A 113201-nucleotide genomic window follows, 5' to 3' on the forward strand; every position below is an offset into this window, starting at 1 on the left:
AGGATGAGATGCGGGGCACGGTTGATCATCACCGTGTCCTTGCGGCAGGCCGGTTCGTCCTCACTGCCGTTGACGACGACGACCGGCCGTACGCCGCGCTTGATCGCGGACTCGGCGACCGAGCGCAGCTTCTTGTGGAAGGGGAAGCCCGCGCCGCCGCGGCCCTTCAGGTTGATGTTCTCGGCGAGCTTGGCGAGTTGCTCGCCGCCCATCGGTTCGAGCGGCCCGTGCACCTTCAGATGCATGGGCAGATCGAGTCTTTCGACAAGGTCGAAGCCCGACGTCAGCTGGGGAAGACCGACGACGCGGACTTCGGGGACGTCGGGCAGGGCCTCGTTCACTTAAAGCCTCCGGAAGGCGTGTTCCAAGGTTCGCCCGAACCCGGTGCGTCGAAGTCGTAGGAGGCACCGGGCAGTGTTTCAGTGGCGGGACCGCTGTTGTTGTACGTGTCGTTCTGGTTGTACGTACCGAAGACGGCGTTCGTCTCAGCGGTGTCGTACACATCACTCGAGCCGTAGCCCGAAGCGCCGCCACCGTAGCCCGCAGCCCCCGAGTCATAGCCCGCGGTGCCCGAATTGCCGTAGACGGGGATGTTGTATCCCGTGTCGTTGAGCGGGTCGTAGGCCGAGGGGGGAGCCTCACCGACCGGCGGCGGGGAGGGGATCGGCCAGCTGCCGGAGGTGCTGCCGCCACTGTCGACGCGGGGGATCGCCTCGGTCGGCTGCATGTCCAGGGGCAGGTCCATGCGGGAGGTCTGGTCGGCCGCGTAGGACTGCTGTCGTCCGCGGGAGCGGGGCGAGACGGCACGGTAGGCGGCGGCGAAACCGCCCGTGGACTCCGCGGACGCGGGAGCCTGGGTGGGCATGCCGGGCAGGGGGCCGGTCCGTCCGTCACGGTCGCCGCGGCCCTCGCGGGACGAGCGTGCCGGGCGCTCGTTCTCGTAGCCGGGCAGGGTGGAACCGGACGCCGCCCTGGCGCGGCTCTCCTCCAGGTCCTCACGGCCCAACGACTCGTCGTTGCCGATGAGTGCGGCGATCCGGTCGGCGACCTTGCGCTTGTAGGGGCGCGGGGCGGCGCGCAGGGCGAGGGCCGCGGCGACGGCGACCACACACAGCTCGTAGCAGACCATGAAGAACGTCTTCGCCGGGCGGCCGGCGAACAGGCCGTGGATCAGGGCCGCGCACCAGGCCGGGTAGGCCAGCATGTGCATCGCGCGCCAGCGGGCGGCGACCGGCGCCGGGGAGGCGAACTGGTTGCGCAGGGCGCCGGTGACGCCCACGAAGACCATGAGCAGGGCGGCCAGGGAGCCCAGGCCGATGAGGAAGGCACTGCCCGGGATCTCGTCGCCGCCGAAGAGCACGAGGCTGAACGGGATCAGCGCGGCGATCGGGCTGGCGTGGTCCAGCGCCAGCTTGACGCCGATGTGCACCAGGAGGAACGCGATCGAGGCGACGGCGGTCACCCGGTGGATGCCCTGCGCGATGATCCGCTGGCGGGTGTTGAGGATCATCCGGTCCTGGGCGACCAGGCCCCAGATCACCGAGCAGGTGAGGCAGACGAGCGACAGGACACCGGCGCCGAAGTTGAGGAACTCCTGGAGCCAGGTGCCGCCGAGCAGCACGACCAGGGGTATGAGCAGCAGTACAGCGGCGGTCGCCACCCCGTAGGCCGACCGGCCCGTCCTGGGGAGCGAACTGTTACTACGACGAGGGTTCATGGGGGCAACTCCGAGCGGTTCGGGAAGGCGGTCCCGGTGCCGCACTCTAAGTGGCTCCATACCGGGGGGTACGGCGTTTGAGTTATTGCGTTGTTATCTACGGGCTGCGAGGGGCTTCTGATGTCCCTTAGCGACTGTTACGCCAGGTAACAATTGAACCTTGTTCAGCTTTTCGAGGTCTTCACAACTCTCAGGTACGGAACCGAGGCCGCCGTTGTTCATGCGTGCGCCCCGCCGTAAGCCCGTCGCGACCCGCTCCGGCGCTGCGGTACCCTGACGCCATGCGTGCCGTACGCCTTCTGCTTAGCGAGCCGCGCTGATCAGTCCCGACCACCGGGCGAAACGGATGGTCGGCATCGGCGCGGCGTCCCCTCCTGTGTGAGGGGATTTTTCGTTTCTTGAGAATCGCAGCCGCTGGCAGAGACGATCGATGGAGCTTTGAGGATCATGAGCGAGACGAATACCGCTGCCGCCGCCGAGGTGGCCGCGCCGCACCGCTACACGGCCGCCCTGGCGGCCGAGATCGAGGCACGCTGGCAGGACTTCTGGGACGCCGAAGGTACGTACGCCGCTCCGAACCCGAAGGGCGACCTGGCGGGCGCCCCCGAGGCCGTCGCCCGGCCCAAGAAGTTCATCATGGACATGTTCCCGTACCCCTCCGGTGCGGGCCTGCACGTCGGCCACCCCCTGGGCTACATCGCCACCGACGTCTTCGCGCGCTTCCAGCGCATGACCGGCCACAACGTCCTGCACACCCTGGGCTTCGACGCCTTCGGCCTGCCCGCCGAGCAGTACGCCGTGCAGACCGGCACGCACCCGCGCGTGTCCACCGAGGCCAACATCGAGAACATGAAGGCCCAGCTGCGCCGGCTGGGTCTGGGCCACGACAAGCGCCGGTCGTTCGCCACGATCGACCCGGACTACTACAAGTGGACCCAGTGGATCTTCCTGCAGATCTTCAACTCCTGGTACGACCACGAGGCGAAGAAGGCCCGCCCGATCTCCGAGCTGGTCGCCGCGTTCGAGTCCGGTGAGCGTGCCGTACCGGGCACCACGCGCGCGTGGAGCGAGCTGAGCGCCGCCGAGAAGGCCGACGTCCTGGGCGAGTACCGCCTGGCCTACGCCTCCGACGCGCCGGTCAACTGGTGCCCCGGCCTGGGCACCGTGCTGGCCAACGAGGAGGTCACGGCCGACGGCCGCTCCGAGCGCGGGAACTTCCCGGTCTTCAAGGCCAAGCTGCGTCAGTGGAACATGCGCATCACCGCGTACGCCGACCGGCTGCTGGATGACCTGGAGGAGCTGGACTGGCCCGAGGCCATCAAGCTGCAGCAGCGCAACTGGATCGGTCGCTCCGAGGGCGCCCGCGTCGACTTCCCGATCGACGGCGAGCGCATCATGGTCTTCACCACGCGCCCGGACACCCTGTTCGGCGCGAGCTACATGGTGCTGGCCCCTGAGCACCCGCTGGTGGACAAGTTCACCCCGGCCGCCTGGCCCGAGGGCACCCACGACGTGTGGACCGGCGGTCACGCGACCCCGGCCGAGGCCGTCGCCGCCTACCGTGCCCAGGCCGCCTCCAAGTCGGACGTCGAGCGCCAGGCCGAGGCCAAGGACAAGACCGGCGTCTTCATCGGCGCGTACGCGACCAACCCGGTCAACGGCGAGAAGGTCCCGGTCTTCATCGCCGACTACGTGCTGATGGGCTACGGCACCGGCGCGATCATGGCCGTACCGGCCGGCGACCAGCGCGACTTCGAGTTCGCGCGCGCCTTCGAGCTGCCGATCACCTGTATCGTCGAGCCGACCGACGGCCGCGGCACCGACACCTCGACGTGGGACGACGCCTTCTCGTCGTACGACGCGAAGATCATCAACTCGGCGAACGACGAGATCTCCCTGGACGGCCTGGGCGTCGCCGAGGCCAAGGCGCGCATCACCGAGTGGCTGGAGCGCAAGGGCATCGGCGAGGGCACCGTCAACTTCCGGCTGCGCGACTGGCTGTTCAGCCGTCAGCGCTACTGGGGCGAGCCCTTCCCGATCGTCTACGACGAGGACGGCATCGCGCACGCCCTGCCCGAGTCGATGCTGCCGCTGGAGCTGCCCGAGGTCGAGGACTACTCGCCGCGCACCTTCGACCCGGACGACGCGAACACCCAGCCCGAGACGCCGCTGTCGCGCAACGAGGAATGGGTCAACGTCACGCTGGACCTGGGCGACGGCCCGAAGCGGTACCGGCGTGAGACCAACACCATGCCCAACTGGGCGGGCTCCTGTTGGTACGAGCTGCGCTACCTGGACCCGCACAACAGCGAGCAGCTGGTCGACCCGGAGATCGAGCAGTACTGGATGGGTCCGCGCGAGGGCCAGCCGCACGGCGGCGTCGACCTGTACGTCGGCGGCGCCGAGCACGCCGTGCTGCACCTGCTGTACGCGCGCTTCTGGTCCAAGGTCCTGTTCGACCTGGGGCACGTCTCCTCTGCGGAGCCGTTCCACAAGCTGTTCAACCAGGGCATGATCCAGGCCTACGTCTACCGCGACAGCCGTGGCATCGCGGTGCCGGCCGCCGAGGTGGAGGAGCGCGACGGCGCGTACTACTACCAGGGCGAGAAGGTCTCCCGGCTGCTGGGCAAGATGGGCAAGTCCCTGAAGAACGCGGTCACTCCGGACGAGATCTGCGCCGAGTACGGCGCCGACACGCTGCGTCTGTACGAGATGGCGATGGGTCCGCTGGACGTCTCCCGGCCGTGGGACACGCGCGCGGTGGTCGGTCAGTTCCGGCTGCTGCAGCGGCTGTGGCGCAACGTCGTGGACGAGGCGACCGGTGCCGTGACGGTGGTGGACGCGGAGCCCGACGAGGACACGCTGCGTGCCCTGCACAAGGCGATCGACGGGGTGCGCGGGGACCTGGAGGGCATGCGGTTCAACACCGCCATCGCCAAGGTCACCGAGCTGAACAACCACCTGACCAAGGCGGGCGGCGTGGTGCCGCGCCCGGTCGCCGAGGCGCTGGTGCTGATGGTCGCGCCGCTGGCCCCGCACATCGCCGAGGAGCTGTGGCGCAAGCTGGGGCACGAGGACTCGGTCGTCCACCAGGACTTCCCGGTCGCCGACCCGGCGTACGTCGTCGACGAGACCGTGACCTGCGTCGTACAGATCAAGGGCAAGGTCAAGGCCCGCCTGGAGGTCTCCCCGTCCATCTCCGAGGACGAACTGGAGAAGGTCGCGCTGGCCGACGAGAAGGTCGTGGCGGCGCTGGACGGCGCCGGGATCCGCAAGGTGATCGTGCGGGCGCCGAAGCTGGTGAACATCGTTCCGGCGTAGGCCTCCGGCGGTCGACCGGGTCGGCCGGGTCGGCCGGGTCGCCGAAGTGGGCGGCGGGCCGGGTCGGATGCCGGGTGTCGCGGGACGATCAGGGCGGCATGAGGAGGCTCGCCCGATGCCGGAGCCGGCGGGTCGGATGCGGTGAGCATTCGGATGCGGTGGGCATGGGGACGGTTCGGACGCCATGAGCGTGCGGCCGCCGGTGCGGATACCGTGTGCGACGGGCGGCTCGGGGTGATCCCCTACGGGCAGGTTCGGGGTTCTGCTGGAACTCCGGGCCTGCCCGCTGCGTTTACTGTTGAAGAGTGACGCGGTGTGGGTCGTGGCCGGTCGGAGGAGGAGTTCGTGGAAGCAGTGATCGCAGTCGTCGCCCTGCTCTTCGTGCTCTTCGTCGCGCTCGGCGCCTATGCCACGGTGAAGGTCGTCGGCGCCGCCAAACGCCGTGTGGACGAGACGATCACGCACGCCCGGCGCACGGTCGAGGACCACACACTGCGGGCCAAGTCCTTCGCCCAGCCCGGCCCGGTCGGCGAGCTCGCCCAGCTGCGGCTGAAACTGCGCACCTCCATGCGGGCCACCCAGGACGCGCTGCACGCGGGCGCGACCGAGGACGAGTCCCTGAAGGAGTCCCTCGGCCTCTTCCAGCGCCTCAGCGCGCACGGGCACGAACTGGACGCCGAACTGCGGCGCCTGGAGTCCGAGCCCGACCGCTCGACCCTAGCCGAGCGCCTGCCCGACCTGCGCGAACGCACCGAGCGCATCGCCCAGTCGGCGGACTCACTGCGCTGGGCGGCCCGCGACCGGGCCCGCCGCTTCGCCGACGACGACCTGGACACCCTCAGCGCACAGATCGACGTGGAGGCCGGCGCACTGCGGCACTGGCAGACGGCGGAGTCCGCGATGACGGGATCGTCGTCGACACCGCCGTCGGACCGTTCGTCGTCGACGCCGCCCCCATGGCCGGAGGCCCCCGCCCCCGAGGCCGCCGCGACGACCGAGCAGACCTGGCCGGACACACCTCGGACGCAGCGGGCCGAGGAGCCGACCAGGCCCGCCATCACCCCGCCCGGCCCTCGGCCGACCTACCCCTGGCAGAAGAAGCCCCGCCCCGAGAGCACGACTTGAGTCCCATGAGCACACGATGATCCGGTCAAGGCACCACCGCCTGAGCGGGGTCGGGCTGCCGCCCGGGCGCTACGGCAGGTAACCTCCAGCTCATGTCCCGCCATGTCGCGATCGTCACCGATTCAACGGCCTACCTGCCGCCGCGGACGATGGAGCGCCACGGCATCACCGCGGTGCCCCTGACCGTGGTCCTCGGCGACCGGGCGCTGGACGAGGGCACCGAGATTTCGACGCGTTCCCTCGCCCAGGCGTTGCAGAAGCGACGCCCCGTCACCACCTCACGCCCCAGCCCCCAGGTCTTCGCGGAGCACTACCACAAGGTCGCCGAGTCCGGCGCCACCGGCATCGTCTCCCTGCACCTGTCCGCCGAGCTCTCCGGCACCTACGACGCGGCGGTCCTCGCGGCGCGCGAGGCGCCGGTGCCGGTGCGGGTGGTGGACACGGGGATGATCGCCATGGCACTCGGGTTCTGCGCGCTCTCCGCGGCCGAGGCGGCGGAGACGGGCGGCACGGTGGACGATGCCGTGACCGCCGCGGAGAAGCGAGCCGGGGGCACGGCGGCCTACTTCTACGTCGACACCCTCGACTATCTGCGCCGGGGTGGTCGCATCGGGGCGGCGCAGGCCCTGTTGGGCTCTGCGCTCGCGGTGAAGCCGCTGCTGCAGCTGGAGGGCGGCCGGATCGGCCCGCTGGAGAAGGTACGGACGGCGTCCAAGGCGATCGCCCGCCTGGAGGAGATCGCCGCCGACCGGGCGGGCAGCGCGCAGGTCGACATCGCGGTACACCATCTCGCCGCCCCCGACCGGGCGTCGGCGCTGGCGGATCGACTGCGGGCCCGGGTGCCCGGGCTGGCCGATCTGCATGTGAGTGAGGTGGGGGCGGTGATCGGGGCGCATACGGGGCCTGGGTTGTTGGGGGTTGTGGTTTCGCCGCGGTGAGGGGCGGCCGTGGGGGTTGGCTGCAGTGAGGGGTCGGTCGTGGTGACAGGCCCTTTGGTGGGTGAGTCACTCGTGTGGGTGGCGGAGTTTTCCACAACTGGGTAGTAATCCCCGGGAATTGAGCAAGATCATCGCGGGCTGGGCGGGGTGTCCGATCCTCGTCGCATGGCACTTCGATCACGTACACGCGCACGTACACGCACCACGCCGGTGACCAGTGGGCCGGGCCGCGGTCCCCACTCCGACGTCCGCACCCGCCATCGACGCCTGCCTGCCCGGGGCCGGGCACGGCAGCGGCATGCGTCGGCGGAGGAGCTGCGCCGCCGGGCCGAGGTGATTTTCGCCGAACGGGCCGGAGAGTGGGGGGAGTCGGAGGTCGGGCCGCCCGCGGGCGAAGCGGATGCCCGGCGGTCAGGCGCGGAGGAGGGGGCTCTTCGGCGGGCTGTTCCCCTTCGGGAATCGGAAGCGGAAGCGGACCTGCGGGGCGTGCCGCGCGCTCGCGCGGCCGTTGGCGTGGGCGAACGGAACGGTGAGTGGGTAGAGGGATCGGGTGTCGTCCGCGCGGAGGGGGCGTTGGGAGCGGACGTCTCCCGCGGGGATACGGCGTTGGGGGCGGGCGTCTCCCGCGGGGATACGGCGTTGGGGGCGGGCGTCTCCCGCGGGGATACGGCGTTAGGGACGGACCTCCCACGCGGGATTACGGCGTTGGGGACGGACAGGCCGGATGTCGGTGCCGTCGCCGGGGCCGGTCGCGGCGCTGATCCCGTGGCGCGTGACTCGGGCGCTGATCCCGTGGCCGGTGACTCGGGCGCTGGGGAGTGGCGGGCGCGGGCCGGGCTGGCGCTGCGGGAGCGGATGCCGGTGTGGTTGCAGACGCGGTGCGGGCTGGAACGGCGGAGTGTCGTCGCGCTCACCGTGGTGCTCGTCCTCGCCGCGGGGTTCGCCGTGCAGCACTTCTGGAGCGGCCGGGCGCAGTCCGTGCGGGCACCCGAGGTGGTGCGGGCGGCGGCCCCGTTCGGGGGACGGGATTCGGGTGAGGAGGCCGGGGCGGGGGCGTCGGCTGCCGGTGCGGCGGGTGCCGCAGGGACGGCCGCGGCGCAGATCGTGGTGGACGTCGGCGGCAAGGTGCGCGAGCCGGGGATCCATCGCCTCCCGGCGGGCTCGCGCGTCGCAGACGCACTGCGCGCGGCCGGTGGCGTGCGTCCCGGCACGAACACCGACGGCCTCAACCGTGCCCGGTTCCTGGTGGACGGCGAGCAGGTGATCGTCGGCGGCCCGGCCGCCGTACCCGGGGCAGCGCCCGGTGCCGGGGCGGGCGGTGCGGCGGTCGCCGGTGCGGCACCCGCCGGGCCGGTCTCCCTCAACACGGCCACCGTGGACCAGCTCGACACCCTCCCGGGCGTCGGCCCGGTGCTGGCCCAGCACATCATCGACTACCGCACCCAGCACGGCGGCTTCCGTTCGGTGGACGAGCTGCGGGAAGTCAACGGCATCGGCGACCGCCGTTTCGCCGATCTGCGGAATCTCGTACGGCCATGAGTCCCGATGCCCGTACACCCGATCTCCCAGCGGACCCGGTGCCCTCCCGCGCCGCCGTTCACGCCGCGTCCGGGAGCCGGCTCGGCGCCTCCCACCCCCGACAGGAAGGCCCGACGGACCTCCGACTGGTCCCGCCCGCGCTGGCCGCCTGGGCAACGGCGGCGCTGATGCTGGACGCCGCGCCGGTGTGGGCGGCCGGCACGGCGGTCGCGTGTCTGGCTGCGGCAGGCGTGCTGCTGATGGTGCGGCGAGGCGGGGCGCGCGAGGGTGATCCGGGCGGGTCCGGACGGGAGGCCGTGCCTGGATTGGCTTCCGTACCTGGACTGGCTTCCGTACCTGGACGGGAGGCCGTGCCTGGACGGGAAGCCGTGCTTGGACGGGAGGCCGTGCCTGGACGGGAAGCCGTGCCTGGACCGGACCCCGTGCTTGGACGGGAAGCCGTGCCTGGACCGGACCCCGTGCTTGGACGAGGCTCCGCGCTTGGACCGGATCCTGTGCCGGGACGGAGCCCTGTGCCGGGCCGACTCGTCCGCCCGAATGGGGAGGACCCGGCGCCTCCGCCGCTCACGCGACCGCACAGGCAGGGCAAACCGCCCGCTCGCCTCACCTGGCCGCGCACCGCGGTCGCCGCCGTGCTGCTCTGTGTCGCGGCCGCCGCCGTCTCCGCCGGGCTTCACGGGGCCGATCTGCGACGCGGGCCGGTGCCGGGGTTGGCGCGGCAGTACGCCACCGTGACCGCCGAGGTCGAGGTCACCTCCGATCCCCGGCTCACCCGGGCCCGGGTCAGAGGGGATCACATGGCACCGACGTCCGTGCTGTTCAACGCGGACGTGAGACGGGTCGAGGAGGCGAACGGCACGGCGGTGGTCACGCGGGCGCCGGTGCTGGTGATCGTCGACGGGGAACGGGAGTCCTCGGGAGCCGTCAGCGGTGCGTCGCGGCCTACCGGCAGCCGGCGTTCGCCCTGGATGGAACTCCTGCCCTCCACACGGCTGCGTGTGACCGCGCGTCTCGCGCCCGCCTTGGCCGACGGTGACCGGATCGCCGCCGTACTGCGGGTGCGGGACCGGGCGGTGCCGGAGGCCGTGGGGGAGCCGTCGGCGGCGCAGCGGCTGGCGGGGCGGTTGCGAGCCGGGCTGCGGGAGGCGACCGATGGGCTGCCGGAGGACGCGCGGGCGCTGCTGCCGGGGCTGGTCGTGGGCGACACCTCACGGCTCACCCCGGAGCTGGACGAGGCGTTCAAGGAGACCGACCTCGCGCACACGCTCGCCGTCTCCGGCAGCAACCTCACGATCATCCTCGCCCTGCTCATCGGCCCACCCGGCATGGCCCAGCTGGTCGAGCGCCGGGGCATCGCGCCCCGCCTCGGCATCTCCCTGCGCACGACCGCGCTGCTCGGCGGAGGGCTCACCCTCGCGTTCGTCATCGTGTGCCGGCCGGACCCGAGCGTGCTGCGCGCGGCGGCCTGCGGAGCCGTCGCGCTGCTGGCCCTGGCGACCGGGCGTCGGAGATCACTGATCCCGGCCCTGGCGACGGCCGTCCTGCTGCTGGTGCTGTACGACCCGTGGCTGGCCCGAAGTTACGGCTTCCTGCTCTCGGTCCTCGCCACGGGGGCCCTGCTCACGCTCGCGCCCCGCTGGAGCGCGGCGCTGCGGCGGCGCCGGGTGCCGCCGCGGTTGGCCGAGGCGTTGGCGGCCGCGGCTGCCGCGCAGGCGCTGTGCGCGCCGGTCGTGGCGGTGCTGTCGGCTCGGGTGAGCCTGGTGGCGGTGCCGTGCAATCTGCTCGCGGAGTTCGCGATCGCGCCGGCCACGGTGCTGGGCTTCGCGGCGCTGGCGACGGCACCGTTCGCGATGCCGGTGGCCAAGGTCCTGGCCTGGTGCGCGGGTTGGCCGGCCGGATGGATCGCGGACGTCGCCCGGACGGGCGCCGCACTGCCCGGGGCAGGGGTGGACTGGCCCGGCAGCTGGACCGGGGCGGCGCTGCTCGCCCTCGCCACGGTGGTCGTCCTGCTCGCCGGCCGGCGGCTGATGCGGCACCCGTGGTGGTGCGGTGTCTGCGGGCTGCTGCTCGTGCTGGTGGTGGTGCAGCCGCCGCCGCTGACCAGGGTCGTCACGGGGTGGCCGCCGCCGGGGTGGCGGTTCGCGATGTGTGACGTGGGACAGGGTGACGCGACGGTGCTCGCGGCGGGCGAGGGGACGGGAGTGGTCGTCGACGCCGGCCCCGATCCGACGCTGGTCGACCGGTGTCTGCGCACGCTCGGCATCACGAGGATCCCGCTCGTCGTGCTGACCCACTTCCACGCCGACCATGTGGCGGGCCTGCCCGGCGTGCTGCGCGGGCGTGAGGTGGGCGCGATCGAGACGACGGGGCACGAAGAGCCCAGGGACCAGGCGGAGTTCGTCCGCCGGGAGGCGGTTGCCCGGCGCGTCCCCGTGACACGGGCCGCCGCCGGGGAGGAGCGGCGCACCGGGACGCTGAGCTGGCAGGTGCTGTGGCCGCCGCCCCACCCGGCGCTGGCCCCGGACGGCCCGAACGACGCGAGTGTCACCCTGCTGGTCCGGTCGGCCGGGCTGCGGCTCCTGCTGCTCGGGGATCTCGAACCTCCCGCGCAGCGGGCGCTGTTGAGATCTCCGGCCGGGGCGCTGGTGGGCGGCGTGGACGTGCTGAAGGTCGCCCATCACGGCTCGGCGTACCAGGACCCGGAGCTGATACGCCGGACGGCACCGCGACTGGCACTGATCAGTTGCGGTGCGGACAACCCGTACGGCCACCCGGCTCCCAGCACCGTCGCGGCGCTGCGGGCGCAGGGCGCGGTGGTGCTGCGGACGGACGAGGACGGGGCGCTGGCGGTCGCGGGCACGGGCGCGGAGCTGCGGGTGGCGGGAGACTGAGGTCATGGATTCCGTTGAGGTTGATGCCTATCTCCGTCGCCTGGGGGTCGAGCACCCGGCCTGGCCCACCGTGGACGTGCTGCGCGAGCTCCATCTGCGCCATCTGCAGACCGTGCCCTTCGAGAACCTGTCGATCCACCTGGGCGAGGAGATCGTCCTGGAGGAGAAGCGACTGCTGGACAAGGTGGTGGGGGCCGGGCGCGGTGGGTTCTGCTACGAACTGAACGGGGCGTTCGGGGCGTTGCTCACCGCGCTGGGCTTCGACGTGACGCTGCTCGCGGCGCGAGTCCACGGGGCTGAGGAGCGGCTCGGGATTCCCTACGACCACATGGCGCTGAAGGTGCGGACGGTGGACGGGGGTGCGTGGCTGGCGGACGTCGGGTTCGGGGCGCACAGTCACTATCCGCTGGCGTTCGAGGCGCGGGGCGAGCAGGTGGATCCGGCGGGCGTGTTCCGGATCGTCGAGGCCGGGCCGGACGCGGCCGGAGTGCGGGGCGGGCACGACGTGGCGGAGGCGGCAGACCTGGAGGTCGTCATGGACGGCAGACCGGAGTACCGGCTGGAGCGGCGGCCACGGGTGCTCGGCGACTTCGTGGCCGGGGCGTGGTGGCACAGCACCTCGCCGGGCTCGCACTTCACGCAGTCGCTGGTGTGCTCGCGGGTGACGGAGGAAGGAGGGCGGATCACGCTCAGCGGCCGCACGTTCAAGACGACGGCGGCCGACGGGACGCGTGAGGAGCGGGAGTTGGGCACGGACGAGGAGGTGCTGGGAGTGTACCGGGAGCGGTTCGGGATCGAGCTGGACCGGGTGCCGATGGTGCGTGGCGCCGACCGGCGGGGGTGAGCGGACGGGGGTGGGCGAACGGGGGTGGTGTGGCGCGGTTCATGGCCGGCGGCTGCCTTGAGCAGGCATATCGGAAAATGGCTCCGTGAGTGACGTGAGACATGTCCTTGTGCTGCCCGACCGCGATGCGGCGGAGGAGGTGGCCGAGGCCCTGGGGGAGCGGTTCGGGATCCATGAGGAGCCGCGGCTGGTGCGGGATGCGCTGGCCGGGGAGGACGATGCCGAGGATGCGCAGTGGCTGGTGGTGCTGCGCGACGAGGAGGGGCGGCTGGATCCTGGGGAGCTGGATGACTTCGTGGGGGAGTGGGACGGCTGGCGGGAGGAGCCGTAGCCTGCCCGGTGCCCGGTGCCCGGTGCCCGGTGCCCGGTGCCCGGTGCCCGGTGCCCGGTGCCCGGTGCCCGGTGCCCGGTGCCCGGTGCCCGGCGTGGGGGCTGGGCGGGGGTGGGTGCGCAGCCCGGCGCTGCGGGGTGCCGCCTGCGCCCACCCGTGCCGCCCTAGCGGCACGACTGCCCGCAGGCTGCCGGGATACGGGCACGACTGCCCCTGGGCTGCGCCGATCCGACTGCCCGGAGGCTGTGCGGTTTGAAGGCATCGGCAGGCTGTCCGGCTTGACGGCATGGGCAGGCCGTGCGGCTTGATGGCATCGGCAACATCGCGCTGCTCCATGGCATCGGCAACATCGCGCTGCTCCATGGCATCGGCAACATCGCGCTGCTCCATGGCATCGGCAGTGCGCAGTGCTACACGGCGATCCGTTGTCAGTCCGCCATGCCATGCTTGTCGCGATGGCCAGGAAGACTGCGAATGACGACCTTCTCGCTCCCGTGACCCTCGCCGTGGGGCAGGAGGAGCTGCTGCTCGATCGTGCCGCGCGGGAGGTGGTGGTCGCTGCCAGGGCCGCCGATGCCGACACGGACGTGCGGGAGCTGACGCCGGAGCAGTTGCAGCCGGGCACGCTGGCAGAGTTGACCAGCCCGTCGCTGTTCGCGGAGCGCAAGGTCGTGGTCGTGCGCAATGCGCAGGATCTGTCGGCCGACACGATCAAGGACGTGACGGCGTATCTGGGGGCGCCGGCCGAGGAGATCACCCTGGTGCTGCTGCACGCCGGTGGGGCCAAGGGCAAGAAGCTCCTCGACGCCGCGCGCAAGGCGGGGGCGCGGGAGGTGGCGTGCCCGAAGATGACCAAGCCGGCGGACCGGCTGGCGTTCGTGCGGAGCGAGTTCCGGGCGACCGGGCGGTCCGCGACGCCCGAGGCCTGCCAGGCGCTGGTGGACGCCATCGGGAGCGATCTGCGGGAGCTGGCGTCCGCGGTGAGCCAGCTGGTCGCCGATGTCGAGGGGACCATCGACGAGGCCGTCGTGGGGCGGTACTACACCGGCCGCGCCGAGGCGTCGAGCTTCACCGTCGCCGACCGGGCGGTCGAGGGGCGGACCGCGGAGGCGCTGGAGGCGCTGCGCTGGTCGCTGTCGACCGGCGTGGCGCCCGTGATGATCACGAGCGCGCTGGCGCAGGGCGTGCGGGCCATCGGGAAGCTGTCGTCGGCCCGCGGCGGGCGTCCCGCCGACCTGGCCCGTGAGCTGGGCATGCCGCCCTGGAAGATCGACCGCGTACGGCAGCAGATGCGGGGCTGGACCCCCGACGGGGTGGCCGCCGCGTTGCAGGCGGTCGCCGAGGCCGACGCCGGAGTGAAGGGCGGCGGGGACGATCCGGAGTACGCCCTGGAGAAGGCGGTCGTGACGATCGCGCGGGCGGCGCGGTCCAGGGGGCGCGGTTGACCGGCGCCGCGGGCGCGCGTCGGCTGTTGATCCACTGGCCGTCGTAGAGACTGCGAGGACAATCAGACGTAAAGCCTGAATCGCCGGACATGACCGACTTGACGGAAAGGTGGCGATCGGGATGGCTGAACACCCGCACGCACAGCTCGTCCGCAAGGGCTACGAGGCCTTCTCGCGCGGTGACATGGACACCCTGCGCACCCTGCTGACGGGAGACGTCACGCACCACTTCCCCGGCGATCACCCGCTGTCGGGCGACTGCAAGGGCCAGGACGCGTGTATCGAGATGTACCAACGGCTTTTCGAGGAGACGAGCGGGACGTTCGCCGTCGAGCTGCGTCACCTCTTCGCCGACGGCCGTGGCCATGTGATGTCGGTGCACCGTGCCACGGCCGAGCGTCAGGGCAAGCGCCTGAACATGGACGGAGGCATCGTCTTCCGGATCGTCGGGGACAAGGTCAGCGACCTCGACGAATGCGTCGGCGACATCGACAGGCTCAACGACTTCTGGTCGTGAACTCAACCATCGAAGCGATGGAGAGGTGACGGTTGCCATGGCTGAACACCCGCACGCACAGCTCGTCCGCAAGGGCTTCGAAGCCTTCACCCGCGGTGACATGGACGCCCTGCGAGGGCTGATGACGTCGGACTGTACGCACCATGTGCCGGGCAGCCACCCGCTGTCGGGCGACTTCAAGGGCCAGGACTCGATCATCGACATGTACCGCCGGCTCTTCGAGGAGACGGGCGGGAACATGCAGGTCCAGCTGCGCGGGATCGCCGTCGACGGGCGCGGGCACGCGGTCGGCATGGCCCGCTTCTCGGCGCAGCGCCAGGGCAAGAGCATCGACGACGAGGGAGCGCTCGTCTTCCGGATCGTCGGGGACAGGATCAGCGACATCGACGAATGCGTCGAGGACATCGAGAAGAGCAACGAATTCTGGTCGTGACGGACGATCACTCGCGCACGCCGAAGGCCCCGCCCGCCGCTCTGGGGAAGAGCGGAAGGCGGGGCCTTCGGTTGAAGCCGTTGAGCTCGTTCCCGCGTGGCGAACGCAGGCCGCGAACGAGCTCGGAGTGCCGGACGGGAGCGGATGAGAGAGGGCCCGCTCGATTCCCTCCGGCGATCAAATCAAGTGTCAGCCCTTGAGGGACGCGACCTTCGAAGCAAGCGCCGACTTCTTGTTGGCAGCCTGGTTCTTGTGGATGACGCCCTTCGAGACGGCCTTGTCGAGCGCACGCGACGCGGCGCGCTGGAGCTCGGTGGCCTTCTCGACGTCACCCGCGGCAGCGGCCTCACGGGCCTTGCGGATCGCGGTCTTCAGGGAGGACTTGACGGCCTTGTTGCGCAGCCGCGCCTTCTCGTTGGTCTTGATCCGCTTGATCTGGGACTTGATGTTCGCCACGAATGAGCCTTTTCAGGTTCTGGTACGAGGCCGCACGGGACTCGCACCGGTGATTTTCTTGGGGTGTGCCTCGCGCTGAGAGGGCATGAGACACAGCCACCCAGGCTACCAGTGGCCCGGACAATGGCCCAAACCAGCTCCAGGTCGCCGCCCGTGGGACCATGGAACCTACGTATCGATCCGACCCGAGGCATAAGGCGCCTCAAGAGACAGGACCCTGCGTGCCCGCGACCCCTAACAATGTGCCCGAGCCGAGCCGTACCGACCCGGCTCTGATCCGCAATTTCTGCATCATCGCGCACATCGACCACGGCAAGTCCACGCTCGCCGACCGGATGCTCCAGCTGACCGGTGTGGTCGAGCAGCGGCAGATGCGTGCTCAGTACCTCGACCGGATGGACATCGAGCGCGAGCGCGGCATCACGATCAAGTCCCAGGCGGTGCGGCTGCCGTGGGCCCCGACCCACGACAAGAGCAACACGCACATCCTCAACATGATCGACACCCCGGGGCACGTCGACTTCACGTACGAGGTCTCGCGGTCGCTCGCCGCCTGCGAGGGGACCATCCTCCTCGTCGACGCCGCCCAGGGCATCGAGGCCCAGACCCTCGCCAACCTCTACCTGGCGATGGAGAACGACCTCACGATCATCCCCGTACTGAACAAGATCGACCTGCCGGCCGCGCAGCCCGAGAAGTTCGCCGAGGAGCTCGCCAACCTGGTCGGCTGCGACCCCGACGACGTCCTCAGGGTCTCCGCGAAGACCGGTGTCGGCGTCGACGCGCTGCTCGACAGGGTGGTCAAGGAGGTCCCCGCGCCGGTCGGCGTCAAGGACGCCCCCGCCCGCGCGATGATCTTCGACTCGGTCTACGACTCCTACCGGGGCGTGGTCACCTACGTCCGTGTCATCGACGGCCAGCTCAACAAGCGCGAGCGCATCAAGATGATGTCGACGGGCGCCACCCACGAGCTGCTGGAGATCGGTACGAACTCGCCCGAGATGCTCTCCGCGGACGGCCTCGGCGTCGGTGAGGTGGGTTACCTCATCACCGGCGTGAAGGACGTCCGCCAGTCCAAGGTCGGTGACACCGTCACCAGCCAGCAGAAGGGGGCGACGGAGGCCCTCGGCGGGTACAAGGACCCGAAGCCGATGGTCTTCTCCGGCCTGTATCCGCTGGACGGCTCCGACTACCCCGAGCTGCGCGAGGCCCTGGACAAGCTCCAGCTCAACGACGCCGCGCTCGTCTACGAGCCGGAGACCTCCGCCGCCCTCGGCTTCGGCTTCCGCGTCGGCTTCCTCGGCCTGCTCCACCTCGACGTGATCCGGGAGCGACTGGAGCGCGAGTTCGGCCTCGACCTGATCGCGACCGCGCCCAACGTGGTCTACCGGGTCGTGATGGAGGACGGCAGCGAGCACACCGTCACCAACCCGAGCGAGTTCCCCGAGGGCAAGATCAACGAGGTGTACGAGCCCGTCGTACGCGCCACGATCCTCGCGCCGACCGAGTTCATCGGCTCGATCATGGAGCTGTGCCAGACCCGGCGCGGCACCCTCCTCGGCATGGACTACCTGTCCGAGGACCGGGTCGAGATCCGCTACACGCTGCCGCTCGCCGAGATCGTCTTCGACTTCTTCGACCAGCTGAAGTCCAAGACCCGCGGCTACGCCTCGCTGGACTACGAGCCCACCGGCGAGCAGACCTCCAGCCTGGTCAAGGTCGACATCCTGCTGCACGGTGACAAGGTGGACGCCTTCTCGGCGATCACCCACAAGGACCAGGCGTACGCGTACGGCGTACGGCTCGTCGCCAAGCTCAAGGAGCTGATCCCGCGGCAGGCGTTCGAGGTGCCCGTGCAGGCCGCCATCGGCTCCCGGGTGATCGCCCGCGAGACCATCCGCGCCATCCGCAAGGACGTCCTCGCCAAGTGCTACGGCGGCGACATCTCCCGTAAGCGCAAGCTGCTGGAGAAGCAGAAGGAAGGCAAGAAGCGGATGAAGATGGTGGGTTCCGTGGAGGTTCCGCAGGAGGCCTTCATCGCCGTACTGAGCAGCGATGACAGCGCGGGGTCGGGCAAGGGCAAGAAGTAACCACCGGTAACAGAGCGTTGCCTGGCAATTCGCCGCAACAGGGGTCCGTCGTGCGAAAGTGCGGCGGGCCCCTACGCGTGCGTAACGTCGCTGTCTGTAGGAAGTGACAGGCCGCGGACCCTTACGCGGCGGCCTGTCGACCTTTACTCTGTCCCTGCTCGATAGTTACTCGCGAGTTAAACAACAGCTCGCATGTGAAAACCGCCGTAATGAGCCGGATGCAATGCCGGCTGTTGAGCCAGCCGCACTGTCGCGGGCCCGGAGGATGTCGTGAGCGACACACAGACACTGATCGAGAACCGTCCGCCGAGCGTGGCGACTCTCTTCCTGGAGCGCGTGGCAGCCACGCCGGATGCCGAGGCATACCGCTACCCAGTGCCGCCGGCGTCGGGTGAGGGCCCGGACGACTGGAAGTCGCTGAGCTGGGCGCAGGCCGCCGAGCGGGTCTACGCGATCGCGGCCGGGCTCATCGAGCTGGGCGTCCAGCCCGAGCAGCGGGTGGCCCTCGCCTCCTCGACCCGGCTCGAGTGGATCCTCGCCGACCTGGGCATCATGTGCGCCGGTGCGGCGACCACCACGGTCTATCCGCAGACCAACGCCGACGAGTCGGCGTTCATCCTCGCCGACTCCGAGAGCCGGGTCCTCATCGCCGAGGACGCGGCCCAGCTGGCCAAGGCGCGGGAGAAGCGCGCCGAGCTGCCGTACCTCACGCATGTCGTCGTCATCGACCCGGCCGGTGTCGAGACCGCCGACTGGATCCTCACCCTCGACGAGCTGGAGCAGCGCGGCGCGGCCCGGCTGGAGAAGGACGCCGACCTGGTCAAGGAGCGGGTCGGCGCGATCACCAGGGACCAGCTGGCCACCCTGATCTACACCTCCGGCACCACCGGCCGCCCCAAGGGCGTGCGCCTGCCGCACGACAACTGGGCGTACATGGCGAAGGCGATCGCCGCGACCGGGCTGGTCAGCAGCGAGGACGTGCAGTACCTCTGGCTGCCGCTCGCGCACGTCTTCGGCAAGGTGCTCACCTCCGGGCAGATCGAGGTCGGGCACGTCACCGCCGTCGACGGCCGCGTCGACAAGATCATCGAGAATCTGCCGGTCGTGCAGCCGACGTACATGGCCGCCGTGCCGCGCATCTTCGAGAAGGTCTACAACGGGGTCGCCGCCAAGGCCCGCGCGGGCGGCGGCGCCAAGTACAAGATCTTCCAGTGGGCCGCCGAGGTCGCCCGCGAGTACGCCAAGGTCTCCCAGGACAACTTCCGCCGCACCGGCACCCACTCCGTGCCGTTCGGGCTGGGCGCCAAGCACAAGGTCGCCGACACGCTGGTGTACGCCAAGATCCGCGAGGCCTTCGGCGGCAACCTGCGCGCCTGTGTCTCCGGGTCGGCCGCCCTCTCCCCGGAGATCGGCTACTTCTTCGCCGGCGCCGGCATCCACATCCTCGAGGGCTACGGCCTCACCGAGTCCTCGGCCGCGTCGTTCGTCAACCCCGGCGAGGCCTACCGCACCGGCACGGTCGGCAAGCCGCTGCCCGGCACGGAGGTGCGCATCGCGGACGACGGCGAGATCCTGCTGCGCGGCCCCGGCATCATGGAGGGCTACCACGGGCTGCCGGACAAGACCGCGGAGGTGCTGGAGGCCGACGGCTGGTTCCACACCGGTGACATCGGCGAGCTGTCCCCCGACGGCTACCTGCGCATCACCGACCGCAAGAAGGACCTCATCAAGACGTCGGGCGGCAAGTACATCGCGCCGGCCGAGGTCGAGGGGCAGTTCAAGGCGGTGTGCCCGTACGTGTCCAACATCCTGGTGCACGGCGCCGACCGGAACTTCTGCACGGCGCTGATCGCACTGGACGAGGTCGCGATTCTGGGATGGGCCGAGGAGAACGGGCTCGGCGGCAAGTCGTACGCGGAGGTCGTCGCCGCCCCGGCCACCGTCGAGATGGTCGACGGGTACGTCAAGAAGCTCAACGAGGGGCTTCAGAAGTGGCAGACCATCAAGAAGTTCCGGTTGCTGCCGCGGGATCTCGATGTGGAGCACGGGGAGATCACGCCGAGCCTGAAGCTGAAGCGGCCGGTTGTGGAGCGGGAGTACAAGGAGCTGATCGAGGAGATGTACGCGGGTACGCGCGAAGCGTAGGGGGTGGCGGGGGACTGCGTGGCGGCTGACGGTCCGTTGGGGCTGGTCGCGCAGTTCCCCGCGCCCCTGAGGTCGGGACGCGCATCCCTAGCTGATGAGGCGGCGTATCTCGTGGACCTGGGCGCGTAGGGCCGTCACGTTCGGAGGGGCGTCGCCGGACAGCTGTTCCTCCAGGGCCGCCAGCTGGGTGCTCAGCTCCTTGCTGTGGATGTGCTCGCGGCTCAGCAGGTGCTCCAGCTGCCTGGTCTTGCGGTACAGGTCCAGGAACACCGTCACCTTCGCGCGCAGGACCCACGGATCGAACGGCTTGGTCAGGTAGTCCGCGGCGCCCGTCGCGTAGCCGCGGAAGGCGTAGCCCGGCTCGTCGTCCGCGCCCGTGAGGAAGATGATCGGGACGTCCTTGGTCTGGTCGAGCCGTTTGATGTTCGTGGCCGTTTCGAAGCCGTCCATGCCCGGCATGCGGACGTCGAGCAGGACCAGGGCGAAGCGTTGCCGCAGCAGCGCCTTCATCGCCTCCTCGCCCGAACGCGCGCGCACGAGTGGCTCGTTGAGGGACCCCAGGACGGCCTCCAGCGCGATCAGGTTGTCCTCCATGTCGTCGACCAGGAGGATTCCGGCGCGCTCGTCGGTCGTTGCCTCAACACTCATGATGACTGTGCCTCATTCAGTCTGTGTCTTCTTCGGTTCCGCCGATTCCGGTGCTCCCTCGGGGTCCAGGAGGTCGCAGACGACGGTCAGCAGCTGATCCACGTCCACCGGCTTCGGTACGTAGTCGTTGGCGCCCCGCGCGATGGACTTCTCCCGGTCTCCGGGCATGGCCTTCGCGGTCAGCGCGACGATGGGCAGGTCCGCCCAGCGCGGGGTGCGGCGGATGGCGGAGATCGTCTCGTAGCCGTCCATCTCCGGCATCATGATGTCCATCAGGACGAGTTCGACGTCCGGGTTCCGCTCCAGTGTCTCGATGCCCTCGCGGCCGTTCTCCGCGTACAGGACCGGCATGCCGACCCGGCCCAGGACATGGGTGAGCGCGAAGACGTTGCGGATGTCGTCGTCCACGATCAGCACCCGCCGGCCCGGAAGCACCCGGCCCGCCCGGCCCGTCTGCCACGCCTCCAGCTTGGTCGGTGTCGGCCAGGTCTCGTCCGCGTCGTGGGCGGCCGGGTAGGGCTCGGCCGACAGCTGCTCCGGGACCGGGAGGGGGCGATCCTCGGGGACCGGGCCGGTCGCCGAGTGGCCGGGACTCACGACCGGGACGTACAGCGTGAACGTGGAGCCCTTGCCGGGCTCGCTCTCGGCGACGATACGGCCGCCCAGCAGGCCCGCGATCTCCCGGCTGATGGACAGGCCGAGGCCCGTGCCGCCGTACTTGCGGTTGGTGGTGCCGTCGGCCTGCTGGAACGCCTCGAAGATCACCGGGAGTTTCTCCGCCGCGATGCCGATGCCGGTGTCGGACACCGCGAACGCGATCACGTCGTCGCTCTCGCGGACGTAGCGGCGCTCGGGGTCCTTCATCCGGTTCACCCGCAGCTCCACCCGGCCGCTCGCGGTGAACTTGATCGCGTTCGAGAGCAGGTTGCGCAGGATCTGCTGCAGGCGCTGCTCGTCGGAGTACATCTCGCGCGGTACGTCCTCGCCGACCGCCACCTCGAAGGCGAGCCCCCGGTCCAGGGTGAGCGGGCGGAAGGTGGCGTGGACGTAGTCCAGCAGCTTGATGAGCGGCAGCTTCTTCGGGCGTACGTCCATCCGGCCGGCCTCGATCTTCGACAGGTCCAGGATGTCGTTGATCAGTTGCAGGAGGTCCGAGCCCGACCTGTGGATCGTCGTCGCGAACTGGACCTCCTGGTCGGAGAGATGGCCGTCCGGGTTGTCCGACAACAGCCTCGCCAGGATCAGCAGCGAGTTCAGAGGCGTCCGCAGCTCGTGCGACATGTTCGCCAGGAACTCCGACTTGTACTGCGAGGACGTCGCGAGCAGCGCCGCCTTCTCCTCCAGTTCCGCGTTGGAGCGCTGCAGCTCCGCCTGCTGCATCTGGAGTTCGTCCGAGCGTTCCTGGAGCTGCATCGCGAGGCGCTGGGACTCGCCGAGCAGGGACTCCGTACGGGAGTTGGCGATGATCGTGTTGATGGCGACGGCGATGGTGTTCACGAACTGGTCGAAGAACGCCAGGTGCACGTCGGAGAAGCGGGAGAAGGACGCCAGCTCGATCACGCCGAGGAGCTTGTCCTCGAAGAGGATCGGGATGATGACGACGCTCGTCGGGGCCGCCTCGCCGAGCCCACTGTTGATCTTGATGTAGTCCGGCGGGGCCTCCTCGACGAGGATCCGCTTCTTCTCGCGGGCCGCCTGCCGGACCAGGCCGTGCACCGGGAGACCGCCCGTCTCGATGGTCGTGCCCTGCGCGGAGCCGTACCCGGCGATGAACGCCAGCCCCTTCGCCGGAACGGTGGTGCGCAGCGCCGCGCTCTCCTCGTCCGGCTCGGCCAGGAAGAACGCCCCGTACTGGGCGTTCACCAGCGGCGTCAGCTCGCGCAGCAACAGGTCGGCGACCTCCATCAGGTCGCGGTGGCCCTGCATCAGTGCGGCCAGGCGGGCCAGGTTGGACTCCAGCCAGTCCTTCGCGCGGGTCGTCTCGCGCAGGTTGGCCACCATCAGGTTGATGTTGTCCTTCAGCTCGGCGACCTCGCCTTGCGTCTCCACGGTGATCGAGCGGGACATGTCGCCCTGGGCCACGGCGGAGGCGACTTCGGCGATCGCGCGGACCTGGGTGGTCAGGTTCGACGCGAGTTCGTTCACGTTCGTCGTCAGGCGCTTCCAGGTGCCGTACACGCCCTCCACCCGGGCCTGGCCGCCCAGTCGGCCCTCGGAGCCGACCTCGCGGGCCACGCGCGTGACCTCGGAGGAGAAGGAGGAGAGGGTGTCGACCATCGTGTTGATGGCGGTCTTCAGTTCCAGGATCTCGCCGCGGGCGTCCACGTCGATCTTCTTGGAGAGGTCGCCGTTGGCGACGGCGGTGGTGACCTGGGCGATGTTGCGGACCTGGGAAGTGAGGTTGTCCGCCATGTAGTTGACGTTGTCGGTGAGGTCGCGCCACACCCCGGAGACGCCCAGCACCTTGGCCCGGCCGCCCAGCCGGCCGTCGGTGCCGACCTCGCGGGCCACCCGGGTGACCTCGTCGGCGAAGGCGCGCAGCTGGTCCACCATCGTGTTGACGGTGTCCTTCAGCTCCAGGATCTCGCCGCGGGCGTCGACAGTGATCTTCTTGGAGAGGTCGCCGTTGGCGACGGCGGTGGTGACCTGGGCGATGTTGCGGACCTGGGAGGTCAGGTTCAGCGCCATGAAGTTGACGTTGTCGGTGAGGTCCTTCCATACGCCGGACACGCCGCGCACCTGGGCCTGACCGCCCAGGTTGCCCTCGGTGCCGACCTCGCGGGCGACCCTCGTCACCTCGTCGGCGAAGGCGGAGAGCTGGTCCACCATCGTGTTGATGGTCGACTTCAGCTCCAGGATCTCGCCCTTCGCCTCGACCGTGATCTTCTTGCCGAGGTCGCCCTGCGCCACGGCGGTGGAGACGAGGGCGATGTTGCGGACCTGGGACGTCAGGTTGTCGGCCATGAAGTTGACGTTGTCGGTGAGGTCTTTCCATACGCCGCTGACGCCGCGCACCTGGGCCCGGCCGCCGAGGTTGCCTTCGGTGCCGACCTCGCGGGCGACCCTCGTCACCTCGTCGGCGAAGGCGGAGAGCTGGTCGACCATGGTGTTGATGGTCGACTTGAGTTCGAGGATCTCGCCCTGGGCGTCGACGGTGATCTTCTGGCTCAGGTCGCCGTTGGCGACGGCGGTGGTGACCTGGGCGATGTTGCGGACCTGGGAGGTCAGGTTCGACGCCATGAAGTTGACGTTGTCGGTGAGGTCTTTCCATACGCCGCTGACGCCCCGCACCTGGGCCCGCCCGCCCAGCTGGCCTTCCGTGCCCACCTCACGGGCGACGCGGGTCACCTCGTCGGCGAAGGCGGAGAGCTGGTCGACCATCGTGTTGACGGTCAGTTTGAGTTCGAGGAGCTCGCCGGTCGCCTCGACGGTGACCGTACGGGTCAGGTCGCCGCGGGCCACCGCCGTCGTCACCAGGGCGATGTCACGCACCTGGGCCGTCAGCCGGGCCGCCATCGTGTTGACCGCCTCGGTCACGTCCCGCCAACTGCCCGACAGGCCCTGCACCTTGGCCCGGCCGCCGAGCCGGCCCTCGGTGCCGACCTCGCGGGCGACGCGGGTGACCTCGCCGGTGAACAGGGAGAGCTGGTCGACCATCTTGTTCACGGCCCGGCCGAGGCGGCGCAGGTCGCCGCGTAACTGACGGCTGCCGTCGTGCAGATCGACCCGCTGGGTGAGGTCGCCGCCGGCCACCGCGTCCAGCACGCGCGTGGCGTTCGCCGCCGGGGCCACCAGGGCGTCGAGCACTTGGTTGACGTCGTTGACCCGGGTCGTCCAGTCACCCGGCCCCGGGCTCGCCGAGAGCCGCTCGTCGAGCCTGCCGTGCCGCACCAACTCCCGCTTGACCCGCTGCACTTCCCGGTTGAAGTGCGTGCTCCGGTCCATGATCTGGTTGAAGGCCGCCGTCAGCTCGGCCACCACTCCCTCACCGGTCTCCGGGAGCCTGCGGAAATCGCCGTCGCGGGCAGCGGTCATCGCGGCAAGCAGGGGGCGTAGCTCGGATGCTCGAATTTGACCGTCTTTCTGTCCGTCTTCGAGCACACGCGTAGCACGGTTCTCACTCATGGCGGCCCACTTCGGTAACTCGGTGCTTATGGGCGTGGCCAGTCTGTCACTCTGTCGGCGTCGACCGAGGCGTATTCGTCCGAACCGTTCGGGGAGCTGTCCATGGGGGCCATTCCGGTGCAACGGGAGACCGTTACCCGTGCCTCTGATGTGCCTGCGTCGGGGGGCGTGCGCGCGGAGACCCGCACCACCCTGCCCGGCAGCGCCCTCTCCCCGGGCTCCGCCCGCACCCTCGTACGCAACGCCCTCACCGAATGGGCCGCCTCCGGGCTCCCCGGCACCGAACTGCTCAGCGACCGTCTCGTCGACGACGCCGTCGTGGCCGTCAGCGAGCTCGTCACCAACGCCGTCGTACACGCCGGCACCGATGTCGAGCTCACCTGCCGGCTGGAGGAGGACACCGGCGCCCTCCTCGTCGAGGTGCTGGACCACCACCCCTCGCGCGCCCCGCGCGACGGCGAGGTCGACGCGCCGTACGAGACACCGGAGTACGGCCGCGGCCTGCGGCTGGTGTCCCGGCTCGCCGAGTCCTGGGGCGTCACCTACCGCACCGGCGCCAAGACCGTGTGGGCGCGGCTGCCCGCCGAGGATCCCGTGACGGTCAGGGACGACATCGAGGCGTACGCCGAGGAGCGTGCGCTGGAGCGCGGGCTGCGCGTCGCCGAGATCCTCGCGCCGGAGCCGCCGCCGCTCCCGACGGCTTCCGCGCGGTCGGTTCCGCTCGATCATGCGGAACCCTGTGAGCCGTCCCCTCGCCACGGGCACGAGCGGGACTGGCTCAACCGGGGCGCCCTCTCCTTCCTCGCCGAGGCCTCTGACCTGCTCGCCGGGCAGCTCGACGAGAACCTGGTCGCCGCGCTGGCCGGCCAGCTGATCGTGCCGCGGCTGGCGGACTGGTGCGCGGTGTGGCTGGAGGACGAGGTCGCCGGGCGCTGGGGATACCACCTGTCCGGCGAGCCCGGGGGCTGGGGAGAGCGGCCGCTGGACGGCGCCGCGGGCGCCGGGCCCCGGCTCGCCCGCGTCTGGCACGGCTCCGAGAACCTCATCGAGGAACTCCGCCGCGCCCTGGAGAAGGAGCCGCCGCATCCGCCCGACCACCACCGCACCGGCCCCGTCCCGTATCCCTGGCCCGGCGAGGCGCTCGGCGAGCGCGGAATCCGCGGCACGGCGCTCGCGTACCGCCTGATCGCGGGCGGCCGTCCGCTGGGCACGCTGGTCATCGGCCGGGCCGGCCTCGACCGCTTCCCCGACGAGGTCACCGGGCTCGTCGAGGACCTCAGCCGCCGGGTGGCCCTCGCCATCGGCGCGGCCCGCCAGTACGCCCGGCAGGTCACCATCAGCCGGGTCCTGCAACGCGGACTGCTGCCCGGCGCCGTCGCGAAGATCCCCGGGGTGGCCAGCGCCCTGGTGTACGAGCCGTGCGACAAGGGCGGCCCGAGCGGCGACTTCTACGACCTCTTCCCGGCCGGCGACGGCCGCTGGTGCTTCGCCATCGGCGACGTCCAGGGCAAGGGCCCCGAGGCGGCCGTGGTGATCGGCATCGCACGCCCCTGGCTGCGGCTCCTCGCCCGCGAGGGCTACCGCGTGGCCGACGTCCTCGACCGCCTCAACCAGCTCCTCCTGGACGACGCCACGGAGGCCGCCGACGCCGCCGCCCGCGCGCTGGTCGGCCCGGTCCCACCCGGCGACGGCCCGCAGACCCGCTTCCTGTCCCTGCTGTACGGCGAACTGACGCCCTTCGACGGCGGCATCCGCTGCACCCTCGCCTCCGCCGGGCACCCGCTGCCGCTGCTGCTGGGTGAGGGCGGCGAGGTCCACACCGCGGCGGAGCCCCAGACCCTGCTCGGCGTCTTCGAGGACGCGACGTACACGAGCGAGACCTTCGAGCTGCGCTCCGGCGACACCCTGCTGTGCGTGACCGACGGGGTGACCGAGCGGCGCAGCGGCTCCCGCCAGTTCGACGACGGCGACGGCCTCGCCGCCGCGCTCGCCGGGTGCGCCGGGCTGAACGCCGAGCTGATCGCGGAACGGATCCGCAGGCTGGTGCACGAGTTCGGCGGCCGCCCACCGGAGGACGATCTGGCGCTGCTGGTGCTGCAGGCGGAGTAGCGGGTCGGGGCAGGACGCGCGCGTGCCGCCGTTTGCGTGAGCGCGTGTGTGTGGCGGTTTCCGGGGAGCACGCGCGCGTGGCGGGGTTACGGGGAGTACCGGCGAGTGGCTGGTTCACGGGGGAGTAGGCGCGCGTGGCCCGGTCCGCGCGTGGCGGGCGGCCGCCGCGCACATGAGCCCCGTCGCCCTGAACTTCCGGGGAGTACGCGCGCGTGGCGGGGTTCACGGGGGAGTATCAGCGCGTGGCGGGGTTTCGGAGGCGCCGGCGCGTGGCTGGGTTCATGGGGAGCGCGCGTGGCCCGGCTCGCGCATGGCGGGCGGCCGCCGCGCACGTAAGCCCCGTCGCCCCCCAACTTCCGGGGAGCACGCGCGCGTGGCGTGATCTCCGCGGAGTACATGCGCGTGCCGGAATTGCGCGCCCGAGCCGGTCTGTGCGCCACCTGGGCCTGACATACGCATCCGAGCCGGTCTACGCGCCGTGTGAGCCTGACATACGCATCGAGCCAGACAGGCGCGCCCGAGCCGATCTACGTGCCGCCCGAGCCTGACATACGCGCCCGAGCCGCCGCACGCGCGCGTGCTGGACAATAGAACCCATGCCTTCCGCACTCCCCGACGGCGAGCCCGTCCCCGCCGACGGCGCGCTGCCCGCGCACACGCTCGCCGGGTCCGCCGACCGACCCCTCGGCTTCTACCTGCACGTCCCGTACTGCGCGACCCGCTGCGGCTACTGCGACTTCAACACCTACACGGCGACCGAGCTGCGCGGCACGGGCGGAGTGCTGGCGTCCCGCGACAACTACGCCGAGACGCTCATCGACGAGATCCGCCTGGCCCGCAAGGTCCTCGGCGACGACCCGCGCGAGGTCCGCACGGTCTTCGTGGGCGGCGGCACGCCCACGCTGCTGGCCGCCGACGATCTCGTACGGATGCTGGGGGCGATCCGCGACGAGTTCGGGCTGGCGCCGGAGGCGGAGATCACGACCGAGGCGAACCCGGAGTCGGTGGACCCGGCGTATCTGGCCACCCTCCGCCAGGGCGGCTTCAACCGGATCTCCTTCGGCATGCAGAGCGCGAAGCAGCATGTGCTGAAGGTCCTGGACCGCACCCACACTCCGGGCCGCCCGGAAGCGTGCGTGGCGGAGGCCCGTGCGGCGGGCTTCGAGCACGTGAACCTGGACCTGATCTACGGCACGCCGGGGGAGTCGGACGCCGACTGGAGGGCGTCGCTGGAGGCGGCGCTGGGCGCGGGGCCGGACCACATCAGCGCCTACGCCCTGATCGTCGAGGAGGGCACGCAGCTCGCCCGCCGTATCCGTCGCGGCGAGGTGCCGATGACCGACGACGACGTGCACGCGGACCGGTACCTGATCGCGGAGTCGATGCTGTCGGAGGCGGGCTTCGAGTGGTACGAGGTCTCGAACTGGGCGACCTCGGAGGCGGCCCGCTGCCTGCACAACGAGTTGTACTGGCGGGGCGCGGACTGGTGGGGCGCGGGGCCGGGAGCGCACTCGCACGTGGGCGGGGTGCGCTGGTGGAACGTCAAGCATCCGGGCGCGTATGCGGCGGCCCTCGCGGCGGGGCGGTCGCCGGGGGCCGGGCGGGAGCTGCTGTCGGAGGAGGACCGGCGCGTCGAGCGGATCCTGCTGGAGCTGCGGCTCCGGGAGGGGGTGCCGCTGGAGTTGCTGCGGGAGGCGGGGCTGGCGGCTTCTCGGCGGGCGCTGGGGGAGGGCCTGCTGCAGGAGGGGCCGTACGCGCAGGGGCGTGCGGTGCTGACGTTGCGGGGGCGGTTGCTGGCGGATGCGGTGGTACGGGACCTTGTGGACTGATCACCCGTCGGGGTGGAGGTTCCCCACACTGCACTCCATGCGCGTGTTCTGTTCCTAGGGTGCCGCCATGAACGACCGCCAGGTGATCGACTTCTTCGGGACGCTCGACGTCCCCGAGGGTCTCAGGGCCGAGTTGCTGCGAGGCGACATCGTGATGACCAGGTCCCCGGACAGCGTGCACAACCGCACGCTTGCGGACGTCGCGGACGGTGTTCCATGGCCTCGTTGGCAGCGGTTGCAGTGCCAGTACGTCGAGATCCATCAGGAGACGAGCGAGCCCGTCCCCGACCTGGTGGTGCTCGAACGGGGCGCCGGACCGGAGTCCGGTCGGCTCCTGCCGGTCGAAGCGGTCACCATGCTGGCCGAGGTCGTCTCCAGTACCAGCACCCACCGTGACCACGTGGTCAAGCGGTCGATCTACGCGGCCGCAGGTGTACCGGTGTATCTCATCGTTGATCCGATCAGGGCGGAGTGCCTCAGACACTGCTTCTTTCTGTGCTGGACCTCGCCATCCCCACCAGCGCCTTTCCTGTCTATCCCGGCGCCGTGACGAAGTCGATCAGCTCCTCCACCCGCCCCAACAACTCCGGCTCCAGATCCTTGTAAGACCCCACCCGCCCCAGAATCGCCTGCCACACCGCCCCGGTGTTCTCGGACGGCCACCCCAGCGCCCGGCACACCCCCGTCTTCCAGTCCTCCCCGCGCGGCACCTTCGGCCACCCCGCGATCCCCAGGGACGACGGCTTCACCGCCTCCCAGATGTCGATGTACGGGTGACCCACCACCAGGGCGTGCTCGCTGGTCACCGACTCTGCGATGCGCCACTCCTTCGTACCCGGCACCAGGTGGTCGACCAGCACTCCCAGCCGCGCATCCGGACCCGGCGCGAAATCGGCCACGATCGACGGCAGGTCGTCGACACCCTCCAGGTACTCCACCACCACGCCCTCGATGCGCAGGTCGTCGCCCCACACCTTCTCGACCAGCTCGGCGTCGTGCCGGCCCTCCACGTAGATACGGCCGGCGCGGGCGACACGCGCGCGTGCGCCGGGGACGGCGACCGAACCGGATGCCGTACGGGTGGGGCGTACCGGAGCCGCGCCCGACGGCCGTACGAGGGTCACCACCTTGCCCTCCAGCAGGAACCCCCGCGGCTCCAGCGGGAACACCCGGTGCTTGCCGAAGCGGTCCTCCAGGGTGACCGTGCCCGCCTCGCAGCGGATCACCGCGCCGCAGAAACCGGTGCCGGGCTCCTCCACCACCAGGCCCGGCTCCGCCGGGACCTCGGGGACGGGCTTGGGCTTCTTCCAGGGCGGGGTCAGGTCGGCGGAGTACTGGCGCATTCGAGTGACGATAGGAGAAGCCCGGCCGCCATGGAGCACAGATCAGCGCGACACGCCGAAGCGGGCGGCGAGGGCGTCACGCTGGCGTCGTACGAACTCCGCGTCCACCACCGCTCCGTGACCGGGCACGTACAGCGCGTCCTCGCCGCCGAGGTCCAGGAGGCGGTCCAGGGCCGCCGGCCAGTGGGACGGGACGGCGTCCGGGCCCGCCTGCGGTTCGCCGGACTCCTCCACCAGGTCGCCGCAGAAGACCACCTCCCGATCGCCCGGGGACGCGCCCGGCACGAGCACGACCAGGTCGTGGGCCGTGTGCGCCGGGCCCACGTTCGCCAGCAGGACCTGGCGGCCGCCGCCCAGGTCGAGGGTCCACTCGCCGCTCACCTGGTGGCGGGGGCGGGCCAGGGCGTCCACGGCCTCCTGAGCCGACGCCGGATCCAGGCCGTTGCGCACCGCGTCCTCGCGCAGTTCCTCGCGCGCGTGCCGCCCCTCGAACACCGTGTCCACGCCGACCGCGCCGAAGATCTCCGCCCCCGCGAACGCCGCGGCCCCGAGGACATGGTCGAAGTGGGGATGCGTCAGCGCGAGATGAGTCACACGGTGACCCGCGAGCCACTGCGCCTGCGTACGCAACCGCGCGCCCTCCGCGAGGCTCGACCCGGCGTCGACGACCAGCGCGGTGCCGTCCCCGACGACCAGCCCCACCGTGCAGTCCCAGACCGGAAGCCGGCACCGGCCGACCCCGGCCGCCAGCCGCTCCCACCCCAGCTCTTCCCAAGTCACCGTCATACCGCGACGCTAGCGGGGACACCACCGTCCGGCACGGCGGTGCCGGACCGGCCTTGCCCGGGGCGTACCCCACCGCCGTACACTGGCCGGGGACGGCTGGCACTCGGATGGACAGAGTGCCAGGAAAGGCGCCAAGGGAACGACCTCTGGAGGTGTGCGCGAGATGCTGAGTGAACGCAGGCTTCAGGTGTTGCGCGCCATCGTCCAGGACTACGTCGGGACGGAGGAGCCGGTCGGCTCCAAGGCGCTCACCGAGCGGCACAACCTCGGCGTCTCCCCGGCGACCGTCCGCAACGACATGGCGGCCCTGGAGGACGAGGGCTACATCGCCCAGCCGCACACCAGCGCCGGTCGGATCCCGACCGACAAGGGCTACCGGCTGTTCGTCGACAAGCTCGCCGGCGTCAAGCCGATGAGCCCGCCGGAGCGGCGCGCCATCCAGAACTTCCTCGAGGGCGCCGTAGATCTCGATGATGTGGTGGCGCGGACCGTACGGCTGCTGGCGCAGCTCACGCGGCAGGTCGCCGTCGTGCAGTACCCGTCGCTGACCCGGTCCACCGTCCGGCACGTCGAGCTGCTGTCGCTCGCACCCGCGCGCGTGATGCTCGTGCTGATCACGGACACCGGCCGGGTCGAGCAGCGGATGATCGACTGCCCGGCGCCCTTCGGGGAGACCTCGCTCGCGGATCTACGCGCGCGGCTCAACAGCCGGGTCGCGGGGCGGCGCTTCACTGATGTGCCGATGCTCGTCGAGGACCTCCCCGAGGCCTTCGACCTGGAGGACCGCGGCACTGTCTCGACCGTGCTCTCCACCCTCCTGGAGACGCTCGTCGAGGAGAACGAGGAGCGGCTGATGATCGGCGGCACCGCCAATCTCACCCGCTTCGGACATGACTTCCCCCTCACCATCCGCCCCGTCCTGGAGGCCCTCGAGGAGCAGGTCGTGCTCCTCAAACTCCTCGGCGAGGCGAAGGATTCGGGCATGACCGTGCGCATCGGTCACGAGAACGCCCATGAGGGGCTCAACTCCACCTCGGTGGTGTCGGTGGGCTACGGTTCGGGCGGCGAGGCGGTTGCCAAGCTCGGCGTGGTCGGACCGACCCGCATGGATTACCCGGGAACGATGGGAGCGGTACGCGCAGTGGCACGGTACGTCGGACAGATCCTGGCGGAGTCGTAAGTGGCCACGGACTACTACGCCGTTCTCGGCGTGCGTCGCGACGCGTCGCAGGAAGAGATCAAGAAGGCCTTCCGGCGGCTCGCGCGCGAGCTGCACCCGGACGTCAACCCGGATCCGAAGACCCAGGAGCGGTTCAAGGAGATCAACGCCGCTTACGAGGTGCTGTCGGACCCGCAGAAAAAGCAGGTCTACGACCTCGGCGGCGACCCGCTGTCCCAGGCGGGCGGCGCGGGCGCGGGCGGCTTCGGGGCGGGCGGCTTCGGGAACTTCTCGGACATCATGGACGCCTTCTTCGGTACGGCGTCCCAGCGGGGTCCGCGGTCGCGTACGCGGCGGGGCCAGGACGCGATGATCCGGCTGGAGATCGAGCTCGACGAGGCGGCCTTCGGTACGACGAAGGACATCCAGGTCGACACGGCGGTCGTCTGCAACACCTGCAACGGTGAGGGGGCTGCCCCCGGCACCTCCGCGCAGACCTGTGACATGTGCCGCGGGCGCGGTGAGGTGTCGCAGGTGACGCGGTCCTTCCTGGGCCAGGTCATGACGTCCCGGCCGTGTCCGCAGTGCCAGGGCTTCGGGACGGTCGTGCCGACGCCGTGCCCCGAGTGCGCGGGTGACGGGCGGGTGCGGTCGCGCCGGACGCTCACGGTCAAGATCCCGGCCGGTGTCGACAACGGCACGCGGATCCAGCTCGCCGGTGAGGGCGAGGTCGGACCCGGTGGTGGTCCGGCCGGTGACCTGTACGTCGAGATCCATGAAGTCGCGCACCCCATGTTCCAGCGGCGCGGCGACGATCTGCACTGCACGGTGACGATCCCGATGACCGCGGCGGCTCTCGGTACGAAGGTGCCGCTGGAGACGCTGGACGGGCTGGAGGAGGTCGACATCCGGCCGGGTACGCAGTCCGGGCAGTCGATTCCGCTGCACGGGCGGGGTGTCACGCATCTGCGGGGTGGCGGGCGCGGTGACCTCGTCGTGCACGTCGAGGTCACGACGCCGACGAAGCTCGACCCCGAGCAGGAGCGGTTGCTGCGGGAGCTGGCCAAGCTGCGGGGTGAGGAGCGGCCGCAGGGGCAGTTCCAGCCGGGGCAGCAGGGGTTGTTCTCGCGGCTGAAGGATGCGTTCAACGGTCGCTGAGTGGGTGGCTGCGGCGGGCAGTTCCTCGCCCCCGCCGCCCCTACCCGTCCCGTCCCTGGGGGCTGCCGCCCCCAGACCCCCGCTTCGGCCCTGAAGGGGCCTCGTCCTCAAACGCCGGACGGGCTGAGTAAGTGGCGGCGGGGGCGGTAAAACACTGGCCCGTGCCAAGGGGAAGGGCCGATTCGGACTTGTTCGGGGGACGTGACAACATGCCGTCATGTCCTCCGCACTGACCGATCTCTTTCCCCACCCGATCGTGCAGGCCCCCATGGCAGGCGGCGTCTCCGTGCCGCAGCTCGCTGCCGCCGTGTCCGAGGCCGGTGGGCTGGGGTTTCTCGCCGCCGGGTACAAGACGGCCGACGGGATGTACCAGGAGATCAAGCAGCTGCGGGGGCTGACCGGCCGGCCCTTCGGCGTCAATCTGTTCATGCCGCAGCCCGAGTATGCCGACCCCGCCGCCGTGGACGTGTACGCCCATCAGCTGGCCGGCGAGGCCGCCTGGTACGACACCGAGCTCGGCGACCCGGACAGCGGCCGGGACGACGGGTACGAGGCCAAGCTGGCCGTGCTGCTCGACAACCCGGTGCCGGTCGTCTCCTTCCACTTCGGTGTGCCCAGCAGTGACGTGCTGGCGTCCCTCCGGCGCGCCGGAACCTTCACTCTCGTCACCGCCACCACCCCGGACGAGGCCCTCGCCGTGGAGCGGGCCGGTGCCGACGCGGTGATCGTGCAGGGCGTCGAGGCGGGCGGCCATCAGGGGACGCACCGCGACACCCCCGAGACCGACGGCACCGGCATCGGGCTGCTGTCGCTCGTCGCCCAGGTCCGGGAGACCGTGAGCCTCCCCCTGGTCGCCGCCGGCGGCATCATGCGCGGCAGCCAGATCGCCGCCGCCCTCGCCGCCGGCGCCAGTGCCGCCCAGCTCGGGACCGCCTTCCTCGCCACCCCGGAGTCCGGCGCCAACGCCCTGCACAAGCAGGCGCTGACCAACCCCCTGTTCGTACGGACCGAGCTGACGCGCGCGTTCTCCGGGCGGCCGGCCCGTGGCCTCGTCAACCGCTTCATGCGCGAGCACGGGCCCTACGCCCCCGCCGCCTACCCCGAGGTCCACCACCTCACCTCGCCCCTGCGCAAGAAGGCCGCCGCGTCCGGCGACGCGCAGGGCATGGCGCTGTGGGCCGGGCAGGGGCACCGGATGGCCCGCGAACTGCCCGCCGGGCAGCTGGTGGAGGTGCTGGCCGCAGAGCTGGACGCGGCGGCGACAGCGTTGTCTGCCTTTCCCCGAGGGGGTGCGGGGCGATGACGGCTCCCGTTTTCCTGGTCGAGCACTTCGACGCCGCCGGCGGCGGACGGTACGTCCTCGACGGGCCCGAGGGACGGCACGCCGTCTCCGTCAAACGGCTGCGGCCCGGGGAGGCCGTCGTCCTCACCGACGGCAAGGGCCGCTGGGCCGAGTGCGAGGTCGTCGACACCGAGGGCAAGGACCGGCTCGTCGTGCACCTGGGGCCGGTGGCCGAGGAACCCCCGGAGTCGCCCCGGATCACCGTCGTCCAGGCCCTCCCCAAGGGCGACCGCGGCGAGCTGGCCGTCGAGACCATGACCGAGACCGGCGTCGACGCGATCGTGCCCTGGGCGGCGGCCCGGTGCATCACGCAGTGGAAGGGCGAGCGGGGCGCGAAGGCCCTCGGAAAGTGGCGGGCCACCGCCCGCGAGGCCGGCAAGCAGTCCCGGCGCGTGCGCTTCCCGGAGGTCGCGGACGCCGCCACGACCAAGCAGGTTGCGGCACTTCTCGCCAAGGCCGACTTCGCCGCCGTACTCCACGAGAGCGGTGGCGAGCCGCTGGCCACCGTCGAACTCCCCGCCGAGGGTGAGATCGTGCTCGTCGTCGGGCCCGAAGGGGGCGTGTCGCCCGAGGAGTTGGCGTTGTTCGAGGAGGCGGGGGCGAAGGCGTACGTCCTCGGCCGTACCGTGCTGCGTACGTCGACCGCCGGGACCGCCGCGGCCGCCGTGCTCCTCGCCCGCACCGGGCGCTGGTCCTGACCCCGGAGGGGACGCCTTGGAACTCGCACAAGTCCGGCTGCTCGTCAGCGACTTCGCCGCCTGCTACCGCTTCTACGCCGACGTCCTCGGCCTCAAGCCGCAGTCGGGCGCGGCGGAGGGGCCGTACGAGAAGTTCAGCCCCACCGCCGGCTCGGCCGGCATCGCCCTCCAGGACCGGGCGATGATGGCCGAGGTCCTGGGCGAGCTGGGAGACGCGGCCAGCGGACACCGCTCGCTGGTGGTGCTGCGCGTCGACGACCTGGACGCCTACTGCGAGCAGGTCACCTCCCGCGGCGGGACCCTCCTGCACGGCCCGGCCCCCATGACCGACCGGATGCGGGTCGCCCACCTCAAGGATCCGGAGGGGAACCTGGTGGAACTGCAGGAGTGGCTGCAGCTGCGCGCCTGATCCGGTTGCGGGAGTGGCCGTATGCGCTCTACCGCGTCGGCCGGGACAGTGGCAGGCTGCCCTCCATGGGGGCATTCAGGAGGATTTGGGGTCGCCCGCGAGCGGCGCGTGCGGCAGGCGTGGTGGGTCTCGCCGTGGTCGCGGTCGGCGGGGCGGTCGCCTGTGATCCGGGCGGGTTGAGCAGTGCGACCGTGGCGTTCACGACCGACCAGACGGTGACCAAGGAGCTGGAGCGGCAGAAGGCCGACGTGCAGTGGCTCAACTGCACGGGCTCGTACGAGGACGCCAAGGGCGGCTCCGCCGCCCCGACGGCGAGCGAGAACACCGTGGTCAAGGTCGACTGCGAGGGCGAGACCAAGGACGGCAAGGACATCACCGTCACCGGCAGGATCACCCGGGCCGTCAGCGGCTCCTGTGTGCGCGGCGACCTCGTCGCCAAGGTCGGCGGCAAGGAGTGGTTCCACGTGAACGGGCTGGGCAACTGCAACGCCACGCCCTCGCCCGTCAACCCGGGCGGCGGAGGACAGCAACCGGGGCCCACCGTCACGGTCACCGTCACCAAGACCGTCTACTGCCAGCAACACCCGAACTGCTGGCCGGAGGGCAAGTGAGCGTATCCGGAGGGGAGTTGGGCAAGTGATCCAAAGGCCTGTCCCTCGACGCCGCCCCTGCTTATGGTGATCGGGTGACTCAGTCCGCGACGCCCGGATCGTCTTCGTATCTCCGGTATCCGCATCTGCACGGCGATCTGGTCGCCTTCACCGCCGAGGACGACGTGTGGCTCGCCCCGCTCGACGGCGGCCGGGCCTGGCGGGTCAGCGCCGACAACGTGCCGGTCAGCCTGCCGCGCATCTCGCCCGACGGTACGACCGTCGCCTGGACCTCCACCCGCGACGGCGCCCCCGAGGTGCACATCGCGCCGGTCGACGGCGGGCCCTCCAAGCGCCTCACGCACTGGGGCAGTTGGCAGACCCGGGTGCGCGGCTGGACCCCCGACGGCCAGGTCCTCGCGATCAGCGCCCAGGGCCAGGCGGGCGGCCGCCGCACCTGGGCCCACACGGTCCCGCTCGACGGCGGACCGGCCACCACGCTGCCGTACGGCCCCGTCGCCGATGTCGTGCACGGGCCGCACCTCGTGCTCGCGTCCGCGCCCATGGGGCTGGAGGCGGCGCGCTGGAAGCGGTACCGGGGCGGCACGGCGGGCAAGTTGTGGATCGATACCCAGGGGGAGGGTGACTTCGTACGGCTGCACGAGGAGCTGGACGGGAACCTCGAGTACCCCGTGTGGGTGGGCGAGCGGATCGCCTTTCTCTCCGACCACGAGGGCGTGGGGGCCGTGTACTCGTCCCTCGCCGATGGCTCCGAGCTACGGCGGCACACTCCTGTCGACGGCTTCTACGCCCGGCACGCGGCCGGCGACGGCACCCGCGTCGTCTACTCCTGTGCCGGTGAACTGTGGCTCCTCGACGACCTCGACGGGGCCGAGCCGCGCCGGCTCGACATCCGGCTCGGCGGGCAGCGCACCGACCGGCAGCCGTACCCGCTGAACGCCGCGCGCGCCTTCGGGGAAGCGGCGCCCGACCACACCGCGCGCGGCAGCGCGGTCGCCGTCCGGGGCGCCGTGCACTGGGTCACCCACCGCTCCGGTCCCGCCCGTGCGCTCGCCGCCGAGCCCGGCGTACGGGCCCGACTGCCGCGCGCCTTCCGTACGGAGGGCGAGGACTGGGTCGTATGGGTGACGGACGCCGAGGGCGACGACGCGCTGGAGTTCGCGCCGGCGACCGGCCTCGCCCCCGGGGCCACTCCGCGCAGGCTCGCCGCCGGGCAGCTGGGCCGCGTCCTGGAGCTCGCCATGGCACCCGACGGGAGCCGGGCGGCAGTCGCCGCGCACGACGGGCGGCTGCTGCTCGTCGAACGGGAGACCGGCGAGGTGCGCGAGGTCGACCGCAGCGAGGACGGGGACGTCTCCGGGCTCGTCTTCTCACCCGACTCGGCCTGGCTGGCCTGGTCGCACCCCGGCCCGCGCCCCCTGTGCCAGCTCAAGCTCGCCAACACCACCGACCTGTCGGTGTCCGAGGCGACCCCGCTGCGCTTCCAGGACTACGCGCCGGCGTTCACGCAGGACGGCAAGCACCTCGTCTTCCTGTCGACGCGGGCCTTCGACCCGGTCTACGACGAGCACGTCTTCGACCTGGCCTTCGTGGTCGGCTCGCGCCCACACCTGATCACCCTCGCCGCGACCACCCCGTCCCCCTTCGGCCCGCAGCGTCACGGCCGTCCCTTCGACGCGCCCGACAAGGACGAGACACCCGACAGCGAAGGCACCCCGACCACCCGCATCGACCTCGAAGGACTCGCCGACCGGATCGTGCCGTTCCCGGTCGAGGCCGCCCGCTACACCAACCTGCGGGCCGCGAAGGACGGCGTGCTGTGGCTGCGGCACCCGGTGCGCGGCGCGCTCGGCGCCTCCCGGGCCACGCCCGACGACCCCGAGCCCAAGACCGAGCTGGAGCGCTACGACCTTCTCCAGCGGCGCGTCGAGCATCTCGCCGACGACGCCGACCACTTCGAGGTCAGCGGCGACGGCAAGCGGGTGCTGCTGTGGACGGACAGCAGGCTCAAGGTCGTCCCGAGCGACCGGCGTGCCTCGGGCGACGAGGACAGCGACACGAACATCACCGTGGACCTGACCCGCGTACGGCAGCGGGTCGACCCGTCGGCCGAGTGGCGGCAGATGTTCGAGGAGATGGGCCGCATCATGCGGGACCACTTCTGGCGGCCGGACATGAACGGCGTGGACTGGCCGGGCGTGCTGGACCGCTACCGCCCCCTCCTCGACCGGGTGGCGACCCACGACGACCTGATCGACCTGCTGTGGGAGGTGCAGGGCGAGCTGGGCACCTCCCACGCGTACGTCGCACCGCGCGGCGGGTACGGCGGCGGGGCCCGGCAGGGCCTGCTCGGCGCGGACATCTCCCGCCACCCGGACGGAAGTTGGCGCATCGACCGCATCCTCCCCTCGGAGACCTCCGACCCCGAGGCACGCGCGCCGCTGGCCGCACCCGGGGTCGCGGTGCGGGCCGGGGACGCGATCGTGGCCGTGGCCGGAGTGCCGGTGGATCCGGTGACCGGACCCGGGCCGCTGCTCGTCGGTACGGCGGGCAAGGCGGTGGAGCTGACGATCTCGCCGGCGGGCGGCGGGGACGTACGGCACGCGGTGGTGATCCCGATCGCGGACGAGCAGCCGCTGCGGTACCACGCGTGGGTGGCGGACCGGCGGGCGTACGTCCACGAGAAGTCCGGCGGCCGGCTCGGCTATCTGCACGTGCCGGACATGCAGGCGCCCGGGTGGGCCCAGATCCACCGTGACCTGCGGGTCGAGGTGGCGCGTGAAGGCCTCGTCGTGGACGTCCGCGAGAACGGCGGCGGGCACACCTCGCAGCTCGTCGTGGAGAAGCTGGCACGGCGGATCGTGGGCTGGGAACTGCCGCGCGGCATGCGCCCGTACAGCTATCCGGTGGACGCGCCGCGCGGCCCCGTGGTGGCCGTGGCGAACGAGTTCTCCGGGTCCGACGGGGACATCGTCAACGCGGCGATCAAGGCGCTGGGCCTCGGCCCGGTGGTGGGGACGCGGACCTGGGGCGGCGTGATCGGCATCGACAGCCGCTATCACCTGGTCGACGGCACCCTGATCACCCAGCCGAAGTACGCCATCTGGCTGGACGGCTACGGCTGGGACGTGGAGAACCACGGCGTGGACCCGGACGTGGAGGTAGTGCAGCGGCCGCAGGACTGGGTGGCGGGGCGGGACACGCAGCTGGACGAGGCGGTGCGGATCGCGTTGGAGGCGCTGGAGGAACGGCCCGCTAAAACGCCGCCTGGTCTGCCCACCTAGGGGCGCGGGGAACTGCGCGATCAACCCCCACGCACTAGCACCCGACGACGATACGATGCCCCCCGTAATGCCACCCGCTCAACCCCCGGAGGGAACATGGCAGGGGAGCCGCAGGACGACTGCTTGTTCTGCAAGATCGTCGAGGGGCATGTTCCGGCGACCATCGTGCGGGAGACGGACACGACCGTCGCGTTCCGGGACATCAACCCCCAGGCGCCCACCCACGTCCTGGTCATTCCCAAGGCGCACTACCGGGATGCCGCCGCCCTCGCCGCCGCCGAACCGACCCTCGCCGCGGACGTCCTGCGGGAGGCCCAGGCCGTCGCCGACGAGGACAAGCTGGAGAGCTACCGGATCGTCTTCAACACCGGCGCCGGCGCCGGGCAGACCGTCTGGCACGCCCACGCCCACATCCTCGGCGGCCGTGGCCTGCAGTGGCCCCCCGGGTAACCAGCCGTGTCCGTACGTGAATTGGTCGTCCTCGGGACGGCGAGCCAGGTCCCGACCCGGCACCGCAACCACAACGGGTATCTGCTGCGCTGGGACGGCGAGGGCATCCTCTTCGACCCGGGCGAGGGTACGCAGCGGCAGATGCTGCGGGCCGGGGTCGCGGCTCACGACCTGAACCGGATCTGCATCACCCACTTCCACGGGGATCACTCGCTGGGCCTCGCCGGGGTCATCCAGCGGATAAATCTCGACAAGGTTCCGCACCCGGTCACCGCCCACTACCCGCGATCCGGCCGGCGCTTCTTCGACCGCCTGCGCTACGCCACCGCCTACCGCGAAACCGTCGACATCGCGCAGGTGCCGGTCAGCGAGGACGGCGTCATCGCCGACACCGGCGCCTACACGCTCCACGCCGCCCGGCTGTCGCACCCCGTCGAGTCGTACGGCTATCGCCTCGTCGAGCCAGACGGGCGCCGCATGCTGCCCGAACGGCTCGCAGCGCACGGCATCAAGGGGCCGGACGTCGGGCGGCTCCAGCGGGAAGGGGAGCTCGAAGGTGTCACCCTCCAGGACGTCAGCGAGGTGCGGCGCGGGCAGCGGTTCGCGTTCGTCATGGACACCCGGCTGTGCGACGGGGTGTACACCCTCGCCGAGGGCTGCGACATGCTCGTCATCGAGTCCACCTTCCTGGACGAGGACATCGAACTCGCCGTCGAGCACGGCCACCTGACCGCCGCTCAGGCCGCCCGCGTCGCCCGCGACTGCGGCGTACGGCATCTCGTGCTCACCCACTTCAGCCAGCGCTACACCGAGCCGGACGAGTTCGAACGGCAGGCGCGGGCCGCCGGTTTCGACGGGGAGCTGACGGTCGCGCACGATCTGCTGCGGGTGCCGCTTCCGAAGCGTCGGTGAAACGGCCGTACGATGCTTTGATGCCCCTCCCCAAAGCAGAACTGCACCTCCATATCGAAGGCACGCTGGAGCCGGAGCCGGCGTTCGAGCTCGCCGCGCGCAACGGCGTCGAGCTGCCGTACGCCGACACGGACGAGCTGCGCAAGGCGTACCAGTTCGAGGATCTCCAGTCCTTTCTGAACCTGTACTACGAGCTCATGGCCGTCCTGCGCACCGAGCAGGACTTCACCGACCTCGCGAACGCCTACCTCGCCCGCGCCGCCGCCCAGGGCGTGCGGCACGCGGAGATCTTCTTCGACCCGCAGGCGCACACCAAGCGCGGGCTGGAGCTGGGCACGGTCGTCGAGGGGCTGTGGCGGGCGCTGGGCAGCAGCGAGGCGAACCACGGCGTCTCCACCCGGCTCATCATGTGCTTCCTGCGCGACGACTCCGCCGAGTCGGCCATGGAGACACTCCGCGCCGCCGAGCCGTATCTCGACCGGATCACCGGCGTCGGCCTCGACTCGGCCGAGGTCGGGCACCCGCCGGTGAAGTTCCGCGAGGTCTACGAGGCCGCCGCCGCGCTCGGCCTGCGCCGCGTCGCGCACGCCGGCGAGGAGGGGCCGCCCGCCTACATCACCGAGGCCCTCGACATCCTCGGTGTCGAGCGCGTCGACCACGGGCTGCGGTGCATGGAGGACCCGGCGCTGGTCGAGCGGCTGGTGCGGGAGCGGATGCCGCTGACGCTGTGTCCCCTCTCGAACGTCCGGCTGCGCACCGTCGACACCCTCGCCGACCACCCCCTGCCCGCCATGCTCGACGCCGGGCTCCTGTGCACCGTCAACTCCGACGACCCCGCCTACTTCGGCGGGTACGCCGGCGACAACTTCGACGCCGTACGACAGACCCTCGGCCTGCCCGACGAACGGCTCCGCGAACTCGCCCGCAACTCGTTCCTCGCCTCGTTCCTGGAGGACGACGAGGAGCGGCGGGCGCGGTATCTGGCCGAGGTGGAGGCGTACGAGTTCACGTAGCCGCGGCCCTCAGCAGGCTCGCGTCGAACGCCGGGCGCCAAGGCGACGGACGCTAACGCCAGTGCACCGCTCCGCCCGCCGCATGCGACGTCGTCTCGATCTTCGCCCTGATCTCCCGCATCACCGCGACGATCCGCTCCTCGTGCCCCGCCGACAGCCGGGCCACCGGCACCGAGCAACTGATCGCGTCCTGGGCGGGGGCGTCGTAGCGCAGGGCGAAGCCGAAGCCGACGATGCCGAGGACGCCCTCCTCGCGGTCGACCGCATAGCCGCGCGCCCGCACTTCGGCGAGGTCCGCCGCGAGGGAGTCCCGGGTGGTGTGGGAGTTGGGGGTGAGGGCCTGGTACGGGCCCTCGGGGAGGTCGTCGTCGGGGCGTTCGGCCAGCAGCGCCTTGCCGAGGGCGCCCACGTGGGCCGGGAGGCGGCGGCCGACGCGGCTGATCGTCCTGAGGTATTCGTGCGACTCGCGCGTCGCCAGATAGGCCACGTCCCGGCCGTCCAGCCGCCCCATGTGGATCGTCTCGCCCAGCGCCTCGGACGCCTCGTCGAGATACGGGCGTACGACGCGCACGCGCGGGTCGGGGTCGAGGTAGCCGGTGCCGGTGAGCAGGGCGTGGATGCCGATGCCGTAGAGCGAGCCGGTGACGTCCGTGCGGACCCAGCCGCGGGAGATCAGGGTCTGCAGCAGCGCGTACATGGAGCTGCGCGGCACCTCCAGCGCGTCGGCCAGCTCCTGGAGGCGTGCCGGGCGGTCGCCGCGCGCGGCGAGGAGCTCCAGCAACTCGACCGTCCGCGCCGCGGACTTCACCTCACGGACGCCGCCTTTCTCCGACATGGGCCGATCGTAATCGGCGGGACCGTGCCATTGACGGTCACGGTTCGCGTACCTAGCCTCTATTCCCATATGTGGATGACGTCTACATCGGGAGATGAGAGGAGTCGCCGGTGAACCTCACGATCACCGATGTCCGCCTGACGCCGATCCTGGTCGCCGACCCGCCGCTGCTGAACACCCAGGGGGTGCATCAGCCGTACACGCCCCGGCTGATCGTGGAGGTCGTGACGGCCGACGGGATCACCGGCGTCGGCGAGACATACGGGGACACCAAGTACCTGGAACTCGCCCGGCCGTTCGCGGAGAAGCTGATCGGGCGTCAAGTCGGGGATCTCAACGGCCTGTTCGTCCTCGCGGACGAGGTGACCGTCGATCGGTCCCGGGTGTCCGGGCAGGTCGACGTCGGCGGGCTGCGTGGCGTCCAGACCGCCGACAAGCTGCGGCTGTCCGTCGTCTCCGGCTTCGAGGTGGCCTGCCTCGACGCGCTCGGCAAGGCGCTCGGGCTGCCGGTGCACGCGCTGCTCGGCGGCAAGGTGCGGGACGCGGTCGAGTACAGCGCGTACCTGTTCTACAAGTGGGCCGACCACCCGGAGGGCGTCCGCGCGGAGAAGGACGACTGGGGCGCCGCCCTCGACCCGGCCGGAGTCGTCGAGCAGGCGCGGAAGTTCACCGAGCGGTACGGGTTCACCTCGTTCAAGCTCAAGGGCGGCGTCTTCGCGCCGGACGAGGAGATCGCGGCCGTACGGGCACTCGCGGAGGCCTTTCCCGGGCACCCGCTGCGGCTCGACCCCAACGGGGCGTGGTCCGTGGAGACCTCGCTGAAGGTGGCGCGGGAGCTCGGGGACGTCCTCGAGTACCTGGAGGACCCGACGCTCGGTACGGCCGCGATGGCCGAGGTCGCCGCGCGGACCGGGGTGCCGCTGGCGACCAACATGTGCGTGACGACGTTCGCCGAGATCAAGGAGGCGTTCACCGAGGACGCCGTCCAGGTCGTCCTCTCCGACCACCACTACTGGGGTGGGCTGCGCAACACCCTGCAGCTGGCGGCGATCTGCCGGACCTTCGGCGTCGGGGTGTCCATGCACTCCAACACCCATCTGGGCATCTCCCTGGCCGCGATGACCCACGTGGCGTCGACCGTCCCGAACCTCCACCACGCCTGCGACTCCCACTACCCCTGGCAGTCCGAGGACGTCCTGACCGAGCGCCTCACCTTCGACGGCGGCAAGGTCGCCGTACCGGACGCACCCGGCCTCGGTGTCGAGCTGGACCGCGACCGGCTGGCGGAGCTGCACCGGCGGTGGCTGGATGACGACGGCTCGCTGCGGGACCGCGACGACGCGGCGGCGATGCGGATCGCCGACCCGGGGTGGGTGACGCCCTCGGTGCCTCGCTGGTAGCCACGGGTACCGGTGCCTCGCCGGTGACCGGCGCAGGGGGCCCGGGCAGGATCGCGGGGCGTAGTCGCTGATCCGGTGGCGTTGTCGGTGGCGTGGTGCACACTGGCCAGATCAGTACCACGTCAGGGAGCGCACCGTGACCACGCCCACCGTGACCGACGGAAAGGGACCCTCGCCCCAGGGGACGTCGTCCATGACAGGGGGACCGTACCGCCGGGCCCAGGTCGACCCCCTCGCCGGCCTGCGCACGCCCGGCGACCCGCCCTGGGACGTGTACCTCACGGGCACGGTGTTCCTCGACATCATCTTCACCGGCCTCGACTCGGCCCCGGTGCGCGGGACCGAGTCCTGGGCGCGCGGGATGGGGTCGAGCCCCGGCGGTGTGGCGAACATGGCCACCGCACTGGCCCGCCTCGGCCTGAGGACGTCGCTCGCGGCGGCCTTCGGCGACGACCACTACGGCGACTACTGCTGGGACGCGCTGGAGCAGGGCGAGGGCATCGACCTCTCGCCGTCGCGCCGGGTGCCGGGCTGGCACTCGCCGGTGACGGTGTCGATGGCGTACGAGGGCGAGCGCACGATGGTCTCCCACGGTCACGAGCCGCCCCCGGAGGAGCCGGCGCCGGACTGCCCCCCACGCGCGCGTGCCGCCGTCGCCTCCCTGGTGCCGGGCAAGCGGGCCCCCTGGATCGCGCAGGCCGCGAGCAAGGGCACCCGCATCTTCGCCGACGTCGGCTGGGACGACACGGGGGCGTGGGACCTGGCGGGGCTGGCCGACCTGGAGCACTGCGAGGCGTTCCTGCCGAACGCGGCGGAGGCCATGCGGTACACGGGCACCGAGTGCCCCCGGGAGGCGGCCCACGCCCTCACCGCACACGTCCCGGTCGCGGTGGTCACCCTCGGCGCGGAGGGGGCGTACGCCGTGGACGGCCGGACCGGCGAGACGGCCGTGGTCCCCGCGATCGCGGTGGAGGCCCTCGACCCGACCGGCGCCGGGGACGTCTTCGTCGCCGGCTTCGTCGCGGGCACCCTCGCCGACTGGCCCCTGGCGGACCGCCTCGCCTTCGCGGGCCTGACGGCGGCGCTCTCCGTCCAGGAGTTCGGGGGGTCGCTGTCGGCGCCCGGCTGGTCGGAGATCGGCGGGTGGTGGCGCAAGGTGCAGTCGCTTCAGGCACAGGACCCGGAGGCCCTGCGCCGGTACGCGTTCCTGGCGGACCTGGTGCCGGAGGAGGACACGAGACCGTGGCCGCTGCGGCGGGCGGTCCCGACGATCGGGTTCCGGCGGTCGGCGTGACGTGACCGCCGGTGTCAGCCGGGTGTGGCAGCCGGTGTCAGCTGGGCGGCGTGATCGCCGGTGTCAGCCGGCCGTGACCGCCTGTGTCAGCTGGGTGTGGCCGGCGTCAGCACCACGAAGTCCGCGTTCGCCGGGTCGAGACAGACGGCCAGCCGCCCGACCCCCTCGGCGTCCTCCGGCCCCATCTGCACGCTGCCGCCGTTCTCGGTGACCTTGGCGACCGCGGCGTCGCAGTCGGGGACGTTGAAGACGGGATGCCAGTACGGCCGCCCGTTCGCCAGCGCGAGGTTCTCCTTCGGCAGCTCCATGAGCCCGCCCTGCATACGCTCCTCGGGAAGCCCCTCAGGCGTGATGAGGGTGTACGCGCCCCCGCCACCCGGCAGCTCCATGTCGCTGTACTGCCAGCCGAAGACACCGCCGTAGAACTCCTTCGCGGCTGCGGCGTCGCTCGTGTACAGCTCGGTCCACGACAGCGACCCCGGCGCGTCCGCCAGCTCGAAGCCCGAGTTCTTCCCCGGCTGCCACACGGCGAACTGGCCGCCCAGCGGGTCGTTGTACTGCGCCATCCGACCCCAGTCGTCGAGATCCCGCGGCGCCACCCGCACCGTGCCGCCGGCACGCTCCACCGCCTGGGTCGTGGCGTCCGCGTCGGTGACGGTGAAGTAGATCATCCACGCCGAGCGCGCCCCCTCCTCGGTGAGTTTGCCCAGCCCGGCGACGGTCTTGCCGTCCTTCTTGAACATCCCGCCTTCGAAGTCCTCCGCCTCACCCATGGACTCGTACTCCCAGCCGAGCACCGCGCCGTAGAAGGCCGCGGCGGCCCGGACGTCGGGAGCACCGAGGTCGAGCCAACAGGGGGAGCCGGGGGAGAGGTCGGTGGTGATCATGACGATGCCCTTCCGCAGATCCTGTACGACCTCAGCGTGACACCGGCCACCGACACTCGCCTGTCGGATGCTCCCGGCTCCCGGGGAGGGCGCGTCAGCCCGCCGTCACCGTCGTACGCACCGCGCCGTCCGGCCCCGCCACCAGCACCGGCGTTCCCGGCCCGCCCAGATCCCGCACCGCCGCCCGGTCCTCCGCCGACGCCGACTCCGCCTCCGTCACCACCGCCGCCGCCTCCAGCGACGTGGCCCCGGACGCCACCGCCATCGCCACAGCCGTCTGCAGCGCGCTCAGCTTCAGGGACTCCAGGGCGACGGTCCCGGCGACATACGTACGGCCGGTCTCGTCCCGCACGGCCGCCCCCTCGGGCACACCGTTGCGGGCCCGCGCGGAACGGGCCAGGGTGACGATCTTGCGGTCCTCGGGGTCAAGCGCACTGTTGTCGGTCATGACCTGAGCATACGAACCGGAGCCCGCCCTACCCGGCCACGGGGTACATCGCCCCCCGCCGCCCCTCGGGCGACGCGAGCCACTGAAGCTTCGCCGCCGTGTTCGCCTCGTCCAGCGGCGTGTGCAGCACGATCGACAGATCCGGCCGCGCCGGCATCTGCATCACGCTCGACTCCAGACGCAGCAGTCCGACCAGCGGATGATCCAGCTCCTTGCGGATCTGCCCGGCATCCTCGATGTCCCGCCGCTCCCACAGCTCGGTGAACTCCGGGCTGGACGCCTTCGCCTCGGCCAGCACGGCCTGGAACCCCTCGTCGTCGGGCGAGGCCGAGCACACGGCACGGAACTGGGCCACGACCGTACGGGCGTTGTCGTCCCAGGTCTGCGACCGCGACCGGTACATCGGATCCGTGAAGAAGTCGATCAGGCAGTTCCACCTCTTGCCGGGCCGCATCCCGAGCACCGTCGCGGCGGCGTCGTTGTACAGCACGCCGTTGTAGTACTTGTCCATGATGTGCGCCGGATACGGCATCCACGCGTCGATCAGCCGCCGCAGCCCGTCGCACATGTCCCGCTTCTCGGGCGCCACTTCGGGCGCCGGCGGATTCATCCCGGCCAGCAGGTACAGATGCCGGCGCTCGGCGTTGCTCAGCCGCAGCACCCGGGCCACCGAGTCCAGCACCTGCGGCGACACCGAGATGTCCCGCCCCTGCTCCAGCCACTGGTACCAGGACGCGCCCACCCCGGCGAGCACGGCGACCTCCTCCCGCCGCAACCCCGGCGTACGGCGCCGCGCTCCGCCGTCCGGCAGACCCGCCTGCGCCGGTGTCACCCGGGCCCGTCTGCTCCTCAGGAACTCGCGCAGCTCCTGCCGCCGTCCGCTCTTCAGCGTGCCCTCGGACACGTACAAATCCCCCTCGTCCTCTGGCTGGTGGTGCCACCACCAGGACAACTTCCCGCTCCCCACGGCTATTCCGAAGCCAGCACTCTCTTGCCCATGGCGATCGACACCGACCTCACCCACCCCGCGTCCCCACCGCTCGACACCCCCCGGACCCCCCGGCTGTCGACGCGCGACAAGCTCGTCCTGTTCGTCCTGTGCGCCGCCCAGTTCATGGTCGCGCTCGACTTCTCCGTCCTGAACGTCGCCCTCCCTGTCCTCGGCGCGGACCTGGGCATGAGCCAGTCGGCGCTGCAGTGGGCGGTCACGGCGTTCGCGCTGCCGTCCGGTGGCTTCCTGCTCCTCTTCGGCCGCATCGGCGACCTCTACGGCCGCCGCAAGCTGTTCCTCACCGGCCTCGCCCTGTTCGCCGCGGCCTCGGCGCTCGCGACGTTCGCCTGGGACCCGGCGTCGTTCCTCGCCGGACGCGCCCTGCAGGGCCTCGGCGCGGCGGTCATCGTCCCGACGGGCATGTCCCTGCTGACCACCACCTTCACCGAGGGCCCCGCCCGGGACCGCGCCCTCGGCATCTCCGGGACGCTGATGTCCCTCGGCTTCACCATCGGCATGGTCGCGGGCGGTGTCCTGACCGACGCGTTCGGCTGGCGCTCCACGATGGGCCTGCTCACGGTCTGCGCCCTGGTGGTCCTGCCGCTCGCGCCCGCCCTGCTGCCCGAGTCCCGCACCCCGCAGCGCCCGCACCTGGACGTACCCGGCGCGATCACCGTCACCGGCGGTCTGCTCTCCCTGATCTACGCCCTGACGACGGCCGCCGACCACGGCTTCGCCCGCGCCGACGTCATCACGACCCTCGTCGCGGGCCTCGCGCTCCTCACGGCCTTCGCGGTCGTCGAGTCCCGCACCGAGGCACCCTTGGTCTCCCTGCCCATGCTGCGCCGCCGCACGGTGGCGTGGGGCAACCTGGGCGGGCTGGTCACCTTCTCGATGATGTCGACGGTGGTCTTCGTCCTCACCCTGTACCTGCAGGAGATCCTGCGTCTGTCGGCCTGGGAGACGGGCCTGGTCTTCGGCTTCCAGGGCGTGATGTCGGTGATCGCGGGCTCGCTGACCCCCCGGTTCATCAGCCGGCTGGGCGCCCGCCGCACCCTGGTCGTCTCGCTCACCGGTCAGGGCGCCTTCATCGTCGCCCTGCTCTTCCTGAACGCCCACACCTGGTCCGTCTGGCTCGCCACCGCCGCCGTCTCGCTGGCGAGCATGTTCCACCTGGGCGCGATCATCTCCTACGGCCTGACGGTCACCTCCGGCGTCCCCGACGAGGAACAGGGCCTGGCCACCGGCCTGGTCACCTCGACCCAGCAGGTCGGCATCACGATCGGCATCCCCCTGCTGGGCGTCCTCGCGACAACCTCCGACAACCTGCTGACCGGCACCCGCACGGTGATGGGCATCGACGCGGCGATCGTCCTGGCCACGGCCGCACTGGTGGCGGTGGGGCTCGGCACGGCGTCCCGCCGCGGGAACAGGACCCGGGCCTGACGGGGGTGGGCCCGAGGGGCGTCCCGCGCGACCGACGACGGCTCATCACGCCGGTCGGTTCGTGCGGGACGCCCCACCCGTGCGCGGCGCCGACTGCGATCCGGGGTGGGGTGCAGGGCCTGTCGAACCGGGAGAGTCAGGCGCGGTCGAGGCGAAGCCGGTCGGCTCTCGGCAGACCGGCCACGACCAGGTCGTACGAGTCCTCGATGAGCTCCCGGACAACGCGGTCCGGGAGCTCGCCGTCGACCGTCACCGTGTTCCAGTGCCGCTTGTTCATGTGGTAGCCGGGCGCGATCAGGCCGGGATGCTCGCCGCGCAGCCGGATCGCGTCCTCCGGATCGCACTTGAGGTTGACCTTCAGGGGCCGGGCGTCGATCCAGCTCAGGGCGAACATCTTGCCCTGGACCTTGAAGACGGAGATCTCCGGGCTGAACGGGAAGTCCTCGACCGCGGCGTTGAAGGACAGGCAGAAGTCGCGCAGTTCCTCGGGGCTCACTCCGCCTTCGCCTCCTCCTCGTCCGGCGCCACCGCCGGGACCAACGGCTCGACGAGGACCGTCACGATCTTGTTCCGGCGGCCGGCCGCCGCCTCCGCCGTCAGCCGCAGCGCACGGCCGTCGGGCAGGTCGACCACGGACGACGCCCCGGCGATCGGCACCCGGCCCAGCGCCTTCGCCAGCAGCCCGCCGACCGTCTCCACGTCCTCGTCGTCGTACTCGTCGAGCCCGTACAGCTCGCCCAGGTCGGTGATGTCCAGACGGGCGGTGACCCGGTAGCGGTCCTCGCCGAGGTCCTCCACCGGCGGCAGCTCACGGTCGTACTCGTCGGTGATCTCGCCGACGATCTCCTCGAGGATGTCCTCGATGGTGACGATGCCCGCGGTGCCGCCGTACTCGTCGATGACGACGGCGACGTGATTGCGCTCCTTCTGCATCTCGCGCAGCAGGTCACCGGCGTTCTTGGTGTCGGGCACGAAGAACGCGGGCCGCATCGCCGTCGACACCAGCTCGCTCTCCGCGTCCCGGCTGATGTGCGTCTTGCGGGCCAGATCCTTCAGATACACGATCCCGACGACGTCGTCCTCGCTCTCCCCGACGACCGGGATACGGGAGAACCCGGAGCGCAGCGCGAGCGTGAGCGCCTGGCGGATCGTCTTGTAGCGCTCGATGACGACCAGGTCGGTGCGCGGAACCATGACCTCGCGCACCAGCGTGTCGCCCAGCTCGAAGACCGAGTGCACCATCCGGCGCTCGTCGTCCTCGATCAGCTGCTCCTGCTCGGCGAGGTCGACCAGCGCGCGCAGCTCCGCCTCGGAGGCGAAGGGGCCGCGGCGGAAGCCCTTGCCGGGGGTGAGCGCGTTGCCGATGAGGATCAGCAGCGACGGGATCGGGCCCATGATCCGCGCGAGCGGCAGCAGCACATACGCCGCCGCCGTCGCCGTGTTCAGCGGATGCTGGCGGCCGATGGTGCGCGGGGAGACGCCGACGGCGACGTACGACACCAGGACCATGACGCCGATCGCGGCGAGCAGCGCCTGTGTGGTGCCGTCGATCGCTATCAGGCACGCGTACGTCACCAGCGCGGCGGCGGCCATCTCGCAGGCCACGCGCACCAGCAGCGCCACGTTCAGATAGCGGGTCGGGTCGGCGGCGACGAGCGCGAGCTTGTCACTGCCGCGGCGGCCGCTGCGTACGGCTTCCTCCGCGCGGAAGCTGGAGACGCGCGCCAGGCCCGCCTCCGCGCAGGCGGCGAGCCAGGCCACGACCACCAGGGCGATCGCACCGGAGACGAGGGGGAGGCTCATGACACGGTCGGGGCCGGCGACGGACCCGTCAGGCCCTTCTCCGAACGCCAGCCGTCCACGATGGCGGCCTGCAGACCGAACATCTCGGCCTTCTCGTCGGGCTCCTCATGGTCGTACCCGAGCAGATGCAGCACCCCATGGACGGTGAGCAGTTGGAGCTCCTCGTCCATGGAGTGCTGGGTGGGCGCCTCGGCCCCCTGCTTGGCGGCGACCTCCGGGCACAGCACGATGTCCCCGAGGAGCCCCTGCGGCGGCTCGTCGTCGTCCTTCGACGGCGGCCGGAGCTCATCCATCGGGAAGGACATGACATCCGTCGGCCCCGGCAGGTCCATCCACTGGATGTGGAGCTGCTCCATGGCGTCGGCGTCCACGACGATCACCGAGAGCTCGGAGAGCGGGTGGATGCGCATCCGCGCGAGTGCGTAGCGGGCGATGTCGAGGATCGCCTGCTCGTCGACCTCGGTTCCGGACTCGTTGTTGACGTCGATCGACATGGTGCTGCTCGGTCTCTACTTCCCCTTGTGCCCGGACTTGCTCCGGCTCTGCCCCTTGTGGCCGCCGTTCTGGGTGCCGTGCTTGGTGTCGTACTTCTCGTACGCGTCGACGATACGGCCGACCAGCTTGTGCCGGACGACATCGTGCGACGACAGCCGGGAGAAGTGGACGTCCTCGACGCCCTCCAGGATGTCCTGCACCTGCCGCAGACCGGACTTGGTGCCGTCCGGGAGATCGACCTGGGTCACGTCACCGGTGATGACTATCTTCGAGTCGAAGCCGAGGCGGGTGAGGAACATCTTCATCTGTTCGGGGCTGGTGTTCTGGGCCTCGTCCAGGATGATGAAGGCGTCGTTGAGCGTACGGCCACGCATGTAGGCGAGCGGCGCGACCTCGATCGTGCCCGCGGCCATCAGCCTCGGGATGGAGTCGGGGTCGAGCATGTCGTGCAGCGCGTCGTACAGCGGGCGCAGGTAGGGGTCGATCTTCTCGTACAGCGTGCCGGGCAGGAAGCCCAGCCGCTCGCCCGCCTCCACCGCCGGCCGGGTCAGGATGATGCGGTTGACCTGCTTGGACTGCAGGGCCTGCACCGCCTTGGCCATGGCGAGGTAGGTCTTGCCGGTACCGGCGGGACCGATTCCGAAGACGATCGTGTGCTTGTCGATCGCGTCGACGTACCGCTTCTGGTTCAGCGTCTTGGGGCGGATCGTGCGGCCGCGCGAGGAGAGGATGTTCTGGGTGAGTACCTCGGCCGGGGTCTCCTGGCCGTCCATCTCGCCGTTCTCACTCGCCCGGAGCATGGCGATCGAGCGTTCCACTGCGTCCTCCGTCATCGGCTGTCCGGTGCGGAGCACCAGCATCATCTCGTCGAACAGGCGCTGGATGAGGGCGACTTCAGCGGCGTCGCCGACCGCGCTGATCTCGTTGCCCCGGACGTGGATGTCGGCCGCCGGGAAGGCCTTCTCGATCACGCGCAGCAGGGAGTCGCCGGACCCCAGCACGGTCACCATGGGGTGCTGGGCGGGGACGGTGAACTGTGCTCTCGCCTGCCCCTGCGCGGGTGTGTGAGCTGTGGGTGTCTGAGTCATGGGCCGGCTCTGTAGGCCTTGCTCGTCCTCCTCGAAACGACTCGTCCGCCACGGGGGCGGCCTGGCGATTTCAAGGGTACGCCGGGCGACTGACAACGCCGTAGGACTTTTCGCCGGGGAGGTTTCACCGTGGTGCGGAGGGTCTTCACGCAGGGTGCGCCCCCCGTCACACGAGGTCGGCTTCCTCGCCCCCGCCGCCCCTACCCATTCCCATCCTCCAGGGGCTCCGCCCCTTCGACCCCGGCCCCTGGGCTGCCGCCCCCAGACCCCCGCGCTTCGGCCCTGAAGGGGCCTTGTCCTCAAACGCCGGACGGGCTGAATGCGGTCACCGGCGTCGAGAGGTGCCGCCACTCGCGGGTGGGTGGGGGCCAGGGACGGTTGCGGTCTCGTCCTCAAACGCCGGACGGGCTGGTCGTTGCCGACCGGCACTGAAGGGTGCGAGTCCAGCCTCTCGGGGTCAGAAGCCCAGGCGTCGCAGCTGCTTCGGGTCCCGCTGCCAGTCCTTCGCGACCTTCACGTGCAGGTCCAGGAACACCGGCGTCCCCAGCAGCGCCTCGATCTGCTTGCGGGACTTGATGCCGACCTCCTTCAGGCGCTTGCCCTTGGGGCCGATGACGATGCCCTTCTGGCTGGGGCGTTCGATGTAGACGAAGGCGTGGATGTCCAGGAGGGGCTTGTCGGCGGGGCGGTCCTCGCGGGGGAGCATCTCCTCCACGACCACGGCGATGGAGTGGGGGAGCTCGTCGCGCACTCCCTCCAGCGCCGCCTCGCGGATCAGCTCCGCGATCATGACCTGCTCCGGCTCGTCGGTGAGGTCACCGTCGGGATACAGGGCCGGCCCCTCCGGCAGGAGCGGGACGATCAGGTCGGCCAGCAGGTCCACCTGCTTGTTCCCGACCGCCGACACCGGCACGATCTGCGCCCACTCGAAGCCGAGTTCCTTGCCGAGCCGGTCGATCGCGATCAGCTGCTCGGCCAGGGTCTTCGAGTCCACCAGATCGGTCTTGGTGACGATCGCGATCTTCGGCGTCTTCTTGATCGAGGCCAGTTCCTTCGCGATGAAGCGGTCACCGGGCCCGAGCTTCTCGTTCGCGGGCAGGCAGAAGCCGATCACGTCGACCTCGGCCCAGGTGGTGCGTACGACGTCGTTGAGGCGCTCACCCAGGAGCGTGCGCGGTTTGTGCAGGCCGGGGGTGTCCACCAGGATCAGCTGGGCGTCGGGCCGGTGCACGATGCCCCGTACCGTGTGCCGCGTCGTCTGCGGCTGGTTCGCCGTGATCGCCACCTTCTGGCCGACCAGAGCGTTCGTAAGCGTGGACTTGCCCGCGTTGGGGCGGCCCACGAAGCAGGCGAAGCCGGCGCGGTGGGGGGCCTCGGACGGCTCGGATGACTGACTGCGAACGCTCATGGCGCCCATTCTCCCTGATCCACAGAGCCCCGCCGTACACCCGACCGAGCGCCGCCCGCACTGTGAGATTCCGGAAACCCGCGCGCAACGAAACCTCACGGAAACACACCCGTACGCAACCGGAAACGCATCCCGGTGACCCTCTGACGAGCCACCGCACCGTTGGAGACAACCGTGACCCTTGCTGCCGCACAAGCCGCAGAGATCGACACCGGCGACACCGCCTGGCTGCTCGCCGCCACCGCCCTCGTCCTGCTGATGACCCCGGGCCTGGCCCTGTTCTACGGCGGCATGGTCCGCACGAAGAGCGTCCTCAACATGCTGATGATGAGCTTCGTGTCCATCGCCCTGGTCACCGTCGTGTGGCTGGCCTGCGGCTACTCGCTCGCCTTCGGCGACGACATCGGCGGCGGGATCGTCGGCGGCCTCGAGCACGCCGGGATGGCGGGGCTCGGGCCGGAGAGCGTGCAGGGCACCGTCCCCACCGTCCTGTTCGCCACCTTCCAGCTCACCTTCGCGATCATCACGGCCGCGCTGATCAGCGGCGCGGTCGCGGACCGGGCGAAGTTCGGCGCCTGGGTCGTGTTCGTGCCCGTGTGGGCGCTGCTCGTATACGTTCCCGTCGCCCACTGGACCTGGGGTCCCGGCGGCTGGATCCTCGACCGCCTCGGCGCCCTCGACTTCGCCGGCGGTCTCCCCGTCGAGATCACCTCCGGCGCCTCCGGACTCGCCCTCTGTCTCGTCCTCGGCCCGCGCCTCGGGTTCAGGAAGGACGCCATGCGGCCGCACAACCTGCCCATGGTCGTGCTGGGTGCCGGGCTGCTCTGGTTCGGCTGGTTCGGGTTCAACGCCGGCTCGGCCCTCGGCGCCAACGGTCTCGCTGCCGCCGCCTTCCTCAACACCCTCGCCGCCGGCTGCACCGGCCTGCTCGGCTGGCTCTTCGTCGAGCAGAGGCGCGACGGCCACCCGACGACGCTGGGCGCGGCGTCCGGCGCGGTCGCGGGTCTCGTCGCGATCACGCCGTCCTGCGGCTCCGTCTCGCTCCTCGGCGCGCTCGTCGTGGGCCTCGCCGCCGGTGTCGTCTGCTCCTACGCCGTGAGCTGGAAGTTCAAGCTGAACTACGACGACTCGCTCGACGTCGTCGGCGTCCACCTCGTGGGCGGCGTCATCGGCACGCTCCTCATCGGCGTCTTCGCCGTGGAGTCGATGACCGGCGGCGCCGAGGGCCTCCTCTACGGCGGCGGGCTCGCCCAGCTCGGCAAGCAGCTGGTGGCCGTGGTCGTCGTGGCGGCGTACGCGTTCCTCGCCACGTACGGCATCGGCAAGGTCATCGACAAGGCGATGGGCTTTCGCGCGAGCGAGGAGCAGGAGCACACCGGCCTGGACCTTACGGTGCACGCCGAGACGGCATACGATCACGGCGTCCTGGGCCACGGCGCCCCGGTCACCGCGTCCGTCCCCTCCTCCGTCCCCGCCCCGCAGAAGGTCAAGAAGCAGGCATGAAGCTCATCACCGCGATCGTCAAGCCGTACCGGCTCGACGAGGTCAAGACCGCCCTCCAGGAACTCGGCGTGCACGGTCTGACCGTGACCGAGGCGAGCGGCTACGGCCGGCAGCGCGGCCACACGGAGGTGTACCGGGGCGCGGAGTACCAGGTCGACCTGGTGCCGAAGGTCCGGATCGAGGTCGTCGTGGAGGACGCGGCGTCCGACGACGTCATCGACGCCATCGTCAAGGCCGCCCAGACCGGCAAGATCGGCGACGGCAAGGTCTGGGCGCTGCCGGTCGAGACGGTCGTACGGGTACGGACGGGCGAGCGCGGCCCCGACGCGCTGTGAGCCGTACAGCGCCGTAGAACGTAGGGCGCCGTAGAGCCGTAGAGCGTACGGCGCCGGGACCGCGCCCCTTCACCGCGTCACGCGCCTCAGTCGAACACGAACGGGCCCGGCGACTGCGGCCCGGTCGCCGTGCACGTGATGGTGATGCCGAAGACGGTCATCTGCAGCGAGCCGCCGAAGGCCTCCAGGCTGTCCCCGGAGGCGACGGCACCGCTGAGGGGGCCGACCTGGACGGGGTCGCCGGCGGCCATCGCCGGGTTCTCCGTGCCGGTGAAGGCGACGGTGCCGCCGCTCGCCTTCACCAAGGTGAGCGTCGAGGCGATCGAGTCCTCCGACAGCGCGATCGGCGCGGTGATCGCGGAGGAGTTGACGGTGACGGTGGCGGCGGTGCCGTCCTGTGTGGCCGTGAGGGTGGCCTCGCCGCCGCCGAAGCTGCCGCAGTCGGCGGTGATCGTCGCGGTGTCGGGGGTGACGGCGAGGGCGGCGGGCGCGAAGGCCAGTCCGGTGACCGCGAGGGCCCCGGCCGCCAGTGCCGCGCCTGCTCCGATGCGCATGCGTCTCATGGGGATCCGCTCCCTTTCGAGGTGGGGGAATTCCTGCGTGTGGGGGTGGGAGCTGCTCGGCAGGTGGGTGCGGACACACTGCGTGGAGAGCGTCGAACTGAATCTGACGGTCCGTCGGATCCGTCGTTCCCATTGATGCGCGTGGGGCGAGGGTCGGCAAGGGTGATTTCCGGCCTCAACTACCCACGGGTCAACTACCGGCCGTCCCAAGCCCCTTGACCTGCACCGCCGCCTCGGTCAGCGTCGCCAGCCGCGCCCCCAGCACCCGCGCCCAAGCCCGGTACCCCTGCGCCGAGGGGTGGAAGCGATCCGCGGCCAGCCAGTCGCCCGCGTGCTCCGGCGGGCCCCCTGAGGGAAGGTGGAAGACGGCGGCTCCCCTCGTGGCCGCCGTCTTCAGCTGATGGTCGAGCACGCGGATGTACAGGGCCAGCGGCAGGCGCACCCGGCGCGGCAGCGCCGCCAGACGGTCGACCGACGGCAGCCCCGCGAACACCATCGGCACGTCCTCGCCGAGGCGCAGCCGGACGTCCCGGATCAGGCGTTCGGCGTCCCGGCGGAAGGTGCGCGGCCGGCGCAGGCGCATCGCGTCGTTCGTGCCGGCCACGACGACGACCACGTCCGGCCGCCAGCGGGTCGCAGGGTCCGTGAGGCCGGGCAGCAGTCCCTGCCGAACCCTCGCCGGCGTCGCCCCCCGCCTTCGCCGCCACCCGCCAGGACACCGCCCTCCCGGTCATGGCCGACACCGCCTCCGCCAGCTGCCCCGCCATCGCCTCCCGGTGCTCGGAGGCCCCCACGCCCGCCGCCACCGAGTCCCCGATCACGGCCATCCGCAGCACAGGCTCCTTGCCGTCGGTCGTGCCGGTGTCGGCCCCCGCCGCCTCGGGCAGCCGTACCAACCGGCCCCGCATGCCTTTCGTGAACACGTCGATCCCCCGTCCGTCGGCGCCATAACGGCGTCATAACAGCGTTATCCTCGCCCCGTGTCAACAGCGGATACCCGCCGCCTTCTCCTCGACGAAGCCGCCCGCGTGCTCGCCGAGGAGGGTCCGGCCGCCCTCAGCGCCCGACGCCTGGTCAAGGCCGTCGGGGCCTCCACCATGGCCGTGTACACGCACTTCGGGTCCATGCCGGGGCTGGTGCGCGAGGTGATGCGGGAGGGCATCGCCCGTTTCGAAAGCCGGGTGGGCTCGGTGGGGGAGGGCGACGACCCCGTGCGCGAGGTCGCCGAACTCTGCCGGATCTACCAGGAGTTCGCCCGTGCCGAACCCGACGTGTACGCCGTCATGTTCGGCGGCTCGGCCATCGCCGGGTTCGAACTCACCGATGAGGACCGCCAGATGGGCGTACGGCTGCTGCGCTATCCGCGGGACGCCATCCGGCGGTGCGCCGCGGCCGGGCGGTTCCGTAACGACGCCGACGCCGATCTCCTCGTACGGCAGCTGTTCGTCCAGATGCACGGACTCGCCCAGCTCGACCGCGCCGGTTACATCATCGGAGTCCGCGGGCCGGACGATGTTCTCGCCGGTCTGCTGCGGGACTTCGCCGTCGCGGCCGGGGACGATCCCGAGCGGGCCGCCGAGTCCGTACGTTCAGGTCTTGCTGGGTGACATGTCCTGCAGGCCCACCACCCGCAGGAGCTGAAGGCGCTCGTACGCCTCCGTGCCCGGACGGGCGGTGTGGACGACCAGGAGGTGGTGGTGCTCGTGGCTGACCATGACCTCGCAGTCCAGGTCCAGGAGGCCGACCAGCGGGTGCACGAAGCGCTTCGTCGCCCGGTTGCGCTGCGACACCTCGTGCTCGTCCCACAGGCGCGCGAACTCCTCGCTCGCCGCCCGGAGTTCGGCGACCAGCGCGGCCGGTTCCGGGTCGTCGGGGCGGGCCGCGGCCACCGCGCGCAGGGTGGCCACGTGGGCGCGCGCGTGGCCCGCGAGGTCCTCCTCGGGGAAGAGGGCGCGCGCGGCCGGGTCCAGGAAGAAGAGGCGGGTCAGGTTGCGCTCGCGCCGCGGGCGGGACATCACGTCGCCGACCAGCGCCCTGGCCATCGCGTTCTGGGCCAGCACCTCGCCGCAGTCGTTCACCACCTGTGCCGGGGTGTCGTGCAGCCGGTCCAGGATCAGCAGCAGCCCGGGACGCACATGCGCCGACGCCGTCTCGCGGCGCGGGGGTTCCTCGCCGGCCAGGTGGAAGAGGTGGTCCTGCTCGACGTCGGTCAGGCGCAGCGCGCGGGCCAGGGCCGTCAGCATCTGGCGGGACGGGCGCGGGCCCCGGGACTGTTCGAGGCGGGTGTAGTAGTCCACCGACATGCCCGCCAGCTGCGCCACCTCCTCGCGGCGCAGGCCCGGGGTACGACGCCGGGGGCCCGGGGCCAGGCCCACGTCCGGCGGGGTCAGCCGGGCACGGCCACGGCGCAGGAAGTCGGCGAGTTCGGCTCGGTCCACCTCTCCAGCGTGCGGGACGCCGCGCGGCTTATCCAGGGACTGCCGATCCCCTGATCAACGGGTCTCTCCCGCCGCTTCCGGCTCCGGCCGAGGCTGAAGAGCGACGAGAGGAGCAGAACATGCTGACGTTGGTGACAGGTACGACGGGGCAGGTCGGCCGGCGCTTCGTGCCGAGGCTGCTGGCGCAGGCCCGGCCGGGGGAGCGGGTACGGGTGCTGGTGCGGGACGCGACGCGGGGTGAGCCGTTCGCCGAGCTGGGCGCCGAGGTCGTGGTCGGTGATCTGCGGGACACGGAGGCGCTCGGCAAGGCGGTCGCCGGGGTCGACGCGGTCGTGAACGTCGCGGCCTCCTTCCGGGGCGTGTCGGACGAGGAGGCGTGGGCCGTCAACCGTGACGCGGCCGTGGAGCTGGGGCGCGCCGCGGTGGCCTCCGGCGTGCAGAGGTTCGTTCAGGTCAGTACGGGGCTGGTGTACGGCGTCGGACGGGGCTGGCCGCTGACCGAGGACGACGAGTCCCGGCCGGGCGGGGCGATGTGGGGCGCCTATCCCGAGTCCAAGGGGCACGCCGAGCGGGAGCTGCTCGCGTTGGAGGGGCTGGATGTGCGCGTCGGCCGGCTTCCCTTCGTCTACGGGGAGGGTGATCCGCATCTTGCCCAGTCGCTGATGTGGGCCGGGAACTGGGCGGCGACGCAGCGGCTGCACATGGGGCATCACGCGGATGTCGCCCAGGGGCTGCTGCGGATCCTTCATGCGCCGGGGATTGCGGGTCGGATCTACAACATCGCCGACGATGCGCCTGTGACGGCGGTGGAGTTGCACCAGCTCAACGGGGTTGAGGTACCGGAGGAGTTGTACGGCCGTACTGATTCTGATCCGTGGCTGGCGATCACCTCCACGGAGCGGATTCGGCGGGAGCTGGGGTATCGGCCGGTTTATCCGTCTGTCTATGCGGCTCGGGACGCGGGAGCGCTCTAAGGGGGTGCAGTGATCGGTCGTCGGGCGGCTGCGGGTTTCGTTGTGGCTTGTCGCGCAGTTCCCCGCGCCCCTTGGGCGCGCTGCCCAACCGGCCCTGATCAGTCCACGCCCCTGATCCGGCCCACCAACACCGCCCCCGCCAAGCCGATCACGGCCGCCACCCCGTACAACACCCGGTAGCCGCCCAAATACGTCACGATCGGCGCGGCCAGGGCCGGTGCCGCCACCTGGGGCAAGGCATTCGCCACGTTGATCACCCCGAGGTCCTTGCCCCGGTCGAGGGCCTTGGGCAGCACGTCGGTCATCAGGGCGAAGTCGACCGACATGAACACCCCCAGGGCCACGCCCAGCAACGCCGCCACGACGATCGCGCCCGCCCACGTCTGCCAGGCGGCCAGCAGGGCGGTGGCCGCCGCCATCAGCACCCCGGACCACATCACGAACGGTTTGCGACGCCCCACCCGGTCCGACCACACGCCGCCCACCACGACCGTGGCCAGCAGTGCCACGCTGTCCACCGCGGTCAGGATCAGTACGCCCTGCTCGGGGTCGTCGTGGTGGAGGCGGTCCCGCAGGTAATACAGCAGATACAGAAGCACCAGCGCGTTGCTGAGGTTGATCAGGAAGCGGGTCAGCCAGGCCCAGGCGAAGTCCGGGTAGCGGCGGGGGCTCAGCCAGAAACCGCTGAAGAAGGCCTTCGACGACCACACCGGCCGGTCCGCGACCCCCAGCCTGAGATCCCGGTGCCGGAGCACATACGGCAGCACCCCCGCCACCGCGAACACCGCACACGCCGCATACCCCGCCGCGATCCCGCCCGCCGCCGTCGCCAGCCCCGTCCCGGCGACGGCCCCGAGGATCTGCGCCGCCCCCAACCAGCCGCCGACCGCGCCCCGTTGCCGTCGCGGCACCCGGTCCGGCACCGCCGCCGTCACCGCCGCGAAGGCGGCGTTCAGCGTCAGCTGGACCAGGCACCAGCCGACCGCCATGGTCCACAGCCCACCCGCCCCGGCGAGCAGCAGCAGCGACAGCGCGCCGCCCGCCGAACCGGCCACGATCCACGGCGTACGGCGGCCCCAGCGGGCCGTGGTGCGGTCCGACAGGGCGCCGAAGAACGGGTTGGCCGCCAGCGAGACGGCCGCGCCCACTCCGGTCACCCAGGCCAGCAGCGTCTCCTTCGACATCCCCGTGCCGGGTGCGAAGTCCTCCGCCTGCTGGGCGAGCAGGATCTGCAGCGGGCCGTACCAGCCCACCCAGATCGCCACGTTGGCCAGCGACAGCGCCGCCGTCCAGCCCCGGCCGACCCGGTCGACCGGCTCGGCGAGGGCGTCCACCGTCATCTCTGCGCCCGGAGCGCGTCCCGCAGCCAGGCGTAGGACGCCTTCGGCGTCCTGGCGAGGGTCTCGTAGTCCACATGGACGAGCCCGAACCGTCGCGCGTATCCCTCCGCCCACTCGAAGTTGTCCAGCAGCGACCAGACGAAGTACCCGCGCACGTCCACGCCCGCCTCCACCGCCCGGTGCAGTGCGCGGATGTGGCCGTCCAGGTAGGCGATCCGCTCCTGGTCGTCGATGCCCTCGTAACTGCAGCCGTTCTCGGTGATGACGACGGGCGGCAGCCGGTCGCCGTAGCGCTCGCGGAAGCCGGTGAGCAGCTCCGTCAGGCCCTCGGGGACCACCGGCCAGCCGAAGTCCGTCGTCGGTACGTCCTCGATCTCCCTGACCGAGAAGGGCAGTTCGGCCGGCATGGTCACCCCGCCGAACTCGATCTCGGTGCCCTGCGGGGCGCCCACGCGGGTCGGCGCGTAGTAGTTGATGCCGTAGAAGTCCAGCGGCTCCGCGATGACCTTCAGGTCCGACGCGACATCGCCCGGCATCAACTCGCCGAGCCCGGCCGGGTATTCGCCCAGCAGCAGGGGGTCGGCGAAGAGACGGTTGAGCAGGACGTCGTAGAAGTCCGCCGCCTCCAGATCCGCCTGTTCCCGCGTCGCCGGCCAGGTCGGCCCGTGCGAGTTGGCGATGCCGATGTCCGTGGCGCCGGCCGCGCGCAGGGCCCGTACGGCGAGACCGTGGGCCAGCAGCTGGTGGTGGGCTACGGGGAGGGCGTCGAAGAGGAGCTGCTTGCCGGGGGCGTGGGTGCCGAGGGCGTGGCCGAGGAGGGTGTGCTCGGCGGGTTCGTTGACGGTGATCCACTTCTTGACGCGGTCGCCCAGGCGCTCGGCGACCACCGACACGTACTCGGCGAAACGGGCGGCCGTGTCCCGGTCGAGCCAGTCCAGCGCGACCGGCAGATCCCAGTGGAAGAGGGTCGGCACCGGCCGAACGCCCGCCGCGCACAGCTCGTCCACCAGGCGGTCGTAGAAGTCCAGGCCCTTCGGCGCGTTCACCCGCGGCCAGGAGATCGAGAAGCGGTACGCGTCCACGCCCAGGCCGGCGAGGAGCGCCACGTCCTCGGAGTAGCGGTGGTAGTGGTCGCAGGCCACCGCGGCCGTGGAGCCGTCCTTCACCTTTCCCGGCTCGGCCGTGAAGGCGTCCCACACGGACCGCTCGCGCTCGTCCGCCGCACCCTCGATCTGGTGGGCGGACGTCGAGACGCCCCACAGGAAGCCGGCCGGGAACTGAGGTATCGGTGTCGTCGCACCGCGCTCATCGATCGCCATGCGCCGGATCATCCGTACCGGCGGTAACGGAAGTCAACGCCCCGGCGTGAACTGCCCGTTACGCGCCCTTACGCTCCCTCCTTCAGCACCCGGGAGATCAGCTTGCGCTGCTCGTCCGTGAGCCGGGGATCGGAGCAGTACACCGTCTTGCCGTCCACGGTGATCTGGTAGCTGAAGCCGTCCGGGACCCCGATCGGGGGCGTGCCCCGGCCGTCCGCGACCGCGCGTTCGGCCAGGGCCTGCCACTCCTGGGCGTCGGGCCGCCCCGAGGTGTCCACCTCGGCGTGCCGCTCGATGCCCGCGAATCCGCCCGTGCGCCGTACCTGAATACGCATGGGTCCCTGTCTAGTACGGAGTCAGAGGATCCGCACCCCGACCTGCTCCCATGCCTTCTGTACGGCCTGGAGCTCCTCGCCGCCGTCGCCGAAGCGCTCGCGGGCGGCCTTGACGGTCAGCCCCGCGAAGTCGGTGAACAGGGCCCGGTCCGACAGCTCGCCGCCGGTCAGGACGTCGTACCAGATCTGTCCCGCCTTCTCCCAGGCGTGGCCGCCGAGCGCGGTGGCGGCCAGGTAGAAGGCGTGGTTGGGGATGCCGGAGTTGATGTGGACGCCGCCGTTGTCGCGGCCGGTGCGGACGTAGTCGTCCATGGTCGCGGGCTGCGGGTCCTTGCCGAGGACGTCGTCGTCGTAGGCGGTGCCGGGCTCCTTCATGGAGCGCAGGGCCTTGCCGGAGACGCTCGGGGCGAGCAGGCCGGCGCCGATCAGCCAGTCGGCCTCGGCGGCGGTCTGGCCGAGCGTGTACTGCTTGATCAGCGAGCCGAAGACGTCCGACATCGACTCGTTCAGGGCGCCCGGCTGGCCGTAGTAGGTGAGGTTCGCCGTGTACTGGGTGACGCCGTGGGTGAGCTCGTGGCCGATGACGTCGATCGGGATGGTGAAGTCGAGGAAGATCTCGCCGTCACCGTCGCCGAACACCATCTGCTCGCCGTTCCAGAAGGCGTTGTTGTAGTTCTCGTCGTAGTGGACGGTGGCGTCCAGCGGCAGGCCGTCGCCGTCGATGGAGTGGCGGGCGTAGGCCTTGAGGAAGAGCTCGAAGGTGGCGCCGAGGCCGGAGTAGGCGCGGTTGACCGTGGCGTCCTGGCCGGGCTCCTCGCCCTCGCCGCGGACCTTGGTGCCGGGCAGGGCGGTGCCGTGCTCGGCGTCGTGGATGCTGCGCAGCGGCTGGTCCGACGGTGCCTTCGCCGTCGGGGCGGCCGCGAGGGCGAACTCGGTCGTGACGCGGCGGCGGCCGCGCAGCTCGCTGTCGCGCATCAGGGTCCGCTGGGCGGGACCGGAGAGTGCGGGGTCGTCGTTCCGTGCCAGCTTGTCGAGGACGTGCGGCGGTACGACGGTGCAGAAGACGGGCTCGAAGCCCCCGTTCGTCGTCATGCCCGGCACCCTTGCACTGGGTCATGATGGTGTCACTACCCGCAACCATGATTGGTGAAATATGCGGACAGGGAGCGGCACGCTCCGTGACGAAGTGGTATGGCGCACTTTTTGTCCTATTGCTCCCCCGGGTCCCGCATACTGATACGACGCCTCGCATCCGAAGGAGCTCGGCTAGCATGCTGCGCATCATGCGTTTCGGGCTGCTTCTTCTTAGCTGCCGCGGCGAGGGCCTGTAGTCCAGGTCGACTCCCTCCCCGCGGAGCTTCGCGTTGCGTCGTCGGCCGTCCTTCCGGACACCCTGAGGAGCCCGAAGCATCATGGCGAACCGCCAGCAGCCCAGTTCCATGCCGATCCACAAGTACGGCCGCTACGAGCAGGTCGACATCCCGGACCGCACCTGGCCGGAGAAGCGGATCACCCAGGCCCCCCGTTGGCTGTCGACCGACCTGCGCGACGGCAACCAGGCCCTGATCGACCCCATGTCGCCCGAGCGCAAGCGCCGGATGTTCGACCAGCTGGTCAAGATGGGCTACAAGGAGATCGAGGTCGGCTTCCCGGCCTCGGGCCAGACCGACTTCGACTTCGTACGCTCCATCATCGAGGAGCCGGGCGCCATCCCCGACGACGTCACCATCTCCGTGCTGACCCAGGCCCGCGAGGACCTGATCGAGCGGACGGTCGAGTCGCTGAAGGGCGCCAAGCGCGCGACCGTGCACCTGTACAACGCCACCGCGCCGGTCTTCCGCCGGGTCGTCTTCCGCGGCTCCAAGGACGACATCAAGCAGATCGCCGTCGACGGCACGCGGCTGGTCATGGAGTACGCCGAGAAGCTGCTGGGCCCGGAGACCGAGTTCGGGTACCAGTACAGCCCGGAGATCTTCACCGACACCGAGCTGGACTTCGCGCTGGAGGTCTGCGAGGCGGTCATGGACGTCTGGCAGCCCGGTCCGGGCCGCGAGATCATCCTCAACCTGCCCGCCACGGTGGAGCGTTCGACGCCGTCGACGCACGCGGACCGCTTCGAGTGGATGGGCCGCAACCTGTCCCGCCGCGAGCACGTCTGCCTGTCCATCCACCCGCACAACGACCGCGGTACGGCCGTCGCCGCCGCCGAGCTGGCGCTGATGGCCGGCGCCGACCGGGTCGAGGGCTGCCTGTTCGGGCAGGGCGAGCGCACCGGCAACGTCGACCTGGTCACCCTGGGCATGAACCTGTTCTCGCAGGGCGTCGACCCGCAGATCGACTTCTCCGACATCGACGAGATCCGTCGCGTGTGGGAGTACTGCAACCAGATGGAGGTCCACCCGCGCCACCCGTACGTGGGCGACCTGGTCTACACGTCCTTCTCCGGCTCCCACCAGGACGCCATCAAGAAGGGATTCGACGCGATGGAGGCCGACGCGGCCGCCAAGGGCGTCACCGTCGACGACATCGAGTGGGCCGTGCCGTACCTGCCGATCGACCCGAAGGACGTCGGGCGGTCCTACGAGGCGGTCATTCGCGTCAACTCGCAGTCCGGCAAGGGCGGTATCGCGTACGTCCTGAAGAACGACCACAAGCTGGACCTGCCGCGCCGGATGCAGATCGAGTTCTCGAAGATCATCCAGGCGAAGACGGACGCCGAGGGCGGCGAGGTCACCGGCGGCGACATCTGGGCGGTCTTCCAGGACGAGTACCTGCCGAACCCCGAGAACCCGTGGGGTCGCATCCAGGTCAAGAACGGGCAGTCGACGACCGACACCGATGGTGTGGACACGCTGAAGGTGGAGGCCACGGTAGATGGCGTCGACACCGTGCTGTCCGGTACCGGCAACGGTCCGATCTCGGCCTTCTTCGACGCGCTGGCGAAGATCGACGTCGATGCCCGGCTGCTGGACTACCAGGAGCACACGATGAGCGAGGGCGCCTCCGCGCAGGCCGCCTCGTACATCGAGTGTGCGATCGACGGCAAGGTGCTGTGGGGGATCGGGATCGATGCGAACACGACGCGGGCGTCGCTGAAGGCGGTCGTCTCGGCCGTCAACCGGGCTGCTCGTTGACGGTTCGCTCTGTGAGGGAGCGGTGCGACTACGGATTTGCCGCGTTGGGTTGTCGGTCGTCTGCTGCACCGTCGTGGCTGGTCGCGCAGTTCCCCGCGCCCCTTTAGGGCGTTGCTGCGCCCCGGCGTTGAGAGGCCCCGTCCGCCGTGTTTCGGTGGGCGGGCTTCGCTCATTTCCGGCCATCGGCCTGTGCAGGTCACGGAAAGGTCTCGTCCGGGGTGCTGACTCCGCGTCCAGGATGTGGCTAACATCACGCAAGCGCGGCGATGTTGCCGCGGCATTACGGAGGTGCGACGTGCTGCCAGGACGGGGACGAGACGGCCGTGCCGCCAGGCTTGCGCGCATCCTGGGCACCCGTATCGCGTGGTCGGCCGTCGGGGACGGCGAGTTCTTCTGCCCCGGGTGCGGGGGTGACCGCAACTATCAGCGGCTGAGCGGACATCGTCGCTTCACCCTCCTCGGGGTGCCCGTGCTGCCGCGTGGTGAGACCGGGCCCGTCGTGGAGTGCGCGGCCTGTCGTCGGCACTTCGGTACCGACGTCCTCGACCATCCGACGACCACCCGCTTCTCGGCGATGCTCCGCGACGCCGTCCACACCGTCGCCCTGGCGGTGCTGGCCGCGGGCGGCATCTGTGCCCGTCCGGCGCTGGAGGCCGCGGCGGCCACGGTGCGTGCGGCCGGCTTCGACGACTGCACGGAGGAACAGCTGAACGCCCTGGTCGAGGCGCTGGCGGCGGACACCGGGCGGGTCTTCTCCGAGCCCTGCGGGGCCGGGCTGGCCATAGAGCTCCACGAGGCCCTGGACCCCCTCGCCCCTCACCTCGCCCCGGTCGGCCGCGAGTCCATCCTTCTCCAGGGCGCCCGGATCGCCCTGGCCGACGGCCCCTACACGCCCGCCGAACGCGACGTCCTGTCGACGGTCGGCGCCGCCCTCACCATCTGCGCCGAGGACGTGACCCGGCTACTGGCCGCGGCGGCGCGCACGCCGTCGTAGGCCCGGGCGCCCCGCTCCTCGTCGAACTGTGTGCCGCTCACGGCGATGACCAGGGCGGCGATGCCGACGAGCACCTGCAGACCGGTGCTGACGACGGCGCGGAGCCGGTACAGCAGTGCGGCGGTCAGCAGCACGACGCCGCCGACGACCCCCACGTAGACCCAGTTGGGCGTGAGATTGATGCCGGAGTTGTCCGCGGCGGGGTCGAACGGCTTCCAGCCGCTGTAGTCGACGCCGGCCAGGAAGGCCACGACGGCCCCGACGGCATCGAGGACGAGCAGCCCGACGGCCAGGGCGACGTCCCCGGCGACGGGCAGCCCTCGGCGCCCGGTGCGTGGGGGCGGCACGTTCTCACCGCGGAACTGCGGGAGGCCGCAGGGGCGAGAGCCGGGGACGGTCATGGGCACAAGCTTTCCCCGAAGACAGGGCGTGGTCCTGAGTACGCGTACTCAGGACCCGGCGCGTGGTGCGGACGTCAACCGGGCGCCGGCAGAGAACCCCTGGACTACTCCCCGGGGAGTAAAGCCCCCGTTCAGCCGCCCCTGGCAGTACCCCCGAACTCGCCCTCGCGCCCGACGATCCGCCCCCTCCGCGCCGGGAGTCTGGAACCGACCCAGACACCCGGACCGGAGGGAGGCCGTCAGATGGGGGCCGTAAGGACAGCTGCGCGGCGACGGCGGGCCGTGCCCTGGCTCGTGCTGGGGCTGTGGATCGTCGTGCTCGCGCTCGCCTCGCCGTTCGCGTCGAAGCTGGCGGACGTCCAGCGCGACCGTGCCATCGACTACCTGCCGGCGAGCGCCGACTCCACCCAGGTCGCGAAGATCCAGGACCGGCTGCCCGGTGGCGAGGCCACCGAGATGGTCGTCGTCTACCACCGCGACGGCGGCCTGACCGCCGCCGACAAGGCCACCGCCGCCGACCAGATCGACCGGATCGCGAGCGCCCACCGGCTCACCGCCGAACCGCAGGGCATCCCGTCCCGGGACGGCACCACCCTGATGTACCCGGTGGCCAGCACCGAGCCCGGCCAGGACGAGGACGCCCGCGACGCACTCGTGGGCGACGTACGGGACGTGGCGAAGGGCGGCGACGGACTGAGCGTCGACGTCGGCGGCGAGGCGGCAGTCGTCACCGACTCCCGCGAGGTCTACCAGTCGCTCGACGGCCCGCTGCTCTACACCACCGTCGGCGTCGTCGCCCTCCTGCTGATCATCATCTACCGCAGCCCCTTCCTGTGGCTGGTGCCGCTCGCCGTCGCGGGCGTGGCCAACTACCTGTCGATGGCAGTCGCCTACGGCCTGAACCGGTGGTTCGACACCCCGGTCTCGGGCGCGAGCTCCGGGATCATGACGATCCTCGTCTTCGGCGCCGGCACCGACTACGCATTGCTGCTCGTCTCCCGGTACCGCGAGGAACTGCGCCGCATCGAGCGGCCGTACGACGCCATGGTCGCCGCGCTCAGGGGCTGCGGTCCGGCCGTGCTCGCCTCCTCCGGCACCGTCGCCGCCGGTCTGCTCTGCCTGCTCGCCGCCGACCTCAACTCCAGCCGGGGCATGGGCCCGCTCGGCACCGTCGGCGTGCTGTGCGCGCTGGCCGCCATGCTGGCCCTGCTGCCCGCGATCCTGGTGCTGCTCGGCCGGCGCGTGTTCTGGCCGCTCGTGCCCCGCTACGGCAGCACGCCCAAGGCCCGCCGGTCCCTGTTCACCGCCATGGGCAGCTCCGCCGGACGCCGGCCGCTGGCGGTGCTCGCGGGCGGCGTCGTCCTGCTGGGCGCGCTGGCCCTCGGCACCCTGAACCTGCCCGGCAGCCTGAAGCAGCAGGACTCCTTCACCAGCACGCCCGACTCGGTCGCCGCCATGGAGACCCTCGCCGCGGCCTACCCCGAGCGCGGCACGCAACCCCTCACCGTCATCACGCCGGAGGCCCGCGCCGATGACACGCTCGCGTCGATCCGCGGCACGCGGGGCGTCGACAGCGCGCGGGAAGGACGTACCGGAAACGGCTGGACCGAGATCGCCGTCTTCGCCTCCGCACCGCCCCAGTCCGCCGGGGAGACCGCCACCATCGAGGGCCTGCGGGACCGGCTCGACGGCTCCTACGTCGGCGGGACCAGTGCCGAACAGCTCGACCTGAAGGACACCAGCGCCCGGGACCGGCTGGTCGTCGTACCGCTCGTGCTGCTGTCCGTGCTGCTGATCCTGGTCGCCCTGCTGCGGTCGCTCGTCGCGCCGCTGTTGCTGGTGGCGGCCGTCGTCGCGGTGTGGGGCGCGGCGCTCGGCATCGGCGGACTCGTCTTCGGGCCGGTCTTCGGCTTCGAGGGCACCGACCCCGGACTCGGCCTGCTGTCGTTCGTGTTCCTCGTCGCGCTGGGCGTCGACTACGGCATCTTCCTGATGCACCGCATGCGCGAGGAGTGCCTCGGCGGCGCCGACCCCGCGTCGGCCGCGCTCACCGCACTGCGCACCACGGGCGGGGTCATCGCCTCCGCCGGACTCGTCCTCGCGGCGACCTTCGCGGTGCTCACCAACATGCCGCTGGTGCAGCTCGTCGAGCTGGGCTTCGTCATCGCGGTCGGCGTGCTCCTGGACACCTTCCTCGTCCGCACCTACCTGGTGACCAGCGCGAGCGTCGCCCTGCGCCGCAAGGTGTGGTGGCCGGGCGCCCTGTCCCGCGAGCCCGAGCGGCCCGTACCGCCGAAGGAACCGGAGCGGGTGACCGCCGCCGCCCACTGACCGACCGGCGCCCCTCCCTCCCGGAGGGGCGCCCTCTCAGCGGAAGATGACCCCGTGCAGGCAACCACCCCATCGGCGCGCCCCCGTATCGGCGAGCGGATCATGGCCGCGATCACCCGTGACCCCCGCACCGCCCCGCACGGCACCCGCAACGACGCACTGCTCGCGGTGGCGGCAGCCGTCGTGGCCGTGTGCATGGCGCTGTTCACCGACGACGGCCGCCGGCCCGACGCCCTCGGCTGGACGCTCCTGATCGCCGCCCATGCGCCGCTCGTGTGGCGGCGGCGCAGACCGCTGCTCGTGATCGCCGCGGTGGTGGCGCTCGTCGTGCCTTACCACGCCCTCGACAACAACCACGGCGCCCCCATTCCCGCCTCGTTCATCGCGCTCTACACGGTCACCGTCACCCAACGCCCCCTCCGCACGGTCCTGGTCGGCGCCGCGGGCCTCGGCATCTCCCTGACCGTGATGCTCACCTTCGGCGAGGACAAGCAGGCCGTCGACCTGCTGCGCATCTACGGCTGGGTCCTCGCCGTCGTCTTCGTCGGCATCGACGTCCGCTACTACCGCCAGTACGTCGCCGCCATCGTCGAACGTGCCGAACGCGCCGAACGCACCCGCGAGGAGGAAGCCCGCCGCCGCGTCGCCGAGGAACGCCTGCGCATCGCCCGCGACCTGCACGACCTGCTCGCCCACAGCATCACGCTCATCGGCGTGCAGACGTCGGTGGCCGCGCACGTGCTGGCCGCCGACCCCGAGCGGCTGGACCGCGAGACGATCGCGAAGTCCCTCGACGACATCGCCGACACCTGCCGCACGGCACGCGGTGAACTCCGTACGACGCTGGAGGTGCTGCGCGAGCAGGGCGTCACCGGCGAGGCGCGCGGCCCGCTGCCCGGGCTCGACGGAGTGCCGGACCTGGTGGAGGCGGCGCGCCTCGCCGGGGCGCGGGTGGAGCCGGCGGTACGGGTGCGGGAGGTGCCGCCCGCCGTGGGCGCGGCCGCGTACCGGATCGTGCAGGAGGCGCTGACGAACGTCGTCCGGCACGCGGGGCCCGAACCGGCCGTACGCGTCGAACTGTACGAGGAGCAGGGCGCCCTGCGGGTGTCGGTCACCGACGACGGCACGGGGGCCGGGTCCGGCGGCGGTGGGGCCTGCGGCTACGGCCTCGTCGGAATGCGGGAGCGGGCTCGCAGCGTGGGTGGCACACTCGACGCCGGACCGCGTACGAGGGGCGGGTTCGAGGTGTGTGCCGTCCTCCCGATCGCAGCCGGCCGGGAGGGAGACCGATGATCCGCGTACTGCTCGCCGACGACCAGAACCTCGTACGTGAGGCGTTCGCCATGCTGGTGGAGTCCGCCCCGGACATGGAGGTCGTCGGCCAGGCGGCCACCGGCCGCGAGGCCGCCGAACTGGCCCGCAGCGCACGCGCCGACCTCGTCGTGATGGACATCCGCATGCCCGACCTCGACGGCATCGAGGCGACCCGCCTCATCGCGGCCGACGAGGACCTGGCCGGGGTGCGGGTCCTGGTCCTCACCACCTACGACACCGACGAGAACATCGTGGACGCCCTGCGCGCGGGCGCCTCCGGCTTCCTGGTGAAGGACACCCGCCCGGCCGAACTCCTCGACGCCATCCGCACGGTGGCGGCAGGGGAGGCACTCCTCTCCCCGGGCCCGACGGCACGGCTGATCGAGCGGTTCCTGCGCAGCCCCTCCGCACCCACGGCCGGCGGACCCGAATGCCTGTCCGACCGTGAACGCGAAGTGCTGACGCTGGTCGCGCGCGGCCTCAACAACACGGAAATCGCCGAGGCGTTGGGGCTGAGCCCGCTGACGGCGAAGACCCACGTCAGCCGCATCATGGGGAAGCTGGGGGCGCGGGACCGGGCGCAGTTGGTCATCGTGGCGTATGAGTCGGGCATGGTGACACCGGGGAGCCTGTGACGGACAGGTCAATGCTGACACTTCGTCAAGGGAACCCAAGGGAACCGATGACCATCCTGAGCCGCACACTCAGTCGTACGTTCCTGGTCACCGCAGCACTCCTGACCACACCTGTGACAGCGGCCGGCAACGCCTCGGCGGACACCGGCTGTACGTCCTCCGTCCCGTATGTCTCGGGCGAGGGCGGCTACGACACGTACCGCATCCCGGCGACGATCACGACCCACCGCGGCACGGTCCTCGCCTTCGCCGAGGGCCGGCACGACGGTGCGGGGGACACCGGGGACATCGATGTCGTCCTCAGACGCTCCACCGACGGCGGCTGCAGCTGGGGGCCGCTGACGGTGGTCGCCGCCGGGGACGGGGACACGCGGGGCAATCCGGCGCCGGTGGTGGATCCGCGCACCGGCACGATCGTGCTGGTCACCTCCTACAACAGCGGTGCTGTGACGGAGGCGGAGATCATGCGGGGGGAGGTGACGGGGGAGGAGAGCCGCCGGGTGTTCGTGCAGCGCAGTGCGGACGACGGCCGCCACTTCTCCTCTCCCCGGGACATCACCCGGCAGGTGAAGCCGGCGAACTGGCGCTGGTACGCGACGGGGCCGGGCCACGCGATCGCCCTCCGGCGGGGCCCGCACGCCGGGCGACTGGTCATCCCGTCCAACCACTCGGCCGCTCCCGCGCCCGGCTCCGCCGACACCGGCCAGGAGCCCAAGTACTACGGCGCGCACGCCATCTACAGCGACGACGCCGGCCTCACCTGGCGGATCGGCTTCGTGGACGACACGTACGACGGTTTCGGCAACGCCAACGAGTCCACGGCCGCCGAACTCCCCGACGGGCGCCTGTACTTCAATGCCCGTGACCAGCTCGGCACGAGCACCGGCAACCGGCTCGACAGCCACTCCAGCGACGGCGGGGTGACCCTGGACCGCCCGTACACCATCCAGCCGACGCTGAACGAGGCGCCGGTGGTGGAGGGAAGCGTCCTCCAACTCGCCGGTCGTGGCGCTCCGTTGTTGTTCTCCGCTCCCTCCGTCCCCACCGCCCGTCAGTCCATGGCCGTGTGGCGCAGTACGGACGGCGGGGCAACCTTCACGAAGGCGCTGACGCTGTCCGAGCGGAGGGCGGCGTACTCCGACCTCGTACAGCTCGACCGGAACACGGTCGGGATCCTGTACGAGACCGGTGTGACGGGGACGTACGAGACGATCGAGTTCCGGCAGCTGCCGGTCAGCGGACTTTAGGTGCTGATGTCACTGTGGACGTACGTTACGGAGGATCTCCGAGATTCCGGCGCGCTGTTCCTCGTCGAGCCCATCGCCGCGAAGGACCTCGCCTGCTTCGTCCGCGCACTCCGTCATGACCTTCTCGAACTCCGCACGCATGGTCCTGCGCAGCTCGCCGGCGGTGCCCTGGATCCTCTTGCGCAGCTCCCAGGCATGCCGGTACAGCGCGTTGACCAACTGGTACCGGGCTTCTGAGTTGCCGGCATCCTGGACGCACACCTCACGCAGGCCGGCGACGAGCGGGCCGAATCCGTCAGCCTCGGGGCGGGAGCGGTGCGCGGTCACCGTGGTGCTCACGACCAGCCTCCGGCGCAGTGCGACGGTCTCGTCGTCCGTCCACCTGGCGAAGTCCTCGGTCACGGTCTGCGCCGACGGGACGTTCTCGCCGGAGTTGATCCAGCGGATGTACGCGTCGGTCATGAGACCGCGCAGCCGCTCGTCGTCGGGGTCGGCCTCCAGCAGCGCACGCACCTGCCGCACGGCCTCCGTGTAGTGTCCACGGTCGATGTCGAGGCGGATGAACGCCGTCGTCAGCCTCTGCCGCCCGCGCTCGCTGAACGCCTCCTGCCGGGCCCGGGTCAGCAACGCCTCGACCTCGTCGTGACGGTCGAGGCTGCCGAGCAGCCGGGCCAGCACGATGGCGGGGCCGGTGGCTCCGGGCAGGCGGGCCACCCACCGTTCCAGCGCGGTCACGGCGGCCGCGACGACATCCCGCTCCCGTTGGTCGGTGGGGGTACCGGACTTGTTCAGGATGTCGAACGCCGACCTGGTGGAGGGGTAGTAGAGCCCCTGCGGATCGTCGAGGTGGTCGACGTACCGGTCGGGCACGGGGTTGCGGCCCCAGGAGCGGCCGACGCGCCGGAACCGGTCGGAGAAACGGTCGGAAGCAGCACCGGACGCGGCCTCCTCGGCCGCCTCGAAGATCCGGCCCAGCGCACGCTCGCAAGCGAGTTCGGAGAGTTTGTTGTTCTGCTCCACGAACGCCACGGGATCGCCCTGGTAGCCCAGTTGCCGGACGCTGGTCAGCACCATGGCGTCCGCGGGGTCCAGGGGCAGCGCGTCGATGAGGCGCAGGTTGGCGAGTACATCACCGGAGTACTCGGCGAGCGCCCAGTCCGCCTCCGCGTCCTGTACGACCGCCTTGTTGATCGCCAGCTTCCACAGCACCCGGCTCCGCGCCCACTCCAAGTGCCTCTGCTCCTCAGCCTCGTCGCCCGGTCTGCGGGTGCGGCCCCGCGTCCGGGACGCCTCCACGTACGCCTCCTCGATCAGCTGGACGCACCGGCGCGCGAAGGGCTCCCGGACCCGGGCGGGCAGGGCTCGCACGGCTGAGGCGACAGCGGCCGTACGGCGGTCCCGTGCGGCGGCGAGATCCGCCTCCCCCACCAAGCGGCCGACACCGAGCAGCAGGGTCGGACTGCGGTGGGTGAGGATGTGGTTGAGCTCCTCCAGACGCAAGTGGGCGGTGGCCGTTTCCAGCTTGCCGGTGCCGGCGAGGACGGGCGGGATCCGGCGCGGGTCCTCCTCCAGCTCGCTGCGTGGCGTCAAGCCCTGTAGGAGCGGCGCCGTACCGAAGGAGCCCGCCAGCACGCGGTGGATCTCGGCGCGTTCGGCAGCGCCGCGGCGGATGTCGCCGTGGAGCAGGTCCCGCAGGTACAGGGCTTCCAGGTGGCGGCGCCAGGCCAGGGCGGCGTGGGCGAGGTCTCCTGCCGAGGTGTGTGCCACCGCGAGGTTGCGCAGGACGGCGGGGTGCAGCGGGTCGTCGGTGAGCATGGCGTTCCAGTGGCGCCGGGCGGAGCTCGTGCGGCCGAGGCGGAGGTCGGCCTCGGCCTGTCGGCCGCCCAGGTAGGTGCGCAGGAGGGTGACCGCCTCCCGGCGCCGCAGCTCCGGCGCGTACGCGTCCAGCGTGGACCAGGCCTCGGCGAAGTTGGCGTCCAGGCGGTCCTCGGCCACGGCGAGGGCGTGGGCGACCCGTTCCCGGGGACCGGCGCCGGCGGGTGGCGGGGGAGGCGTGGTGGGGGTCTTCGTGGGGGCCGGAGCGGCAGGATGGGAGGCTTCGGAGGCCGGCGACTCCTCGGATCGCCCTTCCAGCTCGGTCAGCCGTGCCTGAAGTGCCCGCACCCCTTCCGAGGGCACCGGCTTCGTCGCCGGAAACTCGCGCTCCCGCGCCCTGAGTGCGCGTCCCACCCGCTTGTTCAGGATGTTCCGCAGACTGCCCGGCGACTGCTGAAGCCGTGCCTCGCAATCCTCCAGTCGCTGCTGGAAGTCCTCGAACGGCATAACCAGCCCGGCCGGCTCGGCGGCCTTGAAGTGCCGCAGATCCTCCAGGCGGGCCAGGCGTACGCTTTCCCAGCGGTCGGCCAGCTCCGTCAGGCTGCCCTGGTCGCCCAGGGCCCGGGCGAACCCGGCCGCGTCCTTCACCGCCTCCTTCAGCAACCCCTTCGCATGACCGACCGCGTCGTCCAGGAGGCTGGTCAGAAGTGCCGCCGCCTCCTCGAACGCCGTGAGCTGCCCGTCGGGGCCGGCCGCCTCCGGGGGGCTCACCGGCAGGGCCGACGGATCCCGGCCCTCCACCTCGGTCAGGCGGGCGTCGAGAGCCAGCGCCTCGTCCGACGGCGCAGGATCGGCCGAGGCGAACTCGTCGCGCACCTTTGCGAGTTTCCGCTCGACCTTCTTCTTGAGGATGTTCCGCACGCTGCCCAAAGGCTCCTGGAATTCCGCCTCGCACGCCTCCAGCCGGCGCTGGAACTCCTCGAACGGCATGATCAGGCCGGTGGGTTCGGCGGCCTTGAAGCGGTGCACCTCCTCCAGCCAAGACGCCCGTACGGCCTCCAGACGGTCCGTCAACGCCGTCAGGATCCCGTGGTCCCCGCAGGCCCGCGCGTAGGCCGCCCCGTCCGCCACGGTCGCCCGGGCCAGCTCCTTCGCGTGGGCGAGCGCGTCCTCACGCAGCTCCTTCAGTACGGCGGCCATGTCCGTGAACACCGCCAGCCGCTGGTCCGGACCGGCGGTCCGTCCCTCCTCGGCGCCGTCCTGGACCGGGACGTCCGGCATGGGGCTCGGCGGGCCTTCGGCGAGCGCCCGCCAGGCGGCCGTCAGGGCCTTCTCGTGCCGGGTCGGGTCACCATCGGTGAACGCCCTGGCCGCCGCGTGGGCCCCGAGGTCGGGGAAGCGCAGCGGACGCCAGAAGAGTCGCCGCCGGTGAATCAGGGCGACCAGGACGTCGGGGAGGGAGCGCTCGGCGACGCAGGCCGCGAGCCGGGCGGGCAGCTCGGCACGGTCGGTCTCGAACAGTTCGCAGACCTGGAACAGAAGGCGAGTCGACGGGCCGTCGTCGGGCGGCAGACGCTTCGCCAGGCGGCGTACCGTCGCGGGCGGGTAGCCGTACGTCATCCACTGCACGGCGAGGACGGTGAACGAGGCCGTCCCGCCCCGGCGTCGGCCCGCCAGGGCCGCGATCGCCTCGAGCTCGGTGTGGAGCGCGTCCCTCGTCCGCTCCGCGGTGCGGCCCCGCAGCCTGCTGTCGGCCGTCATGTCCTGAACGCCGCTCCACCGGCACTCTCCGGGCCGCAGCAGCGGCAGCGCGGGCTCCTCCCCCTCCGGGTCGAAGTCGTCGCGGCCCTCACGGATCGTGCCGGTGATCTCGTCCGCTCGCGCGCGGTGCTCGCCGGTGTAGCCGGGGGTGCCCGACTGCTGCTCGTCGAGGATCCGGTACGCCAGGCCGAGGTGGGCCCAGATGCGGTGGTTGACGGGGGACAGGGAAGCGGCGGCCGTCAGCCAGCGGACTGCGGGCTCGGGACGCCCGTGCCGGAGGTGGAGCAGGCCGACGTGGTACGGGTGCTTGGGATTGGCGGGGTCCAGGCGGTGGGCACGGGCCAGCAGGGTCAGGGCGGTCGCCGGGTCGGTGCCGGGATGGACACCGATCCGGAAGCAGGCCTCGACGACCGCGTCCAGCTGGCCCTGGGTGACAGCCATCCCCTGTTCGATGTCGGACCACCACTGCTCGGCCCTGCGCCACAGCACGTCGGGCTGGGTCTCCAGCGCCCTGTGGGGGGTCATGCCTGTGCCCCCTCTCCGCCGAGCTCCTCCACGGGCAGGATCAGCAGCCGCCGGCCGTCCGAGAGCGCCGCGCGGCTGCCGTCCGGGGAGACGGCCAGGGGGTGCGCGGAGACGTAGGTGGTACGGCCGTCACGGACCAGGGCGTGGGTGCCGTCGGGATGCGCCACGACCAGCAGCCGCCCACCCAGCGCGGAGCCCACCGGCTCGGCACCCGGGACCGTGTGGAAACCCACCCGGACCGCCAGCTCCGCGTCGAAACAGACCCCTTGCCCGGTGGCGTCCACGATCGCGGTCAGATCCCCGCCCGGCAGCGCGCCGGTGATCGCGGTGACCGGCTGGTCGACCTGCACCAGTTGATGTCGGTCCAGGTCGAGTCGGTGGACGCGTCGTTCGCCGACGGCCAGGGCGAAGTCCCGCACCCGCGCCATACAGAGCAGCACGGGCTCCACCGTGTGTTCCCCCACGACCCGGCGCTCCACGTACTCGGTGAGCCGCCCGTCGAGCCCGCCGACCACCAGCCGCTCGCCGTCGGCCGCCAGCACCTGGACACCGGCCGGATGGTTCAGCACCTGCTCGGGTTCGCCGAAGGACCACACGGATCCCGACCACATGCCGACATACAACACATCCTCGTCGAAGGCCAACGCCCCCGGCACATTCAGCCGCGCCCCCTGCGGCGCCGGGAGGTCCCGGACCGTCACCGTGCCGTCCGGCGCCGCCAGCACCACCCGCCCCGACGAGTCGGCCACGGCCAGACAGCGCCGCCCGAACGCCCACAACCGAGGCCGTTCCCTCAACTCCGCGGTGCCGCCGGCCCGGTACGACGATCCCGTCCAGGTGTGCACCGCCAGCCTCCGACCGTCCAGGACGGCCAGCGCGCGCCCGTCGGGAAAGAACACCGGCCGCCCGGCCACCGGGACGACCGGCCGGTCGACGGCGTCCCAGGACCGCTGCTCCTGAGGAGCCCGCACCTGGAAGGGAGCCGTCGTGGCCGGTTCGCAGCCGGGGGCGGTCGCGACGAGCCGCACCTCCGCCGGCGCCTTGGGGAACGCGAGATCGCCGAAGACGGCCTGGCCCTGGGTGAGCGGCACGGTGAGCGTGCCGGTGAGTTGGGTGTCCGACGGCTGGGCGGAGAGGGTCACCGTGCCTCCGGCGGCCCGGAACGCGGAGCCCTCCGCGACGGCCGTCACCGTCAGCGGCGCCAGTGTGTGGCCCGCGACCGCGTCGCCGACCGGGGTGTCGAAGCGCAGGGCCGGGCGCGCGGCCGCGGTGCTCAGGCCCAGGGCTTCCCGCACCTCCTCGATCCAGCGTGGCCGTGTCGTCGGGATCCAGTTGATCCGGTTCACGACATACGGCACTTTCTTGACGGCGCCGGGATCGATCAGCACCGGGATGAACCGGCCGTCTTCGCTCAGCCGCAGCTTGAGGACCGCCTCATGGAGCTCCCACTGGCAGACGTCCTTCTCGAAATACGTCTTCGAATAGAGCGCCACGACGTGGCGGGTGTTGCGCAGCGCCTCCTCGAGGAATTGCTGCCAGTTCGCGCCGACGGGTGTGCCCGTGCGGGAGACGTCCAGGTAGATGCGCGGCGTCGCGCCGCGTGCTGTCACATACTCCAGGAGGGCGTCGCGCAGGTCCCTGGCCTGGATGTGGTCCTCGCGGGCGTAACTGATGAACACATCCCACTTTTCGGTGGCCCGGTCCGTCGTCATCCCAGCAACCTCGCGATCGTCCCGATCAACTCGTCGAGCCGCGCCCGGGCCTGCGAGGTCAGGGTGCGGCGGCTCTCCCGGCGCAGCTGCCGGGCGTCCTGGAGAATCGCGTTGAGCCGCGAGCGCATCGTGTACCGGTCGGCCGGGCCCGCCTGACTCGCCAGATCGTTGAAACGCCGTACGAGATCGGAGACCGCGTCGGACGTCAGGGCCTGGTCGATCTCCGTCAGCCGCGCCGCGATGGCCTCCCCGAGTTCGTGTACGACCTGAGCACCCGCCTCTGTCCGGGTCCTGCCCCGCAGGTCCGGGAGCCCTCGCTGGAGACCGGTGAGCTGGGTGCGCAGGGTGGTCAGGCGGGCGGTGGAGACGTCGTCGCGTACGGACTCCATGGCGGCGACGTACGCCTTGATCACAGGGTTGATGGCCGCGGCCTCCTGCCACTCCCGGATCACCTGGAGCAGTTCCGAGGCCTGGGAAACGGTGGGGTCGCGCCGGGCGACCTCGGCGCAGGCGGCGGCGCGGTCGGGATCGCGTCCCAGGCGCAGGAGACAGACGGCGTAGAGGAAGTTGAGCCAGCTGAAGCCCGGGACCACGGCGAGGAGACGGGCCATCAGCCACTCGGCGTCCTCCAGGCGGCCGATCTCCATCAGACCGGCGGCGTGCTGGGCGTCGGACTCGGCGATCAGCGTGTAGAGGTCCTCGGCACGGCCGTCGGGCAGCCGCGGTTCCGGGTACGGGGTGCGGTTGCCCTGCCGGATCACAAGACGCAGGTGGGCTTCGAAGTCGTCCAGGACGATGTCGTGGCGCCGACGTGGATCCATCGCGGCCAGTTCCCCTAGGGCCCGCTGGGGGTCGCGGTCCTTGAACGCGGCGACGGCCGGCGCGGCGTGCGGGGTCAGCACGATGAGTTGCAGTCGGCGGGCGTAGGCCGCGACCCGTTCCTTGTCGGTGTCGGCCTCCTCGGCGCCGCGTTCGGCGGTCTCCAGGGCCCGCTCCAGGTCCCCGGCGCGGGCCTGGCCCAGAGCGAGGAGATAAGACAGGGTGCCCTCTTCCGGGGCCATCTCGAGGAACGCCTCGACGCGTTCCAGGGCGCCCTCGGGATCGGACCTGGAGGTCTCGGCGTACGCGGTGATCTCCAGCGGGGTCAGCAGGCGTCGCAGTTCGCGTCGCAGCTCCTGGACGCGCTCGCGCAGGTCGGCCGGGAGCGGCTCGTCGCGCAGCGGGCGCAGGATGCGCATCGCCTGGATCCGGTTCCCCTCACCCAGGTGGAACAGGCAGAACGCCCGCAGGTAGCGCGCCTCCTGGTGGTCGGGGGCGGTGTGGAGATACTCCTCCAGCAGCTCCAGGGCGGTTTGGTGATCGCCGTTTCCCACGTTGGCGCGAGCGTCCTCCAGCAGGTCCTCGCCGTCGTCGCCGAGGTGCAGCGTCATCTCGGTGAGGGTGGCGACGGGGGGTGCCAGGAGCTGCGCGGCACGAGACGTCTGGGCGGCCGCGGCCTCGCGTGCCAGCTCGTCCAGGCGCCGGTCGTGGTCGGCGAGGTCCTGGTGGTTCCTGACCTCCTTGAGCTCGAAGGACGGGGTGCGCAGCGCCTGTACGGGGCGGATCTCGTGGAACGTGTGGTCGCGGCCGGTGCCGGTCACGGGGGCCCCTTCCGGGTGCGTGGGCTGGTCAGGACACGTACGGCGTGGGCCTCAGCCCGACTCGCCCGGTTCGGGCACGCTTCCCAGGGCGTGTTCGGCCAGGTCGCGGCAGAGCTGGTACTCGGTCTCCTGGTCGGCCCGCACCATGAGCAGCAGAGTGCGGGCGAGCGAGGCCTGTTCGAGGAGCTGGTCCTCGTCGGGTGCGGGCTTGTACTCCACGGGCGGGAGGCGGTCGAGGAGCGCCGCGTGGTCCGCTGTACGACGTCGTGTGCCGCGGGGATCGCGGGCCGAGAGGTCACTGGTCGTCACGGGGGCTCTCCTCCGGCAGGAGTGTCTGGGCGGTCCTGGTGACGAGGGCGATCTCGGCGCGGTGCAGGACCTCGGCACCCTCGGCGGCCGCGTCGGCGGCCTGGTCGAGTTCGGCGAGCAGGTCGCGCAGGACTTCCTTCGCCGGGGCTTCGTCGGGAAGGTCGCGGATCCTCGGCCAGACGATCAGCTCGATCCGGCGGCGCAGGGCCTCCGCCTGCCGTTTGACGTCGTCCAGTGGGGCCCGCTGGTGCGGTACGACTTGCTCGTCGAGGTCGTCCGCCGGCGCGTACCGCTGGAACTTCTCCTTCAGGCGCAGGAGTTGCGCCCGATCCTCGGCAGGCCGTCCGGGATCCTCCAGAAACTCTCCGAGCAGGACGAGGTAGCGGGAGATGGCGTTGCCCTCACCGCCGAACTCGCGCTCGCGTTCCATGAGGTCCAGCACCTCGGGCAGCATGATTCCCTTGGCCTTGCGCCGGCCCGAGTCCAGGACGGCCAGGGCCTGTTCGCGCTCGGGCTGGTTCAGGGCGAAGTAGTAACGGACCAGCCCCTCGACGAGATCGGCGTCCCCGAGCTCGGGGTCGGCCTCCCGTACGGCGTCGACGCGCCGCTGGAGCTCCCCGAAGTCGTACTGCGAAGGAGCCCCGGACAGCGCCGGCCTGCGCCGCCATTCCCGCAGCAGGGCGAGCAGCCGCAACAGGGCGATGCCCGTGCGCAGGCGGGCCTCCGTGTCGTGGTCCGCGAGGGGACGCCGGTCGAGCTGATCAGCCAGTTCGGCCAGCCGCTCGCCCAGCTCCATGGGGTCGCCGTCCTGCCAGTCACAGGTCAGTAGACCCAGATCGGCTTCCACGGCGGACAGGTGCAGGTCCTCGGCACGCTTCCGCGCCGCCGCGAACGCCTCGCGGGCCTCGTCCGTCCGCCCGTCGAACACGGCATGGATGCCCTTGGCGAGCTGGAGGTCGTTCAGCTCCGCCGGGATGCGGTCCGTCAGCTCGCCGAGTTCGCGGACCCGGTCGAAGTGGTGCAGTGCCCCGTCGGTCTCCTGGCGTCTCCAGTGACTCGCGGCCAGTTGGAGGTGGGAGATGGCGGCGATACGACGGCTGTCCGGGTGAGTGTCGAGCAGCGCGCGGTGCTCGGCGTAGAGGTCGGTGACACGCCCGTGGTTTCCCAGGCGGGCGTGGAGCCACAGTTCCAGATAGGCGGTGTGCACGGTGCGGCGGCCCGCGGAGGCGATCAGTTCGTCGAGGACGGTCGCGGCGGCGCCGTAGCGGGAGGGGTCGTACGACCCCAGCATCGCCCGCGCGTACGCCTGCGCGAACCGGGTCCGTTTCAGTGCCCGGCCCCGGGGCCCGGCGTTCACCGCCTGCCCGAGCAGCGCCTCGGCCCGCTCCAGTTCGTCGCGGTCGTCGCTGTCGAGCAGCGTGAGAGCCTCCTGGTACGGCCTGCGCCAGCGTCCTGGCAGCACGACGAGGAAGTACGCCCCGCTCGCCACCGTCGTCAGGAACAGCAGGGGCAGGACGACCGCCAGCAGAATCGTGGTCATGCGTCGTCCTCCAGAAGGCGTCGGTCGAACGTGGCCAGGCGCATGCCGTGTTCGTGGATCTCGCGCGCGCTCATCCCACGGTTCTGCCGCAGCCTGCGCAGTCCGGCCCTCACCTGCTCGGCGACCTGGGCGGCGGCGTCGCGACGGCCGAGCAGCAGGAAGGACTCGGCGTAGTCGAGCATGAGGTCGAAGCGCCACCACATCAGCCTCTTGTTGCCGTCGTGCAGCCACGTGTGCGCGTGGACGTTGGCCTCGGCGTAGGCGCCCTGGCCGATGAGGCAACGCGCCATCTCGTGGGCGTGTGCGCGTTGCTGGTCCTCGGGGAGCCGCTGGAAGGCCGTGCGCGCCGTGTCGTTGAGGCGCTGGGTGAAGGAGCCGTCCGTGGCCTCGGAGAGTCCTCCCTGGACGACCGACCAGAGGCCGCCGATGATCGACAGCTGTGCGGCGTATGCCTCGGGGCGTCGTGGTGCCGCCTGGACCGCGCGCTCCAGGAGGGACAGCGCCTCCAGGGGTTCGCCCAGGTCCTGGCGGGCGATCTCGGCGGCGAGGAGCAGGAGTTCGTAGCTGGGGCGGTCGACCAGGGCGGATTGGGCGAGGCCGACGGCCCTGCGGGGGTGGCCGGCGGTGCGCAGGGATCGCACGGCAGTGACCGGGTCCATCGCCCGGCGGGCCTCGTCGAGGGCGTCGCCGAGGTGGTGGAGATCTTCGTCGCCGAGTCGGGTCGTGCGCGGGCCGGTGAGGTCACGCAGGCGCTCGCGCACCGTCCGTACCGGTTCCACCCGCCGCATCCACGACGGCAGCCGCTCCTCGTCGGTGAACACGGCGGCGCACGCGGCACGTTGGAGGAGCCGTTCGGGGGCTGCGGCGGGCAGGTTCTCGAAGCAGCGGCGGGCGGCGATGATCAGGGCGTACAGACCGGGGTCCCGGTCGCCGACCGGGAGGCCGCGGGCCGTCTCGGGGGTGAGGTGGGCCATCCGAGTCGGCTCGCCGACCAGCTGATCGAGAGGCGGGGCGCCCCAGGGCGGCAGGGGCAGCAGCAGTGGGCCGCGATGTCCGGCCAGCACGATGTCGGCGGGCAGCGGCACCAGCCCCGTACCGATCGACTCGCGCCAGCCGGGATACGCCTGCAGCGCGCCCAGCAGGGCCGTGATCCGCTCCGGCGGTTCCTGTCCGTCGAGGGCGTCGGCGAGGCTGTGCCCCGCGTCGGTCTCATAGCTGACGATCTGGAACCAGCGGCCGCCGAACTGCCGCTGCTCGCCCTGTTCGCCGGGCACCACCGGGACCAGGTCGCGGCGGCGCGGCCGGGTCTGCCAGGCGACCAGCTCATGCCGCTGCTCCCCGCTGATCGCCTCTGCCGGGATCAGCCGGTACCAGCGGCGCCGCCCGGGCGCACGGTAGAGCGTGCCCCACCATCCGACCCCTGCGTACTTGGCGTCGAGCTCTTCCTCGACGGCCTTCTTCCGCTCATCGACGGCTGTTGTCATATGCGTCTTCGAGGTCGTCGGCGAGGTCGTCGAGGGTGTCTTCATCGGCGCTCCTGCCGACGGCGTCCACGAAAGCGCGCAGGGCCTCGGTGAGGGCGGGCGGTGCCTGACCGTCGCGTGCCGCGCGGACAGCCTTCTTGATCAGGCGGCGGTATTCGGCGGGGATGTCGGCGGGGTCGATCTCCGGGAGGGGCGCCGACGTGGGAGCCGGGATCGTGACGGGGTCGGGCACAGCGGCGGTGACCGGCCCAGGAACGGTGAACTCCGGAGTCTCGGCCTCGGGTTGACCGGCCATCGACTTCAGCTCGTTGGTGAACAACCGCACCAACGCCAACCGCCGCTCCTCCAACTCGTCGGCCTTCCCGATGGTCACGATCTGGTCGAAGGTCGCCTTGTACTCCCGCCCCGTGTTGGTATGGGTCACCTGTACCCCGAGCAGCCCGTTCACATCGAGGGAGAATTCGACCTCGAACTGGTGGTACCCCTCGGGCCGGGGCTCGATGTCATCGAGGTGGATCGTGCCGATGAGGGTGTTGTCGTAGATGTACTCGCCCTCGCCCTGGTAGATCGCCGCCTCGATACGGTGGGCCTGTTCCGGGTTCGTGTATGTCTTGACCTGGCGGGCCGGGATCTTCGTGCCACGCGGGATCAGCGCGTTGAACAGACCCTGCTGGACGCCCACGCCCAGGGTGTGCTCGGTGATGAGCGTGACGGTGAAGTCCTGGTCGTCGGTGGAGCGTTCGGCGGTGGGCCGGGTCGCGAGGTCGAAGGCGGGAGATGGTTCGAAGCGGTTGGCCACGATGGCCGCACCCCGGGCGACCAGAGTGTCGGGGTTGGCGTCACCGCGGACGAAGCCCTCGTCCTGGTCGAAGTGGTCGAGCAGCATCTGCCGCACCCGCGGGATACGGGTCGAACCGCCCACCAGCAGGACCGCGTTGATGCCCTCGCGCTGAACCCCCTTGGCTTCCCGGGCGAACCGCAGGGCTTCGTCGACCTGGTGCAGGGAGCGTTCCAGGATCGGCTGGATTTCGCGTTCGAAGGTGGCGCGGTCCAGCTCAAGGGCAGGGATGCCGCCGCCGAGGTCGACGGTGGTGGTGGAGCGCAGGGACAGTTCGCGTTTGGCGGCCTCGGCAGCCGCCTTGATCCGCAGGCGTTCGGTGTTCTTGGGCAGGGCGTCGCCGAGTTCCCGTTCGATCCACTCCGCGATGGCGTCGTCGAAGTCGCCGCCGCCGAGGCGCTGGTCACCGGCGGTGGCGATGACCTCGATCTCGTCGTCCCGGGTCTCGATGATCGACACGTCGAAGGTGCCGCCGCCGAGGTCGAAGACCAGGTAGACCTGCCGTTCCGATTCGGCGCGGTCGACCCCGTACGCGATGGCCGCGGCGGTGGGCTCCGGGATCAGCTGGCGGGGGTAGAGACCGGCCAGCAGAGCCGCCTCCTCGGTGGCCTTCTTCTGCCGTTCCATGAAGTACGCCGGTACGGTCACCACCGCGTCGTGGATCTCGCCGCCCAGCGACTGCTCGGCGATCCGCTTCATCCGCATCAGCACCAGGGCGCTGATCTCCTGCGGGCGCAGCCAGTCGCCGCCGAGCCGGGCCCGTACCGGGTCGCCCTCCTGGTAGACGCCCGTCGCGCCGAAGTGCTCCAGCAGGTCACCGGTGAAGACGGCCCCCATCTCCCGCTTGATTTCGATGATCGTGTCGTCGGAGCCCGGGCCGCCCGCAGTGATGGCGTCCTTCGCGTCGTGCCCGACGACGAGCGCGCCGGTGGCCGGGTCGATCCTTACGACCGACGGGGTGGCGACGGCGCTGTTCCCCTCACGTTCGGGGTCGGCGAGGATCTTGGGGGCGAAGTCGTCGGGGTGGTAGGCGGCCACGGCCGAGTACGTCGTGCCGAGGTCGATGCCGACGACCCGGTGCAGCTGGTCATCCATGGGAGCTCCTCCGGGATTCACTCGTCGGCGAAGCCGTCGAGCAGGTGGGTGCGGGTGAAGTCGCCGGTGAAATCGGTCCGGGTGATGTCCGTCGGATGGTGCACCTCTTCGCCGGCGGTCCTGAGGAAGGCCTCGATCTCCCGGCGCAGGACGGTCAGTCCGATGGCCCTGTCGTCGAGTACGGGCTCCCAGGTCGGTTCGAGGCGCAGCAGGGGGAGCGGCGGATGCCGGGCGTCGTGCGCGGCGCGGGCCTCGGCGTTCTCCAGGTTGACGGCGTGCGCGGCGGTGATCTCGTCGTCGCTCGCGCCCCGTGCCTGGAGCAGGGCGTCGTAACGGGCGGCGGCCGCGCGGATCTCGTCGGCCGTCGCCTCCGGCGGCACGCCGAGACGGCTGTACTCCGTCGACCGGGGTACGACCAGCGGCAGCCCGAAGAGCGCCCCGCCGTCCTTGTCGACACCGGGCATGACAAGATCCCCCGTTCACGAACGCGACGCACTGGAGCCTGCTGTCGCCCTGGGGCGCCGCGGTACTCCGGCGATGCGGCACGGCAGTGGAATGCCGTTCGCATGGTGCTGACTATAGAAGCGAGTAAGTCAACCATCCGTGGTTACTGGCGAGTTCAAACTCTGAGGGAGGAATATGGCCAGAATGTGCCCCTGGCCGTTTCCACCGCCGCGGATGCCGCGCACGTCCCTGCCCGCAGTATGCGTACCGACATGCCGTACGAGCGGCCGATCCCTGCTTCTGCAACTGTTCTTTGCACTTCTCACACCGAGCCGACGGAGTCAGACGGCCAGCGCGGCGAATCCCAGGACGTACGTGGCCGCGAAGGTGAGGGGGGTCCACTGCTCGACGTAGGTCAGCGGAAGATAGACCCGCCAGTTCCGCCCCTCGTCCAGGGCCGTCCACTCGGCAGTGGAGAAGGCGCGAGCCGGAAGCCGCTGCTCCAGTGCCGCGATCACCTTGAACTTGCCCTCGTTCAGCTGCCGGTACGAACGGACGGTGATCCACCAGGCCGTGCAGATCGACAGCAGCACCAGCAGTCCGGCCAGGAGCAGCAGTACCGAGAAGTCACCGGGGCGAGGCCGGGACAGCCAGGCGGCGAGGAAGGTGACGACACCGCTGTTGAGGGTCAGGAAGAACGTGTTGGCCAGGTTGCGGCGCCCGCTGACCCGGTCGGCCATCTCCACGCACAGCCGGTATTGCTCGAACACCGCTGCCTGGTAAGGAGCGTGCGCCTCACGGTCGTCGGGTCCGGCGACATCATCGTTCCACAGCGAGCTGGCGATCTCCGTCATGGCGGCATCATTCCCCAGCGGCCACCGCCCGGACCGTGAATCTGGCAGAACGGCTCATGGCCCTACCGCTCGTCTACAACAGCCCGGCTCCGGCCAGGAACTTCCCCACCCCCTCCACCTCCTCCGCCGACAGCGGCACCTGAGGCTCCGCCGTCGCCGGGCAGTCGATGACCCCCCGCAGATGCAGCGCCGCCTTGAAAGCGCCCAGCGCAGACGAGCCACCCCCCATCCGCCCGGGATCCCCGACGGTCACCATGCCGAACAGGGCGCACAGGCGTTCCTGTTCGGCCCGGGCCGACTCCCAGTCGCCGGCCCGGCACAGGCGGTCGAGGCGGACGTACCCGTGGGGGTCGACGTTGGCGAGCCCCGGCACGGCCCCGTCGGCGCCGACCGCGAGCGCCGCGTCGACGAAGAGCTCCGAGCCCGTCAGGACGGTGAAGCCGTGGACGTCGGAGCGGGTCCGGGCGCCGACCACGACCTCGCGGAACCCGGCCAGGTCGCCGCTGGAGTCCTTCAGCCCCGCCAGGACACCTTCGGCGGCGAGGTCCAGGAGCACGTCGGCGGGGAGTTTGGTGTGGACGGAGGACGGGATGTCGTAGGCCACCACCGGGACGGGGCAGGCCGCAGCGATCAGGCGGTAGTGGCGGGCGATCTCGGCCGGGTGGGTGCGGGCGTAGAAGGGCGCCGTCGCCACCACCGCGTCCGCACCCGCAGCCGTGACCTCCCGTACGTGGTCCAGCACCCTGGGCGTGGTCATGTCGATCACGCCCGCCAGGACCGGGAGCCGGCCCCCCACGTGCCCCGACACGGCCTCCACCACCAGCCTGCGCTGCCGGTCCGTCAGATACGCCGCCTCCGACGTCGAGCCGAGCACGAACAGACCGTGCACCCCGCCTCCGATCAGATGGTCGACCAGCCTGAGCAGTGACGGGACGTCCACCTCGCGGTCCGGTGTCAAGGGCGTGCAGACGGGCGGGACGACACCGGTGAGCGGGGTGGGGAACGGCATCAAGGCTCCTTGGGATCGTGGCTCTGTCGTACGAGGTCGCGGGTTGCCTCGCCCTCCTCCACTGGATGGTGACACCTGTAACGATGCTCCGGGCGCGACGCGGCCGAGAAGCCCGGCATCACGTCCGCGCACAACCCGTCGGCCTTCCAGCATCTCGTCCGGAACGGGCACCCGCTCGGCGGGCGCGTCGCCGACGGGACCGGACCGACCAGCGGGATCGGCTCGATGGGGTCCAGCAGACCGGGTGTCGCGGAGAAGAGGGCGCGGGTGTACGGGTGCCGGGAGCCGTCCGTGACCTCGGCCGCCGGGGACTCCTCGACGATCCGGCCCAGGTACATCGTGATCACACGGTCACTCATCCGCCGTACCGTCTGGATGTCGTGCGAGACGAAGACCAGGGCCAGGCCCAGCCGTTCCTTCAGGTCCAGCAACAGGTTCAGGATCTGGGCGCGCACCGACACGTCCAGCGCGCTCGTCGGCTCGTCCGCCACCACCAGGTCGGGGTCCAGCGCCAACGCCCGGGCGATCGCGACACGTTGGCGCTGACCGCCGGACAGCTGGCCGGGCAGGGCGTCGGTGAGGGCGCGCGGGAGGCCCACCAGGGACATCAACTCCCGTACGCGCTCCTCCCGTTGCTTCCTGGTTCCCCGGTCGTGCACGTCCAGCGGGTCCCGCAGTATCTGCCGGACCGGCAGTCGCCGGTTCAGCGCCGTCGACGGATCCTGGAAGATCATCCCGGTGCCGGCGCCGACCGTCGTCCTGCGCTCGGCCGGCGACATCGCCCACAGGTCACGCCCCCGGAACGCCACGGTCCCCGACGTCGGCCGCTGCACCCCCACCAGCACCTTCGCCAGCGTCGACTTGCCGCACCCCGACTCACCGACCACGCCGACCGTCTCGCCGGGCGCGATGACGAGATCGGCGCCGGTCAGGGCGTACACCTTGTCCCGGGTGAACAGGCCGCCGCTGCGCGCCTTGTGCACCACATGCGCGTCGGACAGTTCCACCAGCGCGTTCACGGGATGACCTCGCTCTCCGCCGTCACCAGGTCGACCGCCGGGTGATGGCATGCCGCCGTGTGCGTCCGCGTCCCCAGCAGATGCGGTGCGGTCGTCCGGCAGATCCCGCTCGCCATCGGACACCGGTCCGCGAAGCGGCAGCCCGCCGGGAAGTCGGCGGGGGAGGGGACGACGCCCTTGATCTGTGTCATTCGCTCCTGGGCGGACTCAAGGGAGAGCACGCTGCCCAGCAGCCCGCGGGTGTAGTGGTGTGCCGGTGCCTCCACCAGGTCCGCGGTCACGCCCGTCTCGACGATCTGGCCGCCGTACATGACGACCACGCGGTCCGTCACGTCCGCGACCAGCGCCAGGTCGTGCGAGACCAGGATCAGCGCGAAGCCGAGCTCCTCCCGCAGCCTCAGCAGCAGCTCTATGATCTGCGCCTGCACGGTGACGTCCAGCGCGGTCGTCGGCTCGTCGGCGACGATCAGCTTCGGGTCGCGGGACAGGGCCATGGCGATCAGGACGCGTTGGCGCTGGCCGCCGGAGAGTTCGTGCGGGTAGCTGCGCAGGGTGCGTTCCGGGTCCAGGCCGACCAGCGTCAGCAGTTCGTGGGGGGTACGGCGGCCTCCGCGGCGTACGACCTGCTTCAGCTGGGCGCGGATCGTCATCGCCGGGTTCAGCGAGGACAGAGCGTCCTGGTAGATCATCGCCATCTCGTGGCCCAGCAGTCGTCGCCGTACGCGCATCGGTTCGCCCACCACCTGCCGCTGGTTGAAGCGGACATGGCCGCGCACCCGGGCGCCCTTCGGCTCCAGCCCCATCACCGCGAGGGCGGTGAGCGACTTCCCGCAGCCCGACTCGCCGACCAGCCCCAGCACCTCACCGGGCTGCACCTCGAAGCTGATGCCGTCGACGATGTCGACGCCGGCATGACGGCCCTCGAAGCCGATCGCGAGGTTCTCCACCGCCAGCACCGGCTGCCGCCCCTGCGGCAACGGCCGCGCCCGGGCCCGCAGCCGCGCCGCCGCCTCCGTCAGCCCGGGCAGTTGCAGCACCTCGCCGCTGCCCGGTTCCGGCGCCTCCAGCCGGTCGTCGTCCCGTACGTCGACCTCGCGTGCCGAGGGCGCCGCCCACGCGTCCGACACGCCCTCGGAGAGGATGTTGAGCGAGAGCACCGTCACCAGCATCAGCAGCCCGGGGAAGACGGTCGCCCACCAGCCACCGGTCAGCACCATGTTCTTGCCGTCCGCGATGACACTTCCCCAGGAGGGGTCGGGCGGCCGGACACCCGCGCCGATGAAGGACAGCGACGCCTCGAAGACGATCGCCTCCGCCACCTGGACCGTGCAGAACACCAGCACCGGGGCGGCGCAGTTGATCGCCACGTGCCGGAGGACGATGTGCGGTGTCCGGGCGCCGATGACGCGTTCCGCCGTCACATAGTCCTCGCCGTACTGGTCGAGGACGTTCGCCCGGACGACCCGGGCCACGGGCGGCGTGAACAGGAAGGCGATCGCGCAGATCAGGACGGTGATGCCGCCGCCGAAGACCGCGACCAGTACGGCGGCCAGCGCGATGCCCGGGAACGCCATCACGACGTCCAGGCAGCGCATCAGCGTCTCGTCGACCGCCTTGCGGGAGGTCGCCGCGATCGCGCCGATCAGGGCGCCGACGACGAGCGCGAGCCCCGTCGCGCCGAGCCCGATGGCCAGCGACCAGCGGGCGCCGTACATCAGCCGGCTGAGGATGTCCCGGCCGAGGCTGTCCTGGCCCATCCAGTGGTCGGCGGACGGATGCCCGGTGCCGTCGACGGGCGGCTGCTGGTCGAGCGGGTCGTGCGGGGCGAGGACCGGGGCGAGCACCGCCATCAGGACCACCACGGCCAGGAAGCAGACCGCCACCTTCGACAGCAGCGGCAGCCTGCGCCAGCCGCGCATCCGGATGCCGGGCCGGGACAGCGCCTCGGTCAGGCGCTTGCGGTTGAACGTCACGTCGCCTCCCGCAGGCGCGGGTTGACCAGCAGATACAGGATGTCGATGACGAGGTTGACGACGACGAAACCGGTGGCCGTCGTCAGGACGACGCCCTGGACCACCGCCGGGTCACCGTTCTTCACGGCGTCGATCATCAGCTTCCCCATCCCGGGAAGGGAGAAGATCGTCTCGATGACGACCGCGCCGCCGAGGAGATATCCGACGCGCAGGCCGAGGACGGTCAGCGGGTTGATGAGCGCGTTGCGGAGGACATTGCGTCCCACGACCACCCGCGGCGGCAGCCCGCTCCCGATCGCCGTCCGTACGTAGTCCTTGTCCAGTTCCTCCACCACCGCCGTCCGCACGATCCGCGTCAGCTGCGCCGCCACCGGCAGCGACAGCGCGAAGGCGGGGAGGGTCATGGTCTTCAGCCAGCCGGTGAAGGAGTCCGCCGGGTTGATGTAGCCGCCGGTCGGGAACCAGCCGAGATCGACCGCGAGGTACTGGATCATCAGCAGCGCCAGCCAGAAGCCGGGCGCGGCCACCCCGGTCAGGGACACGACCCGGATGATCTGGTCGGGCAGGCGGTCGCGGTAGATGGCGGCCGTCACCCCGCCGAGCAGCGACAGCACGACCGCGATGCCCAGGCCCAGGAAGGTGAGCTGGAGGGTGAGCGGCAGCGCGGTCATGACCTGGTCGACGACCGGCGCCCTGGTGAGGGCGCTGGTGCCCATGTCGCCGTGGAGCAGGTCGCCGACGAAGGCGACGTAGCGGACCGGGAGGGGATCCAGCAGGCCGTTCTCCTCGCGGAAGTCGTGCAGCTGCTGGGGCGTCGGGTTGGCGCCCTGGAAGAACGCGGACGCCGGGTCGACGTCCGAGAACCGCATGACCAGGAACACGAACAGCACGATGCCGAGCATCAGCGGCACGAGCAGCGCGACCCGACGGGCCAGGATCCTGACGACGGTGATCACGGCCGGACTCCCGTCGTGGCTAGGCCCACTTGGCCTGGAGGAGGTTGATGCCGGGATACGGCTGTGCCCTTATGCCGGTGAGCTGCTTCGGGTTCCAGGCCGTCATCAGCTCGTTGTGGACGACCGGGTAGAGCACGGCCTGCTCGGCGACGACGTCGATGTAGTCCTGGATCATCGTCTTCTTCTTGTCGGGGTCCGGCTCCTGGGTCGCCCGGTCCATGTCCTTGAAGAGAGCCTTGGCCACAGAGTTGCCGGCCCACCGCGTGTACTGCATCCACAGGTTCTCGGGGCCGTAGTTGTAATGCATGATCAGGTCGGCGTCGAGGCCGAACTGGTTGGGGTTCGAGGCGGCGGCGACGACCTGGTAGTCCTGCTTCTGGTCCATCTTGGTGAAGACGGCCGTCGTCTCCTGCGGGGAGAGGGTGGTCTTGACGCCGATTGCGTCCCAGGACGCCTTGATGGTCGGCAGGCAGTCCACGATCCAGCTCACGTTGACGGCGAGGATCTCGATCTTCAGCCCGCTGACCCCGGCCTCCTTCAGCAGCGCCTTCGCCTTGTCGGGGTCGTAGTCGTAGACGGTCTTGGCGCGCCGGTAGCTGGGGTTGGACTCGTTGAGGAAGGAGCTCGACGGTTTCCCGTGCCCCTTCAACGCCACCTCGACCATCTTCTCGGTGTCGATGGCGTAGTGCAGGGCCTGGCGGACGCGGACGTCGTCGAAGGGCTTGTGCTGGGTGTTGAACATCAGGAACAGGTTGTTCATCCCGGCGCCGCCCGCGACCGTCAGCCCGCCGCTCTCCAGCTGCTGGATGTTGGCGTACGGGATGTTGTCCGCGATCTGCGCTCCGGCGCTCGCGCCCGAGATCCTGGCCACGCGCGGCGCCGCGTCCACGATCGTCAGCCAGTTCATCTTCTTGAAGGCGGGCTTGCGCGGGCCGTTGTAGTCGGGATACGCCTCGAAGGTGGTGTTGGACTTCGGGTGGTGCGCGGTCTGCCGGTACGGCCCTGAACCGATCGCCTTGCCCTTGATGGCCTCCTCCCAGGCGCCCGGCCGGGAGAAGACGTGCTTCGGCATGATCTTGGCGAGGGTGAGCCGTGAAATCCCGTCCGGGAAGGGGAACTTGAGCACCAGCTCGACGTTCTGCGCGTCGATCTTGCGGACTTCCTTCAGCCAGCCGGCGAAGAACCCCTTGGCGAGGGTCTGGGTGTCCGGGCCGAGGATCCGCTCGAAGACGAAGACGACGTCGTCGGCCGTGACGGGCTTTCCGTCATGGAACTTGGCCCCTGCCCGCAGGGTGAACTTCCACGACGTGCTGTTCGGATCCGCCGGGACCTGGGTGGCGAGCGCGGCGTACGGCTCGCGGGAGATCGGGTCGGTGTCGAGGAGGCCCTCGTAGATGTGGTTGTTGGCGGCCATGCAGAAGGCGGACGCCGTCTGGGTCGGATCCCAGCTGCCGTCGTTGCCGTAGCCGATGACCGCGGTGAGCGTCCGGTCCCGGCCGCCGCCCGAGCCGGTCTCGTTCGTGGACTCCGGCCCCGACGAACAGGCCGACAGCGACGCGGAGACGGCGGCGGCCGCGCCCAGCGCGCCGGTGTGCTTCAGGAACGACCGGCGGTGCAGCGCCGGCACGTCGTGGGTCACGTCGCGCACGGTTCCTCCTGCGGAGAAGAGCTCGGAAATGAGCTCGGTATGAGCTCGGGAAAGGGCTCGGAAGGATCTCGGAAGGAAGCTCGGGAAGATCTCGGAGGGCTGAGGAGATACGACGTCCTACGTCCTGACGGTCAGCGCGACCATAGGTGGGGGGATGGGGGCGGTCAAGGGATCTCACACGAATGGCGCATCTGCCACAGGTCGGACCAATGGCGCTGTGAAATGGCGTGAGTTGACCCCTCGTCAGGGTCGTATCCGGCAGACATGGGACGTGGGACGTCCGGGTGCGCGTACCATGCGCCGCATGCCGGGGCAGCCGAGGAACAGCCGTACGTCCCGTACCTCCCATGCGTCCGAGGAGTCCAGGAACAGCCGGATCCAGCGCCAGGTCATGCAGCTGATCATCGACCGCAGGCTCCGGGCCGGCGCCCTCCTGCCCACCGAGGCCGAGCTCATGGAGGACCTCGGCGTCAGCCGCAACTCCGTCCGTGAGGCGCTCAAGGCGCTCCAGGCGCTGGACATCGTGGAGATCCGGCACGGCTACGGGACGTACGTCGGCCAGGCCTCGCTCACTCCACTGATCGACGGGCTGACCTTCCGTACGCTCGCCCGGCACGACCACGACGACCCCGGGGCGCTCGCCGAGATCCTTCAGGTGCGGGAGGTGCTGGAGGAGGGGCTGATCCGGCGGGTGGCGGCGACGGTCACCGAGGGGGAGCTGGACCGGCTGGACGCGGTGGTGTCCCGGATGGAGGCGGCGGGGCGGGTGGGGCGGCCCTTTCCCGACCTGGACCGCGAGTTCCACGAACTGCTCTACGCCTCGCTCGGCAACGACCTCGTGCCGCAGCTTCTCGCCGCCTTCTGGACGGTCTTCCGCCGCGTCTCCGGCGCCCGCGGCCGCCCCGACGATCCCTCTCCCGACCTGACCGCCCGGTGGCACCGCGACATCGTGACCGCGCTGCGGAGCCGGGACGTCGAGGGGGCGCAGCGGGCGATGGCCGTCCATTTCCGGGGGATCGCGGGGTGGGCGGGGCAGGGGTCGCGGGGGGTGGGCTGACGACCGCGGCTCGGGCTCGGGCGGGTTGCTGGACTCGAACCCCTCAGTGCCGGTCGGCAACAACCAGCCCGTCCGGCGTTTGAGGACGAGGCCCGTTCAGGGCCGAAGCGGGGGTATGGGGGCTGCAGCCCCCAGGGATGGGACGGGTAGGGGCGGCGGGGGCGAAATCCCACCGGCGAAGACCGGTCAGGAATCAAGAAGCGTCGCCCCCGACCCCCCGCTAGCGTGACGGGCATGGACATCTCGATTCACGCCAGCTTTCTTCCGCACGACGACCCCGAGGCCTCCCTCGCCTTCTACCGCGACGCCCTCGGCTTCGAGGTCCGTACCGACGTCGGACAGGGCAAGATGCGCTGGATCACGGTCGGCCCGCCCGGCCGGCCGGAAACGTCGATCCTCCTGGCACCCCCGGCCGCCGACCCCGGCATCACCGAGGACGAGCGCCGCACCATCCTCGAGATGATGGCCAAGGGCACCTACGGCTGGATCCTCCTGGCCACCCCGAACGTCGACGACACCTTCGAGAAGGTCCAGGCGACCGGCGCCGAGGTGGTCCAGGAGCCGACCGACCAGCCGTACGGCATCCGCGACTGCGCCTTCCGCGACCCCGCGGGCAACCTGATCCGTATCCAGGAGCGGAGCTGACTGCGATGACCAGGACGACCAGGGCCACGAGCACGGACGCGCAGCCGCCCGCCCCGCACGCCGCCGACAGCCATGAGCTGATCCGCGTGCACGGCGCACGCGAGAACAACCTCAAGGACGTCAGCATCGAGATCCCCAAGCGCCGCCTGACGGTCTTCACCGGCGTCTCCGGCTCCGGCAAGAGCTCGCTGGTGTTCGACACGATCGCCGCGGAGTCGCAGCGCCTGATCAACGAGACCTACAGCGCCTTCCTGCAGGGCTTCATGCCGAACGTGGCCCGCCCCGAGGTCGACGTCCTCGACGGCCTGACCACCGCGATCACCGTCGACCAGCAGCGCATGGGCGGCGACCCCCGCTCCACGGTCGGCACCGCCACCGACGCCAACGCGATGCTGCGCATCCTCTTCAGCCGGCTCGGCACGCCCCACATCGGCCCGCCGAGCGCGTACTCCTTCAACACCGCCTCGGTCCGGGCGAGCGGCGCGATCACCGTCGAGCGCGGCGCGAAGACCAAGGCCCAGAAGGCGACCTTCGAGCGCACCGGCGGCATGTGCAACCGCTGCGAGGGGCGTGGCTCGGTCTCCGACATCGACCTCACCCAGCTCTACGACGACTCCAGGTCGCTGGCCGAGGGCGCGTTCACCATCCCCGGCTGGAAGTCGGACAGTACGTGGACCGTGCAGCTCTACGCCCAGTCCGGCTTCGTCGACCCGGACAAGCCGATCCGTGAGTACACCAAGAAGGAGATGCAGGCCTTCCTCTACGGGGAGCCGACCAAGATCAAGGTCAATGGCATCAACCTCACCTATGAGGGCTTGATACCGAAGATCCAGAAGTCGTTCCTGTCCAAGGACAAGGAATCGATGCAGCCCCACATTCGGGCCTTCGTGGAGCGGGCGGTCACCTTCACCACGTGTCCCGAGTGCGACGGCACCCGGCTGAGTGAGGGCGCCCGGTCGTCGAAGATCAAGGGGATCAGCATCGCCGACGCCTGCCGGATGGAGATCCGCGACCTCGCCGAATGGGTCCGCGGGATCGAGGAACCCTCCGTCGCGCCGCTGCTCACCGCGCTGCAGCACACCCTCGACTCGTTCACGGAGATCGGCCTCGGATATCTCTCGCTCGACCGCCCGGCCGGCACCCTGTCCGGCGGCGAGGCCCAGCGCGTCAAGATGATCCGCCACCTCGGCTCCTCGCTCACGGACGTCACGTACGTCTTCGACGAGCCCACCATCGGCCTGCACCCGCACGACATCCAGCGGATGAACGACCTGCTGCTGCGGCTGCGGGACAAGGGCAACACGGTGCTCGTGGTGGAGCACAAGCCGGAGACGATCGCCATCGCCGACCACGTCGTGGACCTCGGCCCGGGCGCCGGCACGGCGGGCGGCACCGTCTGCTTCGAGGGCACCATCGAGGGGCTGCGCGCGAGCGGCACCGTCACCGGCCGCCACCTCGACGACCGCGCCACGCTCCGGGAGACCGTGCGCAAGCCCACCGGCACGCTGGAGATCCGCGGCGCGACGACCAACAACCTGCAGAGCGTCGACGTCGACATCCCGCTCGGCGTGCTGTGTGTGGTCACCGGTGTCGCCGGCTCCGGCAAGAGCTCGCTCATCCACGGGTCCATACCCGCCCCCGAGGGCGTGATCTCGGTGGACCAGACGCCGATCCGCGGCTCGCGCCGCAGCAACCCGGCGACGTACACCGGACTGGCCGACCCGATCCGCAAGGCCTTCGCCAAGGTCAACGGCGTGAAGCCGGCCCTGTTCAGCGCCAACTCCGAGGGCGCCTGCCCCACCTGCAACGGCGCCGGGGTCATCTACGTCGACCTGGGGATGATGGCCGGCGTCGACACCCCCTGCGAGGACTGCGAGGGCAAGCGGTTCCAGGCGTCCGTGCTGGAGTACCACCTCGGCGGCCGGGACATCAGCGAGGTGCTCGCGATGTCGGTGACCGAGGCGGAGGAGTTCTTCCGGGCCGGTGAGGCGCGTACCCCCGCCGCCCACAAGATCCTCGAGCGGATGGCGGACGTCGGCCTCGGCTACCTCACCCTCGGCCAGCCGCTCACCACCCTCTCCGGCGGCGAGCGGCAGCGGCTGAAGCTGGCCACGCACATGGGGGACAAGGGCGGGGTCTACGTCCTCGACGAGCCGACCACCGGGCTCCACCTCGCCGACGTCGAGCAGCTGCTCGGCCTGCTGGACCGGCTCGTCGACTCCGGCAAGTCGGTCATCGTGATCGAGCACCACCAGGCGGTCATGTCCCACGCCGACTGGATCATCGACCTCGGCCCCGGCGCCGGCCACGACGGCGGCCGGATCGTCTTCGAGGGCACCCCCGCCGACCTCGTCGCCCAGCGCTCGACCCTCACCGGCGAGCACCTCGCGGCCTACGTCGGCGGCTGACCGCATGTGTCTCACCACGGGGCCGGTGATGTCCTTCCTCGTGTCCCGCTCCCGGCAGCTGAGGGAGCGGGCGAGGGGACAGGCAGGGGAGTGGACGGGCCAGGAGGGGGTTCGGGATGATGCGGGTGTGCCATCCCACAACTCGACGTCCGAGGAGCAGCGTCTGCGGACCCTCGCGGCGCTGCGCCGCGTCCGCGACCGGATGGACCGGGAGTACGCACAGCCGCTGGACGTCGAGGCGCTCGCGCGCGGGGTGCACATGTCGGCCGGGCACCTCAGCCGCGAGTTCAAGGCCGCCTACGGCGAGTCGCCGTACGGCTACCTGATGACGCGGCGCATCGAGCGCGCGATGGCCCTGCTGCGCCGGGGCGACCTCAGCGTCACCGAGGTGTGCTTCGAGGTCGGCTGCTCGTCGCTGGGCACCTTCAGCACGCGCTTCACGGAGCTGGTCGGCATGTCCCCGAGCGCCTACCGGCGCCATTTGACGGAGGCGACGGACACCACGGCGGGGATTCCGTCGTGCCTGTCGAAGCAGGTGACCAGACCACTCAGGAACCGCCCGGCACCGGTCGCCCCGCATGGGCCGGCCGGCTCGCAAACGCCGGCCGGCGAGCCGCAGGCATCGTGACGGGCCGGGGGCGCCGTTCCCGGTGCGGCGCCCCCGGCGGGCGAGGGCGCCCAGCAGCGTCAGATGAGGGTGTGGGCGAGCAGTTCGGCTGCCTCCGCCACCAGTGCGTCGTCCCAGGCCGCGGCCTGATCGGGCTTCGTGGACAGGACGGCGAGGACGACGGGGGTGCCGTCGGGGGTCCGGGCGATGCCGACGTTGTTGGTGGTGCCGTAGTCGCCCGAACCCGTCTTGTCCGCGATCGCCCAGGTCGGGGGCAGTCCCGCGCGGAAGCGTTTCCCGCTGGTCGTGTTGTTCAGCAGCCAGTGCGTGAGCAGCCGCCCGTCCGGGCGGTTCAGGGCGTCGCCGAGGACCAGACGGGCGTACGTCCGGCCGATCGCGCGCGGGCTCGTGGTGTCCGTGACGCGCCACGGCTCCGCCGAGTTGAGCTCGGTCTCCCAGCGGTCGAGGCGGGTCACCGGGTCGCCGAGGGAGCGCGCGAACCGGGTGACGGCGGTGGGGCCGCCGAGCTCGCGCAGGAGGAGGTTGGCGGCGCCGTTGTCGCTGTGGGTGATGGCGACCTCGCACAGTTCGGCGACCGTCATCCCCTCGGCCAGGTGCTCCCGGGTCTTGTCGGAGCCCGCCTTCGGCAGGTCGGCCTCCGTGTAGTGGATACGGCGGCCCAGGAACTCGCCGCTGCGGTCGAGGTCGCGCAGGACGGCCGCGGACGCCAGGGTCTTGAACACCGAGCAGATCGGGAAGAGTTCGTTGGCGCGGTACCGCACGGTCCGCTTCGTGGCGAGGTTGTGCGCGAACACGCCCAGGCGGGCGCCGTGCCGCTGCTCCAGCTCGCGCAGCCGGGTCGTCGTACGGCTGCCGGAGCCGACGGCATGCGCGGGGGACCGGGTGAGCAGGGCCGTCGCGGTGGCGGCGGAACCGGCCGTGAGGAACGTGCGTCGGGACAGCGGGGAAGTGGCGGAGCCTAAGATCTTGCTCTCCTTCGCTCGTGAGGCGTCGACGATCTTCGTAATGACCGACGTACTCTCTCATCCCTTGGTTGCGGCGCCGTAGACCATCGGCGGACAGCGCGGCGGGCGCGTGCTCGCCACAGTGGCCGTATGGAGAAGACCGAGGGGATCAGCCGGGCACAGTTCCTGGCCGGGGCGGCGGCCGTCGGACTGGCGGGGGCGGTGCTGCCCGCGGGGCAGGCCGCGGCGAGCGGAACGCGTGCCCGAGGCCTGAAGCACAGGGGCGTCGTCTACACCGTCGGGGCCGGCGAGACACCCGGCACCGCATGGAGCGCCGCCCGGATGCGCAAGGACGTCCGGGTCATCCGCGACGTCCTGCACGCCGACACCCTCGACGTCACCGGCGACGGCGTCGACCGCCTCACCGCCACGGCCGCCGAGGCAGTCGAACGCGGGCTGCACGTCTGGCTCCAGCCGACCCTCGGGGACATCCCGCAGCGGGAGATCCTGGACAGCATCGCCGAGTGCGGCCGGTTCGCGGAGCGGCTGCGCCGCCAGGGCGCGAGCGTCGACTTCAGCGTGGGCTGCGAGTTCTGGCTGTTCGTGCCGGGCATCGTGCCGGGGGAGACGGTCCTGGACCGCGTCGAGAACCTCCAGAAGGGCACCGTCGACATGGCGAAGATGCGGCGCCGCCTGGCCCGCTTCACCGCGAAGGCGGCGGCCGTCGGCCGCGACGTCTTCCACGGCCGGCTGAGTTATGCCGCCGCCCAGGAGGAGGACTTCGAGCCGGTCGACTGGACGCTCTTCGACGTCGTCGGCATCGACTACTACTCGTATCACCGTGAACAGGCAGACTACGTAAGCGAGTTGAAGCGCTACCTGCGCTGGGGAAAGCCCCTGGCCATCACCGAGTTCGGTACGTGCGCGTACCTGGGCGCCCCCGAGACGGCCGGCATGGGCTGGGACATCGTCGACCACACCAAGGAGCCCCCTGAAATCAAAGGCGACCTGGTGCGCAACGAGCGCACACAGGCCGCCTACTTGGCCGATCTGCTGGAGGTCTTCGAGTCGATGGGCCTGTACGCGGCAATGGCCTTCGAGTTCGTCACCCCGGACGCACCGCACCGCCCCGACGACCCACGCCACGACCTGGACTTGGCGAGCTACAGCATCACCAAGTCCATCAAGGACCGCCCCGACGACCCACGCTCAGGCTGGCACTGGGAACCGAAGGAGGCCTTCCATGAGCTCGCCCGCCAGTATCACCGGTGTGCTCAGTCGCAGTAGAGGTCCTCGTGCGGGCGCTCCCCTGTCGCCAGGAACCGGGAGACCGTCTCGTCACCGCACGCGTTGCCGTTGTCGAGATAGGCATCATGGCCCGTGGAGTTCACCGTCACCATGACGGCCCGCCTGCCGAGGGCTTCGCGCAGCTTCAGGGCTCCACTCAACGGAGTGGCCACGTCCCGCTCGTTCTGGACGAGCAGAACGTTGGACGGCTCCCGGTCACCGACCCGCACCGGCGCCTCCTTCGGCAGCCACGGCCACGCCGCGCACACCATCGCGTTCCTCGGCATCCCCGCGGTCAGCGGATGCTTGGCCCGGCTCTCGGCGACAGCCTTCTCGTACACCGCCGCCGACCTCGGCCAGGCACCGTCGTTGCAGATGGTGGCCGCGCCGACGGCGGTGTAGTTCTGCAGCGCCGACTCCGGCGGGGCCGGCGGCGCGGGCGGCACCTCTCCCTTGCCGGCGGCCAGCATCAGCTTGGCCAGAACGGGGTAGTCGTCGGGGTCGTAGAAGCTGTCCAGCATGGTCTGGCGCAGCACGTTCCCGTTCAGCTCCGCGGGTTTGGCGCCGGGCCACGGCAGGGGCTCGCGGTCCAGGCGGGCGGCGAGGCTGAGGAAGAGCGGGCGTACCTGCGCCGCCGTCTCGGCGACCCGGTGCGGATTGCCGGGCGCGGACGCCCACTCGGCGAACTCGGGGAAGTTGTCCTCGACGCCGGCCTCGAACGCCTCCAGCCAGGCCCGCTCCGCCCGTACGGGGTCGGGGTGGTCGTTGCTGTCCAGGACGATGCGGTCGGTGCGGTGCGGGAACATCTCGAGGAAGGCGGCGCCGATGTACGTGCCGTAGGAGACGCCCCAGGCGGACAGCTTGCGCTCGCCGAGGGCGGCGCGGATGCGGTCGATGTCGCGGGCGTTGTTCTTGGTGCTGATGTGCTTCATCAGCTCGCCGCCGTTGGCCGCGCAGGCCTGCGACACCCTCCGCGCGTAGGTCATGTTCTCGGTGACGGAACCGTCCGGGGCGGGCCAGGGCAGCAGCTTCGTCCGGGCGAGGTCACTGGGCTCGACATCACAACTGACCGACGTGGAGGGCGCGTTGCCGCGCGGTGCGAACCCGATCAGGTCGTAGGCGTCCCGCACCTCCTGCGGCAGCTTCTGCCCCTTGCCCGAAGGGTCGCGGAGGCTGTCGCCGCCGGGCCCGCCGGCGATCAGCAGCAGCGCGCCCCGGCGGGCGGACGGCTTCTCGCTGGGGATGCGGGAGACGGCGATGTCGATCTTCGGGCCGCGGGGGTCGGCGTAGTTCATCGGTACGGACACGGTGGCGCACTGCTGGCGCGGATCGAGCCCCTCGCCCTCGCACTTGGTCCACTTCAGCGGCGAGGCGGCACCGGTGGCGGACGCGGTGAGCGGGGTGACGAGCCCGAAGACGACGGCGGAGGCGGAGGCGATCAGGGCGGCACTCTTCGTGATCTGCTTCATGTGCAGCAGCCTGGCGGAGCTTGACGGATCGTCACATCCCGGTAACTCCCGTATCACGCGGGGGGTTTACCCGGTAGCCCGTCCCGGGGGTTTACCCGACGGCGCCACCCCCGAGTCCCAGCCCCAGCACCATGATGAGCCGGTCCTCCCCGGGCCCCAGATAGTCCCTGCGCACCCCGCCCTCGGCGGAGAACCCCAGGGACCGGTACAGCATGATCGCCGCCGCGTTCGTCGGCTCCACGGTCAGGCGCACCTCATGGACCCGCTCCCGGCGCACCTGCCGCAGCACCTCCAGCATCAGCCGCCTGCCCAGCCCCCGGCCCCGCTGGTCGGCGCTGACGGCCAGGCTCAGCACCCAGCACACATAGCCGTCCGAGGTGCTGACGAAGAGGACGTAGCCGTGCAGGCACTCCCCGTCGTCGAGGACGAGGATGCGGTCGCCGTGCGCGTCCAGGTGCTGGCGGAGCACGAAGTACGGGTACGGATCGTCGGGGAAGACCTCCCTGTCCACGCGGAGGAGTTCGGGCAGGTCGGCCTCGGTGACGCCTCGCATGGTCAGCGGCCGATCACTGCTTTCGGCGAAGAGCGCCTGGTCAGAGCGGCGGCCCACAACAGGGAAACGTTCCTCCGGCACAGCCATCAACTGCCCCCTATGCGATGTAATGGAGTCACTCATGTGGGTGAGCACCCGTTGCCCGCCGTTTCAGGCGCTCAGGTGGAGATCCGCCCATCTTGAGCAGCGCATATCCAGCGGTTCAAGACTGCGAGTTGCCTGTGCCTCGACGCGCTCCCAGTGCGCCTTCTTTTGGTACCGTGAGTGAATGACCCAGAGATCGTCGGGGGACGTCCAGTTGAACGCGCAGGTGCGCTGGGCGGAGTTCGACCCGATCGCCTACGTGCAGCACAACTACAGCGTCTTACAGGCGGAGGACGCTGAGATCCTGCACCTGATCCGGGATCATTTCGTCGATCATTTCCGGAAGCAGGGCGTCGGCCCGGTTTCCGGCATCGACGTGGGTGCCGGCGCCAATCTCTATCCCGCCCTCGCCATGATGCCGTGGTGCGAGGAGATCACCCTCTTCGAGCGCTCGCCCGCGAACGTCGGGTATCTGAAGAGCCAGGTCGACTCCTACGACGAGAACTGGGACCCGTTCTGGGGCGCCCTGTGCGAGGACGAGGCCTACAGCTCCCTGGGCATGGACCCGCGTGAGAGGTTCCGCAAGGTCGTCTGGGTCGAGCAGGGCGACCTCTTCGACCTGGCGCGGTTCGAGGGCCGGTGGTCCATGGGGACCATGTTCTTCGTCGCCGAGTCGATGACCACATCCCATGACGAGTTCGCGCTCGGCGTCGAGTGCTTCATGCGCGCCCTGGCCCCCGGCGCCCCCTTCGCAGCCGCCTTCATGGAACATTCGAAGGGCTATCACGCGGGCGAGCATTTCTTCCCGGCCTGTGACGTGGGAGAATCCGAGGTGCGTGCGAGCCTTGATGAATTCGCGCGCGACTTCAAGGTGCAGCGACTCGAATCCGCGGCCGAAGTGCGCGACGGATATTCGGGAATGATCGTCGCCTACGGCTGGCGCCGGAATTCGGATGCGGTCATTCCGGTTCGCTGATCGGTGGATGTTCACAGTGCGGCTTCGCAACAGAAGAGGGTTATTCCTCAAATAATGGCAGTGCGGCCTGTGTGAGGGGCATGGGATGCAGATCAAGCCACGCCAGCATCTGCTGGACATCTGGCAGGCGATCGCCCGCCACTCTTTCGACGGGGGAGAGTGGGCCTGGGGCGACTGGGGCGGAGAGAGCAGTGTGGCCGACGCCGAGCGGCTGCTCTGCCTGCTGTACCCGGCCACCGAAATCCCCGCGTTCCGGCTGGACGACCCGGACACCACACAGGACGACGTCCAGCAGGTCCTGAAGAAGGCCGGCGGGCGACTGGACATCCCGGTCAACCTCGTCATGGCCGCGGCCGACTTCATGCGGACGCACACCGGCGAGGACAAGCGGCCCACCTTCGCCGGTGGTTACTACTTCGGGTCCGCCGACAAGACCAAGGAAATCACCGAGGAACAACGCCGGCTCGGCGTGACCGACTCCTTCTCCATGTCGATCACCCTCTGCCTCGCCATCCTCGGCTTCCTCAAGGTCTACGAGACCAGGACCCGGCGCAGCGACATCAAGGAGACGATCGCCGAACTGCGCTCGGCCACCAGCAGCCGCCTCACCGCGGCCATGGTGAGCCTGCTGCGCTCCTTCACCGTCAACGTCTTCGACACCGACTCCTCCCAGGGCCGTACCCTCGTCGAACTCCTCGGCCAGGGACGGCAGTCGCAGCGGCAGGTGCTCAACAAGTTCCAGAGCCGCTTCCGCCCGGTGCGCGCGGCCCTCGTCGAGAGCGTCTTCCTCGGCATCGACGTCGAGGAAGGACTCAAGGACGAGAACCAGCTCTTCGAATGCGGCTGGGCGTGGAGCCTGGTCAAGGACGCCCCCGCGGTCGAGACCGACGAACCCGTCGGGCCGCAGCCCCAGGGCATCGCCAACCCGGTGCCGTATCTGTACTTCACCGTGGTCGCCCTCGACGGTATCCAGGACCTGTTCTCCGACCGCACCCTCACCCTCGGCCTGCTCAACACCGAGCAGCAGAAGCTCGCCGAGGCGCTCCGGCTGCGGTGGGAACTCACCCAGCAGTACTGGTCCCGCATCGCCCGCTTCGACGCCGACCGCTGGCCCCTGGAGGACCTGCCCTGGCGTACGACGGGACAGAAGCTGGAGTCCGAGTACTTCTCCCTCTCCGTCGCCGCCATCCTCGTGCACGACCTGATGCGGCGCAGGGCCACCGACGACGACCTGACCCGCACCGTCGGCGTCATGGAACGCCTCGCCGAACGCGGCCGTATCACCAGCCGGATGGTGCGCGACGACGCCCTGGTCCACCAGCTGCACAATGTGGGCGTCGCGCTGCCGTTGCAGGGCAGCGAGCGGATCGGACCGCCCATGACGTGGTCCATCACCGACTTCTCGGCGCAGCTGCTGAAGCGGACCGTCCAGCTGTGCACGCTGTCGCGCAACCTCGCCTCACACGACCGGCTGCTCAGACTCGCCGAGGACATCTTCGACCACATGTGGCGCCGCCGCATCCGGGACGGCGAGGGCGTCGGCCTGTGGGACAGCGTCCACCACGCCTACCCCGAGGCGGAGATCCACAAGCGGCGCGTACCGGTGTCGTGGAGCATCACCGAGCGGGTCACCGAGGTGATGGTCCAGGCCCACGAGATGTACCGGCAGCCGCCGATCCGCAGCCTCGAACTCACCGAGCTGGCAAGGGCGTTGCTCAGTGAGTCGGCCCACCTGCTGGGCAACGAACAGATGGAACCCGCGCCCAAGGACGACGGTCGGCACGGGATGCAGCTCAGGAACATCGAGGTCAAGTTGCGCCGCGCCCGCAGCCTCGTGGACGAACAGCCGGGCACGGCCTACGCGTTGACCCTCGACGTGCTGGGACAGCTCGACGCGCTCGCCCGGGCCCGCGAAGCCGCGGACCGGGGGGTGTGACCGTGCTGATCTTCGCCGCCTCCGACAAGGGAGGCACGGGCCGCTCCGTCACCAGCGCCAACCTCGCCTACCACCGCGCGCTGGCCGGGGACGACGTCTGCTACCTGGACTTCGACTTCGGCTCGCCCACCGCCGCGGCCGTCTTCGACGTGGCCGACGCCCGGCAGGCCACCGAGGACCGCGGCCTGCACGCCTACCTCATAGGAGAGGTCAGCGAACCGGCCCGCATCGACGTCTGGGCCGAGACCGAGCACCAGGTGCTGCGCTTCCCGCCGCCCGGCTCCGGCCGGCTGGTGCTGATGCCCGGCGACGTCAGCGGCGGCGAGTTCGCCACCGGCGACGACAACCTGCGCCGGTGCGTCGACCTGCTGATGACGCTCTACTACGAGTTCGACCTGGTCATCGTCGACCTCAGCGCCGGCCGCTCCTACGCCGTCGACATGGCCCTGGAGGCCACCGCACGGCCCGAGATGAGCGAGGTCACGGCCCGCTGGCTGGTCTTCCACCGCTGGACCCGCCAGCATGTGGCGGCCGCCGCGAGCCTGGTCTTCGGCAAGCGCGGCATCGTCGCCGGCGGCGTCCACCGCGGCCACGACGAAGAGGCCCTGCGCAACGCCATCCGCTTCGTCCGGGCCGCCGTACCCGACCCGGAATCGCCGCTGTGGTCGCAGGTCTCGCCCACCCAGTCGGCGTGGATGCGCAAGACCGACGGCGACCTCAAGCAGCTCGCCTCCAACCACGGCATCGGCTACAGCCAGGTCCTCGGCTCCGTGCCCCTGGAGCCGGTCCTGCAGTGGCGGGAGCAGCTCATCACCGACGAGGACGTGCTGGACAGCCAGATCGCCAACCAGGAGACCTGGACGGCGCTGAACCGGCTCGCCGGCCGGCTCACCGACGACAAGTACTGGGAGCAGGCGTGAGCGAAGCCGTGTTCCAGGAGACCACTGCGGAGCTGCGCACCCAGTCCGTGCCGCTGGCCCACCTCTCCCTGGAGCTGGGACACCTCTACATGGAGGACTTCGAGGCCGGCCCCAAGCGGCTCGGCGAGCACTTCGCCGAGGTACGGATCTGGGCGGACGCGGTGCAGGCCTCCGCCGCCCGCCGCAGCAAGCGCCCACGCATCAGCACCTGCTTCCTCGTCGACGACTACTTCACCCGCTTCTCCACTCCGGCCGAGCTGATCCCGATGGTGCTGAAGGAGGCCGAGAAGGCCGGCCTGGTCATCGACTACCTCGCCCGCGAGTCGGCCTGCGCGGTCGCCGACCGCGTCGACCTCGCGGAATCTGTCATGCACCGCCTGGTGGAGTCGCCGCCGCCGGGCAGCTACGGCTCCCGCCCACCGGTCAGCCAGACCGGCTGGCTCGCCAACGGCCAGCGCACGCCCACGATGCCGGGTCCCGCGCTCGGCGGCAGGGCCCGGGGCTGGGAGCCGCCCCAGGAGACCGCGGCCCGCAACCACTCGGTGTTCATGGACGTCGAGCTGTGGTCCGAGAAGGACGGACGGCGGCTGTGGTCCTGTCCGTTCCTGGCCGCCGTATGGCAACTGGCCCGGCTCGGTCTGTTACGGCACCTCGGTGAGCCCGTGCTGGTGCCGAAGGAGTGGCAGGGCGAGGACTTCCCGCACGAGTGGGACCGGCTGCCGCCCCTGCTGAAGCTCACCGACACCAAGGCACCCTTCAGCGCCTACCGCACCTGCACCGTCATGCCGAACCGGTTCCTCGCCGTCGAGGACGCCGTACGGCTCATCCTCGACCAGATAGACGTCGACGCCGGGGCGCTGCAGCAGGTCGCCCAGCGCTCCGCCGACGAGGCGATGCCGGTGCCGGCGGCGGTCGCGCAACGCGCCACCTACGTCTTCTACGAGGAGCCCGGCGACTCCTCCGAGGCCGAGGAGTCCTGAGATGACGGCGGCCCCCGGACAGCCCGCGCGTTCCGTCCTCGCCTGCGGTGAGGTGCGCACCTGTCTGCTCCCGTCCTTCCAGGCACTGGACGGCCGGGCCGCCGCCCAGCTGCTGAGGCTGCGCGCCGACGTCCACGTCCGGGTCTCCGAACGGCCCACCATGTACGCCCTGTCTCCGGAGATCCTGACCGGGGTGGACTGCAGGCTGCCCACCTCCAACGGCAGCAAGGTGAGGGCCGTCGGTACGGTGGCTGCCCGCGCGGCGCTGACCGAGGGCCGCCTGGTGCAGTCGACGGCGTACTTCAGCCTCCCGGCCGCCGGGCCCGACATGCGCCGCCCCTGGGGCCAGTACCTCGTCCGGCCGGGCCTGGTGGAACCGTTCGGCAAGCTGCCCCAACAGGCGACCGCCGAGGGCGTGCTGCGCGGCGCCGGACGTGGGGAGCTCGACCTGGGGATGATCGCCGAGGGCCTGCTGGCCCAGCTCCGCCGCCATCCGCTGCTCGATCGCCGGGTGCCCTTCAAGTCCAGCCCCACGAGGCTGCGTTGGGTCGCGCGACGGGTCCCGGAGGGCGAGCGGGCGGCCCTGGTGAACTTCACGGTCGCGGAGGGCGGCCTGCGGACCATGGAGCTACGACTGCCGGACGGGATCCCCGCCGCGGCGGCAGCCGGCCTCTGCGAGGATCTCGCCCTGCACGACTGGCTTTTGACGACAGTTCAGCACATGCTGGACAACAGCCGTCTCGGCGCGGTGGACGGGCCTTCGGTCGTCGAGGCGCTCCATCCGGTCGTGGTTCACCTGCTGCATCTGTGGATGCCGCGGGCGCACGTGGACCCCGCGCTGGGTCACCTGTGGGACGTACTGGAAGACAAACCGGGGTTCTCCCGCCAGTGGGAGAACCTGAGCCGGCGCATCAGAGACCGACTGGCCCTCCAGGCCGTCGCGATGCCGCACCAGGCGCTCAGCGACGCGCGCTGAGGGGCGGCACCACAACCGCAAACCCGACGGGGGATGAGACATGAGCGGAGCACCATTAGGAGCAGGGAACAACGGGCGGGCCGTGCCGCAGGTTCAGCATCCGCGCAGGTCGAAAGTCCTGCTCAGAGTGGTGGTCGCGGGCGTGGCCGGCGCCGTGACCTTCCTCCTGAGCGGTCTGCTGAACCAGGAGGACGACAACCTGTGGGAGTGGACGATGTCCATCGTCCTCGGCTGCGCGGTGTTGATCGTGCAGTACCTGGTGGACTTCGGGGAGCGGTTCGAGAAGGTCGACCGGGGCTTCGCCGAGATCCTCTCCGCGACGGAGTTGTTCAGCCGGGTGGACGGCTCGGTGCTGCGCTCCGAGGAGGTGACCCGGCTGGTCCTCGGGTACACGAAGGTCCGTGAGCAGGGCGGCGACATCATGCAGGCCTTCGCGGAGAAGGAACTCGGCCGCCTCGCCAAGATGATGGAAGGGCTGGGCAGCGGCAGCGCGGAGTGCCCCGGCGAGAACCACGAGTGGCTGATCGACATCACCGACTGCGTCAAGATGACCCTGGACGCGACCAGCACCTCGGTGGACCGGGAGTTCTGGAGCAGTGGGCCCGCCGAGCGGTACCTCGCGGCGCAGGAGAAGGCGATCAAGAGGCGGGGCGTGGAGATCCGCCGCCTGTTCATCGTGCGCACCGAGGACGAGGTCACGCCGGAGCTCAGGGCACTGTGCGACGACCATCGCCGACGGGGCATCGACGCGCGTATCGCGGTGCGGTCGCTGATGGAGTCCAACCCCAGGGTGAGCGACTTCATCGTCTTCGACGGCGAACTCTGCCACGAGACCAAGCCGGACCAGGAGAACAACCCGGACAGCACGTTGCTGAATGCCGAACCGGACCATATCGAGGACCACATCACCCAGTTCAACGACCTGTGGGCGGAGGCAGAACGGCAGGCGGGTCCGGAACCGCAGCCTACGGTTGCTTCGGGGGCGTGAGGAAACGACTAGGCGTGAGCCAAGTCCGCTGCCCAGGTGAGAGGGTCGACTGGAGGGCCCGCCGGAACTACGAGGAGGCTGAAGCGAAGCGGGTGAACTCCGTCCAGGCGGTGGCGCCGATCAGCAGGACGGGGCTGTCCGAGGCGAGTTTGGTGTCTCGGACGGGGATGACGCCGGGGACTCCGTCGGCTACCTCGACGCAGGCCTCTCCGCCGTTGCCTCCGCTGTAGCTGCTCTTGCGCCAGCTAGCGCTGCTCAGGTCGTACTCGCGCATCGTCTGAAGTCCTCCGCCGCCGAGTCGATCAGGGCCAGGGACGCCTCCGGCGACAACGCGGCAGCCCTGATCAGATCGTAAGACGCCCGTGCCCGCTTCACCACAGCCGGTTCATCCAGCAGGCTGCCCGAAAGCACCCCTTCTGTATAGACAGTTGGTGGGGCGTCCTCGAACTCCATGAGCCACATCAACTTACCCATGTCCGGGTGCGCTCCCGCTGCGAACGGCAGCACCTGCAGCATCACCTTGCGCTCCCGCACCAGCTTCGCGATGTGGTCAAGCTGCTGCGCCATGACCGCCGGGCCGCCGACGGGGATGCGCAGGACTGTCTCATGGAGAACCGCCCAATACACGGGCCGTGTAGCGTCCTTGAGGAGCCGCGTCCGGTCCATTCGGCCCTTGATCAGCTCCTCGATGTACTCAGTGCCTGCCAGCGGCTTGTTGGCGAGGAACATCGCCTGCGCGTACTCCCGCGTCTGCAGAAGCCCCGGGACCACCGCCGGTGCGAACTCGCAGATCTCCGTCGCCAGCCGCTCCAGCTCCGCCGCATGCGCGAAGTACTCCGTGTACGGCTGCTCCTTGATGAGCTTTCGCCAAAGCCGCTCGAAAATACCGTCGGTTTGCAGCGCCTCGTCAATCCGCTGGGCGACATCCAATTGCGGCTTTCGAATTGCCTGTTCGAACTGGCCGATATAGCCGCCGGATACGAAGACTCGCGACCCCAGTTCCACTTGGGTGATCCCGGCGTCCTCCCGCCGCCGTTTCAGCTCGGCCCCGAAGAACTCCCAGGCCGCCTGACGTGAACCGTTGGCCATGGCCAACCCCCTTGCCCTGCCCTGCACTTGTAGCGCCCTTTCGGGGCACAGACTCCTGCCGAGTGTAGGCGTCGCAGGTCAGGATGGAGATGAAATGAGTGAAACCCAAAAGGGAGGGGAGCAACGTGACGGCACGACACTCGGCGCGCTGCGTCGAAGAAGCGGAGGAAGCAGTGAAGGAATTGCGGGCGGCACTGGAGAAGGCAGGAATTACGCTCCCGACACTCCGGCTGGACCCGGCGAGTCTTGCGCGTGAAGCTCCATGTCCGCTCGTCGAATTGGGCCGATGCTCGGTCGAGACCGCGCAGCGCCTCGCGGCGAGGCTGCGATGAAGCCACCGATCGGGGCGTACGTGGTCGACACCCGTTCGGGGAAAATCGGCATCGTGATGGGGCACGAGGGGCCGTACGTGCAGCTGAGACCGTACGGCGGCGGCAAGGAGTGGGACGCCGAGCCGCGCAACGTACGGCAGGCCACGCCCGCCGAGCGGCTCCGCGCGGCGACGGCGTACGCGAACGCACGCAGCCGGGGTGAGGTTCCTTGACGTGAGGGCGGGCGCATAGGGTGCGGCGGCATGGGCTTGTGGAGATGGAGGAGGAAAGGCGCCAAGGCGGCCCGCCGCTACCCCGTGCCGCTCACGATGCACCAGCTGTGGATGGTGTCACTGAGCGCGCCGGTGAGCCGGTCCCGGGACGCCTCGCGCACCACGCTGTACCCGTTCGTACGGATCGACGAGGAGGGTGCCCGGCGCTGGTTGGCCGAGCAGTGGGAGATCACCTCGCGTGAGCAGCTGGCCGGCCGGCTCGACGAGCTGTCCCGCAGCGGGTACCGGGCCCGGGCCTACCGCCTCACCGGCGCCGCGCCGCTCGCCTGGGACGCCGCGCTGTACGTCGACATCGCCCGGCGTGGCTTCGCCTGCGGGCTGATCACCGAGTCCGACGCCTGGACCGCGCTGAAGAACATCGTGCCGGCGGTGGCGGGGACGTACGGCTCCTGGCAGGAGTACGCCGATCACTATCTGCTCGGGCGGCAGGTGTGGCGGCAGGGGCTGCGGGGCACGGCGGACTCCGGTTTCCCGGCACCGCATGAGGCCGCCGACGCGCATCTACAGAGTCTTCTTGACCCGGCGAACCGCACCAGCCCGTGGAACATGGCCCCCTGGAACGCCATAAGCCACCCCGACCGCACCCGCTGACCCCCGCCGTACGCGAGAATGAACCCATGAGTCTGTTCCGCGACGACGGCATCGTGCTGCGCACCCAGAAGCTGGGCGAGGCGGACCGGATCATGCTGTGCTGCCCCGGGGGGCAACCCCCGGACTCCCGGCCGGAAACCCGCGGGGGTGTGCGATGAGTCTCTTCCGCGACGACGGCATCGTGCTGCGCACCCAGAAGCTGGGCGAGGCGGACCGGATCATGCTGTGCTGCCCCGGGGGGCAACCCCCGGACCCCCGGCCGGAAACCCGCGGGGGTGTGCGATGAGTCTCTTCCGGGACGACGGCATCGTCTTGCGCACCCAGAAGCTCGGCGAGGCGGACCGGATCATCACGCTGCTCACTCGTGGGCACGGGCGGGTGCGGGCCGTGGCGCGGGGTGTGCGGCGGACGAAGTCGAAGTTCGGGGCGCGGCTCGAACCGTTCTCCCATGTCGACGTGCAGTTCTTCGCGCGCGGGAGCGAGCTCGTCGGGCGGGGTCTTCCACTGTGCACGCAGAGCGAGACCATCGCGCCGTACGGCGGTGGGATCGTGACGGACTACGCGCGCTACACCGCGGGGACCGCCATGCTGGAGACCGCCGAGCGGTTCACCGACCACGAGGGCGAGCCGGCCGTCCAGCAGTACCTGCTCCTCGTGGGCGCCCTGCGCACCCTCGCCCGCGGCGAGCACGCCCCGCACCTCGTTCTCGACGCCTTCCTGCTGCGGTCGCTCGCCGTCAACGGGTACGCCCCGAGTTTCAGCGACTGTGCCAAGTGCGGGATGCCGGGACCGAACCGCTTCTTCTCGGTGGCCTCCGGGGGCTCGGTCTGTGTCGACTGCCGGGTGCCCGGTAGCGTCGTACCGTCGCCGCAGACCCTGGAACTGCTCGGTGCGCTGCTCACCGGAGACTGGGAGACCGCGGACGCCTGCGAGCCGCGGTACGTCCGGGAGGGCAGCGGGTTGGTCTCGGCCTACCTGCACTGGCATCTGGAGCGGGGGCTGCGCTCGCTTCGGTACGTGGAAAAGTAAGCCGTAAGAGGAGACGAGAAGTACATGGCCGTGAGTGGGTTCCTGGGGCGTCGGCGCCGCGAGTACAGGACGCCGGAGCCGCACCCGTCCGGCGCCCGCGCGCCGAAGCTCCCCGGTGAGCTGGTTCCGAACCATGTGGCGATCGTCATGGACGGGAACGGCCGCTGGGCGAAGGAGCGGGGGCTGCCGCGCACCGAGGGGCACAAGGTCGGTGCCGAGCGGGTGCTGGACGTGTTGCAGGGGGCGATCGAGATGGGCGTGGGGGCGATCTCGCTCTACGCCTTCTCCACCGAGAACTGGAAGCGGTCGCCGGACGAGGTGCGCTTCCTGATGAACTTCAACCGTGACTTCATCCGCAAGACCCGCGACCAGCTCGACGAGCTGGGGGTACGGGTACGGTGGGTCGGCCGGATGCCGAAGCTGTGGAAGTCGGTCGCCAAGGAGCTCCAGATCGCCCAGGAGCAGACCAAGGGCAACGACCGGCTGACCCTGTACTTCTGCATGAACTACGGCGGCCGCGCGGAGATCGCGGACGCGGCGAAGGCGCTGGCGGAGGATGTGAAGGCCGGGCGGCTCGACCCGTCGAAGGTGAACGAGAAGACCTTCGCGAAGTACATGTACTACCCGGACATGCCGGACGTCGACCTGTTCCTGCGCCCGAGCGGCGAGCAGCGCACCTCCAACTACCTGCTGTGGCAGAGCGCTTACGCCGAGATGGTCTTCCAGGACGTGTTGTGGCCGGACTTCGACCGGCGTGACCTGTGGCGCGCGTGTGTCGAGTTCGCGTCG

97 protein-coding genes and 1 pseudogene (2 of these 98 cut by a window edge) are annotated in these 113201 nt (G+C 70.8%); 55 read left to right on the forward strand and 43 right to left on the reverse strand.

Features of this window, described 5'->3' with window-relative positions:
* Both ACZ7L6_RS17415 and ACZ7L6_RS17420 read right to left on the reverse strand, forming a co-directional pair.
* Nucleotides 1–341, reverse strand: the 5' portion of a protein-coding gene (locus ACZ7L6_RS17415; protein WP_471924680.1) for an NADH-ubiquinone oxidoreductase-F iron-sulfur binding region domain-containing protein. The gene continues 1273 nt to the left of window position 1, outside the view; 341 of the gene's 1614 nt are visible here — the first part of the coding sequence; it begins with the start codon at nucleotides 339–341; its stop codon lies beyond the left edge, outside the window.
* Nucleotides 338–1717 (reverse strand): cytochrome b/b6 domain-containing protein, encoded by a 1380-nt coding sequence (locus ACZ7L6_RS17420; RefSeq protein WP_471924682.1) that lies wholly within the window; start codon nucleotides 1715–1717, stop codon nucleotides 338–340. Before ACZ7L6_RS17420 ends, ACZ7L6_RS17415 begins: the two co-directional genes overlap by 4 nt.
* 447 nt (nucleotides 1718–2164) lie before the next feature.
* On the opposite strand from ACZ7L6_RS17420, the gene leuS reads away from it, so the two are divergent.
* The 10 genes from leuS (at nucleotide 2165) to ACZ7L6_RS17470 (ending at nucleotide 15101) form a co-directional block, all read left to right on the forward strand.
* Entirely contained in the window at nucleotides 2165–5038 is a 2874-nt protein-coding gene (gene leuS, locus ACZ7L6_RS17425; protein WP_471924684.1) for a leucine--tRNA ligase, read from the forward strand.
* A 345-nt stretch (nucleotides 5039–5383) separates the two neighbouring features.
* Entirely contained in the window at nucleotides 5384–6163 is a 780-nt protein-coding gene (locus ACZ7L6_RS17430; RefSeq protein WP_471924686.1) for a hypothetical protein, read from the forward strand.
* 92 nt (nucleotides 6164–6255) lie between these two features.
* On the forward strand, nucleotides 6256–7101 hold the full coding sequence (locus tag ACZ7L6_RS17435; protein ID WP_471924688.1) for a DegV family protein: 846 nt from the start codon (nucleotides 6256–6258) through the stop codon (nucleotides 7099–7101).
* 606 nt (nucleotides 7102–7707) lie between these two features.
* Nucleotides 7708–8640 carry a ComEA family DNA-binding protein gene (locus ACZ7L6_RS17440; protein WP_471925655.1) on the forward strand — a complete coding sequence of 311 codons (933 nt, stop codon included), beginning with the start codon at nucleotides 7708–7710 and terminating at the stop codon, nucleotides 8638–8640.
* Nucleotides 8641–8807: 167 nt separating this feature from the next.
* Nucleotides 8808–11531: a ComEC/Rec2 family competence protein gene (locus tag ACZ7L6_RS17445; protein WP_471925657.1), complete on the forward strand. Its 2724-nt coding sequence runs from the start codon at nucleotides 8808–8810 to the stop codon at nucleotides 11529–11531.
* 4 nt (nucleotides 11532–11535) lie between these two features.
* On the forward strand, nucleotides 11536–12375 hold the full coding sequence (locus ACZ7L6_RS17450) for an arylamine N-acetyltransferase family protein (protein WP_471924690.1): 840 nt from the start codon (nucleotides 11536–11538) through the stop codon (nucleotides 12373–12375).
* 85 nt (nucleotides 12376–12460) lie between these two features.
* Complete coding sequence (locus ACZ7L6_RS17455; RefSeq protein WP_471924692.1) at nucleotides 12461–12706, forward strand: hypothetical protein; 246 nt, start codon at nucleotides 12461–12463, stop codon at nucleotides 12704–12706.
* Nucleotides 12707–13161: 455 nt separating this feature from the next.
* Nucleotides 13162–14151, forward strand: a complete 990-nt coding sequence (gene holA / locus ACZ7L6_RS17460) for a DNA polymerase III subunit delta (RefSeq protein ID WP_471924694.1) — start codon at nucleotides 13162–13164, stop codon at nucleotides 14149–14151.
* A gap of 121 nt (nucleotides 14152–14272) precedes the next feature.
* Complete coding sequence (locus tag ACZ7L6_RS17465; protein WP_471924696.1) at nucleotides 14273–14668, forward strand: nuclear transport factor 2 family protein; 396 nt, start codon at nucleotides 14273–14275, stop codon at nucleotides 14666–14668.
* A 37-nt stretch (nucleotides 14669–14705) separates the two neighbouring features.
* Nucleotides 14706–15101: a nuclear transport factor 2 family protein gene (locus ACZ7L6_RS17470; RefSeq protein ID WP_471924698.1), complete on the forward strand. Its 396-nt coding sequence runs from the start codon at nucleotides 14706–14708 to the stop codon at nucleotides 15099–15101.
* 189 nt (nucleotides 15102–15290) lie between these two features.
* On the opposite strand, the gene rpsT is transcribed toward ACZ7L6_RS17470, so the two are convergent.
* Entirely contained in the window at nucleotides 15291–15557 is a 267-nt protein-coding gene (gene rpsT / locus ACZ7L6_RS17475; RefSeq protein ID WP_367323126.1) for a 30S ribosomal protein S20, read from the reverse strand.
* A 221-nt stretch (nucleotides 15558–15778) separates the two neighbouring features.
* Between rpsT and lepA the strand changes: the two genes are divergently transcribed.
* Together lepA and ACZ7L6_RS17485 are read left to right on the forward strand one after the other, a co-directional pair.
* Nucleotides 15779–17647, forward strand: coding sequence for a translation elongation factor 4 (lepA, locus tag ACZ7L6_RS17480; RefSeq protein ID WP_471924700.1), 1869 nt, complete (start codon nucleotides 15779–15781; stop codon nucleotides 17645–17647).
* Between the two features lie 270 nt (nucleotides 17648–17917).
* Nucleotides 17918–19792, forward strand: a complete 1875-nt coding sequence (locus tag ACZ7L6_RS17485; RefSeq protein ID WP_471924702.1) for an AMP-dependent synthetase/ligase — start codon at nucleotides 17918–17920, stop codon at nucleotides 19790–19792.
* A gap of 87 nt (nucleotides 19793–19879) precedes the next feature.
* Here ACZ7L6_RS17485 and ACZ7L6_RS17490 read toward each other — a convergent pair whose 3' ends face one another.
* Entirely contained in the window at nucleotides 19880–20440 is a 561-nt protein-coding gene (locus tag ACZ7L6_RS17490) for a response regulator (RefSeq protein WP_471924704.1), read from the reverse strand.
* Between the two features lie 12 nt (nucleotides 20441–20452).
* The gene (locus ACZ7L6_RS17495) at nucleotides 20453–24565 is read right to left on the reverse strand and encodes a HAMP domain-containing protein (protein ID WP_471924706.1); all 4113 of its coding nucleotides are present in this window, start codon (nucleotides 24563–24565) and stop codon (nucleotides 20453–20455) included.
* Nucleotides 24566–24667: 102 nt separating this feature from the next.
* On the opposite strand from ACZ7L6_RS17495, the gene ACZ7L6_RS17500 reads away from it, so the two are divergent.
* The 3 genes from ACZ7L6_RS17500 to ACZ7L6_RS17510 all read left to right on the forward strand — a co-directional run bounded on the left by ACZ7L6_RS17500 (nucleotide 24668) and on the right by ACZ7L6_RS17510 (nucleotide 29053).
* Nucleotides 24668–26674 carry a SpoIIE family protein phosphatase gene (locus tag ACZ7L6_RS17500; protein ID WP_471924708.1) on the forward strand — a complete coding sequence of 669 codons (2007 nt, stop codon included), beginning with the start codon at nucleotides 24668–24670 and terminating at the stop codon, nucleotides 26672–26674.
* Between the two features lie 596 nt (nucleotides 26675–27270).
* On the forward strand, nucleotides 27271–28503 hold the full coding sequence (hemW, locus tag ACZ7L6_RS17505) for a radical SAM family heme chaperone HemW (protein WP_471924710.1): 1233 nt from the start codon (nucleotides 27271–27273) through the stop codon (nucleotides 28501–28503).
* Nucleotides 28504–28570: 67 nt separating this feature from the next.
* Nucleotides 28571–29053, forward strand: a complete 483-nt coding sequence (locus tag ACZ7L6_RS17510; protein ID WP_471924712.1) for a Uma2 family endonuclease — start codon at nucleotides 28571–28573, stop codon at nucleotides 29051–29053.
* Here ACZ7L6_RS17510 and ACZ7L6_RS17515 read toward each other — a convergent pair.
* Entirely contained in the window at nucleotides 29037–29846 is an 810-nt protein-coding gene (locus ACZ7L6_RS17515) for a DUF3097 domain-containing protein (protein WP_471924714.1), read from the reverse strand. The genes ACZ7L6_RS17510 and ACZ7L6_RS17515 overlap by 17 nt on opposite strands.
* Nucleotides 29847–29888: 42 nt before the next feature.
* A complete protein-coding gene (locus ACZ7L6_RS17520; protein WP_471924716.1) occupies nucleotides 29889–30632 on the reverse strand; it encodes an MBL fold metallo-hydrolase in 744 nt (247 codons plus the stop codon).
* A gap of 163 nt (nucleotides 30633–30795) precedes the next feature.
* On the opposite strand from ACZ7L6_RS17520, the gene hrcA reads away from it, so the two are divergent.
* From hrcA to ACZ7L6_RS17570, 10 genes are all read left to right on the forward strand, one after another.
* Entirely contained in the window at nucleotides 30796–31812 is a 1017-nt protein-coding gene (hrcA, locus tag ACZ7L6_RS17525) for a heat-inducible transcriptional repressor HrcA (RefSeq protein ID WP_471924718.1), read from the forward strand.
* Nucleotides 31813–32949, forward strand: a complete 1137-nt coding sequence (dnaJ, locus tag ACZ7L6_RS17530; protein ID WP_471924720.1) for a molecular chaperone DnaJ — start codon at nucleotides 31813–31815, stop codon at nucleotides 32947–32949.
* 217 nt (nucleotides 32950–33166) lie between these two features.
* On the forward strand, nucleotides 33167–34252 hold the full coding sequence (locus ACZ7L6_RS17535) for a nitronate monooxygenase (RefSeq protein WP_471924722.1): 1086 nt from the start codon (nucleotides 33167–33169) through the stop codon (nucleotides 34250–34252).
* Nucleotides 34249–34989 (forward strand): 16S rRNA (uracil(1498)-N(3))-methyltransferase, encoded by a 741-nt coding sequence (locus tag ACZ7L6_RS17540; RefSeq protein ID WP_471924724.1) that lies wholly within the window; start codon nucleotides 34249–34251, stop codon nucleotides 34987–34989. The genes ACZ7L6_RS17535 and ACZ7L6_RS17540 overlap by 4 nt, the downstream gene beginning before the upstream one ends.
* Before the next feature lie 16 nt (nucleotides 34990–35005).
* Nucleotides 35006–35398 carry a VOC family protein gene (locus ACZ7L6_RS17545; protein WP_471924726.1) on the forward strand — a complete coding sequence of 131 codons (393 nt, stop codon included), beginning with the start codon at nucleotides 35006–35008 and terminating at the stop codon, nucleotides 35396–35398.
* A 65-nt stretch (nucleotides 35399–35463) separates the two neighbouring features.
* The gene (locus ACZ7L6_RS17550; RefSeq protein ID WP_471925659.1) at nucleotides 35464–36009 is read left to right on the forward strand and encodes a hypothetical protein; all 546 of its coding nucleotides are present in this window, start codon (nucleotides 35464–35466) and stop codon (nucleotides 36007–36009) included.
* Between the two features lie 74 nt (nucleotides 36010–36083).
* Entirely contained in the window at nucleotides 36084–39293 is a 3210-nt protein-coding gene (locus ACZ7L6_RS17555) for a S41 family peptidase (RefSeq protein ID WP_471924728.1), read from the forward strand.
* 96 nt (nucleotides 39294–39389) lie between these two features.
* A complete protein-coding gene (locus tag ACZ7L6_RS17560; protein ID WP_471924730.1) occupies nucleotides 39390–39743 on the forward strand; it encodes a histidine triad nucleotide-binding protein in 354 nt (117 codons plus the stop codon).
* A 6-nt stretch (nucleotides 39744–39749) separates the two neighbouring features.
* Nucleotides 39750–40655 (forward strand): ribonuclease Z, encoded by a 906-nt coding sequence (locus tag ACZ7L6_RS17565; RefSeq protein WP_471924732.1) that lies wholly within the window; start codon nucleotides 39750–39752, stop codon nucleotides 40653–40655.
* A gap of 20 nt (nucleotides 40656–40675) precedes the next feature.
* Nucleotides 40676–41668, forward strand: coding sequence for an adenosine deaminase (locus ACZ7L6_RS17570; protein ID WP_471924734.1), 993 nt, complete (start codon nucleotides 40676–40678; stop codon nucleotides 41666–41668).
* 52 nt (nucleotides 41669–41720) lie between these two features.
* Here the strand turns inward: ACZ7L6_RS17570 and ACZ7L6_RS17575 are convergent, their stop codons facing one another.
* Complete coding sequence (locus ACZ7L6_RS17575; protein WP_471924736.1) at nucleotides 41721–42503, reverse strand: IclR family transcriptional regulator; 783 nt, start codon at nucleotides 42501–42503, stop codon at nucleotides 41721–41723.
* 110 nt (nucleotides 42504–42613) lie between these two features.
* Here ACZ7L6_RS17575 and ACZ7L6_RS17580 point away from each other — a divergent pair, with 110 nt between their 5' ends.
* A complete protein-coding gene (locus ACZ7L6_RS17580; RefSeq protein ID WP_471924738.1) occupies nucleotides 42614–43903 on the forward strand; it encodes a glucarate dehydratase family protein in 1290 nt (429 codons plus the stop codon).
* 193 nt (nucleotides 43904–44096) lie between these two features.
* Nucleotides 44097–45197 (forward strand): carbohydrate kinase family protein, encoded by a 1101-nt coding sequence (locus ACZ7L6_RS17585; protein WP_471925661.1) that lies wholly within the window; start codon nucleotides 44097–44099, stop codon nucleotides 45195–45197.
* Nucleotides 45198–45283: 86 nt separating this feature from the next.
* Here the strand turns inward: ACZ7L6_RS17585 and ACZ7L6_RS17590 are convergent, their stop codons facing one another.
* The 3 genes from ACZ7L6_RS17590 to ACZ7L6_RS17600 form a co-directional block, all read right to left on the reverse strand.
* Complete coding sequence (locus ACZ7L6_RS17590; protein WP_471924740.1) at nucleotides 45284–46084, reverse strand: VOC family protein; 801 nt, start codon at nucleotides 46082–46084, stop codon at nucleotides 45284–45286.
* Between the two features lie 94 nt (nucleotides 46085–46178).
* On the reverse strand, nucleotides 46179–46532 hold the full coding sequence (locus ACZ7L6_RS17595) for a cytidine deaminase (RefSeq protein ID WP_471924742.1): 354 nt from the start codon (nucleotides 46530–46532) through the stop codon (nucleotides 46179–46181).
* Between the two features lie 28 nt (nucleotides 46533–46560).
* On the reverse strand, nucleotides 46561–47436 hold the full coding sequence (locus ACZ7L6_RS17600; protein WP_471924744.1) for a helix-turn-helix transcriptional regulator: 876 nt from the start codon (nucleotides 47434–47436) through the stop codon (nucleotides 46561–46563).
* 93 nt (nucleotides 47437–47529) lie between these two features.
* Here ACZ7L6_RS17600 and ACZ7L6_RS17605 point away from each other — a divergent pair, with 93 nt between their 5' ends.
* Nucleotides 47530–48969, forward strand: a complete 1440-nt coding sequence (locus tag ACZ7L6_RS17605; RefSeq protein ID WP_471924746.1) for an MFS transporter — start codon at nucleotides 47530–47532, stop codon at nucleotides 48967–48969.
* Between the two features lie 136 nt (nucleotides 48970–49105).
* Here the strand turns inward: ACZ7L6_RS17605 and ACZ7L6_RS17610 are convergent, their stop codons facing one another.
* From ACZ7L6_RS17610 to era, 5 genes are all read right to left on the reverse strand, one after another.
* Nucleotides 49106–49465, reverse strand: a complete 360-nt coding sequence (locus ACZ7L6_RS17610; RefSeq protein ID WP_471924748.1) for an MmcQ/YjbR family DNA-binding protein — start codon at nucleotides 49463–49465, stop codon at nucleotides 49106–49108.
* Entirely contained in the window at nucleotides 49462–50772 is a 1311-nt protein-coding gene (locus ACZ7L6_RS17615; protein WP_471924750.1) for a hemolysin family protein, read from the reverse strand. Before ACZ7L6_RS17615 ends, ACZ7L6_RS17610 begins: the two co-directional genes overlap by 4 nt.
* On the reverse strand, nucleotides 50769–51266 hold the full coding sequence (ybeY, locus tag ACZ7L6_RS17620) for an rRNA maturation RNase YbeY (protein ID WP_031476933.1): 498 nt from the start codon (nucleotides 51264–51266) through the stop codon (nucleotides 50769–50771). The genes ACZ7L6_RS17615 and ybeY overlap by 4 nt, the downstream gene beginning before the upstream one ends.
* Before the next feature lie 15 nt (nucleotides 51267–51281).
* Nucleotides 51282–52355, reverse strand: a complete 1074-nt coding sequence (locus ACZ7L6_RS17625; RefSeq protein WP_471924752.1) for a PhoH family protein — start codon at nucleotides 52353–52355, stop codon at nucleotides 51282–51284.
* A gap of 457 nt (nucleotides 52356–52812) precedes the next feature.
* On the reverse strand, nucleotides 52813–53763 hold the full coding sequence (gene era, locus ACZ7L6_RS17630) for a GTPase Era (RefSeq protein ID WP_471924754.1): 951 nt from the start codon (nucleotides 53761–53763) through the stop codon (nucleotides 52813–52815).
* Between the two features lie 174 nt (nucleotides 53764–53937).
* Between era and ACZ7L6_RS17635 the strand changes: the two genes are divergently transcribed.
* Together ACZ7L6_RS17635 and ACZ7L6_RS17640 are read left to right on the forward strand one after the other, a co-directional pair.
* Nucleotides 53938–55266 (forward strand): ammonium transporter, encoded by a 1329-nt coding sequence (locus ACZ7L6_RS17635; protein WP_471924756.1) that lies wholly within the window; start codon nucleotides 53938–53940, stop codon nucleotides 55264–55266.
* A complete protein-coding gene (locus ACZ7L6_RS17640) occupies nucleotides 55263–55601 on the forward strand; it encodes a P-II family nitrogen regulator (protein ID WP_471924758.1) in 339 nt (112 codons plus the stop codon). The genes ACZ7L6_RS17635 and ACZ7L6_RS17640 overlap by 4 nt, the downstream gene beginning before the upstream one ends.
* An 86-nt stretch (nucleotides 55602–55687) precedes the next feature.
* Here ACZ7L6_RS17640 and ACZ7L6_RS17645 read toward each other — a convergent pair whose 3' ends face one another.
* Complete coding sequence (locus tag ACZ7L6_RS17645) at nucleotides 55688–56164, reverse strand: hypothetical protein (protein WP_471924760.1); 477 nt, start codon at nucleotides 56162–56164, stop codon at nucleotides 55688–55690.
* A 190-nt stretch (nucleotides 56165–56354) separates the two neighbouring features.
* Nucleotides 56355–56846: pseudogene (locus ACZ7L6_RS17650) on the reverse strand (GDSL-type esterase/lipase family protein); the annotation flags it as partial.
* 298 nt (nucleotides 56847–57144) lie between these two features.
* Here ACZ7L6_RS17650 and ACZ7L6_RS17655 point away from each other — a divergent pair.
* Nucleotides 57145–57771 (forward strand): TetR/AcrR family transcriptional regulator, encoded by a 627-nt coding sequence (locus ACZ7L6_RS17655; protein ID WP_471924762.1) that lies wholly within the window; start codon nucleotides 57145–57147, stop codon nucleotides 57769–57771.
* Here the strand turns inward: ACZ7L6_RS17655 and ACZ7L6_RS17660 are convergent.
* Nucleotides 57754–58602 carry a helix-turn-helix transcriptional regulator gene (locus ACZ7L6_RS17660; RefSeq protein WP_471924764.1) on the reverse strand — a complete coding sequence of 283 codons (849 nt, stop codon included), beginning with the start codon at nucleotides 58600–58602 and terminating at the stop codon, nucleotides 57754–57756. The genes ACZ7L6_RS17655 and ACZ7L6_RS17660 overlap by 18 nt on opposite strands.
* A gap of 119 nt (nucleotides 58603–58721) precedes the next feature.
* Between ACZ7L6_RS17660 and ACZ7L6_RS17665 the strand changes: the two genes are divergently transcribed.
* Nucleotides 58722–59576, forward strand: coding sequence for an NAD-dependent epimerase/dehydratase family protein (locus ACZ7L6_RS17665; protein WP_471924766.1), 855 nt, complete (start codon nucleotides 58722–58724; stop codon nucleotides 59574–59576).
* A gap of 98 nt (nucleotides 59577–59674) precedes the next feature.
* Here ACZ7L6_RS17665 and ACZ7L6_RS17670 read toward each other — a convergent pair whose 3' ends face one another.
* Genes ACZ7L6_RS17670 through ACZ7L6_RS17685 form a run of 4 tightly spaced genes read right to left on the reverse strand, consistent with a single transcriptional unit; the run spans nucleotide 59675 to nucleotide 63662 of the window.
* Nucleotides 59675–60916, reverse strand: coding sequence for an MFS transporter (locus tag ACZ7L6_RS17670; RefSeq protein ID WP_471924768.1), 1242 nt, complete (start codon nucleotides 60914–60916; stop codon nucleotides 59675–59677).
* Complete coding sequence (locus tag ACZ7L6_RS17675) at nucleotides 60913–62247, reverse strand: GH1 family beta-glucosidase (RefSeq protein WP_471924770.1); 1335 nt, start codon at nucleotides 62245–62247, stop codon at nucleotides 60913–60915. The genes ACZ7L6_RS17670 and ACZ7L6_RS17675 overlap by 4 nt, the downstream gene beginning before the upstream one ends.
* 56 nt (nucleotides 62248–62303) lie before the next feature.
* Nucleotides 62304–62570, reverse strand: coding sequence for a protealysin inhibitor emfourin (locus ACZ7L6_RS17680; protein ID WP_398830137.1), 267 nt, complete (start codon nucleotides 62568–62570; stop codon nucleotides 62304–62306).
* A 21-nt stretch (nucleotides 62571–62591) separates the two neighbouring features.
* The gene (locus tag ACZ7L6_RS17685) at nucleotides 62592–63662 is read right to left on the reverse strand and encodes a M4 family metallopeptidase (protein WP_471924772.1); all 1071 of its coding nucleotides are present in this window, start codon (nucleotides 63660–63662) and stop codon (nucleotides 62592–62594) included.
* Nucleotides 63663–63982: 320 nt separating this feature from the next.
* Here ACZ7L6_RS17685 and leuA point away from each other — a divergent pair, with 320 nt between their 5' ends.
* Both leuA and ACZ7L6_RS17695 read left to right on the forward strand, forming a co-directional pair.
* Nucleotides 63983–65704 (forward strand): 2-isopropylmalate synthase, encoded by a 1722-nt coding sequence (gene leuA, locus ACZ7L6_RS17690; RefSeq protein WP_471924774.1) that lies wholly within the window; start codon nucleotides 63983–63985, stop codon nucleotides 65702–65704.
* A 295-nt stretch (nucleotides 65705–65999) separates the two neighbouring features.
* Nucleotides 66000–66698 carry a TerB family tellurite resistance protein gene (locus ACZ7L6_RS17695; RefSeq protein WP_471924776.1) on the forward strand — a complete coding sequence of 233 codons (699 nt, stop codon included), beginning with the start codon at nucleotides 66000–66002 and terminating at the stop codon, nucleotides 66696–66698.
* On the opposite strand, the gene ACZ7L6_RS17700 is transcribed toward ACZ7L6_RS17695, so the two are convergent.
* The gene (locus ACZ7L6_RS17700; protein WP_471924778.1) at nucleotides 66590–67099 is read right to left on the reverse strand and encodes a DUF6234 family protein; all 510 of its coding nucleotides are present in this window, start codon (nucleotides 67097–67099) and stop codon (nucleotides 66590–66592) included. The genes ACZ7L6_RS17695 and ACZ7L6_RS17700 overlap by 109 nt on opposite strands.
* Nucleotides 67100–67342: 243 nt before the next feature.
* Here ACZ7L6_RS17700 and ACZ7L6_RS17705 point away from each other — a divergent pair, with 243 nt between their 5' ends.
* Genes ACZ7L6_RS17705 through ACZ7L6_RS17720 form a run of 4 tightly spaced genes read left to right on the forward strand, consistent with a single transcriptional unit; the run spans nucleotide 67343 to nucleotide 72626 of the window.
* On the forward strand, nucleotides 67343–69430 hold the full coding sequence (locus tag ACZ7L6_RS17705) for an MMPL family transporter (protein WP_471924780.1): 2088 nt from the start codon (nucleotides 67343–67345) through the stop codon (nucleotides 69428–69430).
* A 54-nt stretch (nucleotides 69431–69484) separates the two neighbouring features.
* The gene (locus ACZ7L6_RS17710; protein WP_471924782.1) at nucleotides 69485–70723 is read left to right on the forward strand and encodes a sensor histidine kinase; all 1239 of its coding nucleotides are present in this window, start codon (nucleotides 69485–69487) and stop codon (nucleotides 70721–70723) included.
* On the forward strand, nucleotides 70720–71379 hold the full coding sequence (locus ACZ7L6_RS17715) for a response regulator (protein WP_471924784.1): 660 nt from the start codon (nucleotides 70720–70722) through the stop codon (nucleotides 71377–71379). Before ACZ7L6_RS17710 ends, ACZ7L6_RS17715 begins: the two co-directional genes overlap by 4 nt.
* Before the next feature lie 47 nt (nucleotides 71380–71426).
* Nucleotides 71427–72626 carry a sialidase family protein gene (locus ACZ7L6_RS17720; RefSeq protein WP_471924786.1) on the forward strand — a complete coding sequence of 400 codons (1200 nt, stop codon included), beginning with the start codon at nucleotides 71427–71429 and terminating at the stop codon, nucleotides 72624–72626.
* Nucleotides 72627–72635: 9 nt separating this feature from the next.
* Here ACZ7L6_RS17720 and ACZ7L6_RS17725 read toward each other — a convergent pair whose 3' ends face one another.
* From ACZ7L6_RS17725 to ACZ7L6_RS17790, 14 genes are all read right to left on the reverse strand, one after another.
* On the reverse strand, nucleotides 72636–76727 hold the full coding sequence (locus ACZ7L6_RS17725) for a hypothetical protein (RefSeq protein WP_471924788.1): 4092 nt from the start codon (nucleotides 76725–76727) through the stop codon (nucleotides 72636–72638).
* Complete coding sequence (locus ACZ7L6_RS17730; RefSeq protein ID WP_471924790.1) at nucleotides 76724–78439, reverse strand: TIR domain-containing protein; 1716 nt, start codon at nucleotides 78437–78439, stop codon at nucleotides 76724–76726. The genes ACZ7L6_RS17725 and ACZ7L6_RS17730 overlap by 4 nt, the downstream gene beginning before the upstream one ends.
* On the reverse strand, nucleotides 78436–80079 hold the full coding sequence (locus ACZ7L6_RS17735; protein ID WP_471924792.1) for a tetratricopeptide repeat protein: 1644 nt from the start codon (nucleotides 80077–80079) through the stop codon (nucleotides 78436–78438). Before ACZ7L6_RS17735 ends, ACZ7L6_RS17730 begins: the two co-directional genes overlap by 4 nt.
* A gap of 51 nt (nucleotides 80080–80130) precedes the next feature.
* Nucleotides 80131–80388 carry a hypothetical protein gene (locus ACZ7L6_RS17740; RefSeq protein ID WP_471924794.1) on the reverse strand — a complete coding sequence of 86 codons (258 nt, stop codon included), beginning with the start codon at nucleotides 80386–80388 and terminating at the stop codon, nucleotides 80131–80133.
* Nucleotides 80375–81928, reverse strand: coding sequence for a hypothetical protein (locus ACZ7L6_RS17745; RefSeq protein WP_471924796.1), 1554 nt, complete (start codon nucleotides 81926–81928; stop codon nucleotides 80375–80377). Before ACZ7L6_RS17745 ends, ACZ7L6_RS17740 begins: the two co-directional genes overlap by 14 nt.
* Nucleotides 81925–83457, reverse strand: a complete 1533-nt coding sequence (locus ACZ7L6_RS17750) for a hypothetical protein (RefSeq protein WP_471924798.1) — start codon at nucleotides 83455–83457, stop codon at nucleotides 81925–81927. The genes ACZ7L6_RS17745 and ACZ7L6_RS17750 overlap by 4 nt, the downstream gene beginning before the upstream one ends.
* On the reverse strand, nucleotides 83393–85345 hold the full coding sequence (locus ACZ7L6_RS17755; RefSeq protein ID WP_471924800.1) for an Hsp70 family protein: 1953 nt from the start codon (nucleotides 85343–85345) through the stop codon (nucleotides 83393–83395). Before ACZ7L6_RS17755 ends, ACZ7L6_RS17750 begins: the two co-directional genes overlap by 65 nt.
* Nucleotides 85346–85362: 17 nt before the next feature.
* Entirely contained in the window at nucleotides 85363–85809 is a 447-nt protein-coding gene (locus tag ACZ7L6_RS17760; RefSeq protein WP_471924802.1) for a hypothetical protein, read from the reverse strand.
* Nucleotides 85810–86130: 321 nt separating this feature from the next.
* Nucleotides 86131–86643 carry a RipA family octameric membrane protein gene (locus tag ACZ7L6_RS17765; RefSeq protein ID WP_471924804.1) on the reverse strand — a complete coding sequence of 171 codons (513 nt, stop codon included), beginning with the start codon at nucleotides 86641–86643 and terminating at the stop codon, nucleotides 86131–86133.
* Between the two features lie 73 nt (nucleotides 86644–86716).
* The gene (locus ACZ7L6_RS17770; RefSeq protein ID WP_471924806.1) at nucleotides 86717–87652 is read right to left on the reverse strand and encodes a dihydrodipicolinate synthase family protein; all 936 of its coding nucleotides are present in this window, start codon (nucleotides 87650–87652) and stop codon (nucleotides 86717–86719) included.
* Nucleotides 87652–88671, reverse strand: a complete 1020-nt coding sequence (locus tag ACZ7L6_RS17775; RefSeq protein ID WP_471924808.1) for an oligopeptide/dipeptide ABC transporter ATP-binding protein — start codon at nucleotides 88669–88671, stop codon at nucleotides 87652–87654. The genes ACZ7L6_RS17770 and ACZ7L6_RS17775 overlap by 1 nt, the downstream gene beginning before the upstream one ends.
* Nucleotides 88668–90590 carry a dipeptide/oligopeptide/nickel ABC transporter permease/ATP-binding protein gene (locus ACZ7L6_RS17780; protein ID WP_471925663.1) on the reverse strand — a complete coding sequence of 641 codons (1923 nt, stop codon included), beginning with the start codon at nucleotides 90588–90590 and terminating at the stop codon, nucleotides 88668–88670. The genes ACZ7L6_RS17775 and ACZ7L6_RS17780 overlap by 4 nt, the downstream gene beginning before the upstream one ends.
* 50 nt (nucleotides 90591–90640) lie before the next feature.
* Nucleotides 90641–91600, reverse strand: coding sequence for an ABC transporter permease (locus tag ACZ7L6_RS17785; protein WP_471924810.1), 960 nt, complete (start codon nucleotides 91598–91600; stop codon nucleotides 90641–90643).
* A 19-nt stretch (nucleotides 91601–91619) separates the two neighbouring features.
* The gene (locus tag ACZ7L6_RS17790; protein ID WP_471924812.1) at nucleotides 91620–93248 is read right to left on the reverse strand and encodes an ABC transporter substrate-binding protein; all 1629 of its coding nucleotides are present in this window, start codon (nucleotides 93246–93248) and stop codon (nucleotides 91620–91622) included.
* A 304-nt stretch (nucleotides 93249–93552) separates the two neighbouring features.
* Between ACZ7L6_RS17790 and ACZ7L6_RS17795 the strand changes: the two genes are divergently transcribed.
* From ACZ7L6_RS17795 to ACZ7L6_RS17810, 4 genes are all read left to right on the forward strand, one after another.
* Nucleotides 93553–94305, forward strand: a complete 753-nt coding sequence (locus tag ACZ7L6_RS17795; RefSeq protein ID WP_471924814.1) for a FadR/GntR family transcriptional regulator — start codon at nucleotides 93553–93555, stop codon at nucleotides 94303–94305.
* Between the two features lie 234 nt (nucleotides 94306–94539).
* Nucleotides 94540–94950 carry a VOC family protein gene (locus ACZ7L6_RS17800; protein WP_471924816.1) on the forward strand — a complete coding sequence of 137 codons (411 nt, stop codon included), beginning with the start codon at nucleotides 94540–94542 and terminating at the stop codon, nucleotides 94948–94950.
* Nucleotides 94951–94955: 5 nt separating this feature from the next.
* Nucleotides 94956–97358: an ATP-binding cassette domain-containing protein gene (locus ACZ7L6_RS17805; protein WP_471924818.1), complete on the forward strand. Its 2403-nt coding sequence runs from the start codon at nucleotides 94956–94958 to the stop codon at nucleotides 97356–97358.
* Nucleotides 97359–97560: 202 nt separating this feature from the next.
* Nucleotides 97561–97986: a helix-turn-helix transcriptional regulator gene (locus tag ACZ7L6_RS17810; RefSeq protein WP_471925665.1), complete on the forward strand. Its 426-nt coding sequence runs from the start codon at nucleotides 97561–97563 to the stop codon at nucleotides 97984–97986.
* 59 nt (nucleotides 97987–98045) lie between these two features.
* Here the strand turns inward: ACZ7L6_RS17810 and bla are convergent, their stop codons facing one another.
* Entirely contained in the window at nucleotides 98046–98951 is a 906-nt protein-coding gene (gene bla, locus ACZ7L6_RS17815) for a class A beta-lactamase (RefSeq protein WP_471925667.1), read from the reverse strand.
* A gap of 129 nt (nucleotides 98952–99080) precedes the next feature.
* Here bla and ACZ7L6_RS17820 point away from each other — a divergent pair, with 129 nt between their 5' ends.
* The gene (locus ACZ7L6_RS17820; protein ID WP_471924820.1) at nucleotides 99081–100217 is read left to right on the forward strand and encodes an abortive phage infection protein; all 1137 of its coding nucleotides are present in this window, start codon (nucleotides 99081–99083) and stop codon (nucleotides 100215–100217) included.
* Here the strand turns inward: ACZ7L6_RS17820 and ACZ7L6_RS17825 are convergent.
* Together ACZ7L6_RS17825 and ACZ7L6_RS17830 are read right to left on the reverse strand one after the other, a co-directional pair.
* Nucleotides 100205–101686, reverse strand: coding sequence for an alpha/beta hydrolase (locus tag ACZ7L6_RS17825; RefSeq protein ID WP_471924822.1), 1482 nt, complete (start codon nucleotides 101684–101686; stop codon nucleotides 100205–100207). The two genes, ACZ7L6_RS17820 and ACZ7L6_RS17825, sit on opposite strands and share 13 nt — an antisense overlap.
* A 91-nt stretch (nucleotides 101687–101777) precedes the next feature.
* Nucleotides 101778–102296, reverse strand: a complete 519-nt coding sequence (locus ACZ7L6_RS17830) for a GNAT family N-acetyltransferase (protein ID WP_471924824.1) — start codon at nucleotides 102294–102296, stop codon at nucleotides 101778–101780.
* A gap of 211 nt (nucleotides 102297–102507) precedes the next feature.
* On the opposite strand from ACZ7L6_RS17830, the gene ACZ7L6_RS17835 reads away from it, so the two are divergent.
* From ACZ7L6_RS17835 to ACZ7L6_RS17860, 6 genes are all read left to right on the forward strand, one after another.
* Nucleotides 102508–103299 carry an SCO2525 family SAM-dependent methyltransferase gene (locus ACZ7L6_RS17835; protein WP_471924826.1) on the forward strand — a complete coding sequence of 264 codons (792 nt, stop codon included), beginning with the start codon at nucleotides 102508–102510 and terminating at the stop codon, nucleotides 103297–103299.
* An 85-nt stretch (nucleotides 103300–103384) separates the two neighbouring features.
* The gene (locus tag ACZ7L6_RS17840) at nucleotides 103385–105235 is read left to right on the forward strand and encodes an SCO2524 family protein (protein WP_471924828.1); all 1851 of its coding nucleotides are present in this window, start codon (nucleotides 103385–103387) and stop codon (nucleotides 105233–105235) included.
* 2 nt (nucleotides 105236–105237) lie between these two features.
* Complete coding sequence (locus ACZ7L6_RS17845; protein ID WP_471925669.1) at nucleotides 105238–106155, forward strand: SCO2523 family variant P-loop protein; 918 nt, start codon at nucleotides 105238–105240, stop codon at nucleotides 106153–106155.
* Complete coding sequence (locus ACZ7L6_RS17850) at nucleotides 106152–107135, forward strand: SCO2522 family protein (protein WP_471924830.1); 984 nt, start codon at nucleotides 106152–106154, stop codon at nucleotides 107133–107135. Before ACZ7L6_RS17845 ends, ACZ7L6_RS17850 begins: the two co-directional genes overlap by 4 nt.
* A 1-nt stretch (nucleotide 107136) precedes the next feature.
* Nucleotides 107137–108111 (forward strand): SCO2521 family protein, encoded by a 975-nt coding sequence (locus tag ACZ7L6_RS17855; RefSeq protein WP_471924832.1) that lies wholly within the window; start codon nucleotides 107137–107139, stop codon nucleotides 108109–108111.
* Between the two features lie 40 nt (nucleotides 108112–108151).
* Nucleotides 108152–109099 carry a DUF6879 family protein gene (locus tag ACZ7L6_RS17860; protein ID WP_471924834.1) on the forward strand — a complete coding sequence of 316 codons (948 nt, stop codon included), beginning with the start codon at nucleotides 108152–108154 and terminating at the stop codon, nucleotides 109097–109099.
* Nucleotides 109100–109166: 67 nt separating this feature from the next.
* Here ACZ7L6_RS17860 and ACZ7L6_RS17865 read toward each other — a convergent pair whose 3' ends face one another.
* Nucleotides 109167–109373, reverse strand: coding sequence for a DUF397 domain-containing protein (locus ACZ7L6_RS17865; protein WP_471924836.1), 207 nt, complete (start codon nucleotides 109371–109373; stop codon nucleotides 109167–109169).
* Nucleotides 109355–110188, reverse strand: coding sequence for a helix-turn-helix domain-containing protein (locus ACZ7L6_RS17870; protein ID WP_471924838.1), 834 nt, complete (start codon nucleotides 110186–110188; stop codon nucleotides 109355–109357). The genes ACZ7L6_RS17865 and ACZ7L6_RS17870 overlap by 19 nt, the downstream gene beginning before the upstream one ends.
* A 328-nt stretch (nucleotides 110189–110516) precedes the next feature.
* On the opposite strand from ACZ7L6_RS17870, the gene ACZ7L6_RS17875 reads away from it, so the two are divergent.
* The 6 genes in view from ACZ7L6_RS17875 to ACZ7L6_RS17900 are tightly spaced (at most 30 nt apart) and all read left to right on the forward strand, a layout consistent with a single transcriptional unit that may run on beyond the window.
* On the forward strand, nucleotides 110517–110732 hold the full coding sequence (locus ACZ7L6_RS17875) for a hypothetical protein (protein ID WP_471924840.1): 216 nt from the start codon (nucleotides 110517–110519) through the stop codon (nucleotides 110730–110732).
* Between the two features lie 30 nt (nucleotides 110733–110762).
* On the forward strand, nucleotides 110763–111383 hold the full coding sequence (locus ACZ7L6_RS17880) for a DUF1266 domain-containing protein (RefSeq protein ID WP_471924842.1): 621 nt from the start codon (nucleotides 110763–110765) through the stop codon (nucleotides 111381–111383).
* A gap of 26 nt (nucleotides 111384–111409) precedes the next feature.
* Nucleotides 111410–111541: a hypothetical protein gene (locus ACZ7L6_RS17885; protein WP_471925727.1), complete on the forward strand. Its 132-nt coding sequence runs from the start codon at nucleotides 111410–111412 to the stop codon at nucleotides 111539–111541.
* Nucleotides 111538–111669 (forward strand): hypothetical protein, encoded by a 132-nt coding sequence (locus tag ACZ7L6_RS17890; protein WP_471924844.1) that lies wholly within the window; start codon nucleotides 111538–111540, stop codon nucleotides 111667–111669. The genes ACZ7L6_RS17885 and ACZ7L6_RS17890 overlap by 4 nt, the downstream gene beginning before the upstream one ends.
* Nucleotides 111666–112412, forward strand: coding sequence for a DNA repair protein RecO (recO, locus tag ACZ7L6_RS17895; protein ID WP_424855785.1), 747 nt, complete (start codon nucleotides 111666–111668; stop codon nucleotides 112410–112412). The genes ACZ7L6_RS17890 and recO overlap by 4 nt, the downstream gene beginning before the upstream one ends.
* 24 nt (nucleotides 112413–112436) lie before the next feature.
* Nucleotides 112437–113201, forward strand: partial view of an isoprenyl transferase gene (locus ACZ7L6_RS17900; RefSeq protein ID WP_471924846.1) — the 5' portion only. The gene runs 75 nt beyond the window's last position; the window shows 765 of its 840 coding nt (coding positions 1–765); the start codon lies at nucleotides 112437–112439; its stop codon lies beyond the right edge, outside the window.

It is taken from the genome of Streptomyces sp. NPDC107522, from assembly GCF_055657525.1.

What these genes read in the sequence shown, in the direction of transcription:
- ACZ7L6_RS17750 (WP_471924798.1), bottom strand. Translation starts at nt 83,457, where the DNA reads ATGAAGACACCCTCGACGACCTCGCCGACGACCTCGAAGACGCATATG.
- ACZ7L6_RS17435 (WP_471924688.1), top strand. Translation starts at nt 6,256, where the DNA reads ATGTCCCGCCATGTCGCGATCGTCACCGATTCAACGGCCTACCTGCCG.
- ACZ7L6_RS17700 (WP_471924778.1), bottom strand. Translation starts at nt 67,099, where the DNA reads ATGACCGTCCCCGGCTCTCGCCCCTGCGGCCTCCCGCAGTTCCGCGGT.
- ACZ7L6_RS17570 (WP_471924734.1), top strand. Translation starts at nt 40,676, where the DNA reads ATGCCCCTCCCCAAAGCAGAACTGCACCTCCATATCGAAGGCACGCTG.
- ACZ7L6_RS17500 (WP_471924708.1), top strand. Translation starts at nt 24,668, where the DNA reads ATGGGGGCCATTCCGGTGCAACGGGAGACCGTTACCCGTGCCTCTGAT.
- ACZ7L6_RS17450 (WP_471924690.1), top strand. Translation starts at nt 11,536, where the DNA reads ATGGATTCCGTTGAGGTTGATGCCTATCTCCGTCGCCTGGGGGTCGAG.
- ACZ7L6_RS17615 (WP_471924750.1), bottom strand. Translation starts at nt 50,772, where the DNA reads ATGAGCCTCCCCCTCGTCTCCGGTGCGATCGCCCTGGTGGTCGTGGCC.
- ACZ7L6_RS17675 (WP_471924770.1), bottom strand. Translation starts at nt 62,247, where the DNA reads ATGATCCGGCGCATGGCGATCGATGAGCGCGGTGCGACGACACCGATA.
- ACZ7L6_RS17590 (WP_471924740.1), bottom strand. Translation starts at nt 46,084, where the DNA reads ATGATCACCACCGACCTCTCCCCCGGCTCCCCCTGTTGGCTCGACCTC.
- ACZ7L6_RS17805 (WP_471924818.1), top strand. Translation starts at nt 94,956, where the DNA reads ATGACCAGGACGACCAGGGCCACGAGCACGGACGCGCAGCCGCCCGCC.
- ACZ7L6_RS17705 (WP_471924780.1), top strand. Translation starts at nt 67,343, where the DNA reads ATGGGGGCCGTAAGGACAGCTGCGCGGCGACGGCGGGCCGTGCCCTGG.
- ACZ7L6_RS17715 (WP_471924784.1), top strand. Translation starts at nt 70,720, where the DNA reads ATGATCCGCGTACTGCTCGCCGACGACCAGAACCTCGTACGTGAGGCG.
- ACZ7L6_RS17865 (WP_471924836.1), bottom strand. Translation starts at nt 109,373, where the DNA reads ATGCGCGAGTACGACCTGAGCAGCGCTAGCTGGCGCAAGAGCAGCTAC.
- ACZ7L6_RS17585 (WP_471925661.1), top strand. Translation starts at nt 44,097, where the DNA reads ATGACAGGGGGACCGTACCGCCGGGCCCAGGTCGACCCCCTCGCCGGC.
- ACZ7L6_RS17550 (WP_471925659.1), top strand. Translation starts at nt 35,464, where the DNA reads ATGGGGGCATTCAGGAGGATTTGGGGTCGCCCGCGAGCGGCGCGTGCG.
- ACZ7L6_RS17885 (WP_471925727.1), top strand. Translation starts at nt 111,410, where the DNA reads ATGAGTCTGTTCCGCGACGACGGCATCGTGCTGCGCACCCAGAAGCTG.
- ACZ7L6_RS17810 (WP_471925665.1), top strand. Translation starts at nt 97,561, where the DNA reads ATGGACCGGGAGTACGCACAGCCGCTGGACGTCGAGGCGCTCGCGCGC.
- ACZ7L6_RS17560 (WP_471924730.1), top strand. Translation starts at nt 39,390, where the DNA reads ATGGCAGGGGAGCCGCAGGACGACTGCTTGTTCTGCAAGATCGTCGAG.
- recO (WP_424855785.1), top strand. Translation starts at nt 111,666, where the DNA reads ATGAGTCTCTTCCGGGACGACGGCATCGTCTTGCGCACCCAGAAGCTC.
- ACZ7L6_RS17825 (WP_471924822.1), bottom strand. Translation starts at nt 101,686, where the DNA reads ATGAAGCAGATCACGAAGAGTGCCGCCCTGATCGCCTCCGCCTCCGCC.
- ACZ7L6_RS17685 (WP_471924772.1), bottom strand. Translation starts at nt 63,662, where the DNA reads ATGACGACGAACGGGGGCTTCGAGCCCGTCTTCTGCACCGTCGTACCG.
- holA (WP_471924694.1), top strand. Translation starts at nt 13,162, where the DNA reads ATGGCCAGGAAGACTGCGAATGACGACCTTCTCGCTCCCGTGACCCTC.
- ACZ7L6_RS17420 (WP_471924682.1), bottom strand. Translation starts at nt 1,717, where the DNA reads ATGAACCCTCGTCGTAGTAACAGTTCGCTCCCCAGGACGGGCCGGTCG.
- ACZ7L6_RS17640 (WP_471924758.1), top strand. Translation starts at nt 55,263, where the DNA reads ATGAAGCTCATCACCGCGATCGTCAAGCCGTACCGGCTCGACGAGGTC.
- ACZ7L6_RS17765 (WP_471924804.1), bottom strand. Translation starts at nt 86,643, where the DNA reads ATGACGGAGATCGCCAGCTCGCTGTGGAACGATGATGTCGCCGGACCC.
- ACZ7L6_RS17880 (WP_471924842.1), top strand. Translation starts at nt 110,763, where the DNA reads ATGGGCTTGTGGAGATGGAGGAGGAAAGGCGCCAAGGCGGCCCGCCGC.
- ACZ7L6_RS17605 (WP_471924746.1), top strand. Translation starts at nt 47,530, where the DNA reads ATGGCGATCGACACCGACCTCACCCACCCCGCGTCCCCACCGCTCGAC.
- ACZ7L6_RS17755 (WP_471924800.1), bottom strand. Translation starts at nt 85,345, where the DNA reads ATGGATGACCAGCTGCACCGGGTCGTCGGCATCGACCTCGGCACGACG.
- ACZ7L6_RS17510 (WP_471924712.1), top strand. Translation starts at nt 28,571, where the DNA reads ATGAACGACCGCCAGGTGATCGACTTCTTCGGGACGCTCGACGTCCCC.
- ybeY (WP_031476933.1), bottom strand. Translation starts at nt 51,266, where the DNA reads ATGTCGATCGACGTCAACAACGAGTCCGGAACCGAGGTCGACGAGCAG.
- ACZ7L6_RS17535 (WP_471924722.1), top strand. Translation starts at nt 33,167, where the DNA reads ATGTCCTCCGCACTGACCGATCTCTTTCCCCACCCGATCGTGCAGGCC.
- ACZ7L6_RS17745 (WP_471924796.1), bottom strand. Translation starts at nt 81,928, where the DNA reads ATGACCACGATTCTGCTGGCGGTCGTCCTGCCCCTGCTGTTCCTGACG.
- ACZ7L6_RS17835 (WP_471924826.1), top strand. Translation starts at nt 102,508, where the DNA reads ATGACCCAGAGATCGTCGGGGGACGTCCAGTTGAACGCGCAGGTGCGC.
- ACZ7L6_RS17720 (WP_471924786.1), top strand. Translation starts at nt 71,427, where the DNA reads ATGACCATCCTGAGCCGCACACTCAGTCGTACGTTCCTGGTCACCGCA.
- ACZ7L6_RS17680 (WP_398830137.1), bottom strand. Translation starts at nt 62,570, where the DNA reads ATGCGTATTCAGGTACGGCGCACGGGCGGATTCGCGGGCATCGAGCGG.
- ACZ7L6_RS17770 (WP_471924806.1), bottom strand. Translation starts at nt 87,652, where the DNA reads ATGCCGTTCCCCACCCCGCTCACCGGTGTCGTCCCGCCCGTCTGCACG.
- ACZ7L6_RS17840 (WP_471924828.1), top strand. Translation starts at nt 103,385, where the DNA reads ATGCAGATCAAGCCACGCCAGCATCTGCTGGACATCTGGCAGGCGATC.
- ACZ7L6_RS17540 (WP_471924724.1), top strand. Translation starts at nt 34,249, where the DNA reads ATGACGGCTCCCGTTTTCCTGGTCGAGCACTTCGACGCCGCCGGCGGC.
- ACZ7L6_RS17520 (WP_471924716.1), bottom strand. Translation starts at nt 30,632, where the DNA reads ATGACGGTGACTTGGGAAGAGCTGGGGTGGGAGCGGCTGGCGGCCGGG.
- leuS (WP_471924684.1), top strand. Translation starts at nt 2,165, where the DNA reads ATGAGCGAGACGAATACCGCTGCCGCCGCCGAGGTGGCCGCGCCGCAC.
- ACZ7L6_RS17875 (WP_471924840.1), top strand. Translation starts at nt 110,517, where the DNA reads ATGAAGCCACCGATCGGGGCGTACGTGGTCGACACCCGTTCGGGGAAA.
- ACZ7L6_RS17780 (WP_471925663.1), bottom strand. Translation starts at nt 90,590, where the DNA reads ATGCGCGGCTGGCGCAGGCTGCCGCTGCTGTCGAAGGTGGCGGTCTGC.
- ACZ7L6_RS17855 (WP_471924832.1), top strand. Translation starts at nt 107,137, where the DNA reads ATGACGGCGGCCCCCGGACAGCCCGCGCGTTCCGTCCTCGCCTGCGGT.
- ACZ7L6_RS17730 (WP_471924790.1), bottom strand. Translation starts at nt 78,439, where the DNA reads ATGACGACGGACCGGGCCACCGAAAAGTGGGATGTGTTCATCAGTTAC.
- ACZ7L6_RS17665 (WP_471924766.1), top strand. Translation starts at nt 58,722, where the DNA reads ATGCTGACGTTGGTGACAGGTACGACGGGGCAGGTCGGCCGGCGCTTC.
- ACZ7L6_RS17470 (WP_471924698.1), top strand. Translation starts at nt 14,706, where the DNA reads ATGGCTGAACACCCGCACGCACAGCTCGTCCGCAAGGGCTTCGAAGCC.
- ACZ7L6_RS17800 (WP_471924816.1), top strand. Translation starts at nt 94,540, where the DNA reads ATGGACATCTCGATTCACGCCAGCTTTCTTCCGCACGACGACCCCGAG.
- ACZ7L6_RS17670 (WP_471924768.1), bottom strand. Translation starts at nt 60,916, where the DNA reads ATGACGGTGGACGCCCTCGCCGAGCCGGTCGACCGGGTCGGCCGGGGC.
- ACZ7L6_RS17645 (WP_471924760.1), bottom strand. Translation starts at nt 56,164, where the DNA reads ATGAGACGCATGCGCATCGGAGCAGGCGCGGCACTGGCGGCCGGGGCC.
- ACZ7L6_RS17795 (WP_471924814.1), top strand. Translation starts at nt 93,553, where the DNA reads ATGCCGGGGCAGCCGAGGAACAGCCGTACGTCCCGTACCTCCCATGCG.
- ACZ7L6_RS17575 (WP_471924736.1), bottom strand. Translation starts at nt 42,503, where the DNA reads ATGTCGGAGAAAGGCGGCGTCCGTGAGGTGAAGTCCGCGGCGCGGACG.
- ACZ7L6_RS17725 (WP_471924788.1), bottom strand. Translation starts at nt 76,727, where the DNA reads ATGACCCCCCACAGGGCGCTGGAGACCCAGCCCGACGTGCTGTGGCGC.
- ACZ7L6_RS17465 (WP_471924696.1), top strand. Translation starts at nt 14,273, where the DNA reads ATGGCTGAACACCCGCACGCACAGCTCGTCCGCAAGGGCTACGAGGCC.
- ACZ7L6_RS17820 (WP_471924820.1), top strand. Translation starts at nt 99,081, where the DNA reads ATGGAGAAGACCGAGGGGATCAGCCGGGCACAGTTCCTGGCCGGGGCG.
- hemW (WP_471924710.1), top strand. Translation starts at nt 27,271, where the DNA reads ATGCCTTCCGCACTCCCCGACGGCGAGCCCGTCCCCGCCGACGGCGCG.
- ACZ7L6_RS17890 (WP_471924844.1), top strand. Translation starts at nt 111,538, where the DNA reads ATGAGTCTCTTCCGCGACGACGGCATCGTGCTGCGCACCCAGAAGCTG.
- ACZ7L6_RS17870 (WP_471924838.1), bottom strand. Translation starts at nt 110,188, where the DNA reads ATGGCCAACGGTTCACGTCAGGCGGCCTGGGAGTTCTTCGGGGCCGAG.
- ACZ7L6_RS17490 (WP_471924704.1), bottom strand. Translation starts at nt 20,440, where the DNA reads ATGAGTGTTGAGGCAACGACCGACGAGCGCGCCGGAATCCTCCTGGTC.
- ACZ7L6_RS17860 (WP_471924834.1), top strand. Translation starts at nt 108,152, where the DNA reads ATGAGCGGAGCACCATTAGGAGCAGGGAACAACGGGCGGGCCGTGCCG.
- ACZ7L6_RS17445 (WP_471925657.1), top strand. Translation starts at nt 8,808, where the DNA reads ATGCTGGACGCCGCGCCGGTGTGGGCGGCCGGCACGGCGGTCGCGTGT.
- ACZ7L6_RS17515 (WP_471924714.1), bottom strand. Translation starts at nt 29,846, where the DNA reads ATGCGCCAGTACTCCGCCGACCTGACCCCGCCCTGGAAGAAGCCCAAG.
- ACZ7L6_RS17625 (WP_471924752.1), bottom strand. Translation starts at nt 52,355, where the DNA reads ATGACTCAGACACCCACAGCTCACACACCCGCGCAGGGGCAGGCGAGA.
- ACZ7L6_RS17760 (WP_471924802.1), bottom strand. Translation starts at nt 85,809, where the DNA reads ATGCCCGGTGTCGACAAGGACGGCGGGGCGCTCTTCGGGCTGCCGCTG.
- ACZ7L6_RS17595 (WP_471924742.1), bottom strand. Translation starts at nt 46,532, where the DNA reads ATGACCGACAACAGTGCGCTTGACCCCGAGGACCGCAAGATCGTCACC.
- ACZ7L6_RS17495 (WP_471924706.1), bottom strand. Translation starts at nt 24,565, where the DNA reads ATGAGTGAGAACCGTGCTACGCGTGTGCTCGAAGACGGACAGAAAGAC.
- leuA (WP_471924774.1), top strand. Translation starts at nt 63,983, where the DNA reads ATGGCGAACCGCCAGCAGCCCAGTTCCATGCCGATCCACAAGTACGGC.
- hrcA (WP_471924718.1), top strand. Translation starts at nt 30,796, where the DNA reads ATGCTGAGTGAACGCAGGCTTCAGGTGTTGCGCGCCATCGTCCAGGAC.
- era (WP_471924754.1), bottom strand. Translation starts at nt 53,763, where the DNA reads ATGAGCGTTCGCAGTCAGTCATCCGAGCCGTCCGAGGCCCCCCACCGC.